Source organism: Streptomyces sp. NPDC087310, assembly GCF_044744405.1.
Lineage (GTDB): Bacteria > Actinomycetota > Actinomycetes > Streptomycetales > Streptomycetaceae > Streptomyces.
This window is the reverse complement of record NZ_JBIUYF010000004.1, coordinates 393,908-505,178: the sequence shown is the minus strand read 5'-3', so window position 1 is coordinate 505,178 and position 111,271 is coordinate 393,908. Positions and strand designations below refer to the sequence as shown.

At 71.5% G+C, this 111,271-nt stretch carries 106 protein-coding genes and 2 pseudogenes (2 of these 108 cut by a window edge); 40 read left to right on the top strand and 68 right to left on the bottom strand.

Going from position 1 to position 111,271, the window contains the following annotated elements; translation table 11 throughout:
• Positions 1–26: the 5' portion of an NAD(P)H-quinone dehydrogenase gene (locus ACIO3P_RS17450; RefSeq protein WP_401792407.1), read on the bottom strand. Its footprint begins 1,411 nt before the window's first position; only the first 26 of its 1,437 coding nucleotides appear in the window; the start codon lies at positions 24–26; the stop codon falls past the left edge of the window.
• 317 nt (positions 27–343) lie between these two features.
• Between ACIO3P_RS17450 and ACIO3P_RS17445 the strand changes: the two genes are divergently transcribed.
• The 4 genes from ACIO3P_RS17445 (at position 344) to ACIO3P_RS17430 (ending at position 5,903) form a co-directional block, all read left to right on the top strand.
• On the top strand, positions 344–781 hold the full coding sequence (locus ACIO3P_RS17445; RefSeq protein ID WP_329828899.1) for a gamma-glutamylcyclotransferase: 438 nt from the start codon (positions 344–346) through the stop codon (positions 779–781).
• A 265-nt stretch (positions 782–1,046) separates the two neighbouring features.
• Positions 1,047–1,877 (top strand): purine-nucleoside phosphorylase, encoded by an 831-nt coding sequence (locus tag ACIO3P_RS17440; protein WP_329828898.1) that lies wholly within the window; start codon positions 1,047–1,049, stop codon positions 1,875–1,877.
• Between the two features lie 87 nt (positions 1,878–1,964).
• Entirely contained in the window at positions 1,965–3,668 is a 1,704-nt protein-coding gene (locus ACIO3P_RS17435; RefSeq protein ID WP_401851680.1) for a phospho-sugar mutase, read from the top strand.
• An 84-nt stretch (positions 3,669–3,752) separates the two neighbouring features.
• On the top strand, positions 3,753–5,903 hold the full coding sequence (locus ACIO3P_RS17430; RefSeq protein WP_401851683.1) for a PQQ-binding-like beta-propeller repeat protein: 2,151 nt from the start codon (positions 3,753–3,755) through the stop codon (positions 5,901–5,903).
• Between the two features lie 50 nt (positions 5,904–5,953).
• Here ACIO3P_RS17430 and ACIO3P_RS17425 read toward each other — a convergent pair whose 3' ends face one another.
• Entirely contained in the window at positions 5,954–6,475 is a 522-nt protein-coding gene (locus tag ACIO3P_RS17425; RefSeq protein WP_401851685.1) for an HAD domain-containing protein, read from the bottom strand.
• Positions 6,476–6,546: 71 nt separating this feature from the next.
• Between ACIO3P_RS17425 and ACIO3P_RS17420 the strand changes: the two genes are divergently transcribed.
• Together ACIO3P_RS17420 and ACIO3P_RS17415 are read left to right on the top strand one after the other, a co-directional pair.
• Positions 6,547–7,317 carry an SDR family NAD(P)-dependent oxidoreductase gene (locus ACIO3P_RS17420; protein ID WP_401851687.1) on the top strand — a complete coding sequence of 257 codons (771 nt, stop codon included), beginning with the start codon at positions 6,547–6,549 and terminating at the stop codon, positions 7,315–7,317.
• 59 nt (positions 7,318–7,376) lie between these two features.
• A pseudogene (locus ACIO3P_RS17415) lies at positions 7,377–7,779 on the top strand (MerR family transcriptional regulator).
• Here ACIO3P_RS17415 and ACIO3P_RS17410 read toward each other — a convergent pair.
• The gene (locus ACIO3P_RS17410) at positions 7,762–8,394 is read right to left on the bottom strand and encodes a hypothetical protein (protein WP_401851689.1); all 633 of its coding nucleotides are present in this window, start codon (positions 8,392–8,394) and stop codon (positions 7,762–7,764) included. The pseudogene ACIO3P_RS17415 and the gene ACIO3P_RS17410 overlap by 18 nt on opposite strands.
• A 120-nt stretch (positions 8,395–8,514) precedes the next feature.
• Positions 8,515–9,159 carry a PH domain-containing protein gene (locus tag ACIO3P_RS17405; RefSeq protein ID WP_401851793.1) on the bottom strand — a complete coding sequence of 215 codons (645 nt, stop codon included), beginning with the start codon at positions 9,157–9,159 and terminating at the stop codon, positions 8,515–8,517.
• 403 nt (positions 9,160–9,562) lie between these two features.
• On the opposite strand from ACIO3P_RS17405, the gene deoC reads away from it, so the two are divergent.
• Genes deoC through ACIO3P_RS17390 form a run of 3 tightly spaced genes read left to right on the top strand, consistent with a single transcriptional unit; the run spans position 9,563 to position 12,930 of the window.
• Positions 9,563–10,510: a deoxyribose-phosphate aldolase gene (gene deoC, locus ACIO3P_RS17400; protein ID WP_329829661.1), complete on the top strand. Its 948-nt coding sequence runs from the start codon at positions 9,563–9,565 to the stop codon at positions 10,508–10,510.
• Positions 10,511–10,517: 7 nt separating this feature from the next.
• Positions 10,518–12,020 (top strand): aldehyde dehydrogenase family protein, encoded by a 1,503-nt coding sequence (locus ACIO3P_RS17395; protein WP_401851691.1) that lies wholly within the window; start codon positions 10,518–10,520, stop codon positions 12,018–12,020.
• Positions 12,013–12,930, top strand: coding sequence for an aldehyde dehydrogenase family protein (locus ACIO3P_RS17390; RefSeq protein ID WP_329828887.1), 918 nt, complete (start codon positions 12,013–12,015; stop codon positions 12,928–12,930). The genes ACIO3P_RS17395 and ACIO3P_RS17390 overlap by 8 nt, the downstream gene beginning before the upstream one ends.
• A gap of 81 nt (positions 12,931–13,011) precedes the next feature.
• Here ACIO3P_RS17390 and ACIO3P_RS17385 read toward each other — a convergent pair whose 3' ends face one another.
• Positions 13,012–13,449 (bottom strand): hypothetical protein, encoded by a 438-nt coding sequence (locus tag ACIO3P_RS17385; protein WP_329828886.1) that lies wholly within the window; start codon positions 13,447–13,449, stop codon positions 13,012–13,014.
• Between the two features lie 180 nt (positions 13,450–13,629).
• Between ACIO3P_RS17385 and ACIO3P_RS17380 the strand changes: the two genes are divergently transcribed.
• Complete coding sequence (locus ACIO3P_RS17380) at positions 13,630–14,310, top strand: ATP-binding protein (protein ID WP_329828885.1); 681 nt, start codon at positions 13,630–13,632, stop codon at positions 14,308–14,310.
• A 311-nt stretch (positions 14,311–14,621) separates the two neighbouring features.
• Here ACIO3P_RS17380 and ACIO3P_RS17375 read toward each other — a convergent pair whose 3' ends face one another.
• Entirely contained in the window at positions 14,622–15,374 is a 753-nt protein-coding gene (locus ACIO3P_RS17375; RefSeq protein ID WP_329828884.1) for a SigE family RNA polymerase sigma factor, read from the bottom strand.
• A 160-nt stretch (positions 15,375–15,534) separates the two neighbouring features.
• Between ACIO3P_RS17375 and afsQ1 the strand changes: the two genes are divergently transcribed.
• The 5 genes from afsQ1 (at position 15,535) to ACIO3P_RS17350 (ending at position 19,707) form a co-directional block, all read left to right on the top strand.
• On the top strand, positions 15,535–16,212 hold the full coding sequence (gene afsQ1 / locus ACIO3P_RS17370) for a two-component system response regulator AfsQ1 (protein WP_193564048.1): 678 nt from the start codon (positions 15,535–15,537) through the stop codon (positions 16,210–16,212).
• 203 nt (positions 16,213–16,415) lie between these two features.
• Positions 16,416–17,933, top strand: coding sequence for a HAMP domain-containing sensor histidine kinase (locus ACIO3P_RS17365; protein ID WP_329829660.1), 1,518 nt, complete (start codon positions 16,416–16,418; stop codon positions 17,931–17,933).
• Positions 17,930–18,541, top strand: a complete 612-nt coding sequence (locus ACIO3P_RS17360) for a hypothetical protein (protein ID WP_329828882.1) — start codon at positions 17,930–17,932, stop codon at positions 18,539–18,541. The genes ACIO3P_RS17365 and ACIO3P_RS17360 overlap by 4 nt, the downstream gene beginning before the upstream one ends.
• A gap of 197 nt (positions 18,542–18,738) precedes the next feature.
• Positions 18,739–19,404: a VanZ family protein gene (locus ACIO3P_RS17355; protein ID WP_401851694.1), complete on the top strand. Its 666-nt coding sequence runs from the start codon at positions 18,739–18,741 to the stop codon at positions 19,402–19,404.
• Between the two features lie 93 nt (positions 19,405–19,497).
• On the top strand, positions 19,498–19,707 hold the full coding sequence (locus ACIO3P_RS17350; protein WP_329828879.1) for a PspC domain-containing protein: 210 nt from the start codon (positions 19,498–19,500) through the stop codon (positions 19,705–19,707).
• 110 nt (positions 19,708–19,817) lie between these two features.
• Here the strand turns inward: ACIO3P_RS17350 and ACIO3P_RS17345 are convergent, their stop codons facing one another.
• Positions 19,818–20,201, bottom strand: a complete 384-nt coding sequence (locus ACIO3P_RS17345) for an ATP-binding protein (RefSeq protein ID WP_329828878.1) — start codon at positions 20,199–20,201, stop codon at positions 19,818–19,820.
• A 202-nt stretch (positions 20,202–20,403) separates the two neighbouring features.
• On the bottom strand, positions 20,404–21,537 hold the full coding sequence (locus ACIO3P_RS17340) for an adenosine deaminase (RefSeq protein WP_329828876.1): 1,134 nt from the start codon (positions 21,535–21,537) through the stop codon (positions 20,404–20,406).
• Positions 21,538–21,738: 201 nt separating this feature from the next.
• Here ACIO3P_RS17340 and ACIO3P_RS17335 point away from each other — a divergent pair, with 201 nt between their 5' ends.
• A complete protein-coding gene (locus ACIO3P_RS17335) occupies positions 21,739–22,467 on the top strand; it encodes an alpha/beta hydrolase (RefSeq protein WP_329829659.1) in 729 nt (242 codons plus the stop codon).
• A 14-nt stretch (positions 22,468–22,481) separates the two neighbouring features.
• Here ACIO3P_RS17335 and ACIO3P_RS17330 read toward each other — a convergent pair whose 3' ends face one another.
• Positions 22,482–23,540: a LysR family transcriptional regulator gene (locus ACIO3P_RS17330; RefSeq protein WP_401792387.1), complete on the bottom strand. Its 1,059-nt coding sequence runs from the start codon at positions 23,538–23,540 to the stop codon at positions 22,482–22,484.
• Positions 23,541–23,602: 62 nt separating this feature from the next.
• Here ACIO3P_RS17330 and ACIO3P_RS17325 point away from each other — a divergent pair, with 62 nt between their 5' ends.
• The 3 genes from ACIO3P_RS17325 (at position 23,603) to ACIO3P_RS17315 (ending at position 26,796) form a co-directional block, all read left to right on the top strand.
• Complete coding sequence (locus ACIO3P_RS17325) at positions 23,603–24,889, top strand: MFS transporter (protein WP_329828874.1); 1,287 nt, start codon at positions 23,603–23,605, stop codon at positions 24,887–24,889.
• Between the two features lie 119 nt (positions 24,890–25,008).
• On the top strand, positions 25,009–25,707 hold the full coding sequence (locus tag ACIO3P_RS17320; protein ID WP_329828873.1) for a L,D-transpeptidase family protein: 699 nt from the start codon (positions 25,009–25,011) through the stop codon (positions 25,705–25,707).
• Between the two features lie 105 nt (positions 25,708–25,812).
• On the top strand, positions 25,813–26,796 hold the full coding sequence (locus tag ACIO3P_RS17315) for a sigma-70 family RNA polymerase sigma factor (RefSeq protein WP_329828871.1): 984 nt from the start codon (positions 25,813–25,815) through the stop codon (positions 26,794–26,796).
• Between the two features lie 27 nt (positions 26,797–26,823).
• Here the strand turns inward: ACIO3P_RS17315 and ACIO3P_RS17310 are convergent, their stop codons facing one another.
• From ACIO3P_RS17310 to ACIO3P_RS17240, 15 genes and pseudogenes are all read right to left on the bottom strand, one after another.
• Positions 26,824–28,452, bottom strand: a complete 1,629-nt coding sequence (locus ACIO3P_RS17310) for a carboxylesterase/lipase family protein (RefSeq protein ID WP_401851797.1) — start codon at positions 28,450–28,452, stop codon at positions 26,824–26,826.
• Between the two features lie 126 nt (positions 28,453–28,578).
• A pseudogene (locus ACIO3P_RS17305) lies at positions 28,579–28,869 on the bottom strand (STAS domain-containing protein); the annotation flags it as partial.
• Positions 28,870–29,029: 160 nt separating this feature from the next.
• Positions 29,030–30,307: a thymidine phosphorylase gene (locus tag ACIO3P_RS17300; RefSeq protein WP_329828868.1), complete on the bottom strand. Its 1,278-nt coding sequence runs from the start codon at positions 30,305–30,307 to the stop codon at positions 29,030–29,032.
• Positions 30,308–30,387: 80 nt separating this feature from the next.
• Positions 30,388–30,870 (bottom strand): cytidine deaminase, encoded by a 483-nt coding sequence (locus ACIO3P_RS17295; RefSeq protein WP_401851698.1) that lies wholly within the window; start codon positions 30,868–30,870, stop codon positions 30,388–30,390.
• Positions 30,867–32,138, bottom strand: a complete 1,272-nt coding sequence (locus tag ACIO3P_RS17290) for an ABC transporter permease (protein WP_329828866.1) — start codon at positions 32,136–32,138, stop codon at positions 30,867–30,869. The genes ACIO3P_RS17295 and ACIO3P_RS17290 overlap by 4 nt, the downstream gene beginning before the upstream one ends.
• Entirely contained in the window at positions 32,135–33,331 is a 1,197-nt protein-coding gene (locus ACIO3P_RS17285; RefSeq protein ID WP_401851700.1) for an ABC transporter permease, read from the bottom strand. Before ACIO3P_RS17285 ends, ACIO3P_RS17290 begins: the two co-directional genes overlap by 4 nt.
• Positions 33,328–35,025: an ABC transporter ATP-binding protein gene (locus ACIO3P_RS17280; RefSeq protein WP_401851800.1), complete on the bottom strand. Its 1,698-nt coding sequence runs from the start codon at positions 35,023–35,025 to the stop codon at positions 33,328–33,330. The genes ACIO3P_RS17285 and ACIO3P_RS17280 overlap by 4 nt, the downstream gene beginning before the upstream one ends.
• A 232-nt stretch (positions 35,026–35,257) precedes the next feature.
• Positions 35,258–36,307 (bottom strand): BMP family protein, encoded by a 1,050-nt coding sequence (locus ACIO3P_RS17275; RefSeq protein ID WP_401851702.1) that lies wholly within the window; start codon positions 36,305–36,307, stop codon positions 35,258–35,260.
• 164 nt (positions 36,308–36,471) lie between these two features.
• Positions 36,472–37,704 (bottom strand): amidohydrolase, encoded by a 1,233-nt coding sequence (locus ACIO3P_RS17270; protein ID WP_329829658.1) that lies wholly within the window; start codon positions 37,702–37,704, stop codon positions 36,472–36,474.
• A 174-nt stretch (positions 37,705–37,878) separates the two neighbouring features.
• On the bottom strand, positions 37,879–38,316 hold the full coding sequence (locus ACIO3P_RS17265; RefSeq protein ID WP_401851704.1) for a type II toxin-antitoxin system VapC family toxin: 438 nt from the start codon (positions 38,314–38,316) through the stop codon (positions 37,879–37,881).
• Complete coding sequence (locus tag ACIO3P_RS17260) at positions 38,313–38,582, bottom strand: CopG family transcriptional regulator (protein WP_401851706.1); 270 nt, start codon at positions 38,580–38,582, stop codon at positions 38,313–38,315. Before ACIO3P_RS17260 ends, ACIO3P_RS17265 begins: the two co-directional genes overlap by 4 nt.
• Before the next feature lie 114 nt (positions 38,583–38,696).
• Positions 38,697–39,836: a hypothetical protein gene (locus tag ACIO3P_RS17255; RefSeq protein WP_329828858.1), complete on the bottom strand. Its 1,140-nt coding sequence runs from the start codon at positions 39,834–39,836 to the stop codon at positions 38,697–38,699.
• Positions 39,837–39,840: 4 nt separating this feature from the next.
• Positions 39,841–40,767 (bottom strand): N-acetylneuraminate synthase family protein, encoded by a 927-nt coding sequence (locus tag ACIO3P_RS17250; RefSeq protein ID WP_329828857.1) that lies wholly within the window; start codon positions 40,765–40,767, stop codon positions 39,841–39,843.
• Between the two features lie 12 nt (positions 40,768–40,779).
• Positions 40,780–42,018, bottom strand: coding sequence for a cytidylyltransferase domain-containing protein (locus ACIO3P_RS17245; RefSeq protein ID WP_401851708.1), 1,239 nt, complete (start codon positions 42,016–42,018; stop codon positions 40,780–40,782).
• A 103-nt stretch (positions 42,019–42,121) separates the two neighbouring features.
• A complete protein-coding gene (locus tag ACIO3P_RS17240; protein WP_329828855.1) occupies positions 42,122–43,456 on the bottom strand; it encodes a DUF6716 putative glycosyltransferase in 1,335 nt (444 codons plus the stop codon).
• Positions 43,457–43,664: 208 nt separating this feature from the next.
• Here ACIO3P_RS17240 and ACIO3P_RS17235 point away from each other — a divergent pair, with 208 nt between their 5' ends.
• The 4 genes from ACIO3P_RS17235 (at position 43,665) to ACIO3P_RS17220 (ending at position 47,728) form a co-directional block, all read left to right on the top strand.
• Positions 43,665–44,648 (top strand): glycosyltransferase family 2 protein, encoded by a 984-nt coding sequence (locus ACIO3P_RS17235; protein ID WP_329828854.1) that lies wholly within the window; start codon positions 43,665–43,667, stop codon positions 44,646–44,648.
• 5 nt (positions 44,649–44,653) lie between these two features.
• Positions 44,654–46,078, top strand: coding sequence for a polysialyltransferase family glycosyltransferase (locus ACIO3P_RS17230; protein ID WP_401851803.1), 1,425 nt, complete (start codon positions 44,654–44,656; stop codon positions 46,076–46,078).
• Positions 46,079–46,278: 200 nt separating this feature from the next.
• On the top strand, positions 46,279–47,427 hold the full coding sequence (locus ACIO3P_RS17225) for an acyltransferase (protein ID WP_329828853.1): 1,149 nt from the start codon (positions 46,279–46,281) through the stop codon (positions 47,425–47,427).
• 106 nt (positions 47,428–47,533) lie between these two features.
• Entirely contained in the window at positions 47,534–47,728 is a 195-nt protein-coding gene (locus ACIO3P_RS17220; protein ID WP_329828851.1) for a DUF1918 domain-containing protein, read from the top strand.
• Between the two features lie 31 nt (positions 47,729–47,759).
• Here the strand turns inward: ACIO3P_RS17220 and hemC are convergent, their stop codons facing one another.
• The 3 genes from hemC to ACIO3P_RS17205 all read right to left on the bottom strand — a co-directional run bounded on the left by hemC (position 47,760) and on the right by ACIO3P_RS17205 (position 51,127).
• Positions 47,760–48,695: a hydroxymethylbilane synthase gene (gene hemC / locus ACIO3P_RS17215; RefSeq protein WP_401851710.1), complete on the bottom strand. Its 936-nt coding sequence runs from the start codon at positions 48,693–48,695 to the stop codon at positions 47,760–47,762.
• A 72-nt stretch (positions 48,696–48,767) separates the two neighbouring features.
• The gene (gene leuE / locus ACIO3P_RS17210; protein WP_399290605.1) at positions 48,768–49,427 is read right to left on the bottom strand and encodes a leucine efflux protein LeuE; all 660 of its coding nucleotides are present in this window, start codon (positions 49,425–49,427) and stop codon (positions 48,768–48,770) included.
• A gap of 83 nt (positions 49,428–49,510) precedes the next feature.
• Positions 49,511–51,127 (bottom strand): methylmalonyl-CoA mutase, encoded by a 1,617-nt coding sequence (locus ACIO3P_RS17205; protein WP_401851712.1) that lies wholly within the window; start codon positions 51,125–51,127, stop codon positions 49,511–49,513.
• A gap of 303 nt (positions 51,128–51,430) precedes the next feature.
• Here ACIO3P_RS17205 and ACIO3P_RS17200 point away from each other — a divergent pair, with 303 nt between their 5' ends.
• Complete coding sequence (locus tag ACIO3P_RS17200) at positions 51,431–52,360, top strand: L,D-transpeptidase family protein (protein WP_401851715.1); 930 nt, start codon at positions 51,431–51,433, stop codon at positions 52,358–52,360.
• Positions 52,361–52,535: 175 nt separating this feature from the next.
• Here ACIO3P_RS17200 and ACIO3P_RS17195 read toward each other — a convergent pair whose 3' ends face one another.
• The 9 genes from ACIO3P_RS17195 to ACIO3P_RS17155 all read right to left on the bottom strand — a co-directional run bounded on the left by ACIO3P_RS17195 (position 52,536) and on the right by ACIO3P_RS17155 (position 60,563).
• A complete protein-coding gene (locus tag ACIO3P_RS17195) occupies positions 52,536–53,696 on the bottom strand; it encodes a hypothetical protein (protein ID WP_401851717.1) in 1,161 nt (386 codons plus the stop codon).
• Positions 53,696–54,421 (bottom strand): RNA polymerase sigma factor, encoded by a 726-nt coding sequence (locus ACIO3P_RS17190; RefSeq protein WP_401851720.1) that lies wholly within the window; start codon positions 54,419–54,421, stop codon positions 53,696–53,698. Before ACIO3P_RS17190 ends, ACIO3P_RS17195 begins: the two co-directional genes overlap by 1 nt.
• A 373-nt stretch (positions 54,422–54,794) precedes the next feature.
• Positions 54,795–55,148: a hypothetical protein gene (locus ACIO3P_RS17185; protein WP_401851723.1), complete on the bottom strand. Its 354-nt coding sequence runs from the start codon at positions 55,146–55,148 to the stop codon at positions 54,795–54,797.
• A gap of 261 nt (positions 55,149–55,409) precedes the next feature.
• Positions 55,410–56,624: an NAD(P)-dependent alcohol dehydrogenase gene (locus tag ACIO3P_RS17180; protein ID WP_329828821.1), complete on the bottom strand. Its 1,215-nt coding sequence runs from the start codon at positions 56,622–56,624 to the stop codon at positions 55,410–55,412.
• A 166-nt stretch (positions 56,625–56,790) separates the two neighbouring features.
• Entirely contained in the window at positions 56,791–57,762 is a 972-nt protein-coding gene (locus tag ACIO3P_RS17175) for an aldo/keto reductase (protein ID WP_329828819.1), read from the bottom strand.
• Between the two features lie 76 nt (positions 57,763–57,838).
• Complete coding sequence (locus ACIO3P_RS17170; protein ID WP_329828818.1) at positions 57,839–58,606, bottom strand: glucose 1-dehydrogenase; 768 nt, start codon at positions 58,604–58,606, stop codon at positions 57,839–57,841.
• A 75-nt stretch (positions 58,607–58,681) separates the two neighbouring features.
• Positions 58,682–59,698, bottom strand: a complete 1,017-nt coding sequence (locus ACIO3P_RS17165) for a zinc-dependent alcohol dehydrogenase family protein (protein ID WP_329828817.1) — start codon at positions 59,696–59,698, stop codon at positions 58,682–58,684.
• A gap of 65 nt (positions 59,699–59,763) precedes the next feature.
• Positions 59,764–60,165, bottom strand: a complete 402-nt coding sequence (locus ACIO3P_RS17160) for a cupin domain-containing protein (RefSeq protein WP_329828816.1) — start codon at positions 60,163–60,165, stop codon at positions 59,764–59,766.
• 71 nt (positions 60,166–60,236) lie between these two features.
• Complete coding sequence (locus ACIO3P_RS17155; RefSeq protein WP_329828815.1) at positions 60,237–60,563, bottom strand: carboxymuconolactone decarboxylase family protein; 327 nt, start codon at positions 60,561–60,563, stop codon at positions 60,237–60,239.
• Between the two features lie 232 nt (positions 60,564–60,795).
• Between ACIO3P_RS17155 and ACIO3P_RS17150 the strand changes: the two genes are divergently transcribed.
• A complete protein-coding gene (locus tag ACIO3P_RS17150) occupies positions 60,796–61,689 on the top strand; it encodes a helix-turn-helix transcriptional regulator (RefSeq protein ID WP_401854526.1) in 894 nt (297 codons plus the stop codon).
• A 66-nt stretch (positions 61,690–61,755) separates the two neighbouring features.
• Here ACIO3P_RS17150 and ACIO3P_RS17145 read toward each other — a convergent pair whose 3' ends face one another.
• From ACIO3P_RS17145 to ACIO3P_RS17135, 3 genes are all read right to left on the bottom strand, one after another.
• Positions 61,756–62,889 (bottom strand): sorbosone dehydrogenase family protein, encoded by a 1,134-nt coding sequence (locus ACIO3P_RS17145; protein ID WP_329828813.1) that lies wholly within the window; start codon positions 62,887–62,889, stop codon positions 61,756–61,758.
• 161 nt (positions 62,890–63,050) lie between these two features.
• On the bottom strand, positions 63,051–63,809 hold the full coding sequence (locus ACIO3P_RS17140) for a carboxymuconolactone decarboxylase family protein (RefSeq protein WP_401978170.1): 759 nt from the start codon (positions 63,807–63,809) through the stop codon (positions 63,051–63,053).
• A 431-nt stretch (positions 63,810–64,240) separates the two neighbouring features.
• Positions 64,241–65,140 carry a helix-turn-helix transcriptional regulator gene (locus ACIO3P_RS17135; RefSeq protein WP_329828811.1) on the bottom strand — a complete coding sequence of 300 codons (900 nt, stop codon included), beginning with the start codon at positions 65,138–65,140 and terminating at the stop codon, positions 64,241–64,243.
• A gap of 383 nt (positions 65,141–65,523) precedes the next feature.
• Between ACIO3P_RS17135 and ACIO3P_RS17130 the strand changes: the two genes are divergently transcribed.
• A complete protein-coding gene (locus tag ACIO3P_RS17130; RefSeq protein ID WP_401854530.1) occupies positions 65,524–65,943 on the top strand; it encodes a cupin domain-containing protein in 420 nt (139 codons plus the stop codon).
• Positions 65,944–65,999: 56 nt separating this feature from the next.
• Here ACIO3P_RS17130 and ACIO3P_RS17125 read toward each other — a convergent pair whose 3' ends face one another.
• The 6 genes from ACIO3P_RS17125 to ACIO3P_RS17100 form a co-directional block, all read right to left on the bottom strand.
• Entirely contained in the window at positions 66,000–66,230 is a 231-nt protein-coding gene (locus ACIO3P_RS17125) for an EamA family transporter (protein WP_329829656.1), read from the bottom strand.
• Positions 66,231–66,430: 200 nt separating this feature from the next.
• The gene (locus tag ACIO3P_RS17120; RefSeq protein WP_401854532.1) at positions 66,431–67,072 is read right to left on the bottom strand and encodes an RBBP9/YdeN family alpha/beta hydrolase; all 642 of its coding nucleotides are present in this window, start codon (positions 67,070–67,072) and stop codon (positions 66,431–66,433) included.
• Between the two features lie 129 nt (positions 67,073–67,201).
• Positions 67,202–67,681: a nuclear transport factor 2 family protein gene (locus ACIO3P_RS17115; RefSeq protein ID WP_401792331.1), complete on the bottom strand. Its 480-nt coding sequence runs from the start codon at positions 67,679–67,681 to the stop codon at positions 67,202–67,204.
• Positions 67,682–67,880: 199 nt separating this feature from the next.
• Complete coding sequence (locus ACIO3P_RS17110; RefSeq protein ID WP_401854534.1) at positions 67,881–68,522, bottom strand: hypothetical protein; 642 nt, start codon at positions 68,520–68,522, stop codon at positions 67,881–67,883.
• Positions 68,523–68,668: 146 nt separating this feature from the next.
• Positions 68,669–69,361: a DUF4328 domain-containing protein gene (locus ACIO3P_RS17105; protein ID WP_401854536.1), complete on the bottom strand. Its 693-nt coding sequence runs from the start codon at positions 69,359–69,361 to the stop codon at positions 68,669–68,671.
• A gap of 328 nt (positions 69,362–69,689) precedes the next feature.
• The gene (locus ACIO3P_RS17100; protein WP_401792325.1) at positions 69,690–71,282 is read right to left on the bottom strand and encodes a glycoside hydrolase family 20 protein; all 1,593 of its coding nucleotides are present in this window, start codon (positions 71,280–71,282) and stop codon (positions 69,690–69,692) included.
• Positions 71,283–71,706: 424 nt separating this feature from the next.
• Between ACIO3P_RS17100 and ACIO3P_RS17095 the strand changes: the two genes are divergently transcribed.
• The 8 genes from ACIO3P_RS17095 to ACIO3P_RS17060 all read left to right on the top strand — a co-directional run bounded on the left by ACIO3P_RS17095 (position 71,707) and on the right by ACIO3P_RS17060 (position 78,265).
• A complete protein-coding gene (locus ACIO3P_RS17095; RefSeq protein WP_401792323.1) occupies positions 71,707–72,363 on the top strand; it encodes a 2-oxo-4-hydroxy-4-carboxy-5-ureidoimidazoline decarboxylase in 657 nt (218 codons plus the stop codon).
• Positions 72,364–72,551: 188 nt separating this feature from the next.
• A complete protein-coding gene (gene sdhC / locus ACIO3P_RS17090) occupies positions 72,552–72,932 on the top strand; it encodes a succinate dehydrogenase, cytochrome b556 subunit (RefSeq protein WP_329828799.1) in 381 nt (126 codons plus the stop codon).
• 8 nt (positions 72,933–72,940) lie between these two features.
• On the top strand, positions 72,941–73,423 hold the full coding sequence (locus ACIO3P_RS17085; protein WP_401854538.1) for a succinate dehydrogenase hydrophobic membrane anchor subunit: 483 nt from the start codon (positions 72,941–72,943) through the stop codon (positions 73,421–73,423).
• 20 nt (positions 73,424–73,443) lie between these two features.
• Complete coding sequence (sdhA, locus tag ACIO3P_RS17080; RefSeq protein WP_329828796.1) at positions 73,444–75,198, top strand: succinate dehydrogenase flavoprotein subunit; 1,755 nt, start codon at positions 73,444–73,446, stop codon at positions 75,196–75,198.
• The gene (locus ACIO3P_RS17075) at positions 75,198–75,986 is read left to right on the top strand and encodes a succinate dehydrogenase iron-sulfur subunit (RefSeq protein WP_329828794.1); all 789 of its coding nucleotides are present in this window, start codon (positions 75,198–75,200) and stop codon (positions 75,984–75,986) included. The genes sdhA and ACIO3P_RS17075 overlap by 1 nt, the downstream gene beginning before the upstream one ends.
• 131 nt (positions 75,987–76,117) lie before the next feature.
• Entirely contained in the window at positions 76,118–76,699 is a 582-nt protein-coding gene (locus tag ACIO3P_RS17070) for a hypothetical protein (RefSeq protein WP_329828792.1), read from the top strand.
• 523 nt (positions 76,700–77,222) lie between these two features.
• Positions 77,223–78,053, top strand: coding sequence for a Scr1 family TA system antitoxin-like transcriptional regulator (locus tag ACIO3P_RS17065; RefSeq protein ID WP_401854540.1), 831 nt, complete (start codon positions 77,223–77,225; stop codon positions 78,051–78,053).
• Positions 78,050–78,265, top strand: coding sequence for a DUF397 domain-containing protein (locus tag ACIO3P_RS17060; protein WP_401854542.1), 216 nt, complete (start codon positions 78,050–78,052; stop codon positions 78,263–78,265). Before ACIO3P_RS17065 ends, ACIO3P_RS17060 begins: the two co-directional genes overlap by 4 nt.
• Positions 78,266–78,356: 91 nt before the next feature.
• Here the strand turns inward: ACIO3P_RS17060 and ACIO3P_RS17055 are convergent, their stop codons facing one another.
• The 4 genes from ACIO3P_RS17055 to ACIO3P_RS17040 are packed head-to-tail and all read right to left on the bottom strand — an operon-like array spanning position 78,357 to position 83,182.
• Positions 78,357–79,499: an XdhC family protein gene (locus tag ACIO3P_RS17055; RefSeq protein ID WP_401854544.1), complete on the bottom strand. Its 1,143-nt coding sequence runs from the start codon at positions 79,497–79,499 to the stop codon at positions 78,357–78,359.
• Positions 79,492–81,624: a xanthine dehydrogenase family protein molybdopterin-binding subunit gene (locus ACIO3P_RS17050; RefSeq protein WP_401854546.1), complete on the bottom strand. Its 2,133-nt coding sequence runs from the start codon at positions 81,622–81,624 to the stop codon at positions 79,492–79,494. The genes ACIO3P_RS17055 and ACIO3P_RS17050 overlap by 8 nt, the downstream gene beginning before the upstream one ends.
• Complete coding sequence (locus ACIO3P_RS17045; protein ID WP_329828786.1) at positions 81,621–82,613, bottom strand: xanthine dehydrogenase family protein subunit M; 993 nt, start codon at positions 82,611–82,613, stop codon at positions 81,621–81,623. The genes ACIO3P_RS17050 and ACIO3P_RS17045 overlap by 4 nt, the downstream gene beginning before the upstream one ends.
• Positions 82,610–83,182 carry a 2Fe-2S iron-sulfur cluster-binding protein gene (locus tag ACIO3P_RS17040; protein WP_329828785.1) on the bottom strand — a complete coding sequence of 191 codons (573 nt, stop codon included), beginning with the start codon at positions 83,180–83,182 and terminating at the stop codon, positions 82,610–82,612. The genes ACIO3P_RS17045 and ACIO3P_RS17040 overlap by 4 nt, the downstream gene beginning before the upstream one ends.
• 302 nt (positions 83,183–83,484) lie before the next feature.
• On the opposite strand from ACIO3P_RS17040, the gene ACIO3P_RS17035 reads away from it, so the two are divergent.
• Positions 83,485–84,057: a TetR/AcrR family transcriptional regulator gene (locus ACIO3P_RS17035; RefSeq protein WP_401854548.1), complete on the top strand. Its 573-nt coding sequence runs from the start codon at positions 83,485–83,487 to the stop codon at positions 84,055–84,057.
• 121 nt (positions 84,058–84,178) lie between these two features.
• Positions 84,179–84,982, top strand: a complete 804-nt coding sequence (locus ACIO3P_RS17030) for a TetR/AcrR family transcriptional regulator (RefSeq protein WP_401854549.1) — start codon at positions 84,179–84,181, stop codon at positions 84,980–84,982.
• 9 nt (positions 84,983–84,991) lie between these two features.
• On the opposite strand, the gene ACIO3P_RS17025 is transcribed toward ACIO3P_RS17030, so the two are convergent.
• The 3 genes from ACIO3P_RS17025 to ACIO3P_RS17015 all read right to left on the bottom strand — a co-directional run bounded on the left by ACIO3P_RS17025 (position 84,992) and on the right by ACIO3P_RS17015 (position 88,444).
• The gene (locus tag ACIO3P_RS17025) at positions 84,992–86,545 is read right to left on the bottom strand and encodes an ABC transporter substrate-binding protein (protein WP_401854551.1); all 1,554 of its coding nucleotides are present in this window, start codon (positions 86,543–86,545) and stop codon (positions 84,992–84,994) included.
• Between the two features lie 169 nt (positions 86,546–86,714).
• Entirely contained in the window at positions 86,715–88,172 is a 1,458-nt protein-coding gene (locus tag ACIO3P_RS17020; protein WP_401854553.1) for a metallophosphoesterase, read from the bottom strand.
• A gap of 14 nt (positions 88,173–88,186) precedes the next feature.
• Complete coding sequence (locus ACIO3P_RS17015; RefSeq protein WP_329828776.1) at positions 88,187–88,444, bottom strand: SCO4848 family membrane protein; 258 nt, start codon at positions 88,442–88,444, stop codon at positions 88,187–88,189.
• A 97-nt stretch (positions 88,445–88,541) separates the two neighbouring features.
• Here ACIO3P_RS17015 and ACIO3P_RS17010 point away from each other — a divergent pair, with 97 nt between their 5' ends.
• Positions 88,542–89,855 carry a D-alanyl-D-alanine carboxypeptidase family protein gene (locus ACIO3P_RS17010; RefSeq protein WP_401854555.1) on the top strand — a complete coding sequence of 438 codons (1,314 nt, stop codon included), beginning with the start codon at positions 88,542–88,544 and terminating at the stop codon, positions 89,853–89,855.
• Here ACIO3P_RS17010 and ACIO3P_RS17005 read toward each other — a convergent pair.
• Positions 89,818–90,786 (bottom strand): YihY/virulence factor BrkB family protein, encoded by a 969-nt coding sequence (locus ACIO3P_RS17005; RefSeq protein WP_401854557.1) that lies wholly within the window; start codon positions 90,784–90,786, stop codon positions 89,818–89,820. The two genes, ACIO3P_RS17010 and ACIO3P_RS17005, sit on opposite strands and share 38 nt — an antisense overlap.
• A 114-nt stretch (positions 90,787–90,900) precedes the next feature.
• Here ACIO3P_RS17005 and ACIO3P_RS17000 point away from each other — a divergent pair, with 114 nt between their 5' ends.
• Positions 90,901–91,710: an SDR family NAD(P)-dependent oxidoreductase gene (locus tag ACIO3P_RS17000; RefSeq protein ID WP_401854938.1), complete on the top strand. Its 810-nt coding sequence runs from the start codon at positions 90,901–90,903 to the stop codon at positions 91,708–91,710.
• 57 nt (positions 91,711–91,767) lie between these two features.
• Here ACIO3P_RS17000 and ACIO3P_RS16995 read toward each other — a convergent pair whose 3' ends face one another.
• Positions 91,768–92,358, bottom strand: coding sequence for a 2'-5' RNA ligase family protein (locus ACIO3P_RS16995; RefSeq protein ID WP_329828772.1), 591 nt, complete (start codon positions 92,356–92,358; stop codon positions 91,768–91,770).
• 242 nt (positions 92,359–92,600) lie between these two features.
• Complete coding sequence (trpS, locus tag ACIO3P_RS16990) at positions 92,601–93,614, bottom strand: tryptophan--tRNA ligase (protein WP_329828771.1); 1,014 nt, start codon at positions 93,612–93,614, stop codon at positions 92,601–92,603.
• A 233-nt stretch (positions 93,615–93,847) separates the two neighbouring features.
• Between trpS and rocD the strand changes: the two genes are divergently transcribed.
• Positions 93,848–95,053 (top strand): ornithine--oxo-acid transaminase, encoded by a 1,206-nt coding sequence (gene rocD, locus ACIO3P_RS16985; protein WP_329828770.1) that lies wholly within the window; start codon positions 93,848–93,850, stop codon positions 95,051–95,053.
• Positions 95,054–95,155: 102 nt separating this feature from the next.
• On the opposite strand, the gene ACIO3P_RS16980 is transcribed toward rocD, so the two are convergent.
• The 3 genes from ACIO3P_RS16980 to ACIO3P_RS16970 form a co-directional block, all read right to left on the bottom strand.
• On the bottom strand, positions 95,156–96,541 hold the full coding sequence (locus ACIO3P_RS16980) for a hypothetical protein (RefSeq protein ID WP_329828769.1): 1,386 nt from the start codon (positions 96,539–96,541) through the stop codon (positions 95,156–95,158).
• A gap of 85 nt (positions 96,542–96,626) precedes the next feature.
• Positions 96,627–97,814 carry a glutathionylspermidine synthase family protein gene (locus ACIO3P_RS16975; RefSeq protein WP_401854559.1) on the bottom strand — a complete coding sequence of 396 codons (1,188 nt, stop codon included), beginning with the start codon at positions 97,812–97,814 and terminating at the stop codon, positions 96,627–96,629.
• Positions 97,814–98,098 carry a hypothetical protein gene (locus tag ACIO3P_RS16970; RefSeq protein ID WP_401792296.1) on the bottom strand — a complete coding sequence of 95 codons (285 nt, stop codon included), beginning with the start codon at positions 98,096–98,098 and terminating at the stop codon, positions 97,814–97,816. Before ACIO3P_RS16970 ends, ACIO3P_RS16975 begins: the two co-directional genes overlap by 1 nt.
• A 204-nt stretch (positions 98,099–98,302) precedes the next feature.
• On the opposite strand from ACIO3P_RS16970, the gene ACIO3P_RS16965 reads away from it, so the two are divergent.
• On the top strand, positions 98,303–99,448 hold the full coding sequence (locus ACIO3P_RS16965) for a methyltransferase domain-containing protein (protein ID WP_401854561.1): 1,146 nt from the start codon (positions 98,303–98,305) through the stop codon (positions 99,446–99,448).
• A gap of 63 nt (positions 99,449–99,511) precedes the next feature.
• Here the strand turns inward: ACIO3P_RS16965 and ACIO3P_RS16960 are convergent, their stop codons facing one another.
• The 10 genes from ACIO3P_RS16960 to ACIO3P_RS16915 all read right to left on the bottom strand — a co-directional run.
• Positions 99,512–100,489, bottom strand: a complete 978-nt coding sequence (locus ACIO3P_RS16960; protein WP_329828765.1) for an ABC transporter substrate-binding protein — start codon at positions 100,487–100,489, stop codon at positions 99,512–99,514.
• A gap of 1 nt (position 100,490) precedes the next feature.
• Complete coding sequence (locus ACIO3P_RS16955; RefSeq protein WP_401854563.1) at positions 100,491–102,560, bottom strand: ABC transporter permease; 2,070 nt, start codon at positions 102,558–102,560, stop codon at positions 100,491–100,493.
• A complete protein-coding gene (locus ACIO3P_RS16950) occupies positions 102,557–103,729 on the bottom strand; it encodes a glycine betaine/L-proline ABC transporter ATP-binding protein (protein WP_329828763.1) in 1,173 nt (390 codons plus the stop codon). The genes ACIO3P_RS16955 and ACIO3P_RS16950 overlap by 4 nt, the downstream gene beginning before the upstream one ends.
• Positions 103,726–105,360 (bottom strand): GMC family oxidoreductase, encoded by a 1,635-nt coding sequence (locus tag ACIO3P_RS16945; RefSeq protein WP_401854565.1) that lies wholly within the window; start codon positions 105,358–105,360, stop codon positions 103,726–103,728. The genes ACIO3P_RS16950 and ACIO3P_RS16945 overlap by 4 nt, the downstream gene beginning before the upstream one ends.
• Before the next feature lie 160 nt (positions 105,361–105,520).
• Positions 105,521–107,053: an aldehyde dehydrogenase family protein gene (locus tag ACIO3P_RS16940; protein WP_329828760.1), complete on the bottom strand. Its 1,533-nt coding sequence runs from the start codon at positions 107,051–107,053 to the stop codon at positions 105,521–105,523.
• A gap of 126 nt (positions 107,054–107,179) precedes the next feature.
• Positions 107,180–107,710 carry a hypothetical protein gene (locus tag ACIO3P_RS16935; RefSeq protein ID WP_329828758.1) on the bottom strand — a complete coding sequence of 177 codons (531 nt, stop codon included), beginning with the start codon at positions 107,708–107,710 and terminating at the stop codon, positions 107,180–107,182.
• Positions 107,710–107,955 (bottom strand): helix-turn-helix transcriptional regulator, encoded by a 246-nt coding sequence (locus tag ACIO3P_RS16930; protein ID WP_329828756.1) that lies wholly within the window; start codon positions 107,953–107,955, stop codon positions 107,710–107,712. The genes ACIO3P_RS16935 and ACIO3P_RS16930 overlap by 1 nt, the downstream gene beginning before the upstream one ends.
• A 179-nt stretch (positions 107,956–108,134) precedes the next feature.
• A complete protein-coding gene (locus tag ACIO3P_RS16925; protein ID WP_329828755.1) occupies positions 108,135–109,124 on the bottom strand; it encodes a malate dehydrogenase in 990 nt (329 codons plus the stop codon).
• Positions 109,125–109,350: 226 nt separating this feature from the next.
• Positions 109,351–110,541, bottom strand: a complete 1,191-nt coding sequence (locus ACIO3P_RS16920) for a helix-turn-helix domain-containing protein (RefSeq protein WP_329828754.1) — start codon at positions 110,539–110,541, stop codon at positions 109,351–109,353.
• 315 nt (positions 110,542–110,856) lie between these two features.
• Positions 110,857–111,271, bottom strand: the 3' end of a protein-coding gene (locus ACIO3P_RS16915) for a helix-turn-helix domain-containing protein (RefSeq protein WP_329828753.1). It continues 557 nt past the right edge of the window; 415 of the gene's 972 nt are visible here — the last part of the coding sequence; the start codon falls outside the window, past its right edge; the stop codon is at positions 110,857–110,859.

Genomic DNA, 111,271 nt, shown 5'->3' with positions numbered 1-111,271 from the left:
CCACCGATGATCACGATCCGGGTCACGAAAAAGTCCGCCTCGCGTTGTCAACCCGGCCCGTCTGCCACCCCGGCCGGGGTTCCGGGGGATGCCCCGGGGGATGCAGTACGTACTCCATTGTCCCGCACGCTTCAAGTAGCTTCGCCCCGGGTCCCTCCATCCGGGCGCGGCCCCCGCCGCGCGGCCTCCCCTCCGGGGCGCGCACGGCTCCCCACCTGCGACCGCGTACACCCCCGGGCCCCGCGGGCCTCCGTACACCACCCGTACGACGGGCCCACGCGCCCCACCCCGCCCGGACCGGTGCACCGGCGGCCACGGCCACACCTCCCGTACCCTCAATCCCATGTCGCTCTACGCCGCGTACGCCGGCAACCTCGACGCGCGGCTGATGACCCGCCGCGCCCCGCACTCCCCGCTGCGCGGCACCGGCTGGCTCAACGGCTGGCGGCTCACCTTCGGCGGGGAACAGATGGGCTGGGAGGGCGCGCTCGCCACGATCGTGGAGGCGCCCCGCTCACAGGTCTTCGTCGCGCTGTACGACCTGGCGCCGATGGACGAGGACTCCATGGACCGCTGGGAGGGCGTGGGGCTCGACATCTACCGGCGGATGCGCGTACGGGTGCACACGCTGGACGGCGAGGAGCCGACCTGGCTGTACGTCCTGAACGGGTACGAGGGCGGGCTGCCCTCGGCGCGCTACCTGGGCGAGCTGGCCGACGCGGCGGAGTCGGCGGGGGCCCCGCACGACTACGTGATGGAGCTGCGCAAGCGCCCGTGCTGAGACGGCGCCCGGCGCCTGGTCCGCGCAGCACGGCGCGGCACGGCGGGGCCCGGTTCGGCCCGGTTCATCCGGACAGACGCGTACGACGGGACAGATCCGGCCAACCTCGCCCCTGCCCCTGCCCTGAAAGTGCCCAGGGCCTCCCCCGGGGCTTCCTCCCTCCCGGCCCTTTCGTCTCCTTTCGCCGGAAACAGCCACACAACGATATGGAGACCGTGCCCAATACATCTACGCGCGTAGGGCATGACCGGCTACCCTCATCCGCGTGAACGCATCTGTTATCCCGGCCAACGCCGACGGACCCGCCGACCCTCTTGCCGCCGCCGACGCCGCGGCCGCCACGCTGCGCGAGCTGACCGGCGCCGAGACCCATGACGTCGCCCTGGTGATGGGTTCCGGCTGGGCGCCGGCCGTCGACGCGCTCGGCGCGCCCGAGGCGGAGTTCCCCGTGACCGAGCTGCCGGGCTTCCCGCCGCCCGCGGTGGAGGGCCACGGAGGCCGGATCCGCTCGTACAGAATCGCCGAGAAGCGCGCCCTGGTCTTCCTGGGCCGCACGCACTACTACGAGGGCCGCGGCGTCGCCTCCGTCGCGCACGGTGTCCGTACGGCCGTCGCCGCCGGCTGCAAGACGATCATCCTGACCAACGGCTGCGGCGGCCTGCGCGAGGGCATGCGCCCCGGCCAGCCCGTGCTGATCAGCGACCACATCAACCTGACGGCCGTCTCCCCGATCGTCGGCGCGAACTTCGTGGACCTGACGGATCTGTACTCGCCGCGGCTGCGCGCGCTGTGCAAGGAGATCGAGCCGGGTCTGGAGGAGGGGGTGTACGTCCAGTTCACGGGGCCGCACTACGAGACCCCCGCCGAGATCAACATGGTCCGCGCGATGGGCGGCGACCTCGTCGGCATGTCCACCGTCCTGGAGGCCATCGCGGCCCGCGAGGCGGGCGCCGAGGTCCTGGGCATCTCCCTGGTCACCAATCTGGCGGCGGGCATCTCGGGCGCCCCCCTCAACCACGAGGAGGTCCTTCAGGCGGGCCGCGACTCGGCCACCCAGATGGGCGCGCTGCTGGCGCGGGTGCTCGACCGTATCTGACCTGCTCGACCGCGTCCGACCTGACCGTCCCCCTCCTCTCGCCCCGCCGCCCCACCCGCCGAAGACGCCACCCGCAGGAGCAGGCCCATGCACCAGAACGCGCATCAGGACCCCGCCCGCCAGGACCTCCTCGTCCGCGCCAAGACCTGGCAGGCCGAGGACCCGGACAGCGAGACCCGTGAGGAACTGGGCGAACTCATCGAAGCCGCCGGCGCCGGGGATCTCGACGCCCTGGCGGAACGGTTCGCGGGGACGCTCCAGTTCGGTACGGCCGGGCTCCGCGGCGAGCTGGGCGCCGGGCCCATGCGGATGAACCGCGCCGTGGTCATCCGCGCCGCGGCCGGCCTCGCCGCGTACCTGAGGGCGCGGGGCGACGGGGACGGCCTGGTGGTCGTCGGGTACGACGCCCGCTACAAGTCCGCCGACTTCGCCCGGGACACCGTGGCCGTGATGACCGGCGCGGGCCTGCGCGCCGCCCTGCTGCCCCGGCCGCTGCCCACGCCCGTCCTGGCCTTCGCCGTACGGCACCTCGGGGCCGTCGCGGGCGTGGAGGTCACCGCCAGCCACAATCCGCCCCGCGACAACGGCTACAAGGTCTACCTGGGCGGCGACTCGGGTGGCTCGCAGATCGTGCCGCCCGCCGACGCGGAGATCGCCGCCCGGATCGCCGCGGTGGGCGCGCTGGACACGGTGGACCGCCCCGAATCCGGCTGGGACGTCCTCGGCGACGAGATCCTGGCCGCGTATCTGGCCCGTACGGACGCGGTCCTCTCCCCCGGCTCCCCGCGCACCGCGCGCGTCGTCCACACGGCACTGCACGGCGTCGGTACGGAGACGGTGCTCGCCGCCTTCGCCCGCGCCGGCTTCCCCGCGCCCGTCCCCGTACCGGAACAGGCCGAGCCCGATCCGGCCTTCCCGACGGTCGCGTTCCCCAACCCGGAGGAGCCGGGCGCGATGGACCTGGCCTTCGCCACGGCCCGCCGCGTCCGCCCCGACCTGATCATCGCCAACGACCCGGACGCGGACCGCTGCGCGGTGGCCGTCCCCGACGCGTCGGCCGACGCGGGGTGGCGGATGCTGCGCGGCGACGAGGTCGGCGCGCTGCTGGCCGCGCACCTCGTGGCGCGGGGCGCGAGGGGCACGTTCGCCGCGTCGATCGTCTCGTCCTCCCTCCTCGGCCGGATCGCGGCCGCGGCGGGGCTCGGGTACGAGGAGACGCTGACCGGCTTCAAGTGGATCGCGCGCGCCGAGGGCCTGCGGTACGGGTACGAGGAGGCGCTCGGCTACTGCGTCGACCCCGAGGGCGTACGCGACAAGGACGGCATCACGGCGGCGCTGCTCGTGGCCGAACTGGCCTCGGAGCTGAAGGAGTCGGGCCGTACGCTCACGGACGTCCTGGATGATCTCTCCGTCGCCCACGGCCTGCACGCCACGGACCAGCTCTCCGTCCGCGTCCAGGACCTGTCGCTGATCGCCGACGCCATGCGCCGGCTGCGCGAGCACCCGCCGGCCGAGCTGGCGGGCCTGCGGGTCTCGGCCGCCGAGGACCTGTCCGCCGGCGCGGACACGCTCCCCCCGACCGACGGCCTGCGCTACCACCTGGACGGCGCGTACCGGGCGCGCGTCATCGTCCGCCCGAGCGGCACGGAGCCCAAGCTCAAGTGCTACCTGGAGGCGGTGATCCCGGTCGCCGACGCCTCGGCGCTGCCGACGGCCCGTACGACGGCGGAGGACCTGCTCACCGCGCTGAAGCGGGACCTGGCCAGGGCGGCGGGCATCGAGGGCGTCTGAGCCGCCCCCTGCGAACGGCCGGGTAGGGTACGGCGGCAGCGGGGATCAGCGGTGGTGATGGAGGCGGCGGGCACCGTGGGGGCTGTGGAGACGTTCAAGGCGCTGAGCGCGAACGACCCGGTGGAGGTCGGTCCGTACCGCATCGTGGCACGGCTGGGCGCGGGCGGCATGGGCAGCGTCTATCTGGGGCGCTCGCCCGGCGGCCGTACCGTCGCCGTGAAGGTGGTCCGCCCCGACCTGGCGGAGGACGCGCAGTTCCGGCGCCGGTTCGCGCGCGAGGTGGCCGCGGTGGTGCGCGTGAACGGCTCCTTCACGGCGGGCGTCGTGGACGCGGATCCGGAGGGGACCCCGCCCTGGCTGGCCACGGTGTACGTACCGGGGATGGCGCTGGGCGAGGCGGTGACCGAGCACGGGCCGTGGCCGGTACGGCAGGTCCTGGCGCTCGGCGCGGGGCTGGCGGAGGCGCTGGAGGCGATCCACGCGGCGGGGGTGGTGCACCGGGACCTCAAACCGTCGAACATCCTCCTCGCGCCGGACGGGCCGCGCGTCATCGACTTCGGGATCTCGGTGTTCGGCGAGGCCAGCAGGCTGACCCAGACGGGCATGACGGTGGGCACCGCCGGATTCATGTCCCCCGAACAGCTCACGGGCGGCGCGATCGGCCCGGCCAGTGACGTGTTCGCCTTCGGATCGGTCCTCACCTACACCGCCACGGGAACGGGCCCCTTCGGCGCGGGAACGGCGCACGTCCTGCACTACCGGACGGTGTACGAGCGCCCCGCCCTGGACGCCCTGCCGGACGAGCTGCGGCCGTTGGTGGCCGCGTGCCTGGCCAAGGCCCCGGAGGACCGCCCGTCGGTGGCGGACCTCGTACGGCGGCTGGCCGAGGCGGCGGGGGGCGACACGCTCCACCTGACCGGCGGGAACCACGGGCAGGGGCCCGACTGGTTCCCGGCCGCGGTAGGGGCGACGCTGCACCAGCGCTCCACGGCAACCCGTCCGGCGGAACCACCGCCGCCCACCTCCCCGCCGAGCGGTCCGCCCGCCGGGGTCACGCGCCGCAGGGCCCTGTTCGGCCTGGCGGGCGTCGCGGCGGCGGGCATCGGCTACGGCGGCTGGGCAGCGCTCGGCGACGGAGGAGAATACGGCCCCGACGGGACGGCGGACACCCCGGCGAAGCAGCCGGGCAGCCGGCTCTGGACGTCGTCCGTGGTCGCCGACGGGGGCGATGTGGGCGACGGGGTCGACGGCGCCGACCAGACGGACGCGGTGCCGGCGGTGGCCGGCGGCCTGGTCTACGTCGCCACCCGGAAGAGCCTGTACGCGGTGACGGCCGACCGGGGCACCCGCCGCTGGACGTACACCCCCGACCTCGGGGAGGACACGCTGACCCAGCTCCCCGCACCGGCCAAGGGCGGCACGGTCTGCCTGGGAGCGGGCGGCGCCCTGCACGCCGTACGCGCGGACACCGGCACACGGAAATGGACCGCACCGGCGGACGGCGGCGCCTACGCGATCCCGGTGGTGTCCGGCGGCACGGTCTACGTGAACAGCAGGGGCGAGCCCGACTCCGGCCGCCCCGGAGTCCTCTACGCGGTCGCCGCGGCCACCGGCGAGGAACGCTGGCGCCACGGCTCCGCCCCCGGCACCTCCTACACCCTCGGCCCGGCGGTGGCCGACGGCACCGTCTGTGTCGGCAGCGAGACGGCGCTGCACGGCCTGGACAGGGCGGGCGGCGGACAGAAGTGGACGTACGCCGGGGAGGACCAGGCGTTCACGGAAGTGACGGCATCCGGTACGACGCTCTACATCAGCACCATCGTCGACGCCGGCCGCTCCTACCGCCTCCAGGCGATATCCACGGAGACCGGCCAACCGACCTGGCAGACCGACCCCGACGACTCCGCCTACGGCAGCGACGCCTTCGGCACCCCGGTGGCGGCCGGGAACCTCGTCTACACGAGCAGCGCGTCCGGCAGCCTGTACGCGCTGCACGCGAAGACCGGCAGGGTCAAGTGGCGCATCCCCCTGGCGGAGACCCTGACGCGCCCGACGCTCGCGAACGGCGTCGCGTACGTCGTCGGGGACGGCACCCTCTACGCCCTGGACGCGACAACAGGCAGAACAAAGTGGACCCACGCCACCAAGGCCCGCATCGCCGCACCCCCGGCGGTCGCGAACGGCACGGCCTACCTCAGCAGCACATCGGGCACGCTGTACGCGATAACGCTCTGACCGGGGCCCACTCCACCTACTGGCTCCTGGCTACTGGCTCACCTGTGGGCTCACCTGTGGGGCTGTCCCGCCACACGCATCAGCCAGTCATCGAACACGGCAAGGTCCGTCGCGGCGAGGCCGGTCATGGAATCCACCCGGTGGAGCAGCGCGGGCCCTTGGTGGTGCGCCGACACCCAGGCGCGATCAGGGGCGGTGATCTCGTCGTCGACCCAGATGAACGGCCGCGCCGCCGCAGCGCCGACAAGCGCCCGGGTCTTCCGGTGCACCCCGCGCGCCATGTCCTCCTCGGGCGCGTCCGGCAGCTCCGCCACCGGCAACTCGGGCAGCCCGAGCAGCGGTGCTATCACCGCGTTGGCATCGTGCATCCAGGCGGTGGCCCACACCAGGTCACAGGGCAACGCCAGCAAACGCGGCCCGAGGGTGAGGTCCATCTTCGCCAACTGAGGGTTGGACACCTTCTGCCAGTCCTCCCACCCCTCACGATCCGCAGGCAACCGCCCTCCGCCATAGGGCAGGAGCGTTCCGTCGACGTCCAGGAAGAGCAACGGCCGCGCCGCGTCACCGGTCATGGCCGCACGCTATCGTCGGCGCTGCCCGGCCCGCCGGGGGTTGACCTTGCCGCCGGCGGCAGGGTTGCACGATGACCGGCATGGAGATCACCACGCCGCAGGGCAGCAGGATCGTCGTCGTCACCGGTGCCGGCACCGGCATCGGGCGGGCAACGGCCCGCGCCTTCGCCGCCGAGGGCGCCCGGGTGATCGCGATCGGCCGCCGCAGCGAACCGCTCAAGGAGACGGCCGCCGGGCAGGACCGGATCACACCGCTGCCCGCCGACATCACCGCGGAGGGCGAGCCCGAGCGGATCGTCCAGGCGGTGCGGGAGACGCATGGCCGATGGGACGTACTGGTCAACAACGCCGGCATCGTGCACGCCGGCGCCCTCGGCACCCTGAGTCCGGAGTCGATCACGGCCCAGCTCGCCACGAACCTCATCGCCCCCACGCTGCTGGCCCAAGCCGCGCCGCCGTCCCTGGAGGCGTCGGGCGGAGGAGTGATCGTCAATGTCAGTACGTCGATAGGCCAACGGGCCCGGCCCGGCAACTCGGTCTACGCGGCGACCAAGACGGGCCTGGACCTGCTGACCCGCAGTTGGGCGGTTGAGCTGGCGCCTCGTGGAATCCGGGTGGTGGCGGTCGCGCCGGGCGCGATCGCGACCCCCATCGGCGATCACCAGGGTCTGACACCGGAGCAGATGGCCGCACTGCGGAAGTGGCAGCTCGCACACACACCGCTGGGCCGGATCGGTCGCCCCGAGGAGGTCGCCTGGGCGATCACCCACCTCGCCTCCCCGGCCGCGTCGTTCGTCACCGGCGTCGTCCTCCCCGTCGACGGCGGTGCGGTTGTGGCGTGATAGGGGTGGCCCCGGAGGTGCCACACGTGTGGATCGGCGAGCTGGCCAGGACCACGGGGATGACGGCCCGCGCGCTACGGCACTACGAGCAGGCGGGCTGATCTCCTCCGAACGGGCCCCCAACGGCTACCGCGTCTACGACGAACGGGCGGTGGTACGGGTCCGCAACATCCGCCAACTGCCGGCCGTCGGGCTCACCGTGGACGACGTACGCGTATTCCTGCCATGCCTGGACGCCGATGTGGCCGCCGTACCCCCCCCTCGGACAGGGGCCTGCGGGTCGCGCTGGACCGGCTGACGGTCCTCAACGAACGCATCGACGCCCAGACCAAGATCCGCGACCGCCTGGAAACCGCACTGCGCGAGCGGACCGGCGAACGGATGAGCGCAGGCATGACCGGTCGCGGGACGCGACCGGCCACCGCCACGCCACAGGAGATGCCGCTAAGGGCCGTCCGGTGAGGGCCGGTCCGGTACCGGGACTCCCGCCTCGACGAAGACCGCCGTGACGGCCGCCTCCCAGGTGTACTCCTCACCCTGGACGTAGAAGACCTGGTCGAGTCCCGGCCCGATGGGCTGGTTGGGGAAGGAGGCGTACACGACTTCGTCGCCGATCGGCAGGGCGTAGGTGATCCACGTGTCCGACGCGGCGTCCCAGTCGGGGCCCACCCCGTCGGCGTCCACCGGAATTCCACGCTTGCGCAGTTCGGCGACGAAGAGGTCGGCATTGGCATGGATGGTGTGCAATCCCCGCGCAAGGGCGGACCGTTCCTCCACGAACTCGGCCCAGGTGTAGGACTTGCCGCCCCACCGCAGAGTCCAACCGTCCTCCGGCGTCGCGGACTTCAGAAGGGAGGTGGGGATACCGGGGATCACGAGAACGTCGCCGTAGGAGTTGGGGGCCTCGATGTCGAACTCCAGACTTCCCTCCTCCTCCGACGGCCTGCCCTTTTCGTCGTACCAGAGGACTTCGCAGCCGCGTTCGGTGAGTTCGGCTGCCAGGCCCCGCATGCTCTGTCGGGCGTGATCGGTGGCATCGGCCTGGTCGGTGAGGGGTGGGTACGCGTTGTCGGTCATGCGGGGCATGGTGGCAGACGGGACTGACAGCCGAGGAGTGACGGAGGGGTGGCGTGCCGTCCACCCAGCCCGGGGCCCGCACCCGGATCGCCTGCGGCCTCCTGCCGGCCTCCCGCGGCCTCAGCCCACCAGCAGCAGTACCAGCAGGACCACCAGGCCCGCGGCCGCCGGGGCGATGACCTCGTAGGCCCAGCGGACCACGGGGTCGCCCTGGGCGGTGGTGCGGGAGGTGGCGCGTTCGGCCAGGTCTCGGAGGTCGGCGGTGGTGCGGTCCGCCGTGGCCATTCTGGCCTGGTGGTCCGTGACGTCCACGTTGACCGAGGTCCTGCCGTGCGGGTCGTCGCCCGCCCTGCGGGTCTGCTGGCGGGCGGCGCGCTTGCGCTGACGCAGGGAGACGGGGACCGCCCAGAGCTGGAACTTCCCGTTGTCCCGCGTGAACGCCTCGCACGAGTACGAGGCCCGTATGTCCGTGACCGACCCCCAGGGCAGGTCGATCGTCCGGAACGGGTTCCTGATACGGAGCCGGTCCGCGCCCGCGAAGACCGCCGGGCGCAGGCTGAACGCGGTGATCAGCGGCAGGGCACAGAGCATCCCGGCGAGCGCCAGCCACGGGGTACGGCCCGTGCCCCGGACGAGCGCGTCGATGCCGATCCACAGGACGAGCGCGAGCAGCAGGCCGCCGCCCACGATCCCGCCGGCCGACCGGAAGACACGGTCGGCGTAGACCGGCTCCGTGGGTCCGACCGGCTCTGCGGGTCCGGTCACCCCGGTGGGTCCAGCAGGCTCTGCGGGCCCGGTCGACGGGGCCGGCTCGCCGGGCTCGCTCGCGCCGTCCCGCGCCGGTCCGGACGCCGGGCGCCCGGCCTTCGGCCGCGCGCGGTCGCCACCGGAGGGGCCGTCGGCGGCACCGGGCTCGGGGTCGGACACGGGCCGGGGGCCGGGCTCGGGATCGGGGGCAGGGCTCGTCATACGTCCGATTCTGCCGTACGCCTCCGACAGTCGCGGTTCCCGGCCCCCGCGCACCCGGCCGTACACGAACCACCCCGAGCCCCCGCCGTACACGAACCACCCCGAGCGCCCCGGGTCACAGCTCGGAAACAGCCCCTCCACGGAACCTCACACCCCCTGTACAGGTCGCTACGCGCGTAGATATGCTCATCTGGTGACCATGCCCACCATCACCCCCGCATTCGCTGACGTGACCGCGTCCGACAGCACATTGCGCCGCTTCCTGCACGGGCTGCCCGGCGTCGACGCCGTCGGCCTGGAGGCCCGCGCCGCCGCGCTCGGTACGCGTTCGATCAAGACCACGGCCAAGGCGTACGCCATCGACCTGGCCATCTCCATGATCGACCTGACGACGCTCGAAGGCGCGGACACCCCGGGCAAGGTCCGGGCGCTCGCCGCCAAGGCCGTACGGCCCGATCCGACCGACCGTACGACGCCCGCGACGGCCGCCGTCTGCGTCTATCCGGACATGGCGGAGACCGCGGTCGCCGCGCTCGCCGGGTCCGGGGTGAAGGTCGCCTCCGTCGCCACCGCCTTCCCGGCCGGCCGCGCCGCGCTCGGCGTGAAGCTCGCCGACACGCGTGACGCCGTGGCCGCGGGCGCCGACGAGATCGACATGGTCATCGATCGCGGCGCGTTCCTCGCGGGGCACTACCTCAAGGTGTACGAGGAGATCAGGGCCGTGAAGGAGGCGGCCGGGGCCGCCCGGCTCAAGGTGATCTTCGAGACCGGCGAGCTGTCCACGTACGACAACATCCGCCGCGCGTCCTGGCTCGGCATGATCGCGGGCGCGGACTTCATCAAGACGTCGACCGGCAAGGTCGGGGTCAACGCCACCCCCGCCAACACGCTGCTCATGCTTCAGGCCGTACGCGACTTCCGTGAGCAGACCGGGGTGCAGATCGGGGTGAAGCCCGCGGGCGGCATCCGTTCGACGAAGGACGCGGTCAAGTTCCTGGTGCTGGTCAACGAGACCGCGGGCGCGGACTGGCTGGACAACCACTGGTTCCGCTTCGGCGCATCCAGTCTGCTGAACGACCTGCTGATGCAGCGTCAGAAGCTCAGCACCGGCCGGTACTCCGGCCCCGATTACGTCACGGTGGACTGAGGCAGAGATGGCATCCCGGAGCACACCCAAGAGCACGTCCCCGACCACCGCCGCGAACATCACGGCGAACACCACCGCGAACCCGTTCGCGTACGCGCCCGCCCCCGAGTCCCGCTCGGTCGTCGACATCGCGCCTTCTTACGGGCTGTTCATCGACGGCGAGTTCGGCGAGGCGGCCGAGGGCAAGGTCTTCAAGACCGTCAGCCCGTCCACGGAGGAGGTGCTGTCCGAGGTCGCCCAGGCCGGTGCCGACGACGTGGACCGCGCCGTGCGGGCGGCCCGTAAGGCGTTCGAGAAGTGGTCGGTCCTGCCCGGCGCCGAACGGGCCAAGTACCTGTTCCGTATCGCGCGGATCATCCAGGAGCGTTCGCGCGAACTGGCCGTGCTGGAGACCCTCGACAACGGCAAGCCGATCAAGGAGACCCGCGACGCGGACCTCCCGCTGGTCGCCGCGCACTTCTTCTACTACGCGGGCTGGGCCGACAAGCTCGACCACGCCGGCTACGGCGCCGACCCCCGCCCGCTCGGGGTCGCCGGGCAGGTCATTCCCTGGAACTTCCCGCTCCTCATGCTCGCGTGGAAGATCGCCCCGGCGCTCGCCACCGGCAACACGGTCGTCCTGAAGCCCGCCGAGACGACCCCGCTCTCCGCGCTCTTCTTCGCGGACATCTGCCGTCAGGCCGGGCTCCCCAAGGGCGTCGTCAACATCATCACCGGCGACGGGACGACGGGCGCGGCGCTCGTCGGCCACCCGGGCATCGACAAGGTCGCCTTCACCGGCTCGACCGCCGTCGGCAAGGCCATCGCCCGCGAGATCGCCGGTACGGGCAAGAGGGCCACGCTCGAACTGGGCGGCAAGGGCGCGAACATCGTCTTCGACGACGCCCCGGTCGACCAGGCCGTCGAGGGCATCGTCACGGGCATCTTCTTCAACCAGGGCCAGGTCTGCTGCGCGGGCTCGCGGCTGCTCGTCCAGGAGTCGGTCCACGACGAGGTGCTGGACGCGCTCAAGCGCCGGCTGTCCACGCTGCGCGTGGGCGATCCGCTGGACAAGAACACCGACCTCGGCGCGATCAACTCCGCCGAGCAACTCGCCCGGATCCGGGCGCTGGCCGAGACGGGCGAGGCGGAGGGCGCGGAGCGCTGGTCGCCCGCGTGCGAGCTGCCGTCCGCCGGCTACTGGTTCGCGCCGACGCTCTTCACCAACGTCACGCAGGCGCACACGATCGCCCGGGACGAGATCTTCGGCCCGGTGCTGTCGGTGCTGACGTTCCGTACGCCCGACGAGGCCGTGGCCAAGGCCAACAACACGCAGTACGGCCTCTCCGCGGGCATCTGGACGGAGAAGGGTTCGCGGATCCTCGCGGTCGCGAACAAGCTCCGGGCGGGTGTCGTCTGGGCCAACACGTTCAACAAGTTCGACCCGACCTCGCCCTTCGGCGGCTACAAGGAGTCGGGTTACGGCCGCGAGGGCGGTCGCCACGGCCTGGAGGCGTACCTCGATGTCTAAGGAATCCGCCGGCACTGTCACCGGCCGTCTGAACGTGTTCAAGACCTACAAGCTGTACGTAGGGGGCAAGTTCCCCCGGAGCGAGAGCGGTCGGGTGTACGAAGTGACCGACACGAAGGGCGCCTGGCTGGCCAACGCACCGCTGTCCTCCCGCAAGGACGCCCGGGACGCGGTCGTCGCGGCCCGCAAGGCGTTCGGCGGCTGGTCGGGCGCGACGGCGTACAACCGGGGCCAGGTCCTCTACCGCGTCGCCGAGATGCTGGAGGGCCGCCGGGAGCAGTTCGTACGGGAGGTCGCGGAGGCCGAGGGCCTGTCGAAGCCGAAGGCGGCGGCCGTGGTGGACGCGGCGGTCGACCGCTGGGTCTGGTACGCAGGGTGGACGGACAAGATCGCCCAGATCGCGGGCGGGGCGAACCCGGTCGCCGGGCCGTTCTTCAACCTCTCCACGCCCGAGCCGACGGGTGTCGTCGCGGTCCTGGCGCCGCGTGAGTCGTCGTTCCTGGGGCTGGTCTCGGTGATCGCGCCGGTGATCGCGACGGGCAACACGGCGGTCGTCGTGGCGAGCGAGGCGTCCCCGCTGCCCGCGCTCTCGCTGGGCGAGGTGCTGGCCACGTCCGACGTGCCGGGCGGGGTGGTCAACATCCTCTCGGGCCGTACGGCCGAGCTCGCGGCGCCGCTCGCCGCGCACCAGGACGTCAACGGGATCGACCTGACCGGCGCGGACGAGACGCTGGCCAAGGAGTTGGAGATCGCCGCGGCCGACAACCTCAAGCGCGTACGGCGCCCCCGCGCGACCGGGACCACGGACTGGACGGCCGACCCGGGCACCCGTCGCCTGACGGCCTTCCTGGAGACGAAGACGGTCTGGCACCCGACGGGCAGCCTGGGCGCGTCCGGCTCGGCGTACTGACACCACCCTCGCCGGCCGGAAACGTCTGGCAGGGATGTCCTGCCTTCCCCGAACGAGGGAAGGCAGGACATCCACCGAGGGTCACCCCGGCAGCACCCCCGCCACCTGGCCCACCACCTGCCCCACCAGCGGCATGTCCTTGAGCGAGCCGCTTCCCTTGGTCAGCGGGTCGGTGAGGGGGGCCGTGGAGATCGGCTTGAAGTCCGCCACCTGGGTGCCCACCGCGTTGTCCAGCGGGTCGACGCCCGTACCGGCCAGGGGGTTGAGCTTGAGGGACGTGACCGGGTTCAGGGCGCCCGCCACCCCGTAGCCGAGCGCGCCGGTGAGGGCCTGGCCCGCCGCCTTGCCCGACTCGGCGATCTGGGTCTCCGTGTCGGAGGACGAGGAGGCGGGTGCGGGCGCCGGGGCCGCGTGGGCCGCCGCGCCGCCCAGACCGAGGGCCGCGCCCGCCGCCGTGAGGGTCAGGCCGGCGCGCAGCAGGGTGCGGCGCTGGGCGGGGGGAAGTGCGTGACGTGCCATGGGATGTCCTGTCTGGCCGGATCGAGCAAGCCGTTTGGTAGTGGTGGGTAATCGAAGCGGCACTCACAGTAGTTGACCCTTGGTCCGTGATACCGATAAACCCGCCAAATCGACCGCTGGAACTCGCCTGATCGCCCCCAGGGGTTCACCGTACGGACGGATGCCGCACACTGGTGTCCCGTGAGCTCTCCCACTCTTCCGACCCGAGTCGTGCTCCTCGCGGGGCCGTCCGGCTCCGGTAAGTCGTCTCTCGCCGCCCGTACGGGGCTGCCCGTGCTGCGCCTCGACGACTTCTACAAGGAGGGCGACGACCCGACGCTGCCGCTGGTCCACGGCAGCGCGGACATCGACTGGGACTCCGTACGGTCCTGGGACGCGGACGCGGCGGTCGCGGCGATCGTGGAGCTGTGCCGTACGGGCCGTACGACCGTTCCCGTCTACTCCATCGCGACCAGTGCGCGGGTGGACGCGGAGGCGCTGGACATCGAGGGCGCGCCCCTGTTCCTCGCGGAGGGCATCTTCGCCGCGGACATCGTCGCGCGCTGCCGGGAGTTGGGGGTGCTGGCCGACGCGCTCTGTCTGCGGGGCCGGCCCTCGACCACGTTCCGGCGGCGTCTGGCGCGCGATCTGCGCGAGGGGCGGAAGTCGGTGCCGTTCCTGCTGCGGCGCGGCTGGCGGCTGATGCGCGCCGAGCGCGCGATCGTCGGCCGGCAGACGGCGCTGGGCGCTTATCCGTGCGACAAGAGGGAAGCGCTGGGGCGGATCGCCGCGGCGGCGGCCGGGCGGCGTCTCACGCCGCGCGGCGAGCGGGGCGCCGAGCGTCCGGCGGAGCCCACGACGACCCGTACCAGCGGCGCCTGACCGGCGCGCGCAGACAGTCGCGCGCAGACAGCAAGGGCCACGCGGAAGCGGGACCGTACGAAAAAGCGGGGCCGTACCGGCCCCCCAGCCCGTACGGTCCCGCTTCCTTTTTCGTGTTCCCCCATGGTCACCGCAGTTCCCCCGCGGCTTTTACTGTCCCCCCGTATCCCCCTTGTCCCCCGTGGTTCCCCCTTGCTCCCCACGGGTTCTCCCCCGAACCCCCCGTATTTCCCCCGTGCTTCCGCCGTCTCCCCCGAAACGACGGTCCCCCCGCATTCCCCCGTGTTTCCCCCGTGCTCCCCCCACTGCCCTCAGGCGACCAGTTCGCCGAAGGACTCTTCCTCGTCACGGCCGAAGCTGAGGACCTCGTCCTCACGCAGCCGGCGGAGCGACCGCCAGATGCTCGACTTCACCGTGCCGACACTGATGTCGAGGATGTCCGCGATCTCCGGATCGGTGCGGCCCTCGTAGTAGCGCAGGACGAGCATCGTCCGCTGGAGTTCGGGCAGCCGGGCGAGCGCCTGCCAGAGCACGGCGCGCAGCTCAGTGCCGCGCATCGCGTCCGTGTCGCCCGCCGTCTCCGGCAGCTCCTCCGTCGGGTACTCGTTGAGCTTGCGCCTGCGCCAGGCGCTGATGTGCAGATTGGTCATGGTGCGGCGGAGATAGCCCCCGACCGCCGCCTTGTCGCTGATCCTGTCCCAGGCCCTGTACGTGGAGAACAGGGCGCTCTGCAGCAGGTCTTCGGCCTCGAACCGGTCCCCGGTCAGGTGGTAGGCGGTCGCGTACAGGGAGGCGCGGCGCTCCTGGACGTAGGCGGTGAACGCCGCTTCGGCGTCCGCCGTCCCCGCCGGAACCTTCCGCTCCCCCGTGGCCTCCCCGTACGCGGTTCCCCCGCTGCCCGCCTGGGGCGCGTCAACCACCGTCATGTACGACGGCTTGTGCTGACGCCCGGCGCCGCGAACGCACCCCCGCCCGTTCACGGCGCCGGACTTCTCTGTGCTCCTGGTGACGTCGTGAAGACGCGTGACCACTGCGCTTGAGGTCGTTCCGTGCAGTGCGTTCATCCCGCGCCCCCCGTCGGTTGGAGTCTGCTTCGTTCCGTGTGGCAATGAGCTTGCCGGGGCAGTTTCATGACCCTGTCCCCCGACTGTCACAGACCTGTCACAGGGACCTGTGGCACGCAACGGTCGAACTCCGGTCCCCCCATGGGACAGAATGACCTCTGTGCCTTTTCTGCTGCTGATCGAGGACGACGACGCCATCCGCACGGCCCTTGAGCTCTCCCTGTCACGCCAGGGCCATCGGGTGGCCACCGCGGCGACGGGTGAGGACGGCCTGAAACTGCTCCGCGAGCAGCGGCCGGATCTCATCGTGCTGGATGTGATGCTGCCCGGGATCGACGGGTTCGAGGTGTGCCGCCGGATCCGCCGTACCGACCAGTTGCCGATCATCCTGCTGACCGCTCGCAGCGACGACATCGATGTGGTGGTCGGGCTGGAGTCGGGCGCGGACGACTATGTGGTGAAACCGGTGCAGGGCCGGGTGCTCGACGCCCGGATCCGCGCGGTGCTGCGGCGGGGGGAGCGGGAGTCCACGGACTCCGCGACGTTCGGCAGTCTGGTGATCGACCGTTCCGCGATGACGGTCACCAAGAACGGCGAGGACCTTCAGCTCACGCCGACCGAGCTGCGGCTGCTGCTGGAGCTGAGCCGGCGGCCCGGACAGGCGCTGTCGCGGCAGCAGTTGCTGCGGCTGGTGTGGGAGCACGACTATCTCGGTGACTCGCGGCTGGTGGACGCGTGCGTGCAGCGGCTGCGCGCGAAGGTGGAGGACGTTCCGTCCTCGCCGACGCTGATCCGTACGGTGCGCGGGGTGGGCTACAGGCTGGACACGCCTTCGTGAGTGACGTACCGAGGGGGGACGGGCCGGCCACCGGCCCACCGGAAACGAATACGGGCGCAAGTACAGGTACGGGTACGGGTACGGGTACGGATCCGTGCCAGGACCAGGCGTGCGCGGACCAGCCCGTGGACCCGTACGTCCGGCCGCGGCGCGGCAAGAAGGCCGGCGCCGGGGGCGGCGGGAGCGGTACGGCCAGGAAGGCGCTGCTCGCCGGGCTCCGCTGGACCAGTCTGCGGCTGCGGCTCGTCATCGTCTTCGGGGCGGTGGCGCTGACCGCCGCCGTCTCCGCGTCGGGGATCGCGTACTGGCTCAACCGCCAGGCCGTGCTGACCCGTACCCAGGACTCGGCGCTCAACGACTTCCAGCAGGAGATGCAGAGCCGCGCGGCCGAACTGCCGCTGTGGCCGCAGCAGAGCGATCTCCAGAACACCGCCGAGCGGATGTCGGGCGACAACTCCGGTTACAGCGTGGTGCTGATCGCCGCGCGGGACAAGGGGAAGCCGATCGTCGGCGCCTCGGACCCCGACCTGTTCACCATGGACGACGTACCGGCCTCGCTCCGGGACGCGGTGAACGACCGGCAGGAGGTCACGGCGTCCAACAAGTACCCGTACCACGTGTTCTGGCAGCGCACCGAGCGCGGCGGCACCCCGTATCTGGTGGGTGGCACGCGGATCATCGGCGGCGGCCCCACGGGCTATCTGTTCAAGTCCCTCGACCAGGAGCAGGCGGATCTCAACTCGCTGGCGTGGTCGCTGGGAATCGCCACGACCCTGGCGCTGATCGGCTCGGCGCTGCTCGCGCAGGCCGCCGCCGAGACCGTGCTCAAGCCGGTGCAGCGGCTCGGTGAGGCGGCGCGGCAGCTCGGTGAGGGCAAGTTCGGTACGCGGCTGCGGGTGTCGGGCTCGGACGAACTGGCGGATCTGTCCCGTACGTTCAACAGCGCCGCGGAGTCCTTGCAGAAGAAGGTCGCGGACATGAGCGCGCGGGAGGAGTCGAGCCGCCGCTTCGTCGCTGACATGTCGCACGAGCTGCGCACCCCGCTGACCGCGCTCACCGCCGTGACGGAGGTCCTGGAGGAGGAGGCCGACAGCCTGGACCCGATGATCGCGCCCGCGGTGACGCTGGTGGTGAGCGAGACGCGGCGGCTCAACGTGCTGGTCGAGAACCTGATGGAGGTCACCCGCTTCGACGCGGGTACCGCACGGCTCGTCCTGGACGATGTCGATGTGGCGGACCAGGTCACGGCGTGCATCGACGCGCGCGCCTGGCTGGACGCGGTGGATCTGGACGCCGCGCGCGGCATGATGGTGCGGCTCGATCCGCGCCGGCTCGACGTGATCCTGGCGAATCTGATCGGCAACGCGCTCAAGCATGGCGGTTCGCCGGTGCGGGTGGCGGTGCGGACCGAGGGCGACGAGCTGGTGATCGAGGTACGGGACCACGGCCCCGGCATCCCCGAGGACGTGCTGCCGCATGTCTTCGACCGCTTCTACAAGGCGAGCGCGTCCCGGCCGCGCTCCGAGGGCAGCGGGCTCGGCCTGTCGATCGCCATGGAGAACGCGCACATCCACGGCGGGGACATCACGGCGTCGAACGTGCCGGACGGCGGCGCGATGTTCGTGCTGCGGCTGCCGCGCGACGGCGGCGAGGAACCGGACCGGGACCGTGGTTCCCGGTCCGGGGACACGGAGCGGGGAGAGACGGGCGGGACACCGTGACGCGCTGGAAGAAGACCGTCTGCCTCACCGGGGTCGCCGCGCTCACCGCGCTCACCGCCGGATGCGGGATCAGGACCACCTCCGTACCGGTGGACGCCGGGCCCGCGCCGTCGCGGCTGCCCTGCGAGATCGCCGGGAAGGATGTCATCACGCAGTCGGAGTCCGGCGTTCCGGTCCGGGTGTATCTCGTGTGCGCCTCCGGCCTCGCGTCGGTCGAGCGCGCGGCCACGATCCCGGCGGACAAGGCGGCCGACGCCAAGGTGGGGGCCGCGCAGGCGCTGCTGGACGAGTTGCAGGCGGAGCCGTCCGCCGCCGAGCGCGAGGCGGGCTTCACCACCTCCGTACGGGGGCCGCTGATCGTCGCGGCCCCGCGCACCGGCGACCCGGCGGGGGCGCTGCGGTTCAGCCGTCAGCCGGAGGACCTGCCGGCGGCGGCGCTCGCCCAGATCGTCTGTACGTTCGCGGAGAGCGGGGCCTCGGACGGCCGGGTCGTCCTGGGCGGCCCCGGCGACTACCCGACGCGTACGTACGTCTGCGACCAGGAGACGAAGCGGCACCCGGACGCCGACGTGCCGACCCTGCCCCCGAGCGCGAGCCCCACCGGCTGAGACGGGCCACCCTGCGGGTCCCGTCCGGCTTTGCCCTCCACCGGCGTGATGAGGGGCCCCGGGGCCGGGTCCGACCGTGCTCCGCCCGTGACGGCACGAGGCCCGGCCGGGCCGTCGGGCGGGTGACACCGGTCTCATGCGCGCGTTGCCCCGGTCCGCCCGGAACCGATGGCGCGGCGCGCGGCGTCTCTGGAAGCGTGCGTCAAGGTCCGGGCGGCAGTGCCGTCTTCCACTTCCGTAGGGCGGGGTTCCTGCTCCTGCTCCTGCATCTGTCGCTGGTGGCGTGGGTGACGCTCCGCCCCCTCGACGTCCTGTGGGTGAACGCGGCCAACCTGACGCCGTTCGCGGGCATCAGGGCGGATCTGGCCCTCGGCCCCCTGGAGGCCGTCCGCCGGATCGGCGAGGGACTGCTGCTGCTCGCCCCGGCCGGGGTGCTGCTGCCCATGGTGGACGGCCGGATCGCCGTCTCCTTCTGGGCCTCCCTGACCCGTACGGTCACGGCGGGCGCGCTGCTGTCGCTCGGGATCGAGATGGCGCAGACCGTGGTGCCCGGCCGGGTCGTCGATGTGGACTCCCTGCTGCTCAACACCGCCGGGGTGGCGCTCGCGCATCTCGCGGTGGTGCCCGCGTGCCGGGCCAGGCTGCGCAGGGAGGGCCGGGTGCGGCGGTCCCGTACGGTACGCCGCGGGCCTTCGTCGCCCCGTACCGCCGGCCGGAGGAGCTCCGCCGGGGAGACCGCGCTGCGGGAGACGACGCTGCGGGAGACGGAGCTCAGGAAGTCCGCCGCGGGTGAGGGCGTCCTGCGGGAGGAGAACCCCCAGGGGGTCACCCCGACGATTCCCAGGGTCGGGATCGCCCCGTAGAGGGATGCTTTGCCCCCTTCGGCGCGCGACCATGGAGTCATAGGGAGCACGGACAAGGAAGGCTCCCCCGATGGTCTCGCGAAGGAGCCCACCATGGCCGGTCGTCTGGTCCGCCCCCGTCACGGACGCATGCTCGGCGGGGTGTGCGCGGCGCTGGCAGAGCGCTTCGGCACCTCCGCGAACACGATGCGCGTGATCTTCCTGGCCTCGTGTCTGCTGCCGGGCCCCCAGTTCCTGCTGTACCTGGCGCTCTGGATACTCCTGCCGGGCGAGAAGCGGGCATCCGCCTCCACCGCCTGGTAGCCCGGCCCGCCCGGCGGCCCGCCGGGCCCCGATGCCGTGCGTGCGCCCGTAACGCCGTAGATGCCGGTACGGGCGCACGCACACACGACGGTGGTCCCGGACGACAGGGATCAGCCGCCGAGCGGGATTCCGTTGACCCCGAGGCCGCCGTCGGCCAGACCGTTCACGGGCAGGCCGCCGAGCAGGGTGCCGACCGGGTTGGAGACCAGGTCGCCGAGCGGGCTGGAGGCGCGGACCGCGTCGAGCGCGTACGGCGTGGTGAACTCGACGGTGTCGACCGCGCTTCCGGCGGCCGTCGCGGCGCCGGAGAGCGGCTGCGGGAGCTGCCCGGCGGCCTCGTCCAGGGGCAGCGTCTTGGTGACGGAGCCGAGGGCGCCGAGCGCGGCGCCCGTGTCGGGGACGGCGGGCGCGGCGGAGGCGCTGCCCGCGGCGGCAGCGGCGAAGGCGGCGCCGAGGGCGGCGGCACCGAGGGTCTTGGCGGCGGACTGCTTCATCGGGATCTCGTCCTTGGGGACTCGGGGATACGGGGAAACGGGGAAACGGGGATACGAGGTGGAACACAAGGTGTCTGCGCGGCTCTGCAAGGTAGTCAGCCGCATACCCGCCCCGCAAATACCCGGCGACGGCCGGAAACACGTGTTCCCGACCGCCGACATTCCCCCGGATTTCCGCTGTTCGATCCGTTTCGCGTATGTCTTAGCTGGTCACAGCGGTCTGCCGAAACAGCCATTCGGATTTCAGCTCGGCATATCCGGGCTTGATCACGTCATTGATCATGGCCAGTCGTTCATCGAAAGGAATGAATGCTGATTTCATCGCATTGACTGTGAACCACTGCATGTCGTCGAGCGTGTACGCGAACGCGTCGACCAGCAGCTCGAACTCCCGGCTCATGCTCGTGGCGCTCATCAGCCGGTTGTCGGTGTTCACCGTCGCGCGGAAGTGCAGCTTGCGCAGCAGCCCGATGGGGTGGTCCGCGATCGAGGTGGCGGCGCCCGTCTGGAGGTTGGAGCTGGGGCACATCTCCAGCGGGATGCGCTTGTCCCGTACGTACGAGGCGAGGCGGCCCAGCGTCACCGTGCCGTCCTCCGCGACCTCGATGTCGTCGATGATGCGCACGCCGTGGCCGAGCCGGTCGGCGCCGCACCACTGGAGCGCCTGCCAGATGGAGGGGAGCCCGAACGCCTCGCCCGCGTGGATGGTGAAGTGGTTGTTCTCGCGCTTCAGGTACTCGAACGCGTCGAGGTGCCGGGTGGGCGGGAAGCCGGCCTCGGCGCCCGCGATGTCGAAGCCGACGACGCCCGAGTCCCGGTAGCGGTTGGCGAGTTCGGCGATCTCCAGGGCGCGGGCCGCGTGCCGCATCGCGGTGAGCAGCGCGCCGACGCGGATCCGGTGGCCGTCGGCGCGGGCGCGGCGTTCGCCTTCGCGGAAGCCCTCGTTGACGGCTTCGACGACCTCTTCGAGGGTGAGGCCCGCTTCGAGGTGCTGCTCGGGCGCGTACCGCACCTCCGCGTAGACGACGCCGTCCTCGGCGAGGTCCTGGGCGCACTCGGCGGCGACCCGGACGAGCGCGTCGCGGGTCTGCATCACGGCGCAGGTGTGGGCGAAGGTCTCCAGATAGCGCTCCAGCGACCCGGAGTCGGCCGCTTCACGGAACCAGAGGCCGAGCTTGTCCGCCTCGTGCTCCGGCAGGGCCTCGTAGCCGATCTCGTGGGCGAGATCGATGATCGTGCCGGGACGCAGTCCGCCGTCGAGATGGTCGTGGAGCAGGACCTTGGGGGCGCGGCGGATCTGGTCGGCGGTGGGCGGACGGTACGTCTGGCTCGTCATCCGTGAACTCTAACCCTTCTCCCCCTACGCGCGTAGAGTACAGATGGGCGATACGTAACAGTGACCGCGCGGACGGGTGGCGTACACCTGTCCTTCTGAGACTGTTCTGTTATGGGACAGCAGGCGGTTCCCGCCCCGGGGGGACGTACGGCAGGCCGGGACGGTTGGGCACGGGCGCGTCGCGCGGAGCCACGGGCACGACTGGGACGGGCGGTCGCCGCACCAGCCGCGGGCGCGGCGGTGGGGGGTGCGATCCTCGTCCTCCCTTCGGGTGAACCGGTCTCCGCCAAGGGCGCCTCTCTCCTCGCCCACGCCCGGATGCTGCCGCTCGCCCGCTCCCTGGCGACGGCGGGCGCGACGGAGGGCCTGGTGGCCCATGTGGTGCGGTACGGGCGGCGCGGCTGGAACGGTACGGAGGCGCACCTCGCCGCGGACACCCGCTGGGCGGTGGAGGAGGTCGTACGGCGGTACGGGGACGTGCCGGTCTGCCTGGTGGGCCACGGGATGGGCGGCCGGGCGGCGCTGTGGGCCGCCGATCATCCGGCCGTCAACTCCGTTCTGGCGATGGCTCCATGGCTGCCGGAGGACGACCGGGCCGCCGAACCGGAGCCGGTACGGCAGCTCGTGGGGCGCCGGGTGCTGATCATGCACGGCACCAACGACGCGCGGACGGACCCGGAGCTGTCCTACCGGCTGGCCGAGCGCGCCAAGAAGACGAGCCGCGACATCTGCCGCTTCGAGGTCCACTCGGACGGCCACGCGCTGCGCCAGCACCACACCGAAGTCCTGGCGCTGGCCTCCGACTTCGTGCTGGGCTCGCTGCTGTCGCGGACGTACTCGCGGCCGGTGGCGGACGCGCTGGCCGCGCCGCCGCCGCTGGGGCTGCGGATGCCGCTGGCGGCGGGGTTCGGCCGGTCGCTGCGACCGTGAGCCCTTGATACCGGTCAGTCCGGCAGGAGCTGGCCCCGGCGCGAGAGCAGGAAGCGTTTGAAGGCGGCCACCGGCGGGGTGTCCGGGTGGCCGTCGAGCCAGGCGACGCCGATCTCCCGTACCGCGCGCGGCGCCGTCACCGTCAGCTCGACGACCCCCGGGCGGGCCACGGCCGGGGGCGGCAGCAGCGCGACGCCCAGGCCCGCCGCGACCAGGCCGCGCAGCGTCTCGGCCTCCTCGCCCTCGAAGGCGACGCGCGGCCGGAACCCCGCCGCTGCGCAGAGGTCGTCGGTGATCCGGCGCAGCCCGTACCCCGGTTCGAGGGTGACGAACGTTTCGTCGGCGGCCTCGGCGAGGCGTACCCGGCGGCGCCCGGCGAGCCGGTGGTCGTCGGGGATGACGAGGCGCAGCCGCTGCTCGTCGAGCCGGCGGGCGACCAGGTCGGGGGCGTCGGGGATGGGCGAGGTGAGGCAGAGGTCGAGTTCGCCGGCGCGCAGGCGCTCGATCATCGCCTCGCCGTAGTTCTGGACGAGCTGGAACCGTACCCGGGGGTGGTCGGCGCGGAAGGCCCTGATCAGGCCGGGTACGGTCTCGGAGCCCATGGTGTGCAGAAAGCCGAAGGCGACCTTGCCGGAGGCCGGGTCGGCGTCGGCGCGGACGGATTCGGCGGCGCGCTCGACCTCGCCGAGGGCGCGTTCGACGGAGCCGAGGAACGCCCGGCCCGCGTGGGTGAGCGCGACGGTGCGGCCCTTGCGGGCGAACAGGGCGATGCCCAGGTCCTCTTCGAGCCGGACCATCGCCCGGGAGAGCGTGGACTGCGGGACGCCCATGTCCTGCGCGGCGCGGGTGACGTGTTCGTGGCGGGCCACCCCGGCGAAGTACGCGAGGCGCGGGGCGAGGACGGCGGACCAGGAATCGGGGTCCAGGTCGGCCACCGCCGGGGGCCTGTCGAAGGTCGGGGGTCCGGGGGCCGTGGTCGCGGGTCCCTGGTCCACGGCCGGGGGCGTGTGATCCATGTCCCGTACGTAACTGTTCCGTGACAGGTTCGGCTGTGACCTCTGCTCATGCGCCATGGGAACGATTATCGCCATTCCATGCATTGGACGCATGAGGCCGCGGTGCCTACTTTCGAGGTATGCCTTCAGTCAGTACCGAGGCGCCCGTCACCCCGGGTGCCTCCGCCGCGCCGTCCGCTCCGAAGCCCTCGGATTCGCTTCTCTCCCCCGGCCTCCCCGGCTACCGCCGGATGAGCTTCGCGCTCTTCGCCGCCGGGGTCGCGACCTTCGCCCTCCTCTACTCCACGCAGGCGCTGCTGCCCGCGATCTCCGCCGGGCTCGGCGTGACGGCGAGTCAGGCGAGCTGGACGGTCTCGGCGGCGACGGGCGCGCTGGCCGTCTTCGTCCTGCCGCTGAGCGCGCTGTCGGAGCGGTTCGGGCGCCGTACGGTGATGACCGCCTCGCTGGTGGTCGCGGTGGCGGTCGGGCTGCTGGTGCCGTTCGCGCCGAACGTCGAGTCGCTGGTGGCGCTGCGCGCCGTACAGGGCGCGGCGCTGGCCGGGCTGCCGGCCTCCGCGATGGCGTATCTCGCGGAGGAGGTGCGGCCGAAGGCGCTGGTCGCCGCGATCGGGCTGTTCGTCGCGGGCAACAGCGTCGGCGGCATGAGCGGCCGGATCGTCACCGGCTGGGTCGCCCAGCTCTGGGGGTGGCGCGCGGCGCTGGGCGCGGTCGGTCTGATGGCCGTGGCGTGCGCCGTGGTCTTCCGGATGCTGCTGCCCAAGGCGCGGCACTTCACCCCGCGTTCGCTGAGCCCGATGGGTCTGGCGCGGACGGTGGGCGGCCATCTCTCCGATCCGCTGCTGCGCCGGCTGTACGCGATCGGCGGGCTCTTCATGGTGGTGTTCGGCGCGGTCTACACGGTGATCGGATACCGGCTGGTGGAGGAGCCGTTCAGCCTGCCGCAGGGGGTCATCGGCTCGATCTTCCTGGTCTACCTCGTGGGTACGGTCTCCTCAGCGGCGGCCGGCAAGCTGGTCGCGCGGCTGGGGCGGCGCGGCGCGCTCTACCTGGCCGTCGGGACGACGACGGCGGGGCTGCTGCTCTCCCTGTCGGACGCGCTGGCCGTGGTGCTGCTGGGGCTGGTGCTGATCACGGCGGGCTTCTTCGCGGGTCACGCGGTCGCCTCGTCCTCCGTGAGCCGTACGGCGCGGACGGCGCGGGCGCAGGCGTCGGCTCTCTACCAGTCGTCGTACTACCTGGGCAGCAGCGCGGGCGGCACGCTCGGCGCGATCGCCTTCCACGCGGGCGGCTGGGCCGCGACGGTGGCGCTGGGGCTGGCCGCGGTCCTCGGGGTCGTCTCGATCACGCTGTACGGGACGCGGGTCGCGCGGGCGGAGCGGGCCGAGCGGCGCTTGGCGCTTTCGTAGGAACCGTAAAGAACGGCCCGATTTACCTCGCCGCTCAGGGCAACTGCCCGCGCCCCTCGACCGTCTAGCCCCCAGAACGCGCCATTTCGGCGGCGCGTGGTGAAGGGGGCGGGGACGCAATGGGACAGATATCGCGCAGAGGGGCCGTGGCCGCGGGGGTCGCGGGGCTCGTCGTACCACTGGTCGTGTCGGTGGCGGGCGCCGCGCCCGCGCAGGCGGCTTCGTGCACGTCCGGCACGGGCCCGTACCAGAAGCAGGTCGAGAAGTTCCTGGGCCGGACGGCGGACGGCAAGCAGTCCACGGCCGACTGCACGGCCATCAGGGCCTTCCAGACGAAGCACGGCATCACCCCGAACATCGGTTACGCGGGGCCCGTCACCTGGGGCGTGATGGATCTGATGAACAAGCAGAAGGCGGCGGGCAAGACCCCCAACGCGGCCGGCAAGTGCCCCACGAACAAGGGGCGTATCGCCTGCGTCGACCTCACGCGTCAGCTCAGTTGGATCCAGGACGGCAAGAAGCTGGTGTACGGCCCGGTGCCCGTGCGGACGGGCCGGGACGGCTACGAGACCAGGACCGGGCTGAAGAAGATCTACTGGCGGCACAAGGACCACGTCTCGTCGATCTACGACGTGCCGATGCCGTACAGCCAGTTCTTCGACGGCGGCCAGGCTTTTCACTCGGTGGGCGTCAGCATGTGGAATCCGCCGGGCTCGCACGGGTGCGTGAACATGACCAAGACCAGCGCGGTGAAGTACTGGTCCCTGCTGAAGAACGGCGATGACGTGTACGTGTACGGACGCAAGCCGGGAACCTGAGCAAACGGCGAATTCACGCCATTTGTCGGCGCGGGACGGCGGCTTCCGGAAGACTGGATCAGGACTGGGTCAGAACTGATGTCAACGGGCTGCCGGGGTGACGCCGTGAGCGAGAGTGCCGCAACACAAGATCTGGACGTGCGGCTGGAGAAGCACCGTACGGAGCTGACCGGCTACTGCTACCGGATGCTCGGTTCGGCGTTCGAGGCCGAGGACGCCGTCCAGGACACGATGGTGCGCGCGTGGAAGAGCTTCGAGAAGTTCGAGGGCCGCTCCTCGCTCCGGTCCTGGCTCTACCGCATCGCGACCAACGTCTGTCTGGACATGCTCACGGCGGGCAACCGCCGGGCCCGCCCGATGGACCTCAGCGGCCCGACACCGGTGGCCCAGGCCCAGCTCAACCCCCAGCCGGAGATCGTCTGGCTGGAGCCGATGCCGGACGGCCGGGTCCTGCCCTCGATGGCGGACCCGGCGGAGGCCGCGGTCTCCAAGGAGACGATCCGGCTGGCGTTCGTCGCGGCGCTCCAGCACCTTCCGCCGAAGCAGCGGGCGGTGCTGATCCTGCGCGAGGTGCTGGCGTGGAAGGCGAGCGAGGTCGCCGAGCTGCTGGACACGACGGTCGCCTCGGTCAACAGCGCGCTCCAGCGGGCCCGCGCGACGATCGCCGAGTCCGAACCGGCCACGACGGAGACCTCGGACCCGCTGGACGAGGAGCAGAAGGCGCTGCTGGAGCGGTACGTCACGGCCTTCGAGGGCTACGACATGAAGGCGCTGACCGCGCTGCTCCACGACGACGCGAAGTTCACGATGCCGCCGTTCGACCTGTGGCTCCAGGGCCACGACGACATCGTGGCCTGGATGCTCGGCCCCGGCGCCGCGTGCCGCGGCTCGCGGCTGCTGCCGACGTTCGCCAACGGCACTCCGGCCTTCGCCCACTACAAGCCCACGGAGTCGGGGGACGCCTACATGCCGTGGGCGCTCCAGGTCATCGAGATCGAGAACGGCCGGATCTCCACGATGCACTGCTTCCTGGACACCGCGCGGTGGTTCCCGCTCTTCGACCTGCCCCTGCGCCTGGAGAAGGAGTAAAGGAGTAAGGGCAGGGAGCGGACCCGGTCAGGCCCTCTCCCCCGGCAGGGGCAGGGCCGTGAACCGGTGGGACTCCCAGAGCAGGCGGGAGTCCTCCTCGGGGTAGGCGGTGACCGGGTTCTTCTCGCCGTCGAGTACGAGGACGTGCCGCTCCTCCGGGTCGTACGGAGGCCACTGCGCGTCGGTGAGGCGGTCGGAAGCGAAGGCCGTCCACGCGGCGCGGAAGCGGGCCGACAGGGCCTCCGCCTCCGCCGACGGCTCCGCCCCGATCAGCAGGGGCGCGAGCCCGCTGGTGAAGTTGCCGAAGGTCAGCGGCAGGTCGAGGGCGTGGCAGGCCCCGAGGGCTCCGCCCATCCCGGGGGCCTGCCAGGTCAGTTCGTAGACCCGGGCCCTGCCGCCACCGGTCACCTGCGCCTGCGCGAGATGCAGGCTCGGCATCCGGAACAGCCAGTCGGAGAAGACGAGTTCGTGCAGCAGCTCGGCGTCGGCGTCCGGGTGGGCGGCGCGGTAGGCCGCCTCGCTGCCGGCCACCGGGCCGAAGGCGCTGAGGGCGGCGAGCGCCTGCTCCTCGCCGATCCGGCCGAGCTGCCCGCTCAGGGCGGCGAACAGCCGGTACTCGTTTTGGTTGTGCCCGACGATCAGCTCGACGTCCCGGGCGACACCGTCCGCCAGCGCCTCCCAGGGCGCGCGCGGCAGTACCTCCCCGTCGACGACCGGTGAGTACGGCGAAGCGGTACGGGCGACCCCGCCCCAGCGCTCCTCCCACCCGAGCATCTTGCCGGCCACCACGGTGCCCGCGGCGACCAGCCGGTCCGGCGCGAATCCCGCCAGCTCCGTCGCCGTCGGCCGGATGCCGGGGCCCAGCTCGGCGGCGATCGCGGTGGAGATGTCCTCGGCCAGCTCCGGCGAGAAGTACGGCCCTGGCACGCTCTGGGCGATAGCCCGCGTGAAGAACCCGGCGGCGCGCTCCATGACCAGCAGCGCGGCGACCGATCCCGCGCCCGCCGACTCCCCGAAGAGGGTGACGCGGCCGGGGTCGCCGCCGAACGCGGCGATGTTGTCCCGTACCCACTCCAGGGCGGCGACCTGGTCGAGCAGGCCACGGTTGGCGGGCGCCCCCTCGATCCAGGCGAACCCCTCCACCCCGAGGCGGTAGTTGAGGGTGACCACGACGACATTGCCCTCGCGCGCGAGGCGCCCGCCGTCGTAACCGGGGTCGCCCGCGGTCCCCGCCATGTACGCGCCGCCGTGGATCCACACCATGACCGGCAGCCGGGCGCCGGGGTCCTCACCGGCCTGCGCGGGCGACCAGACATTGACCGTCAGCCACTCGTCCGCGTCCCCGCCTGCATCCCCTTCCCCGTCCCGCTCCCGGCTCACCCGCATCTGGTCCGGCAGGGCGGTCTGCGGACACGGAGGCCCGTACTCCCCGGCGTCCCGCACCCCTTCCCAGCCGACGGCGGGACTCGGCGCGGCGAACCGCAGGTCGCCCACCGGGGGTTGCGCGTAGGGGATGCCGCGGAAGACGGCCACGCCGTCCTCCCGCCGGCCCCGCAGTCTTCCGGCCGCGATGCTCAGTTCCGTCCCCGGATCAGCCCCGGTCACCGTCTCCACGGAGCCGGAATCTGAGGTGGAGTCGGAGTCGGCAACGGTCATCGGAAGTCCTCTCGGCCGGGCCGACCGGTCCGGTCGGCGGGGTACGCCGTACACGACGCACTCCGACAACGTCCGGGCCACGCGACCGGGTTCCACCCCACCCACCACATCCGCCAGCCCCACCAGATCCAGCAGCAGCCGCAACTCATGCCCCACACCGCGCAACCGCAGCCGGCAACCCCGTCTGCGGGCGTCGAGCTGCAGCGCGGCCAGCACATGCACGGCCGCCAGGTTCGGCCGGAGCAGCCCACCGACATCACAGACGACACCCCCGGCCCCCTCGGCCCCGTACAGCCGTGCGCCCAGCTCGGCACGGAGCCGGGGCACGTCGTCGGGGGTGACATGGCCCGCCACGACAAGAACGATCGGATCACTGGCATCCACACGAAGAAGACCCGTCCCGTGCCCGGAACTCATCGCAGCGCCCTGTGCACAGCCCGTACGCGGCCGGGGCGGGCGGCTAGCTGACGGGCAGCTCGGAGGTGTCGATGGCCAGGTCGAAGGGGGCGGGGAGGGTGAGCGAACGGGACCGGCGGCCGTCCACCGATCCCGTTCACCCGAATGAGGAAACCGCAGGTCAGGCGATACGTTCCCGCACCACCGGCGTGGTGTCGTACGTCGTGCCCGCCGGGCTGATGTCGTACGTGCCCTCCAGGGCCTCGGCCGCGTAGCCGAACTTCTCCGGGGTGTCCGTGTGCAGGGTCAGCAGGGGCTGGCCCGCCGTGATCCGGTCGCCCGGCTTGGCGTGGAGTTCGATGCCCGCGCCTGCCTGGACCGGGTCCTCCTTGCGGGCGCGGCCCGCGCCCAGGCGCCAGGCGGCGACGCCGACGCCGTACGCGTCGAGGCGGGTCAGGACGCCGGAGGACGGGGCCGTGACGACCTGCTGTTCGCGGGCGACCGGGAGGGCCGCGTCCGGGTCGCCGCCCTGGGCGGCGATCATGCGGCGCCAGACGTCCATCGCGGAGCCGTCGGCGAGGGCCTTCGCCGGGTCGGCGTCCTTCAGGCCCGCCGCGTCGAGCATTTCGCGGGCCAGGGCCAGGGTCAGTTCCACGACGTCGGCCGGGCCGCCGCCCGCCAGGACCTCGACGGACTCGCGGACCTCCAGGGCGTTGCCCGCGGTGAGGCCGAGCGGGGTGGCCATGTCGGTGAGCAGCGCGACCGTCCGTACGCCGTGGTCGGTGCCCAGGCCGACCATGGTGGAGGCGAGTTCGCGGGCATCCTCGATGGTCTTCATGAAGGCGCCGGAGCCGACCTTGACGTCCAGGACCAGCGAGCCGGTGCCCTCGGCGATCTTCTTCGACATGATCGAGGAGGCGATCAGCGGGATCGCCTCGACGGTGCCGGTGACATCGCGCAGCGCGTACAGCTTCTTGTCGGCGGGGGCCAGTCCGTCGCCCGCCGCGCAGATGACCGCGCCGGTGGTGTCGAGGACGTCCAGCATCTCGGCGTTGGAGAGCAGCGCCCGCCAGCCGGGGATGGACTCCAGCTTGTCGAGGGTGCCGCCGGTGTGGCCGAGGCCGCGTCCGCTGAGCTGCGGTACGGCGGCGCCGCAGGCGGCGACCAGCGGGGCCAGCGGGAGCGTGATCTTGTCGCCGACGCCGCCCGTGGAGTGCTTGTCGGCCGTGGGGCGCGACAGGGCGGAGAAGTCCATGCGCTCGCCGGAGGCGATCATGGCGGCGGTCCAGCGGGCGATCTCCGTACGGTTCATGCCGTTGAGCAGGATGGCCATCGCCAGCGCCGACATCTGCTCGTCGGCGACCTCACCGCGCGTGTAGGCGTCGATCACCCAGTCGATCTGCTCCGGGCTCAGTTCGCCCCGGTCGCGCTTGGTGCGGATGACGGAGATGACGTCCATGGCGGTCCTAATCCTTGCGTTCGACTACGTACGTACAGCGGCCCCGGCGCCGCCGGATCGCGGCGGGGCCGGGGCCGGGTTCAGTGGGAGCGGCCGTTCCCCAGCGGGCCGGGCGGGGTGTCGTGGAGCCGGGCGTTCCTGAGGTGGCCGGGGCCGAATGCCTGCGGGAGCATGTCGGCGAGCGTGCGGATCCCGTCCGGGGTCTCCATGACCAGTTCGGGCCCGCCGAACTCGTACAGGAGCTGGCGGCAGCGCCCGCACGGCACCAGCACCTCGCCCGCGCCGTCGACGCAGGTGAAGTGGGTGAGCCGGCCGCCGCCGCTGAGCTGGAGCGCGGAGATCAGTCCGCACTCGGCGCAGAGCCCGAGGCCGTACGAGGCGTTCTCGACGTTGCAGCCGGTGAGCGTACGGACCGTACCGCCGTCGTCGGTCACCGCGAGCGCAGCGACGCCGACCGGGTAGCCGGAGTACGGGGCGTACGCGTGGGACATCGCGTCCCGCGCCGCCGCCCGCAGCGCCTCCCAGTCCACCCCTGCCCCGGGCGTCACGTCCGCCGCCGTCATTTTCCTTGGCCCTTCCGGTACGGGAGTCCGTCCGCCTTGGGCATCCTGAGCCGTTGCGCGGAGAGCGCGAGGACCAGCAGCGTGGTGACGTACGGCGCGGCGTCCACGAACTGGCTGGGCACCTGGTCGGTGAGGCCGTACCAGACGAAGAGCAGCGCCGAGACGGCCGCCGAGATCACGGCGGGCACGTACTTCTTCTTGTAGAGCTGCCAGCCGACGACCAGCACCAGCAGGATCGCGAGGAGCAGCAGCATCGCGTGGACGTTCTCGGCGCCGCCGCGCAGCTTGAGGCTGTCGGTGAAGCCGAAGAGCCCGGCGCCGAGCGCCATGCCGCCCGGCATCCAGTTGCCGAAGATCATCGCGGCGAGGCCGATGTAGCCTCGCCCGCCGGTCTGGCCCTCCTGGTAGATGCCGGTGGAGACGATGGCGAGGAAGGCGCCGCCGAGCCCGGCGAGGCCGCCGGAGACGACGACGGCGATGTACTTGTACTTGTAGACGTTGACGCCGAGGGATTCGGCGGCGACGGGGTTCTCGCCGCAGGAGCGCAGCCGCAGGCCGAACGCGGTGCGCCACAGCAGCCACCAGGTGCCCGGGATCAGCAGCAGGGCGACGACGGTGAGCAGCGAGAGGCCGGTGACCAGGCCGCCCACGAGTCCCGCGAGGTCGGAGACGAGGAACCAGTGTCTGGCCTGGAGGTCCTGCATCCAGTCGGCGAGCCCCGGAACGGTGATCTCGGTGATCGAGTCGACGCGGGGGGACTGCTTGGAGGAGCCGCCCTCGGCCGCGTCGAAGGTGAACTTGGAGAGGTAGCGGGTGGCGCCGACGGCGAGGATGTTGATGGCGACGCCGGAGACGATGTGGTTCACGCCGAAGGAGACGGTGACGACGGCGTGCAGCAGTCCGCCGAGGGCGCCGCCGATGATGCCGAAGAGGACACCGGTCCAGGGGCCCCACTGGTAGCCGGCCCAGGCGCCGAACCAGGTGCCGAGGACCATCATCCCTTCGAGGCCGATGTTGACGACGCCCGCGCGCTCGGCCCACAGGCCGCCGAGTCCGGCGAGGCCGATGGGGATGGCGAGTTCGAGCGCGCCGGCGACCTGGCCGACGGAGGTGATGTCGTCGGCGCCGCTGATGAGCCGTACGAGCGAGACGAGGGCGAGCGCGCCGGCGACGATCAGCAGGATGACGGGCAGGGAGAGGGTGGGCCGGCCGCCGCTCTTCTTCGGGGCGGCGCTCGTGGCGGAGACGGTGCTCGTGGTCGTGGTCACAGCGCGGACCCCTCCTTCTCGGTCTTGTCGTTGCCCGACCGTTCGGTGACCGGGGTGCCGCTGTCCGACGGGCCGCTGCCCGGCGGGGTCGCGGTGGTGGTGAGGGCGCCGCCCGCGGCGAGTTCCTCGCCGACCTTCTGCTGCTGGCGGCGGAGCCCGTAGCGGCGGACGAGTTCGTAGCTGACCACGACCGAGATCACGATCAGGCCCTGCATGATCGTGGCGATCTCCTTCTCGTACCCGAACTGGTCGAGGGAGGCCGACGACTTGTCGAGGAAGGCGATCAGCAGCGCGCTGAACGCGATGCCCAGCGGGTTGTTCCGGCCCAGCAGCGCGATGGTGATGCCGGTGAAGCCGACGCCGGTGGGGAAGTCGAGACTGTACGTGTGGGTGTCGCCCAGCAGGGTCGGCATCCCGGCGAGTCCGGCGATGCCGCCGGAGACCAGCATCGCGGTGAGGATCATCTTCTTGGCGTCGACGCCGGATGCCCGGGCCGCGCTCTCGCTGGCGCCGGTGGCGCGCAGGTCGAAGCCGAAGCGGGTACGGCCGAGGACGAACCAGTAGACGATGCCGCAGGCGGCGGCGACGAAGGTGAAGCCGTAGATCTCACCGGCCTCGGCGCCCATGTTCAGGCCGGGGAACCAGCCGGACTCCGGGATGTCGCCGGTGGTGAGGTTGTTGGAACCGGCGGGCTGGACACCGAAGTTCTTCGGCAGGATCAGCCAGGCGACCAGGCTGGTGGCGATCGAGTTGAGCATGATCGTGGAGACGACCTCGCTCACCCCGCGGGTCGTCTTGAGGATGCCCGCGATCCCGGACCAGAGGGCGCCGACGAGCATCGCGACGATCACGATCAGGGCGATCTGGAGCGGCCCCGGCAGATCGACGCTGGCGCCGACGAGCGCGGCCGTCATCGCGGCGAGCCGGTACTGGCCGTCGACCCCGATGTTGAACAGGTTCATCCGGAAGCCGATGGCCACGGCGAGGGCGGCCAGGTAGTACGTACCGGCCTGGTTGACGATCAGCACCTGTACGTCGACGTACGAGGCCGACTCGAACATGATGCGGTACGGCTCCCACGGGCTGGTGCCCGAGACGAGCAGCACCATCGTGGTGAGGGCGACGGCGACGACGAGTGCGAGCACCGGTCCCGCGAAGCCCAGGATCAGCCGGTCCTTGTCGAATTTCTTCATCGGGCGTCGTCCTCCGGGGCGGTGCTCTCCCCTGATGTCGCTGATGTCGCTGGGGCCTCTGATGCCGCTGCGGCCTCTGGGGCCTCTGCGGCCTCAAGGTGGCCGGTGGCGGCACCGGTCATGGCCGAGCCCAGCTCCTCCGGGGTGATGGTGGCGGGGTCAGCGTCGGCGACGAGCCGGCCGCGGTACATCACCCGCAGGGTGTCGGAGAGCCCGATCAGCTCGTCGAGGTCGGCGGAGACCAGCAGGACGGCCAGGCCCTCGCGGCGCGCCTCGCGGATCTGGTCCCAGATCTGCGCCTGCGCGCCGACGTCCACCCCGCGGGTGGGGTGCGCGGCGATCAGCAGCTTGGGGTGGTGGCTCATCTCGCGGCCGACGATCAGCTTCTGCTGGTTGCCGCCGGACAGGGAGGCCGCGGTGACCTCGATGCCGGGGGTGCGGACGTCGTACTCGCGCACGATCCGCTCGGTGTCGGCGCGGGCGGCCGCGAGGTCGAGGAGGCCCCGGCGGCTGTTGGGCCGCTCGGTGACATGGCCGAGGATGCGGTTCTCCCAGAGCGGGGACTCCAGCAGCAGGCCGTGGCGGTGCCGGTCCTCGGGGATGTAGCCGATGCCGTCCTCGCGCCGCTTGCGGGTGGGCGCGTGCGAGATGTCCTCGGTGCCGAGGGTGATCGTGCCGCCGTCGGGGTCGCGCATCCCCATCAGCGCCTCGATCAGCTCCGTCTGGCCGTTGCCCTCGACGCCGGCGATGCCGAGGACCTCGCCGCGGTGGATGGTGAGGCCGATCCCGTCCAGGACCTCGCGGACCACGCCGTCGGGGTCGGTGGCGGTGAGCCGCAGCGCGTCGACGGTGAGTACGGGGACGTCCGTGACGGTGGACTCCCGGGTCTCCGGCGAGGGCAGCTCGCTGCCGACCATCAGCTCGGCGAGCTGCTTGGTCGTGGTGTGCGCCGGGTCGGCGGTGCCCACGGTCGTACCGCGGCGTATGACGGTGATGTCGTCGGCGACGGACAGCACCTCGCCCAGCTTGTGCGAGATGAAGATGACGGTGAGGCCCTCGGCCTTCAGCTCCCGCAGGTTGTCGAAGAGCGCGTCGACCTCCTGCGGGACGAGGACGGCGGTGGGCTCGTCGAGGATCAGGATGCGGGCGCCGCGGTAGAGGACCTTGAGGATCTCCACGCGCTGGCGGTCGGCGACGCCGAGGTCCTCGACGAGCGCGTCGGGGCGCACGCCGAGACCGTACGCCTCGGAGATCTCCCTGATCTTCCTGCGCGCCTTGGTGCCGATGCCGTGCAGCTTCTCGCCGCCGAGAACGACGTTCTCCAGGACGGTGAGGTTGTCGGCGAGCATGAAGTGCTGGTGCACCATGCCGATGCCGCGCGCGATGGCGTCGGCGGGGCTGCTGAAGGCGGCCTGTTCGCCGTCGACGGTGATGGTGCCCTCGTCCGGCTTCTGCATGCCGTAGAGGATCTTCATCAGGGTCGACTTGCCGGCCCCGTTCTCCCCCACGAGGGCGTGGACGGTGCCCTTGCGGATGGTGATGTCGATGTCGTGGTTGGCGACGACACCGGGGAAGCGCTTGGTGATGCCCTGGAGCCGCACGGCGGGCGGCGCGGCGGGCGCGGGGCGCTCGGCGGTCTCCGGGGTCGCGGGCGGGCTCGGGGGGCTGCTGGGCGGACTGCTGGACGCGTTGATGACGCACTCTCCTCGGCGGGGAAGGAGCTGGGGTGAGGCTGTGGGGGCAGGGCGGGGGTGAAGCTATCGCGCCGGAGGGCCGTCAACACGCGTAGCGCTGCCAGAACATGAGCGATGGGGCGGGATGAGCGGAATCTCCCGGGGCCCGGAGCGGCGGCGGTGCCGTCGTCCGGGCCCGGGAGACCCGGGGTGCACGGCACGCGCGGACCGGGTGCGGTCCGCGCGTGCGATGTTACGGGGTGGTCTTGACGGTGATCTTGCCGTCGATGATGTCCTTCTTCGCCTTCTCGACGGCGGTGACGACATCGGTCATCTTGGTGTACGCGGGGTTGGTGTCGGCCAGGCCGACGCCGTCCTGGGCGAGACCGTAACGGATCTCACCGGACTCGGGCTTGCCGTCCTTGACCGACTTGATCAGGTTGTAGACGGCGTCGGAGACGTCCTTGGTGACCGAGGTCAGGATCTTGTCCTTGTACTTGGCCAGACCCTTCTGCGCGTACTGGTCGGAGTCGACGCCGATGGCCCACTTGCCGGCCGTCGCGGTCGCCTCGATGGCGCCGAAGCCGGCCAGACCGGCGGCGTGGTAGACCACGTCCGCCTTCTTGTCGAGCTGGCCCTGCGCGGCGGCCTTGCCGAGGTCGGGCTTGGAGAAGCCGTCGAAGTTCGGGGGCTGCGTCAGGTACTGCGACAGGACCTTCACCGAGGGGTCGGTGGCCTTGACGCCCTGCTCGAAACCGGCCTGGAACTTCTTGATCAGCGGGGTCTCGACACCGCCGATGAAGCCGACCGTCTTCGTCTTGGTGGTCTTGGCCGCGGCGACGCCCGCGAGGTAGGAGCCCTGCTCCTCGTTGAACACCATGTTGGCGATGTTCTTGTCGGTCACCGAGGAGTCGTCGATGATCCCGAAGGAGACCTTCGGGAACTTCGGCGCGACCTTCTTGATCGCGGGAGCGTAGGCGAAACCGACGCCGATCACCGGGTTGTTGCCGGCGCGGGCCAGGTCGGTCAGGCGCTGCACCTTGTCGGCGTCGCCCTCCCCGTCCGTCGGCTCCGAGTCGGTGCCCTTGATGTCGAGGTCCTTCTCGGCCTTGGCCAAACCGGCGTAGGCCGCGTCGTTGAAGGACTGGTCACCCTTGCCACCGATGTCGTAGGCGATGGCGGCCTTGGACCCGTCGGAAGCGGTTCCCGCGTCCGACGACGACTTGCCGCCACAGGCGGTGGCGGAGAGCGCGAGTGCCGCTGACGCGACGCCCACGGTGGCTATCCTGGTGATCCGGCGCAAGGGAGGCTCCTTCTGGCCTAAGCGCCTCTTCCGGCGCTGGTTTCGCGGCGATCGTAACGCGCGTAGATGTCAGATAAAGACCTGTACGGAAGCCGTTATCGGATCGTCGCGAACGGGAAGCGAACAGCAGGGGAGCATGAGGCGCGCCGACGCTCCCCGGCCGGTTACGGACGGTCGCCGTCGATCAACGCGGCGGCGGTGAAAAGCTCCACGCCGACCTGGATGGCGTGTTCGTCGACGTCGAAATCGCCACGATGCAGGTCGTACCGCGCCTGGCTGCCGGGGACCCGCACGCCGAGGCGCGCCATGGCTCCCGGCACCTGTTCGAGATACCAGGAGAAGTCCTCGCCGCCGAGGCTCTGCTCGGTGTCCTCGATTGCATACGAACCGCGGCGCGCGGCCTGCGCGGTGCGGAGCAGTTCGGTGACGACGGGGTCGTTGACGACCGGCGGCACCCCCCGTACGTACGTGATCTGTGACTTCGCGCGGTGGAGCGTGGCGATCTCGTCGATCGCGGCGTGCACCAGGTCCGGCGCTTCGCGCCAGGCGGGCAGGTCCAGGCAGCGGACGGTGCCGGAGAGTTCGGCGTGCTGCGGGATGACGTTGCAGGCGTGGCCGGCCTCGATACGGCCCCAGGTGACGGCGAGCCCGGAGCGGGCGTCGACGCGGCGCGCGAGCAGCGCGGGGACCTCGGTGGCGACCTTGGCGGCGGCGGTGACCAGGTCGGTGGTGAGATGCGGGCGGGCGGTGTGGCCGCCGGGCCCGTCGAGGGCGATCTCCAGCCGGTCACAGGCGGAGGTGATCGGTCCTGGCCGCAGTCCGATCGTTCCGGCGTCGACCTTGGGGTCGCAGTGCACGGCGATGATCGATCCGACGCCGTCCAGGACCCCGGACTCGATGGCGTCGGCGGCGCCGCCGGGCAGGACCTCCTCGGCGGGCTGGAAGATCAGCCGTACGGGGGACGGCAGCAGCCCCTGGCGGTCCAGGTCGGCGAGGACGAGCCCGGCGCCCAGGACGGCGGCGGTGTGCACGTCGTGCCCGCAGGCGTGCGCGCGGTCGGGCACGGTGGAGCGGTACGGAACGCCGGTCTTGGTGTCCGGGATGGGCAGACCATCGATATCGGCGCGCAGGGCGAGCATGGGGCGCGCGGGGTCCGGTGTGCCGATGTCGCAGACGAGCCCGGTACCGGTGTGCAGCACGCGCGGCTCAAGGCCCGCCTGCTCCAGCCGGCGCTTGAGCGCCGCGGTGGTCCGGAACTCCTGGTTCCCCAGCTCGGGGTGCATGTGCATGTCCCGGCGGAAGGCGATCAGCTCGGCGCGCAGGGCGTCGGGCAGCGTGCCGGGGAGGGCCGGGTGGGTCGCTTCCCCGGGCTGATCGGTCTCGGACTCGCAGGACATCAACTGGCTCACCTGTCGAAGAGTAGGCCCCTTTATCGATCAACCAACCATGGATCAACAAAATTTCAGCCACTCAGGGGAAGAAACCTGGCGGCGGTGTGCATGCCAGAAAGACAGAGTGGGTATACCGGCACCTTCCGACTCGGCGGTCGTCACGCTCGGAAGCCGCACGGTTCAGAGATCGTCCGGCAGAATCCTGAAGTGCGTGTACCGGCCGCCCAGCGGCCGGACCGTCCGGAAGTCGCGGATGTCCCGGGTGAGGACCGCATCCGTGTCGTACTCGGCCGCCAGGGCGACGTTCACGGCGCCCACGAGGTCAAGGTCCAGGGACCGGTAACGGGACCGTACCGAGAGCGCGGCGTCGAGGAGTTCCGGCCCTGACGGGGCAAGGACCAGCCGCATCTGCCGGACCCGCTCCGTCAGTGAACGCAGAATCCCGTCAGCCGCGGAACGCCCCGCCCGGCTGGTGGCCACCTGGTGCACCTCGGTCAGCGCAAGGGGTGTGGCGACCAGGAGCGCGCAGTTCTCGGCAGCCTTCCTGGCTTCCAGGTGACTCGGGTCGGAGCGGTTGAAGAGAACGAGCAGCCCGGAAGTGTCGGCGACGGCGATCACGCCGCGTGCCCGCCGTTGCGCCGCTCACGGGCCTCGCACCCGTCGGCCACCGCTGTGCGGACGTCGTCCCGGGTGATCGGGCCCCCCAGGTCGAAGGTCTCCTCGTCGGTGACGAACGGTTCGTCCCACACCCGATGGGCCAGGGCGATCCGATGGATGCCCTCACGGATTATCTCGGCTTCCGACACGCCCAGCCGGGCCGCGGCAGCCTTGATCAGGGCGAGATCGGCGTCATCGGCATAGACGTTGGTGCGCTTCAGTGCCATACCTTCGATGGTACAGCTCCTGTACCAGCCTCCTGCGCCCCGGCCCGGTTCGTACGACGGCGGCCGGCCCGCCACCCGTGGAGGGGAGCGGGCCGGGCCGGTGCCGGTGCCGGGTCAGGCCGGTGACGGCAGCCTCGGGAGGCGGTGGACGTCGCGGGCCGTGCCCGTGACTCCGGAGAGGAAGCCCTGTGCGCGGGGCGAGGCCGTCTCCTTGAGCCATTCCGGGGCTATGTCGCAGACCGCGACCCGTACGCCCGTGCCCGCGAGGGCCAGCGGCAGGGTGTGGACCACTGTGGACGGGAAGCTCAGCACCGTACGGCCGATCGGGCCGCGGCGGGCGATCAGCTCCAGGGGCAGGTCGGGGCGGACGATCTCCAGGCCCGTCGCCGCGTGCAGCTTGTGGAGCTTGTCGACGTTCTCGCGCCGGTGGGCGAAGTAGCGCGTCGCGCCGTGGGTGCGGGCGAGCGCGATGACCGCCTCGGTGTACTGGTCGGCGTCGACCACGCCCGTCTCGACCAGCGAGGTGCCGACCATGTCGGCGCCGGTCGTGATCCGGGGCGGCCCGAAGGTCGCGCGGGTCCAGGCGAAGGTGTTGGCCGTCACGGTGATGCCGTCCGGCACCCCCTCGACCGGCATCGAGGTGAAGACCTCGACCGAACGGGCGGCCGACGGGGTGAGGCGGCGGCGCGCGGCCGCGGTGACCGGTGCCAGGACCAGTTCCCGCGGCCCGCGCGAGCCGCCCCGCCGGTGCCAGCGCACCAGGCGTTCGCCCCGGGCGATCTGCCCGACGAACTCCATCGTCGCGGTGCCGTCGTCGACGACCGTCAGCTCCTTGGTGGGGACCAGGGCCAGCAGGAGCTGTACGTACCGGGAGAACGGGTCACCGATGACGACCCGGTCCGCCTTGCGCAGCAGCGGTGCCAGCTCCCGTACCGTCCGCAGCGGCGCCCCGGCCCCGCCGCGCGCCTCCTGCCAGCGCACCGTGAAGCCCTCGTCGCGGGCCAGCTCGGCCACCCGGCGGAGCTGACCGCGCGACATGGGGTCGGTGGGCGACAGGACGATGACGGTGAGCGCGTCACCCGTCCCGCTGAGGTGCGCCCACTCCAGCACGTTGAGAAGCTGGACCGGGCTCTCCACGAAGGCGATCGTGGGGGCGGCGGGGGTGTCGGAGAGAAGGACGCCCGCGGGCGCGGAAGCCGTCGCGGCCACTGTCTCGCTCTGGTACGGGGAGCTGCCCCCGCCGGCACCGGTCATGGCGTCAGACCGCGACCGGCTCGGCGGCCTCGGCGACGACGCCCGCGACGCGGCGGAGCTTCTTCATCGGGCCGAGCTCCGACTCGTACACCTTCTTGACACCGTCACCGAGGGACGCCTCGATGGTGCGGATGTCGCGGACGAGGCGCGTCAGGCCCTGCGGCTCGACGGAGGCCGCCTGGTCCGAGCCCCACATGGCGCGGTCCAGGGTGATGTGGCGCTCGACGAACGTGGCGCCGAGGGCGACGGCGGCGAGGGTGGTCTGGAGACCGGTCTCGTGGCCGCTGTAGCCGATCGGGACGTTCGGGAACTCGGCCTGGAGGGTGTTGATGACCCGCAGGTTGAGCTCCTCGGCCTTGGCCGGGTACGTCGAGGTGGCGTGGCAGAGCAGGATGTTCTCGCTGCCGAGGACCTCGACCGCGTGGCGGATCTGCTTCGGCGTCGACATGCCGGTGGAGAGGATGACGGTGCGGCCGGTGGCACGCAGGGCGCGCAGCAGCTCGTCGTCGGTGAGGGAGGCGGAGGCCACCTTGTGGGCGGGCACGTCGAACTTCTCCAGGAAGGTGACGGCCTCGGTGTCCCACGGGGAGGCGAACCAGTCGATGCCGCGCTTGGCGCAGTGCTCGGCGATGGTGCGGTACTCGTCCTCGCCGAACTCGACGCGGTGGCGGTAGTCGATGTACGTCATCCGGCCCCAGGGGGTGTCCCGCTCGATGTCCCACTGGTCGCGCGGGGTGCAGATCTCCGGGGTGCGCTTCTGGAACTTGACCGCGTCACAGCCCGCCTCGGCGGCCACGTCGATCAGGGCCAGGGCGTTGTCCAGCTCACCGTTGTGGTTGATGCCGATCTCGCCCGTGATGTAGACGGGGCGGCCGGGACCGGCGGTCCGGGTACCGAAGTTCCGCAGACGGGAAGGGGAGTTGGTGCTCATGGCGGTGCGTCCTTACTTGTTGACTGTGTGGAGGGTGTGGGGGTTCACGGGGGCGGTGGGGGTGGTGGAGAGCCCCGGGCCGAGCAGCCAGGTGGCGATCTCCCTGACGGCTCCCTCACCGCCGGGCGTGGTCGTGACGGCGCGCGCCGCGGCGCGTACCTCGTCGTGGGCGCTCGCGACGGCCACCGGCCAGCCGGCGAGGCCGAAGCAGGGCAGGTCGTTGACGTCGTTGCCGACGTAGAGGACCCGTTCGGGCGCGATGCCGTGCTCGTCGCACCACTGCTTGAGCGCCAGGTCCTTGCGGTCGATGCCGTGCAGGACCGGGACCTGGAGCTTGCGGGCGCGGGCCGCGACGACCGGGTTCCGCTCGGTGGAGAGGATGAGCAGTTCGAGGCCGGAGCGGCGCAGCGCGGCGATCCCGAGGCCGTCGCCGCGGTGCACGGCGACCGTTTCGCGGCCGTCGGAGTCGATGTGGACCTTGTCGTCGGTCTGCGTCCCGTCGAAGTCGAGGACGACGGCGTCGACATCGTCGTACGAGGGGAGGACCTGCGGGTCGAGGAGCGGCGCGAGGAGCCGGGCGCGGGCCAGGTCGTGCGGGTCGTCGATCTCCAGCACCCGCGCGGGGTCGGTGGGGACGAGCGCGGTGCGGCCGAAGAAGCGGTGGCGCGCGGCGCGGAAGCCGTCGGCGCGCATCGCGTAGGCGGCGCCGGTCTCCAGGTACTCCTGGGGGCGGTCCTGGCGGCGCGGCCGGTTCGCCTTGTCGTGGTTGACGCCGTAGCCGTCCGGTTCGGTGCGGCCGGCGCCGTCCTGGCGCCAGACGAAGCCGTGGGTGGGCGCGACGGTCAGCGCGGTGTCGGCGCCGTCCTCGGTGACGGCGCCGGTGACGCCGTCCAGGTCATCGGCCGTGAGGAAGGGGCTGGTGCACTGCACCAGCAGCACCACCTCGGGGTCGGTGGCGCCCTGGCCGCGGGTCGCGCCGTACGCGTCCATCGCGTGCAGGACGGCGTCCTCGCTGGTCGCGGTGTCCCCCGCGATCGCGGCGGGGCGCAGGACGACCTCGGCGCCGGCCGTGCGGGCCGCCTCGGCGATCAGCGCGTCGTCGGTCGAGACGACGATGTCGGTGACGCGCCGGGCCGCCAGACAGGCGCGGACCGCGCGGACGACGAGGGGGACGCCGCCGACGGCGGCGAGGTTCTTGGCGGGTACGCCCTTGGATCCGCCGCGTGCGGGGATCACCGCGAGGACGGTCATCAGTACTCCGTAGGGGGTCGGGTGTGCGCGGCTCGTGCGATGACAGGTCGTGCGGGGGTGTCCGGGCGGCCGGCGGGGGCGGGGGTGCGTCCCGTACGCGCGGTCACAGCTCGCCCATCCGGCGGATGACCGGCGCCACGCGCTGCACCCCGTGCCGGTACGCGCCGCGCGCCGCGCCCCGTACCGCCTCGCGCACCACGCGCCGCACCCCGCCCGCGCTGTTGTCGGCGGTTCTGGCGGCGGCGGGCAGCGGGGTCCCGTCCGCCGCGAGGTGGTAGCGGGCGAGGAGGCCCGGCAGGTATCCGGGGGCGGTCGTGGCCGTGTAGTACGGGCTGATCTCCGGGAGTTCCCCGGCGGAGGCCCGCTCGGTCAGCTCGGTGACGCGCGTGCGCGCCGCGTCGAAGGCGTGGGCGTACGAGCCGTCGGCGGCCACGCCCTGCCGGTCGGCCCACCGGGCGTCGGGGACGGGGCGTCCGCCGCCGTCGAGCTGGTCCCAGGAGGCCAGGCAGCCCGAGCCGATGAAGTGGTGGTTGCCGAGCGGCTCGCGCACCCCGAAGTCGGTGAGGATCGCGGTGGGCACGGAGCGGTGCAGGGACTCCAGGGCGGCCGTCGAGGAGACGGTGACCAGCAGATCCGTACGGTCCAGGACCTCGCCCATGTTCCCGTACACCAGCCGGAAGTTGTCCGGCAGTCCGCCGGGCACCTTCTCGGCGAGGCGCTGGTAGGGGAACTCCTCGATGTGCGTGGTGTGCTCGCCGGGCTTGCTGCGCAGCTTGAGCAGCACCTCGCGGCGCGGGTGGAGCCTGGCGTGCTCGACGAGGCGGCGCAGCAGGTACGTACGGTCGGCGCGGGTCGCCGGCACGGAGGGCTGCGCGGCGAAGACGAGCGTGTCGCGCCCCTCTTCCGGCTGGTAGCGCTCGCCGCCGAGGAACGGCAGGGCCGCCTCGGTGACGGAGGAGGCGTCGGCGCCCACCCCCTCGTACACGGCGCGGAACCGCTCCGCGTCGTACAGGGAGTTGGCGAGGACGACGTCCGCGCCGTGCCGCAGCAGCAGCCCGTCCGAGAGCTTCTCGTAGACGACGCCGACGTAGCCGGTGACGACGACGGGCCGGTCCGCGAGTCTCAGCGCGGCTATGCCATGCAGCATCGCCTGGACGGCGCCGCCGACGAGCGCCAGCACGACGATGTCGTACGACTCCTCGCGCAGGGCCCGCAGGAAGGCGGTCCCGGTCACCTCGCGCAGGGCGTCGGCGTCCGCGCCGACCTCCGCGAGCTGGCGGGCGGTGGGCGTGGCCCGGCCGCGCAGCAGGAAGCCGCTGAGCTCTGTGGGGCGGTCGTCCGGGGCGATGCGGCGCGCGGTGAGCGCGCCCCACTTCCACCGGGTGTCGGAGTCGGCGAGCACGGCGACCCGGACCGCTTGGCTGATACGTGATGGCACGTCGAGGACGTTAGGAAGCCATTCCGTTTGTCGGCCCAACTCAATGGCAATGGAGGGTTAACAACACGTCTACGAATGGCGTCGCACCCCGGGAAATGCCCGGAACAACGGGCGGCTCCGGCCGATTCACTGTTCCGACACTCTTCGTTCATCCGGCGTGCCCCGCGAAGTCAGCCCTGGTGACGGCATGCCGCCTAGCGTCACTCGGGTGGTGAAGCTCTCTGTTGTCGTGCCGTTCTACAACGTGCGGACATATGCCCCCGAAACTTTGCGGAGTCTGCAGGCGAATACGCGTGCCGACTTCGAATTCCTGCTTGTCGACGATTGTTCGGCGGACGGTACCGGCGAAATCCTGGACCGTGCGGAACGCGAACTCCCCGGCGCCAGGGTGATCAGACATGAGCGGAACGGAGGACTCGCCACCGCGCGGAACACCGGACTGGACGCCGCGACAGGTACGTACATCACCTACCTGGACGGCGACGACTGGGTGGCTCCCGGCTACTTCGAGCAACTGCTCGCCGCGGCCGAGGAGCTGGGCTGCGACTTCGTCCGTACCGACCATGTGCAGTTCACCGGGAAGTCCCGGGCGGTGCACCGGGTCCCGGTCGGCCGGCGCTCCACGGTGCTCGACCCGCGGGACGCGATCCTGCCCGCCGACCGGTCCACCTCGGTCGACTACGCCTACGCGTGGGCCGGGATCTACCACCGCCGGCTGGTCGACCGCGGGCTGCTGCACTTCACGGACGGGCTGCGCACCGCCGAGGACCGGCCCTGGATCTGGAAGCTGCACCGGGAGGCGGAGTCCTTCGCCGCGGTGAGCCTGCACGGGGTGTTCTACCGGCGCGGGGTCACCTCCTCGCTCACCCAGATCGGTGATGTCAGGCAGCTCGACTTCATCCGGGCCTTCGACCAGGTGGTGGCGGAGACGGCCGCCGACCGGGACGCGGATCTGCTGCTGCCGAAGGCCGTACGGACGTACTGCGCGGTCATGGCCCACCACCTTGGCTCCATCGAGAGGTTCGAACCGCCCGTGGCACGCAAACTCCGCTCGCTCAGCGCGGCGGCCCTCCGGCGCATTCCGGCGCCCCTCCTCACGGAGACACTGGACTCGATGGACGCCACGCGGGCCGGGCGGCTGCGCCGGGTCCGCCGCCGTCCGATCGCGCAGCGGGGACCGGAGGCAGCCTGATGAGCATGTCGGCCAAGGGCACCACGCAGCTCTTCTTCGCCTGCACGCAGTACGCGGCGGCGACCGTCACGGCGGCCGTCCGGGCCGGGCTCTTCGGCCCGCGCTCGGAGCACCGCCGGATCCTGGTGATCAGCGACACCTCGTCCTCCCCCGAGCTGGCCACCGCGCTGGACACGCTCCCCGGGTTCCGCCCGCTGCGGCCGGAGTACGACGAGATCCGCTCCTGGAACGACTTCGTACGCCCCTTCCACCCGGCCGGCTGGTCCCCGCGCGAGCAGGACGCCACGCTGTGGCAGCGGGCCGTCCGGGAGGCATGGGGGCTCGGCGACGCGCCGGTGGAGATCGCCTGCGAGTCGATCCAGGCCAATCCGTCCCAGGCGGTCGCGGCCATCTTCGGGGACAGCCCGCTCCATGTGTACGCGGACGGGCTGATGAGTTACGGGCCCACCCGGAGCAAGCTCGACCCGCTGATCGGGGGGCGCGTCGAACGGCTGCTGCACCTGGATCTCGTACCGGGCCTGAAGCCGCTGCTGCTGACGGAGTTCGGCGTCGAGCCGCAGATCATCCCGGACGAGACCTTCGTGAAGGTGCTCGCGGAGATAGCGGACGCGGAGAGCGCGGCGGACGCGAAGCTGGACGCGCTCGCGAACGGTGACGCCGCCGACGAGCCGCCCGCGCTGATCCTCGGCCAGTACCTCTCCGCGCTCGACATCCTCACCGTGGCGGAGGAGGAGGAACTGCATCTGGGGATGGTCAGGGGCGCGATCGCCCGGGGCCACCGGAACGTCGTCTTCAAGCCCCACCCCTCGGCGCCCGCGCAGTGGTCGCGGACGCTGGAGGAGGAGGCCGCTGTCCTCGGGGCGAACCTGACGGTACGGTCGGGCCCCGTGCTGGCCGAGGTGCTGTACCAGCGGCTGCGCCCCGCCCTCGTCATCGCCTGCTTCTCCACGGCCCTGTTCACGGCGAAGGCGTTCTACGGGCTGCCGGTCGCGCGGACGGGCACGGAACTGCTGCTGGAGCGGCTGGCCCCGTACCAGAACAGCAACCGCGTCCCGGTGACGATCGTGGACGCGCTGCTGCCGCCCCTGGAGGACGGCGCGGGCACGGAGGGTACGGGCGCGGGTACGGGTACGGGCGCCGCCCCGGGCGAGCCCGCCCCGTACGAGCCGTACGAGCGGCTGTCCGAGCTGGTCGCGGCCGTCGGGTTCGCGATGCAGCCGCAGATCTACCGGAGTCTGCGCCCGGCCGCCGAGGGCTTCCTCTCCCGGCATCTGACCCCGCGCACCTCGGTCTACTTCAAACGCCGCAGGCTCGCGGTGCTGGCGCTGCCCGGTGGCGTTCCCACCCAGCTCGCCTTCATTCCGCGCAACGCGACGGTACGCAGGGTCGCCCGGCACGCACGCTCGTTCAAGAGGGCGGCCCTGGGCTGAGCAGGCGGCCGTACGGGGCCGTAGGCGGTTGACACGGCCGTAGGCGGTTGCACGCGGCCGTAGGCGGTTTGCACGGCAGGACACGGGAGGCGGGGCGTTGCGACGGAACGCGGCGCTCCGCCTCCCGTGATCCGTACGCGGCGCGAGTTCATCCATTCCACGATCGACGCATCGACGCAGGGACGAAACGGAACCCCGGAATGACTCAGACGACCCTGGCCAAAGCACCGGAACCGGCGCCCGGGCCAGTGGACCCCCCGGCCCCCGCCGCGCCCCCCGCGAAGGGGGACCGCCTGCGCGCCCTGGACGGCCTGCGGATCCTCGCCGCCCTGATGGTGTGCACCTTCCACTACGCGGGGAAGGGGCAGGTGGGACACGCGTGGGGCCAGTCCCCCAAGGAGCTCTTCCCCGATCTGTCGGCGGTCGCCACCTACGGCTCACTGGGGGTGCAGCTCTTCTTCGTCATCAGCGGTTTCGTCATCTGCATGAGCAGTTGGGGCCGTTCGCTCGGTGACTTCTTCCGCTCCCGCGTCTCCCGCCTCTACCCGGCCTACTGGGCGGCCATCGTCCTCACCACCGCCGCGTGCGTCGCCCTGCCGTCGGTCATCGAACCCCTGCGCCTCGACGAGGTGCTGGTGAACCTGACGATGCTCCAGCAGCCGATGGGGGTGGACCGGGTCCTCGGCGTGTGCTGGACCCTGTGGGTCGAGGCGCGCTTCTACCTGCTCTTCGCGCTCTTCGTGGTGTGGAAGGGCGTCACGTACCGCCGGGTCGTCATCTTCTGCTGCCTGTGGACGGTGGCGGGGGTGTTCGCCCGCGTCGCCGACAACCCGCTCACCGACGAACTGGTCATGCGCGACCACGCGCCGTTCTTCATCGGCGGCCTCGCGCTCTACCTGATCCACCGTTACGGCAGCGATCTCCTGCTCTGGTCGATCGTCGCCACCAGTTGGCTGCTCGGGCAGCGCTACTCGACCACCGCGCTGTGGGACCCGAACGCGACCAACGTCTTCCAGGAGCGCTCCCCCTACGTGATCCTGCTCCTGGTCACCCTCGCCTTCGGCGCGGTGGCGGCCGTGGCCCTCGGCTGGCTGCGGTGGGCGAACTGGCGCTGGCTGACCTTCGCCGGGGCGCTCACGTACCCCTTCTACCTGATCCACGAACACCTCGGCTGGTTCGTGATCGCCGCCTACCACCAGAAGTTCGGCCTGGACGCGCGGCTCACGTTCGTCGCCACGATCGTCTCGCTGCTCGCGGTCGCCTGGCTGATCCACCGGCTGGTGGAGAAACCGGTCGGCCCGCGCATGAAGCGCCTGATGAAGCAGCAGGCCGAGCGGGTGCGGGCGTAGCGGGGACCCGATCGGCCTGACGGAATGGCTGACGCGGGTGGGCCGCCCCTACACTCCACACAACGCCGCGTAACGCGTCGTGACGGCCGATCCACAGGGAGTGCGCATGAAGGCGAACAAGGGCGACCGGCTGGTCATGCACGGCAGGGTGGTCGGCAAGCAGGACCGCGTCGTGGAGATCGTGGAGGTGCTGGGCCCGGAGGGCACGCCGCCCTTCCGGGTACGCGCCGCTGACGGCCACGAGACGATCATGTCGCCGGGCCCCGACACCATGGTCGAACACCGCAAGGGCAACGACTGACACCCCGGAGCCGCGCCCGCCGGCGGGCGGTTCAGTGCGCGATGGTGTCGATCAGCTCCCGCGCACCCTGGCGCAGCAGCGCGAGGGCGACGGACGCGCCGAGATCGGCCGGGCTGAGCAGCCCGGCCCACTCGTGGGCGTTGAGCACGGTCTTGCCGTCCGGGGTGAAGACACAGGCGCGCAGCGAGAGGTCGCCGTTGGGGCGGGCGGTGGCGTATCCGGCGATGGGGCTGTTGCAGTGCCCCTGGAGGACGTGCAGGAACATCCGCTCGGCCGTCGTCTCGCGGTAGGTGTCCGGGTCTCCGAGGCCGCTGACCGCGTCGATGAGCACCGTGTCGTCCTCACGGCACTGGAGGGCGAGGACCCCGGCGCCGATGGGCGGGCACATCGTCTCGGGCGACAGGATCTCCGTGATCACGTCAGCGCGGCCGATCCGCTCCAGCCCGGCGGCGGCGAGCAGCAGCGCGTCGGCCTCCCCCGCGGCGAGCTTCTCCAGCCTGCGGTTGGCGTTGCCCCGGAACGGGACGCACTCCAGATGCGGGTGGGAGGCGGCGAGTTGGGCGACCCGGCGCACGGACGACGTACCGATCCGCGTCCCTTCGGGAAGCTGGTCGAGGGTCAGCCCGCCGGGGTGGATCAGGGCGTCGCGGATGTCGTCCCGCTTGAGGAACGCCGCGAACGTCGTCCCCGCGGGCAGCGGCCGGTCCGCCGGTACGTCCTTGACGCAGTGCACCGCGAGATCCGCCTCGCCCGCGAGGAGCGCGGCGTCGACCTCCTTGGTGAAGGCGCCCTTGCCCTCGACCAGGGAGAGGTCGCCCATCCACTTGTCACCGGTGGTCTTGACCGGCACGACCTCGGTCGCCGTGCCGGGATGGAGCACCCCCAGCTCGGCACGGACCCGCTCCACCTGGGCCAGGGCCATGGGCGAGTCGCGGGAGACGATACGGATCAGCTCAGGAGCGGACATGCCTCCACGATAGACCGCCCGAGGGCCACCCCAGGACCGCCGTCGGGTGGACGCCACGGCCCCCGGGCGCCGTCAGACGCTGCTGAGCGAGAGCTTCGCCGCGAAGCCCAGGAACATCGCCCCGGCCGCCGTCGTCATCCCCGCCGAGAGGCGCTTACGGCGGCGGAAGGCCGCCGCGAGGCGCGTACCGCCGAATATGAGCGCCGAGAGGTAGAGGGCGCTGGCCGCGTTGGCGAGGAGGCCGAGGAGGACGAACGAGAGGGCGGGGTGGGCGTAGCCGGGGTCGACGAACTGGACGAAGAAGGAGATGAAGAACAGGATCGCCTTCGGGTTGAGCAGACTGATCATCAGTGCCTTGCGGTACGGTCGCTCGGCCGCCGGGGCCGTCTCCCGTCCGCCGTCGGCCCCCGCCTCGTCGCGTTCGTGCCGGGCGCGCCACATCGACCACGCGGCGCGCAGCATCCCGACGGCCAGCCAGGTCAGATAGCCGGCGCCCGCGTACTTCACGATGCCGAACAGCACGGCGTTCGCCTGGAGCAGCGAGGCGACGCCCGCCGCGGAGAGCACCATCAGGACCGTGTCACCGCACCAGACGCCCGCGGCGGCCTGGTAGCCCGCGCGTACCCCTCGGCGGGCCGCGACCGAGAGCACGTAGAGCGAGTTCGGGCCCGGCAGCAGAACGATCAGGACGAGGCCGACGAGATAGGTCGGCAGATCAGTGACACCCAACATGTACCGGAGTGTCGCATACGAGTTCGATGCCGCGCCGGGGGAATCCGGCTGCCGGACACCGCCCCCGAAACCGGCGGAACACCTCAGTACGCGTCCACCGGAACGTACGTCCCCCACACCTCCCGCAGCGCGTCGCAGACCTCCCCCACCGTCGCCCGCGCCCGGAGCGCCGTCCGCATCGGGTGGAGCACATTGGCGGTGCCCGCCGCCGCCTCCCGCAGCTCCGCGAGCGCCGTCCGTACCGCCGTCGCGTCCCGCTCCGCGCGCAGCCGCGCCAGCCGCGCCGCCTGCCGGGTCTCGATCTCCGGGTCGAGCCGCAGCGGGGTGTACGGCTCCTCCTCGTCCAGGGTGTACCGGTTCACACCGACGACCACCCGCTCGCCGCTCTCCGTCTGCCGGGCCACGGCGTACGCGGCGCGCTCGATCTCGCCCTTCTGGAAGCCCCGTTCGATGGCGCCGACCGCGCCGCCCATGTCCTCGATCCGGGTCATCAGCGCGAGCGCGGCGGCCTCCACGCCGTCCGTCAGCCGCTCGACGGCGTACGAGCCGGCGAACGGGTCGACGGTCGCGGTGACGTCCGTCTCGTACGCCAGCACCTGCTGGGTACGGAGCGCGAGGCGCGCCGCCTTGTCGGAGGGGAGCGCGAGGGCCTCGTCGTAGGAGTTGGTGTGCAGCGACTGCGTGCCGCCGAGGACCGCCGCGAGGCCCTGGACCGCGACCCGGACGAGATTGGTCTCCGGCTGCTGCGCGGTGAGCTGTACGCCCGCCGTCTGGGTGTGGAAGCGCAGCATCAGCGACCGGGGGTTCCGCGCGCCGAACTCCTCGCGCATGATCCGGGCCCAGATCCGGCGCGCGGCCCGGAACTTGGCCACCTCTTCGAGGAGCGTGGTCCGCGCGACGAAGAAGAAGGAGAGCCGGGGCGCGAAGTCGTCCACCGCCATGCCGGCGGCGAGGGCCGTCCGTACGTACGCGATGGCGTCGGCCAGCGTGAACGCGATCTCCTGCGCGGGCGTGGCCCCGGCCTCCGCCATGTGGTAGCCGGAGATCGAGATGGTGTTCCACCGCGGGATCTCGGCGCGGCAGTACCGGAAGAGGTCGGCGACCAGCCGCAGGGAGGGCTCCGGCGGGAAGATGTAGGTGCCGCGCGCGATGTACTCCTTCAGTACGTCGTTCTGGACGGTCCCCGTCAGCTCCCGTGCCGGAACGCCCTGTTCCTCCGCGACCAGTTGGTAGAGGAGCAGCAGCACGGCGGCGGGCGCGTTGATCGTCATCGAGGTGGAGACCTCGCCGAGCGGGATCCCGTCGAACAGCACCCGCATGTCGTCGATCGAGTCGATCGCGACGCCGACCCTGCCGACCTCGCCGCGCGCCAGGGGCGCGTCGCTGTCGTACCCCATCTGCGTCGGCAGGTCGAAGGCGACGGAGAGGCCGGTCGTGCCGTGCGCGATGAGCCGCCGGTAGCGGGCGTTGGACTCGGCGGCGGTGCCGAACCCGGCGTACTGCCGCATCGTCCACGGCCGGCCGGTGTACATCGTCGGATGGACGCCCCGGGTGAAGGGGTACGCGCCGGGCTCGCCCAGCTTCTCGGCGGGGTCCCAGCCGGCCAGCGCGCCGGGCCCGTACACCGGCTCGACGGGCAGCCCGCTCTCGGTGACCCTGACGCCCCGTCCGGCGCCGGGTCCACGGGCCGGGTCCGGCACGGGATCCGGCGTCGGGTCTGATGTGGGATCCGGCGTCGGGTCTGACGTGGAATCTGGCGTCGGGTCCGGCGTGGGATCTGCCGTGGGATCCGTCATGGGATGCCGCCTCCCGTCGCTGACCGCCGGTCACTACGGACTGTAGCGGCGGCCGGTCGTCCGCGCGCGCCCGGAAGTCGCCCGCGCGCCCGGGAATTCGGGAGTTACGGGCACACGGGCGGCGCCGGCGCGGGATCATGTCACTCCGGTCACTCCGGTCCGGCAGCGCGCCGGGAACCGTCTTCTTCTCTTCGGGGAGCCGCGAAGATGCTCACGACATCCGCCCTGTGCAGAGGGTTCGCCACGGCCGCCGTACTGGCCGTGAGCGTGGGTTGTACGGTGCAGCCGGGCACGGGCGAGCCGGCGGCCGACGCCAAGGGCGGGGACTCCCTGGGGGTGAGCGTCGGCCCGCTGCCCGAGCGGACCACGGCCACGCCCACCCCGCCCCCGCCCGCCCCGACGGCCGCGTCGGCCCGCCCCGCCACCGACCGGACGGCGCCCCCGGCACCCACGACCGCACCGCACGAGGCCCCGCCGCCGAGCCCGAGTCCGTCGCGGACCGCGCCCCCGACCCTGATGGCGACCGGCGGCCAGAGCGACCAGGTGCGCGAACTCCAGGCCCGGTTGGGCCAGATCGGTTACTTCGACCGCGCGCCCACCGGCTACTACGGCTCCGTCACCGCCGGGGCGGTCTCGGCCTTCCAGGACAGACGAGGGCTGCCGAGGACCGGCGCGACGGACACCGTCACCTGGCAGCGGCTCCTCGGCATGACCCGCACACCGACGGCCGACGAACTCACCCCGCCCACCACCAAGCCGGTCGCCAAGCCCGATCCGCGATGCATGAAGGGGCGGGTGATGTGCATCAGCAAGACGAGCAGCACGCTCTCCTGGATGATCAACGGGAAAATAGAATCGTCGATGGACGTGCGCTTCGGCTCGGAGTACACCCCCACGCGCGAGGGGACCTTCGAGGTCGGCTGGAAGTCCCGGCACCATGTCTCGACGCTGTACGACTCCCCGATGCCGTACGCGATGTTCTTCAGCGGCGGCCAGGCGGTGCACTACTCGGAGGACTTCGCGGCCCGCGGCTACTCGGGCGCCTCGCACGGCTGCGTCAACGTCCGGGACGAGAAGAAGATCGCCGCCCTCTACGCACAGGTCAAGACGGGCGACAAGGTCGTCGTCTACTGGTGAAGAGGGGCGCGGGCGGGACCGGGGGAACGTGTCCCGCCCGCGCCGATGCGCTGAGCCGAAGGTACGGGGGGAACCCCGGCTCGATGCGCTGCCGATGACCAGTCGGCTCACTCTTTACTGCGCCATGGCCCGGAAAAGTGTCACACCGGACGCCGCGGCATCGGAGAACAGCAGGTCAGGACGGGTCCGGGCGGTCGGACGGAGCCGCCTCGCTCGCCACCGGGTCCGCCGGGTCCGTCACGGTATCCGTCGCGGCGTCCGTCGGGCGCCGCGATGTCTCCGGCACCGGTGTCCCGTACGGGGGAGGCGCGGTGGTCGGCAGGGTCGGTGGCGCGGGGGTGAGCTGCGGCTGCCCGCTCTCTCCCTGGCCGCCTTCTTCTCCCTGCCCGCCTTCCTCCCCGTGCCCGCCTTCCTCGCCCTGACCACCCTGATCGCCCTGTCCGCCCTGACCTCCGTGGCTGCCGAAGCCGTTCCGGTCCTTGCCGCCGCCGTTCCGGTCCTTCCCGCCGCCGCCCCGCAGGTCGCCGTCGAGCAGCCGGTCGCAGTAGCGCTTCGTACCCCCGGGCTCGTCGGCCGCCGAGTCCAGTGCCTTCCTTCGCTCGGAGTCGATCGCGCCGCTGCGGTAGTCGCGGCAGGCGTCGACGGTCTCGCGGTACCAGGCGCCGGACGCCGGGTCCGTGTTCGGGACGAACCCCTCGCTCCGGCCGTCCGCCGACCCGGCCGGGGTGTCCTCGTCCCCCTCGGCCTCGCCCCGGGCCGCATCGGCCGTCGAGCCCGGCGCCGAGGGGGTGGCGGAGGGGGAAGCGGGCGTGCGCTGGCCCGCGCCGTCCGCGCTCGGGCGGTCCGAGGGCGGTGCGGACCGGTCGTGGCCGCGGTCGGCGGAGTCGGAGGACAGCGGCCTCGGGGAGACGCCCGCCGAGACGGAGCCGGCGGGCCCGTGGCCAGGGCCGCCGAAGAACGAGGGCAGCACGGTGGCGCCCGCCGCGACGGTGAGCCCGCCCAGCGCGCAGCCGGCCACCGCGACGACCAGACCCCGCCTCAGCGGACGGCCGCGCCGCCGCGCCCGTACGGTCCCGGGCGCCAGGGCGAGCCGTACCGTACCCAGCAGATCCGTGCCGCCTTCGGCCTCGCCGGCCTGCCGGAAGGCGGCCAGGGCGGCCGCCTCGCCGGGCAGTTCCTCATCGTTTGCGTACGTGACGGCGGACATGTCCCGCAGTGCCCCGGAGAGCCGTTCCCGCCGGGCCCGCGCATACGCGTCCGGGTCCTCGACAGGGTCACCGCGCAGCAGTCTCTCCGCCGCGTCCTTGTCGAGCCACGCGTCCCGCTCGTCGGCCATCACATGTCCTTCTGCGTCCGCAGGCGCGAATACGTCACACCTGTGGAAGCGGCGGCTCCCGGTCGTGGGCTGCGCTGCGGAGGTACGGCGGCCAGCCCCGCAGGGCGGCCGGCGTCGCCCGGAGCGCCGTCGGCGGAGGCACCGGAAGCGTCACCGGGGCCGCCGTCCGCCCCGGCGTCCGCGTCGAGGAGTTCGGCCAGGCGCTTGAGCCCGCGGTGCGCGGCCGTCCGTACCGCACCCGGGCGCTTGCCCAGGGTCTTGGCCGCGCTCTTCGCGTCGAGCCCGACCACCACCCGCAACACCACGGCCTCGGCCTGGTCCTGGGGGAGCTGGGCGATCAGCTCCATCGTCCGGCCGGTCGCGAGGGCCTCCATGGCCTCGTCCGCCGTGTCCGAGTCGGCCGCCCGGCCCGTCAGTTCCGTCTCGTCGGCGCCGATGGCGGGGCGTCTGCCGCGCATCCGGAGGTGGTCGAGGGCGCGGTTACGGGCGATGCGCGCCGCCCAGCCGCGGAAGCGGTCGGCGTCGCCGGTGAAGCGGTCGAGGTCGCGGGCGATCTGGAGCCATGCCTCCGAGGCCACGTCCTCGGCGTCCGGCTCGCCGACGAGTGTCCGTAGGTAGCCCAACAACCGCGGGTGCACCGCGCGATACACAGTACGGAAGGCGTTCTCGTCCCCGTCCTGCGCCGCCAGCACCGCGGTGGTCAGCTCCGCGTCGTCCCCCAGCACTCCCACAACCTGTCCCGAAATCGCGGCCCGTCGCCGCCGCGCCACCCCACGCGCTCCTGCACGCTACGGCCTTACCCGGTCCGCGTCCACGCCTAGTACAACCTGCAACAACTTGCTGGCGTTATGAGGTGTGACACAAAACGCCTCCGCGGCGCTGATACGAGTACGGGGTCGTGCTGCGGCTCCGGCGGACGACGACCGGGGCCTCTCCTGTGGGGGGTGGCGGCCCCGGTCGTCCTCACGTTCGTCCGCAAGGAACTGGCTCGTAGCGGTGTCGTCCGGCCGGACTGACACCGGTGGGTCCCGCCGACTGCCTTGCCCCGGGTCCACCTGCCGCCACCGGCACAGACGTGCCCGCAGCCCGATCGGGAGATCATGCGCGACGGGGGGTGAAGAGCATGACCCAGTGGTCGTTCTCGGGGTCGTGCAGCATCTCGCTGTCGAACGCGAGCAGACCTCTCGCCGGATGGTTGACGCGCTTCGTCGCGGACCTCCATGTGCCGATCTCTCCTCGGTCCCAGTGGCGGCTGAACTCGGGGCTGCTCGTCGACAGCTCGCGAAACAGAGACCGAAGACGCTCATCCTCCGGGTAGAGACTGAGTGCTTTGCGCAGTTCGGCGGCGGACACTCGGGACAGTTGCTCCGCTCCCTCGTTCCCGAGCACCTCGCGGAGTCCCGCCGACGTGAACGCCTGGTGGACGATGTTGTGGCCGTACTCGAACCGCACGACCTCGCGGCCCTGCGCCGTATCGGCACGGCGGTCGACGCCGCCATCAAGCGCGGGAACCCCCCCCCCCCCCCCCGCGGCCGCCACGACGCCGCCTCCGCCCGGAACAGCGACGCACCAGGCTGACGTCCACGAGGGGCACGAGCCCGGTATCACCGACGACGGGACGTCACCGGGTGCGGGAGATCGAGCACCAGGCCAGTGAGCCCAACGTCCGGCGGGTGCTCTCGCATCGGCACCTGGCGGACGGTCTCGGCTCCGTCAGCGGTGTGACCGGCCGAGTGTGGCGGTGTCGATGACGTACCGGTAGCGGGCCTCGGCGGCGACGACCTGGTCGTACGCCTCGTTGATCCGGTCGGCCGGGATGACCTCGACCTCCGGCGTGATGCCGTGCTGGGCACAGAAGTTGAGGACTTCCTGCGTCTCGGCGATGCCGCCGATGCCCGAGCCGGCGAAGGACAGCCGGTTGGTGAACGTCATGAAGACGGAGATGGGCAGCGGTTCGGCGAAGGCGCCGACGTTGACCCACACGCCGTCCAGGGTGAGCATCGGCATCAGCCGGTTGAGGTCCACGGGCTGGGGGACGGTGTTGACGACCAGGTCGAAGGTGTGCGCCAGCTTGTCGAGCGTGGACTGCTCGGTGGTGAGGTGGAAGTGGTCGGCGCCGAACCGGCGGGCGTCGCGCTTCTTGCCCGGTGTGCGGGAGAGGACGGTGACCTCGGCGCCGAGCGCGTGGGCGATCTGGACGCCCATGTGGCCCAGTCCGCCCAGGCCGTTGATGGCCACCTTCGTGCCGCGGCCGGCGCGCCAGTGCTTGAGCGGCGAGTACGTGGTGACGCCGGCGCACAGGATGGGCGCGGCCTTCTCCAGCGGGATGCTCTTCGGGATCTTCAGGACGAAGTCCTCGTCGACGACGACGTGGGTGGAGTAGCCGCCCTGGGTGATGGTGCCGTCCCGGTCGACGCTGCCGTAGGTCTGGACGTTGCCGTTGAGGCAGTACTGCTCCAGGCCCTTGCGGCAGTTGGCGCACGTACGGCAGGAGTTGACCATGCAGCCGACGCCGACGCGGTCGCCGGCGCGGTGCCGGGAGACCTTGCTCCCGACCTGGGTGACGATGCCCGCGATCTCGTGGCCGGGGACGAGGGGATAGGTCTGCGGGCCCCAGTGGCCCCGTACGGTGTGGATGTCGGAGTGGCAGATACCGGCGAACTTGATCTCGATCAGCACATCGCGCGGACCTACGGCGCGGCGCCGGATCGTGGTCGGTACCAGTGACTCGGTGGCCGAAGGAGCGGTGTACGCGGGGACGTTGAACGGCTTGTCCCCGGCGACGGCCGCCCCGGCGGGCGGAGTCGCGGTCGCGGCGCCCCCGCCGGTGCGGTCGGTGGTGAAACCGGTCAGCGGCGCCACCGTCGCCGCGGCGGCAGAGGTGCGGAGTACGGATCGGCGGTTCCAGTTGCTGCGTGTGGCAGACATGGCTGTCATCCTTCATCTCGATGGGATTTCAGGGCGGCGAGCATCATCAGGGCGGGCAGCGGGGCACGGGCCGTCACCGGAATATCCGTTCCGGGCAAGCCCTTACTCCCCCGCTCGGCGGCCTTCGCCCTGGCTGCTGCCGGTGGAGCGGTACTCGGCGGCCCGGCTAGAACCAGGACGGTCCGGCGTTGACGTAAGGAGCCTCCAGGACGGCTGCTTCCTCGTCGGTCAACCGGAGTGCGAGTGCGTCGACGGCCTGTTCCAGATGGTGCGGCTCGGTGGCTCCGACGATCGGGGCCGAGACCAGCGAGTTGCGCAGGACCCAGGCGAGTGCGACCTGGGCCATGGTCACGCCGCGGGTTTCGGCGAGTCGCTGGACGGCGTTGATGACCGGTCCGTCGTGCGGGTTGTCGAAGGACCGCACGACGTGGTCGGTGCGGGAACGCGTACTCTGCTCGCCGACGGGGCGGGCGAGGCGGCCCTTTCCGTTGGGAGAGTAGGGGACCAGACCTACGCCCATGTCGCCGCACATGGCCATGAGTTCGGGTTCGTCCTGGCGGCGCAGCAGGTTGTACTGGTTCTGCATGGACACGAAGCGGGTCCATCCGCCGAGGTCGGCTGCGTGCTGGAGTTTGGCGAACTGCCAGGCGTACATGGACGAGGCGCCGATGTAGCGGACCTTTCCGGCCCTGACGACGTCGTGCAGTGCCTCCATGGTCTCTTCGACCGGTGTCTCGTCGTCGTACCGGTGGATCTGGTAGAGGTCGATGTAGTCGGTGCCCAGCCGGGACAGGGAGGCGTCGACCTGTTCGAGGATCGCCTTGCGGGACAGGCCCTCGCCGCCGGGGCCGTCGTGCATCTTCCCGCGGACCTTGGTGGCGAGCACGATGTCCTCGCGCCGGGAGTACTCGTCGATGGCGCGGCCGACGATGTCCTCGGAGGTGCCGGCCTGGTAGACGTTGGCGGTGTCCCAGAAGGTGATACCCAGCTCGACGGCCTGCCGGAAGAACGGTCCCGCGGTGTCCTCGGTCAGCGCCCAGGGATGGGCTCCGGGGACGGTGGGGTCGCCGTAACTCATGCACCCCAGGGCGAGTCGGCTCACCTTCAGACCGGTGGTGCCGAGACGGACGTACTCCATGGTGACGCTCCTTACAGGTCGCGGGGGCCGTGCCGGGGCGGTCGCGGTACGAGGGGGGTGCCGCCCCGGACAGGACCTAGTGGGTGGTGTAGCCGCCGTCGACGGGCAGGGCGACGCCGAGGACGAAGCCGGCGGCGGGGCTGCACAGCCACACGGCGGCCGCGGCGACCTCTTCGGCCTGGCCGAGACGGCCGATGGGCTGCTGCTTCATGATCTCGGCCATGGCTTCAGCCTGGCCTTCGAGCATGTCGGCGACCATCGGGGTCTCGATGACGCCGGGGCAGATGGCGTTGATGCGGATGCCCCGGGGGGCGTACTCGACCGCGGCGCTCTTGGTCAGGCCGATCACGCCGTGCTTGGAGGCGTGGTAGGCGGCGCGCTCGGGCAGCCCGACCAGTCCGCCCAGCGAGGAGCAGTTGACGATCGCGCCGGAGCCCTGGGTCCGCATCTGGCGCAGTTCGTGCTTCTGGGCGGCCCAGACGCCGCGCAGGTTGACGGCGTTGACGCGGTCGAAATCCTCGGCGCTCTCGTCGGCGGCGTCCGAGGGCGGGGCCTGGATTCCGGCGTTGTTGAACGCCATGTCCAGGCGGCCGTACGTGTCCACCGCGCTCTGGACCATGGCGGCGGCCTGGTCCTCGTCGGTCACGTCGCACACCACGCCGATGGCCTGGTGGCCGGCGTCGGTGAGTTCCTTGGCGGCGTTCTGGACGGCGTCCTTGTTGACGTCGGCCAGGACGACGGCGGCGCCGGCCTCGGCGAAGGCGCGGGCGGCGGCCAGGCCCATGCCGGAGGCCGCGCCGGTGACCAGGGCGACCTGGCCTTCGAAGTTGTACTGCGGGTTCACGGGAAGGATTCCAATCTCCGGACGGTACGGGTGCCGGCCGGTGCTGCGTGGACTTTCGGGGGTGCGCTTCGTGTGTCAGGGGCGCAGGAGGGCCTTGATGGCGCGACGCTCGTCCATGGCCTTGTAGCCCTCGGCGGCCTGGTCCAGGGGCAGTTCCAGGTCGAAGACCTTGCCCGGGTTGATCCGGCCGTCCAGGACGCGCCGGATGAGGTCGGGCAGGAAGGCGCGGACCGGTGCGGGGCCGCCGCGCAGGGCGACGTGGGAGAAGAACAGTTCCTCGCCGTCGATCCGCACGCCGTGCGGGACGCCGACGAAACCGACGTGGCCGCCGGGGCGGGTGGAGTTCAGGGACTGCCGCATGGAGTCGGCGGTGCCCACACACTCCAGGACGGCATCCGCGCCGATGCCGCCGGTCAGCGCCTTGACCCGGGCGACGCCTTCCTCGCCGCGCTCGGCGATGATGTCGGTGGCGCCGAACTCGCGGGCCAGCTTCTGCCGCGGCTCGTGCCGGGACATGGCGATGATCCGCCCGGCTCCCAGTTCCTTGGCGGCGATGACCGCACACAGCCCGACCGCGCCGTCGCCGACCACCACGACGGTGTCGCCCGGCTCGACCTGGGCGGCGACGGCCGCGTACCAGCCGGTGCCCATCACGTCGGAGCAGGCCAGCAGGCTGGGCAGGTGCTCGTCCGCGACATCGCCGGGGACATGGACGAGGGTGCCGTCGGCGAGCGGGACACGGACGTACTCGGCCTGGGCGCCGCCGACGAACTCGCGGTGCAGGCAGTTGGTCTGGTAGCCGTTCTCGCAGTGGGGGCAGGTGTTGTCGGAGGCGAAGAACGATCCGACGACAAGCTGGCCGGGCTTGACACCGGTCACCTCGCTGCCGACCTCTTCGACGATGCCGACGTACTCGTGACCGCCGGGCGTGGGCCCGGCGACCTCGTTGATGCCGCGGTAGTCCCACAGGTCCGAGCCGCACACGCAGGTCACGACGGTGCGGATCACCGCATCGGTGGGCTGCTGGAGGGCGGGCCTGGGCCGGTCTTCGACCCGGACGTCACGGGGGGCGTACAGCACAGTTGCGCGCATGGTTCTTTCCGTAGTCGCGAGAGGTGCGTGGCGGGGCGCCGCAGGGTCGCGGGCGCCCGCGGAGGTCAGGGGGTGCGGGCGGGGCGGCGGGGGCCGGTGTACTCGTCATCCGTGACGTGCTCCAGCCAGTCGACCTCGTCGCCCTCCCACAGCGCGATGTGTGTCATGAACCGGTCCGGGGCCGCGCCGTGCCAGTGCTCCTCACCGGCCGGGGTGAAGATCACGTCCCCGGGGTGGGCCTCGACGATCTCGCCGCGGGCCTGGATCAGGGCGATGCCCTCCACGATGTAGAGGGTCTGGCCCAGGCCGTGGGAGTGCCACGCGGTCCGGGCGCCGGGAGCGAAGCGCACCATGTTCGCCCGCGTACGGGAGGGGCCCTCACCGCGGTGGATCACATCCGCCCACGCATCCCCGGTGAACATCTCCGCCGGCAGCTTCACTGTCGCCGGGGGCTGGATGATCTCCATGATCGTCTCCTTGCATACGCTCTGTCGTGGTCGGGCCACGCACTGGTGGAGGCAGAGGGGCCGGGGCCGGCTCAGGAGTCGGTCAGGACGCCGCGTGCGACCGTGAGCGCGGACATGGCCTTGGGCCACCCGGCGTAGAACGCCAGGTGCGTGACCGTCTCGACCAGCTCCTTGTCGCCCACCCCGTTCTCGCGGGCCTTGCCCAGGTGGAAGGCGAGCTGCTCGGTACTGCCGCTGGTGATCAGGCTGGCCACGGTCACGAGGCTGCGGTCACGGGCGGACAGGTCCGGGTTCTCCCACACCTGCCCGAACAGGACGTCCTCGCTGTATCCGGCCAGCGCCGGGGCAAGATCCCCGAACTGCTCACGCGCCCCCACGGTCTGCTTGTTCTCCGACATCGAAGGCTCCTTTCCTCGGACGCCCGGCGCGTCCCCGACGACTGGCCGGGGAACGGGCATCCGGCTTCCATTCCGCTCCGCGGTCACGGTGTGCGCCACCGGAGCGGGCGGTCGGCCGGTTTGTCGGCCCGCTGTCGAGGAAACAGCGGCTCGCAGGCGCACGGAAGGACCCGTCAATGCGTGTACTCGCAGTGCACCTCTCCCGCGCCAGGATCGTCGTAGCCTCGATGACATGGACAACCGAAGCGAGGTCCGCGCGTTCCTCACCAGCCGCCGCGCCAAGATCACCCCACAGCAGGTCGGTCTTCCGGACTCCGGGCACCGACGGGTCAAAGGGCTGCGGCGCGAAGAGGTCGCGATGCTCGCCGGGGTCAGCGCCGAGTACTACGCCCGGATGGAACGCGGCAGCCTCTCCGGCGCCTCCGAAGCCGTCCTCGACTCCCTTGCCCGCGCCCTCCGGCTGGACGACTCCGAGCGCGCCCACCTCATGGACCTGGCTCGCAGCGCCGGCACCACCCGCCGCCCCGCACGCCGCCGCGCCGCACAGTCCGTCCGGCCCGCCTTGCGGCAGCTCCTCGACGCGATGACCGACGCGCCCGCCTTCATCCGCAACGGCCGCCTCGACATCCTGGCCGCCAACCGCCTCGGCAAAGCTCTCTACTGGCCCCTGTTCCAGGACCCCGCCCGGCCGGTCAACATCGCCCGCTACCAGTTCCTCAATCCCGCCGCCGGCGAATACATGACCGAACTGGGCGCCCAGCGGGCCGCAGCCGCCGCCCTCCTGCGCACCGAGGCAGGCCAGGACCCGTACAACCGTGACCTCAGCGACCTGATCGGGGAGCTGTCCACCCGGAGTGAAGCCTTCCGCTCCCTGTGGGCCGCCCACGACGTGCGCCTGCACCACACCGGTGTCAAACGCTTCCACCACCCCGGCGTGGGCGACCTGACCCTCACCTTCGAAGCCCTGCCCGTTCCCACCGACCCCGGCCTCACCCTCACCGCCCTGAGCGCCGGACCCGGTACCCCCGCCCAGGACGCGCTCAAGCTCCTCGCCACCTGGTTCGCCACCCTCGACCACGACGAGGCAGCGTCGCCCGCCCCCACCGGCAGCGAACACACCGTGTGACCACGCGCCGCCTCAGGTCGGGCGTTGGGCGCCTTGTGCCTGGTTGCCACAGCGCGCACATGGGCGCTACCGGGCCGGCCGGATCCACAGCAGGCGGTCGGCGGTGTCGGACCTGGTCGTGGCGCGCGGGGAGGTGTTCGTCGAGGTCACATAGACGCCGTCCTGGTAGGGCAGCACGGCGCGCGCCCGCTCCCCGGAGCTGAAGACCGGCTCCAGCCCGTCCTTGTCCTCGTCGGCCGCGTAGAGGATCTGGGCGCCGAGCGCCGCCACGAGCAGATCATTGCCCGCGAAGGCGATGCCGGACGGCGCCCATGTGCTGTCGCCGGAGCTGATGAAGGGAGCCTCCATGCCCGCCCGCCGGCTGTCGTCCTGGACGAGCGGCCACCCGTAATTGCCGCCGGGGACGATGCGGTTGATCTCGTCGTGGGCGGACTCGCCGTGCTCCGCGGAGTAGAGCCGGCCGTCGCTGTCCCAGGCCAGCCCCTGAGGGTTGCGGTGCCCGTAGGAGTAGACGTAGGAGTCGTCGAAGGGATTGCCCGCCGCTGGCCGGCCTTCGAGATCCATCCTGAGGATCTTCCCGGCCAGGCTGTCCCTGTCCTGCGGGAAGTCCTCGTTGTGGACCCAGCCCGTGGTGGCGTACAGATTGCCGTCGGGCCCGATCGCGAGCCGTCCCCCGTTGTACAGCTCGTGTCCGGGGATGCCGTCGAGCAGGCTGCGCGTCTCCGTCCACGTCGTCCCGTCGTAGTGGACCTGGGCTATCCGGTTCGCGAGGGCGGATCCCTCGGCGTACGTGTAGTAGATGTACGCGGTACCGGTGTCGGCGAAGTCGTCGGCGAGGGCGAGTCCCATCAGCCCGCTGCCGCCGTCGTGCCGGACGGGGTCCGAGGTGCGCACCTCGGACCGTTCGAGGTTGCCGTCCACGTCGATCGTCGCGAGGGTGCCCTCGACCTCGGTCACGATCAGTGTGCCGTCGGAGATCCTGACTTCCCAGGGGTAGTTCAGTTCGTCGCTGACGACCGTGACGTTCCAGTCGTCGGTGGTCAGCCCGGTCAGGCCGGGGCCGGTGTAGTCGCTGCCGGCCGCCGGGTCCGGTCCGGTGTAGGAGGACGAGGTCCGGGGCGTCTCCCGCTCGGTCGCGGGTGCTGAACAGGCCGCCAGGGTGAGCACGGTGGTGAGGGCGAGGGCGAGGTGTCTCTTCATGGGATTGTCTCCAAGAGGTGTGCCGGGCGGACAACAGCGCCGGGGGCCTGCCTGGACGCCCCGCCGCTGCCGGAGAGGCATTTCCTGAACCGGCAGCTCGACGCCGGGGCGGTCGGGCCCCGGGTGGTGACGCCGCCGTTCCGGCCTGCGCTCTCGTGGGGTCACGTGCGTGAGTTCAGAACGTCCTTGGCCACAGGCAAGGCGGAGAAGACCCTGGGCCAGCCGGCGTAGAAGGCGAGCTGGTTGAGCATTTCACCGGCTTGGGCCGACGTCAGTCCGTTGTCCATGGCCCGGCCCAGGTGGTACGTGAGCTGTTCCGACTGCCCGTTGGTGATCAGCGAGACCACGGTCACCAGGCTGCGGTCCCGCGGCCTGAGGTCGGGGCGGAGCCACAGGTCCCGGAAAACGACATCGCGGGTGCTCTCGACGACTCCCGGAGACACCGCATCGAAGTCGGAGCGGACATCATCGTCGCGAGTCTTCTCGGCTTCCTGGTCCAACGGCAGCAGATCGGGCTGAACCGCGGGGAGCTCGGACTTCTTGACGCCTCGCTCGTCGAAGACGCTCCTGATGCCCGGGATCGCCGCTCGCGCGTTCTGCCAGCCGCTGTAGAACGCCAGGTGTGTGACGGCTTCGGAGATCTCGCGCGGCCTCACGCCGTCGCCGATCGCCTTGTCGACGTAGAAGGGAAGCTCGGCGGTGTGCCCGCCGGCGATCATGTGGGCGACCGTCACGAGGCTCCGATCGCGGTCCGAGAGCCCCGGGCGCTGCCAGAGCCGCAGGACGTCCTTCTTGTGGTACGCGTCCAGCGCAGGAGCCACGTCCCCGACATCCGCCATGGCAGTTGTGGAACCGGCCTGGCTCTTCTCGGTGTCGTCCTCCGTCGCACTGCACCCCACCAGGGCTACCAGGGCGGTCACGACGGCGATGCTCGGCAGTACACGGTGCTTCACTGGTGAACCTCTGCTTCTCGGGGGGCGACGGCGCTCAAGGTGGCGTGCGGCGCCCGGCGAATGCGATGCCGGCGCACGGGCCGGATGCCGGCTCCAGCACCGCGACAGGTGACAAGATCGAGGACATCGCAGGTCAACCGCGCGTGGAAGGACCTGATGTGAGGTGTATTGGCAGTACATCCCATCGCGGGAACTCTCGACGGAACCTCAACGGCATCCCTGGCCGTACCGCCGGAGGAGCTCGACCCAAAGTCCTGGCGGGCAGGAAAGCGTGATCGTGCCGGCACAGGCCGGGCCCCGGCACCTGATGTCGGCGGGCTCGGGTCACGGGCGCGAGAGAGCGCTTCAGGCGGTGCCCCGAGCGGGGGAACGCCGGGCGACCGGGGAGGGACCGGTCGCTACGACGCCCGGTCCTCCGTGCGAGGTACCGATCGAGACCGGCCGCCGTCCTGGTCGGTGGAGGCCGCCCAACTGGCGAGTAGTTTCAGGCCGTCGTGGGATGCGGTGCCGGGCTCGGCGCTCATGGCGACGAGCGTCAGACCTGGATCGGTCGAAACGGGCAGGGACTCGAAGCCGAGGCTGAGGGGGCCCACGGCCGGATGACGGAATCTCTTGGTCCCGCTCCGGTGGAGCTGGACGTCATGCGCGGCCCACAGGGCACGGAACTCCTCGCTGCGGGTGGAGAGTTCCCCGATGAGCGCGGTGAGGTCCGGGTTGTACGGGTCAAGTCCCGCCTCGGTGTGCAGGAGCGCCACCGTGGCAGCGGACATGGACTCCAGGTCGGGCAGGAAGTCGGCGGCGGCGGGGTCCAGGAAACCGAACCTGGCAAGGTTCGCAGGCTGGACGGGGCTGCGGAGCACCGGCCGGTACAGAGCCTGGCCGAGCCGGTTGGTGGCGAGGATGTCCAGGCGGCCGTTGCGGATGAACGCGGGGGCTTCCGTCATCGCGTCAAGGAGGTTCCGCAGGGCCGGACGGATCGGCCGCGGGGGGCGCCGGTGCTGCTTGCGACCGGTGGAGTTCGCCGTCCGTGCCAGATCGAGCAGGTGTGCGCACTCGGCTTCGTCGAGTTGCAGGGCCCGCACGAGCGAGTCGAGCACGGATTGGGAGACGCCGACGAGGTTGCCGCGCTCAAGCCGGGCGTAATACTCCACACTCACCCCGGCGAGCGAGGCGACCTCCTCCCTCCGCAGGCCAGGAACGCGCCGGTTGCCACCGTACGAGGGCAATCCGGCCTGCTGCGGAGTGATCTTGCCACGCCGACTCGTCAGGAACCTGCGGATCTCCCTGCGGTGGTCCATGCCGTCGAGGCTACGTCGACCCGCACCGTCGTGGGGTGTCCTGTCAGTACACCCATCCGCAGGCCCTCCCACGCCACCGCGGACTGCGGTTTCGTCATGGACAGCCGCGGAGCACAGCGGTGGACGGCTGGCCCGCCACTGTCAGGCAAGGAGATACGGCCCGGCGCCACGGCGGAAGGAATCGCAGGAGCGGGCGGACCGGTCCGGGGGACTGCCGTCCGCCGGCGAAGCCCACTGAGACAGGACGTGACCACATGCGGTTGCCGAGCAGCCGGTTGAACCGGCGCACCGTACTTCGATCCGCCGCGGCCCTGACCGTACCCCTGCCGCTCGTGGCGGCCAGTGGCGGCATCAGCAGTGCGGCAACACCGAGGAGGAACAGCATGGAGCTATTGGAGAAGCGGCCGACCGGAAAGGGACCGGCGGAGAATTTCGCGGGAGACGTCTGGTTCGATGTCATCCACCAGGGCGAAGAGCCCTCCCGCGCGCGGGCGAACATGGTCCGCTTCGCTCCCGGCGCCCGCTCCGCCTGGCACTCGCACGGCCTGGGGCAGACCCTCTACATCGTCGAAGGCATCGCCCTCATCCAGTCCCGCGGCGGCAAGATTCTCGAAGCCCACCCCGGCGACATCGTCTACACACCGCCTGGCGAGCAGCACTGGCACGGTGCCGCGCCCGACCACTTCATGACGCACCTTGCACTGTGGGAGAACCCCGGTCCGGGCGGCGGTCCGGAAAACACATGGCTGGAGCACGTGCGTGAGGCCGAATACAACGGCCCGCGCGACAGCACCCGTTGTTGAGCCGGAGCAGCGCCACGGTATGACCTCGCACCGGACACGTCTCGGTGGCCGACGGTTCAGCGGGACATCCGGGCATCATTTCGTGCCCTGCCGCCACGGAGAGCCTGGGCGTTGGTCATCGCGACCCCGCCGAGCACGACCGCGCCGCCTGTCGCTTCCGCGACGGTGAACGGCTTCCCGAGCGCGACGGAGATGAGCACGGTGAAGACCGTGATCAAGTTCAGGAACACTCCAGCGCGCTCGGGCGGGATCGTCGTCAGGGCTCGGTTCCACAGCGCGGCGGAGATGACCGATCAGCGATACAAGTGCTTGCGGGGCGGTACTCGTGATCGGCGGAATGCCGGTGCCGCGGCGGCCGGTAAGGGTGTACTCGGTCCATGGATCGCGGCGGTGGTACTGGTACGCGTCGCGGTCACGCCCTGCCCCGGACGTGCGCGTCGGGCATCGCCAGCCCCTTTGTGCGCCGCACCCGATGACCGCCACGGGCTCATCCGGGTTCACGGGCCGTGACGGCCGACACGGGGGTCTGTTCGCGCAGGCACCAGTCGAGTGCGGCCGGCCAAGGGCCGTAACCGTCCCCGGGGGTGATGTGGCCGGCGGCGGGGAGGACGTCGCAGTCCAGGCCGAGCGCGGCGCTCCACGCGCGCGGGTCGGCGGGCGCGTACGGATCGGTCGCCGAGACGACCACATGCGGCGGCCTGGTCGACGCGGCGGCGAGGAGTTCACGGTCGACGCGCTCAAGCTTGAACTCCTCATTGCCGTTGGCCGCGGTGAACGCCTGGTCACCGAGCGGGGACACCAGCAGCACCCGAGTGACGCGCAGGTCGGCGCGCAGGGTCTGGGCGGCCCGCAGCCACAGGGCGCAGCCGAGGGAGTGACACACCACGACGCGCTCCTGATCGCCGAGTTGAGCCAGCTCGGCGTGGAGGAGATCGATCCATTCGCCCATCGACGGCTGCTCGGGCGCGGGGAACTGCGGATAGAGCACCTGCTCGCCCCGCCGGCGCAGGGCCTCGGTCAACCACCACAGCCAGTGTTGCCGCGGGCGACGGTGCTGCACGCCGTGCACCATGAGGAAGCGCCGCGCGGGCGGAGGCGAGGACGGAGGAGGGCCGGGCATCTCAGTCATGTGTCTCCTCGTCCCGGCCCTGATCGCTTAACCCTTTAAGCGCGCGCAATCGGTTAGGTCGGCTGTAGGTTGACCCACACACCTATAACCTGTCAAGCCATACAGGCTGGTTAGAAGCCACGGAGGGGGCTAGCGCTGCCGGACGGAGCGCGCGTACGCGTCGGTGATGGGCTCGGCGTGTGCTTCCGCATGGCCGGAGGCGGCGATGGAATCCAGTGCCCGCTGGAGTACGACGGTGTCCTCCAGGGTGTGGATCTCGGTGATCCTGCCCCACTTCAGACACATGAACTGGGTCATGATGTTGTCGTAGCGCGTGCCGTCGGGCAGCGGGCCGCCGATACGTACCCGGGTCGCCACCCTGGTCAGCCAGGGGCCGCCGGAGATGACGATGTCCAGCGGCTCGAATCCGGCGCCGGGAAACAGCCGGAAGACCCGCTGCCACCACAGGCTCATCGCCTCGACCGTATGCCGCTCGCCGGAGAGCGCGTGCTCACCGTGGAACACGTAGGTGAATTCGGGTGCCAGCGTGTCCACCATGGACTGCCAGTTCCCCGCGTTGATATCGGAAAAGGCTTGACGGAGCTTTGCGGCAACGATTCGGTGGTACACCGGCTACCTCTCTCCAGCGTGCGATCCGCTTTGTGTCACAGCCCCTTCACACGGCATTCCTGAATGGCATGCGGTCAGCGTCTCCATCGCCACCACGCTACCCCCGCACAGGAATACCCCGACGATCCGGGCGGCGGAACCGGCCCCTCCGCCGCCTCCGCCGCCACCGCCACCACCGCCGCCACCGCCACCGCCACCGTCAACTCCGTGCCCGCGCCCTGCGGGAGACCACGGCGCGCAGCACCCGCTGGCCCTCGGTCGACAGGTCCATCGCCCGGCGCATCGCGCCCGCGTCCCCCGCCGGGTCGCCCAGGATCTCCAGGATCCGTATCTGGCGCCGCAGTTCACCGGCGACCAGCGGACCGACGCCGTCGCCGCCCTCCGTACTGTCCACCGCGTCGGCGACGGCCGCCGGGTCCTCGCGGCAGCGCAGCAGCCACTCCGCCGCGGCGGCGCTGCCGCTCTCGCCGACCGCGTCGAGCTTCTGGTGGATCTCCAGCGCGACGACGGAGCAGGTGTCCGCCCAGACCCGCAGCGGCTCGGCCTCCCAGTGGGACGGCGCGGAGCCGAGCATCGTCCGTACGAGCGCGAGGGTGACGCCCGCGGCCCCCGAGGCACCCGGATCCGGCTCGGGCTCCGCCGCGATCACCGCGTCCAGGGCGCCGCGCGCCTCCGCCAGCCGGTCCGGCCACTCCGTCTCACCGGCCGCCGCGCCCGCCCACAGCGGACGCAGCGCGTCGGTCTCCCCGGCCGAGGGGGGCAGGCACCGGTCGAGGCAGGCCAGACCGCTGGTGGCGAGGCCCCGCTCGTCCGCTTGCGCGATCAGTTTCACCAGGCTCATGAATGTCTCCCGTCGCGGACGCAGTACTGACCAGTACTGCGCCGGTCCGCCGGAAAATGTCACCACGAGTCGCGCGTAGACCGCCCATAGGCCATGGAACGCCCATGCATGCATCAACCATCTTTCAATGGCCCGCCCTGAACACGTCAGACCCGGGCGCCGGTCGCCCTCGCGTGCTGCATACGGGTCAGCTTCCGTACGAAGAGCAGGGCGAGCACGGCGGCGACGATGTCCAGCAGGTCCACGGCGAAGAGCACGGCGGCGGCCTGCCGGATCTCCTCGGCCTCCTCCGCCGTGTCGTACACGCGGGAGGCGTACCGCCCCAGGACCAGCGTGCAGACCCACGCCGTCCACCAGGCGTTGACGAGGGCGTACGACACCCGGGGCGCCCCGCCGTCCGGTCCTGGGAGGGTGCTCGCCGCCCAGATGTCGCCGGCGACCCGGCGCGGCAGCAGGAAGTTGGCGAACGGGACGAACCAGCCGCCGATGGCCCAGCCGGCGGACATGCGGTGGGCGCTCGGGTCGAAGACGTCCGCGTTCCTCCGTACCCGGTGGAACCAGACGAGGAAGACGACGGCCGTGGCGACGACCGCGGCGACCTGCGCCACCCCTGACGCGGAGTAGAGCAGGTCGGCACGGTCCAGGTCCTCGTCCGTGAAGGCGTCGAAGTCCTCGTTGATGATGTCGGTCGTCAGTCCGTGCACCCGGGCGCCCGCCAGGAGTGCGAAGAGGTCCGTGGCGATGACGGCGCAGAACAGGGCGACCAGCGCCTTGCCGAGCCCGACCGGCGAGGCGAGCCGGGGCCCGCCGGGCATCGGCATCGGCATGGGCATGGGCATGGGCGTGGGCATCGGGGCTCGCGGAGGGATCGGCGCGGGAGCTTGCGGCGGGACCGGCCCCGCCGCGGCGCACTCGGCGCAGAGCCCTTCCGTGGTGGTCGCGGCTCTGGCGCGGCACTGGGAACACAGCATGGAAAAACAAACCCCCCGAGGCCCGAAGGCGGGCCCTCCCCCAGGCCCCGCGGGCCTGTTCCGCGCCCACCCAGGGCGCCCGCGGAACATATGTGCCCCGCGGGCGCCCTGTCCACCAGGTTCCGGATCCGCCAGGTTCCGGATCCAGCAGGTTCCGGATCCGCCAGGTTCCGGATCCGCCACGTTCCGGCCGGTCTCAGACGCCGAGCTTCTCCGCGAGCGCCTTGAACGCGCTCCAGCTCAGCGTGGGCTTGTCCGGGTTCCACAGTTTCTGGGACACGGCGGCCAGCGGCAGCTTGATGCCCTGGGCGACCTGGGCCTCGGTCTGGGCGTTCGGGAAGTCGCCCCAGATGGCGAACATGCCGCCCTGGATCTGCTGCGAGTACCGCTCGGGCACCGGCTTCGTGCCGCGCAGGACCAGCGGGGTCCAGTCCTCGTAGATCCGCTTCCCGGTCGGGTAGACGAAGTCGTTCGGCTGGCCGAGCACGTAGTAGAGGTACTCGTCGTTGAAGTTCACGACCTTGCGTCCCTCACTCAGGTACGCGACCGGCTCGCGCGCCCCGAGCTCCTTGCCCGTCCAGTACTGGACCTCCATGTCCGGGTCGGCCTTCACGACACCGCCCTTGAACAGGCCGTCGTTCCAGACCTTGAGCTTCTTGCCGTACGGGCCGAGCGCCTTGCCCCGGGCGTTCGTCCAGGCCGTCGTCAGGTCCTGGATCCGCCCGTTCGCGCCGTACTTCTGGACCGCGAGCCGCGCCAGCTTCGGGTACGAGGACTCGGGGTTCGGGACCACCAGGGCCTGGTACTCGTCCGCGCCGAGGTTCCACCACTGGCCGGGGAAGAGCTGGGCGAACTCGCTCTGGAGGTCGTCCACGATCTTCGCCGCGGCCGGCTGGGAGATGTCGATCGCGCCCTGGGTCGGCTTCCCGTTGACGTTGCGGAGCTGGAGGGAGGGGTGCGCGCGCATCACGGCGCCGAGGTGTCCGGGCGAGTCGATCTCCGGGACGACGGTGATGTGCAGCCGGTCGGCGAGCGCCAGGATCCGGCGGACCTGGGCCTTGGTGAGGTGCTGCCGGGAGACGATCTCGGGGTGGGTCGTCGACTCGATCCGGAACCCCTGGTCGTCGGAGAAGTGCAGGCCGAGCTGGTTGAGCTTGAGGTCGGCCATCTCGCGCAGCCGGTCCTCGATCCACCCCGGCGTGTAGTACTTGCGGGCGATGTCGAGGTTGAGCCCGCGCTGCGGGCGGGCGGGAGCGTCCTTCACGACGCCTTCCGGCATGGTGCCCTGGGCGCGTACGGCCTGCTTGAGCGTGCGGGTGCCGTAGAAGACCCCGGCCTGGTCAGGCCCGGTGATCCGGACCTTGTTGTCGCGGGCGGTGAGGGTGTACGACTCGGCGGCGCCGCTGCCGCTCGCGAGAGCGAGCTCGACATCGCCGGCCCGGGCGGCGACCGCGCCCCGGTAGGAGATCTTCAGCTCCTGGGAGAGCAGCTTCCCCTCGTCGGCCAGCCCCTCACTGCCCTTGGCTATGACGACACCGCTGTTCGGGGCGGGTTTCCAGCCGGGGCCTCTGGCCGCCTCGTGCTTCCGTACGGACGGTATGGACTCCGGTGCCGTGGAGAGCGGATAGGACCGTGTGGGTGAGGGCGTGGCGCTCGCGGCGGAGCGGCCCGTCGTGTTGTCCGAGGAGCCGGCGGTTCCGCTCCCTGAGTCGCAGCCCGCGACGGTGACGGCGGTGGCCAGGGCTACGGCCGCCGCGCCGGCGGCCCGGGTGCCCGGGGATGACCACATCACTCAAACCTCCTCTGTGCGGATGTACGGCATACGCGCGACACGATTACGGCGAAGGTCCCACGGAGGCGTCCATTCCGCGCGCCGAAACTCTCCCATCCGGGTGAATATCGCGCAGCCGTCGGACGTCTCGCTCAAGGCATCGATAACGTTTACGACGCATCCGCCCCTCCGAGCTCAACCTTTTCGCGTGCGATCGCGTCTGCCTCTGTGCGGGTCACATGTGCAGACCGTATGTGCGGGTCGTGCAGGGCCGTACGCGCAGGTCAGCCGTACGCGCATGTACCCCGCACAGGTCACCCGCACCTGTCGCCCGCACCCGCACCATGTCACCCGCAACACGTGACCCGCACCTGTCGTACCACCCGCCACACACCAAGATCGCCACATCACGCCATTCCCCCGGCATGCGCCTGCGGGGTATGTGCCCGACCGCCGCAGTCCCACCGCGTTCGAGGAGCCTCCGCTGTCCCGCGCATCAGACGCCGGCCACCCGGACGGCCTCCCCTGTCCGACCGGGCTCGCCCGCTTCAACGCCGCCCCGCAGGCCGACGCCGAAGCCGCGCTGCTCACCTGCTGCGGCAGCCGCCGCTGGGCCCGGCGCGTCGCCGCACACCGCCCGTACCCCGATCTCGACTCCCTGCTGGCCGCCTCCGACGAGGCCGGTTACGACCTCCCGGTGGCCGACCTCACCGAGGCGCTCGCCGCCGAGTCCTCCGCCGTACCGCCGCACCCGGCGCCGCCCGCAGCGACGACCGCGCTGCGCGCCGCGCACGCCGCGTACGAGAGCAGCTTCGGGCACGCGTTCGTGATCAGCCTCGACGGCCACCGGCCCGAGGAGCACCTGGACCACGTACTGGCCGGAATCCGCACCCGGCTCTCGCACGACCCCGACCTGGAGCGCTCCGTCTCCGCCGACGAGCTGCGGCGACTCGCCCGGGGCCGGATCGTCCGGCTGCTCTCCGGACCGGCCGGCCCTCCCGGGCGGACCCAGGGCCCGCCGGACCCGCGTACGCCGGAATCCGGTACGGCGACCCCGTACGGTGCGGGACCGTTCGGGCTGCTCAGGGCGGAGCGATAGCCCGTCCGTGGCTGTTTGATTGCCTGTTTGATCACATCTATGGGACCCCACGCGAAGGAACCGACAAGTCGTCGCTACCATTGCCGGGGCCGGTGGACCGTACCCGGCCGGGCGCGACCGACACCACTGTGCTTGATTGAGTAGAAGATGGCGGCCGGCCCCGATCCCCGCTCCCGGAGGGCTTTTCCGTGCCGGCTGGAACGCTGTACCGCGGCCGGGAAGGAATGTGGTCGTGGGTGGCTCATCGAGTCACCGGCGTGCTCATCTTCTTCTTCCTGTTCGTACACGTGCTGGACACCGCTCTCGTCCGCGTCTCGCCAGAGGCGTACGACGATGTCGTGGCGACCTACAAGACGCCGCTCGTGGCGTTGCTCGAATACGGCCTGGTGGCCGCGATCCTCTTCCACGCGCTCAACGGCCTGCGTGTCATCGCCGTGGACTTCTGGGCCAAGGGCCCCCGCTACCAGAAGCAGATGCTCTGGTCCGTCGTGGGCATCTGGATCGTCCTGATGGTCGGCGCCCTCTACCCCGTGCTCGGCCACGCCGTACGCGAAGTCTTCGGGAGCTGAGAGTTCTGATGTCCACCGACACCACGCCCGCTTCCGCGATCAGTCCCGTCGAGGGCGAGAGCCTCTACGACGTGGACAACCCGGCTCCGCTCATCGAGCCGCCGCGCAAACGCACCGGCAAGACCCCCAAGTCGACCCGCGGCAACTTCGAGATGGTCGCGTGGCTCTTCATGCGCCTGTCCGGAGTCGTCCTCGTCGTCCTGGTCATCGGCCACCTGCTCATCCAGCTCGTGCTGGACGGCGGCGTGTCCAAGATCGGCTTCGCCTTCGTGGCCGGCCGCTGGGCCTCCCCGTTCTGGCAGGTCTGGGATCTGCTGATGCTCTGGCTCGCCATGCTGCACGGCGCCAACGGCCTCCGCACGATCATCAACGACTACGCGGAGCGTGCCAACACGCGCCTGTGGCTCAAGGGCCTGCTGTACACCGCCACGGTGTTCACCATCCTTCTGGGCTCGCTGGTGATCTTCACCTTCGACCCGAACATCCGCTAGAGCCGGGGCAGACGAGACCAATGAAGATCCACAAGTACGACACCGTCATCGTCGGCGCCGGTGGCGCCGGTATGCGCGCGGCCATCGAGTCGACCAAGCGCAGCCGCACGGCGGTGCTGACGAAGCTCTACCCGACCCGCTCCCACACGGGCGCGGCGCAGGGCGGCATGGCCGCCGCGCTCGCCAACGTGGAGGAGGACAACTGGGAGTGGCACACCTTCGACACGATCAAGGGCGGCGACTACCTGGTCGACCAGGACGCCGCCGAGATCCTGGCGAAGGAGGCCATCGACGCGGTCCTCGACCTGGAGAAGATGGGCCTGCCGTTCAACCGCACCCCGGACGGCACCATCGACCAGCGCCGCTTCGGCGGCCACTCCCGTAACCACGGCGAGGCGCCGGTCCGCCGGTCCTGCTACGCCGCGGACCGCACGGGCCACATGATCCTCCAGACGCTGTACCAGAACTGCGTCAAGGAGGGCGTGGAGTTCTTCAACGAGTTCTACGTCCTCGACCAGCTCCTCACCGAGGTCGACGGGGTCAAGAAGTCGGCGGGCGTCGTCGCGTACGAGCTCGCCACCGGCGAGATCCACGTCTTCCAGGCGAAGTCGGTCATCTACGCGTCCGGCGGCACCGGCAAGTTCTTCAAGGTGACCTCGAACGCGCACACCCTGACCGGTGACGGCCAGGCCGCGTGCTACCGCCGCGGGCTGCCGCTGGAGGACATGGAGTTCTTCCAGTTCCACCCGACGGGCATCTGGCGCATGGGCATCCTGCTGACGGAGGGCGCCCGCGGTGAGGGCGGCATCCTCCGCAACAAGGACGGTGAGCGCTTCATGGAGAAGTACGCGCCCGTCATGAAGGACCTCGCCTCGCGTGACGTCGTCTCGCGCTCCATCTACACGGAGATCCGCGAGGGCCGCGGCTGCGGTCCCGAGGGCGACCACGTCTACCTGGACCTGACGCACCTGCCGCCGGAGCAGCTCGACGCCAAGCTGCCCGACATCACGGAGTTCGCGCGGACCTACCTGGGCATCGAGCCGTACACGGACCCGATCCCGATCCAGCCCACCGCGCACTACGCCATGGGCGGCATCCCCACCAACGTCCAGGGCGAGGTCCTCCTCGACAACACGACGGTCGTCCCCGGCCTGTACGCGGCCGGCGAGGTCGCCTGTGTGTCGGTGCACGGCGCCAACCGCCTGGGCACCAACTCGCTGCTCGACATCAACGTCTTCGGCCGCAGGTCGGGCATCGCCGCGGCCGAGTACGCGGCGAAGAACGACTTCGTCGAGCTGCCCGAGGACCCGGCGTCGCTGGTCGAGGCCCAGGTCGAGCGGTTGCGCGCGTCCACGGGCAAGGAGCGGGTCGCCGCGCTGCGCCTGGAGCTCCAGGAGTGCATGGACGCCAACGTGATGGTGTTCCGTACGGAGCAGACGATCAAGACGGCCGTCGAGAAGATCGGCGAGCTGCGCGAGCGCTACCTGAACGTCTCCGTCCAGGACAAGGGCAAGCGGTTCAACACGGACCTGCTGGAGGCCGTCGAGCTGGGCAACCTGCTCGACCTGGCCGAGGTGATGGCCGTCTCCGCGCTCGCCCGCAAGGAGTCCCGCGGCGGTCACTACCGCGAGGACTTCCCCAACCGTGACGACGTGAACTTCATGCGCCACACCATGGCGTACCGCGAGGTCGGCGACGACGGCAACGAGTCCATCCGTCTCGACTACAAGCCGGTCGTCCAGACCCGCTACCAGCCGATGGAGCGTAAGTACTGATGGCTACCCCGACCCTGGACAAGCTCAGCGCGCTGGAGGCGGACTCCACCTCCTCGCACCTCATCGCGGTCACGTTCCGGATCCGTCGGTTCAACCCCGAGGTCTCCGCGGAGGCCGAGTGGCAGGACTTCCAGATCGAGATCGATCCGAAGGAGCGCGTGCTCGACGCCCTCCACAAGATCAAGTGGGATGTCGACGGCACGCTGACGTTCCGGCGCTCCTGCGCGCACGGCATCTGCGGCTCCGACGCGATGCGGATCAACGGCCGCAACCGGCTGGCGTGCAAGACGCTGATCAAGGACATCATCTCGACGGACAAGACCGGCGCGGTCACCAAGCCGGTCACGGTCGAGGCCATCAAGGGGCTGACGGTCCTCAAGGACCTGATCGTCGACATGGACCCGTTCTTCCAGGCGTACCGCGACGTGATGCCCTTCCTGGTCACCAGCGGCAACGAGCCGACCCGCGAGCGCCTGCAGTCCGCCGAGGACCGCGAGCGCTTCGACGACACCACCAAGTGCATCCTGTGCGCCGCGTGCACGTCGTCCTGCCCGGTGTTCTGGAACGACGGGCAGTACTTCGGCCCGGCCGCGATCGTCAACGCGCACCGCTTCATCTTCGACTCGCGTGACGAGGCGGGCGAGCAGCGCCTGGAGATCCTCAACGACAAGGACGGCGTGTGGCGTTGCCGCACGACGTTCAACTGCACGGACGCCTGCCCACGCGGTATCGAGGTCACGAAGGCGATCCAGGAAGTCAAGCGCGCGCTGATCACGCGCCGCTTCTGACCCCGTCAGGGGTCACCTGGCCCGAGGCCCGTTCCCGTACGCACGCCGTACGGGAACGGGCCTTCGGTGTGTCAGGATCGGGACGAGGAAGCCGAGGCGGCCCCACCGGGGCAGGGGAAGCGGGGAAAGAGATGAGCGAACCGAATCCGTACGCGGACGGTGAGTACACCTGGGGTCCGGCCCAGCAGCCCGGTCCCGGCATCCCGGCAGCGGGCAAGCCAGGACCGTACACGCCGGGAACCCCGCAGTACGACTTCCCGCCTCCGACCCTCGCCGACGGCCAGTCGCTCGCACCTCCGGGATACGGCTTCCCCCCGCCGCAGGGCTACTCCCCGGCCCCGACGATCGGTCCGGGCCCCGGCGGCGGCGCGCCCCTGCTGGCGATCGGGGACATCACGGTCACGGGCGACTCGATCATCACCCCTTCGGGCACGATGCCGCTGAAGGGCGCGGTCTGGAACGCGACGGACATGTCCCGCACGGAGGAGAAGATCCCCACGCACGCCATCGTGCTGGCGGTCGTCTTCGGCCTGCTCTGCCTGGTCGGCCTCTTCTTCCTCCTGATGAAGGAGAAGCGGACGACGGGCTTCATCCAGGTCATGGTCAGCAGCGGCGGCCGGCACCACTCGACGATGATCCCGGCGATGGGCCCGGAGTCCTTCCAGATGGTCATGGGCCAGATCAACTACGCACGGTCGCTGAGCAACATGTAAGCCTTCCCGCAGCGAAGCGCCGGGCTGTGGGTGTGGGGGTGCGCTGTTTGCGGGCGGGTTCGGGCCGGGTCTGTCGGGGTGGGCCGGTGGTGTTTCACGGCGGGCGGTCCGCCATGGAACACCCCCGGCCCAGCACGCCACCGCTACCCATCACCCCTCGCCGCAGGCGACGGGTCGTAGTCCGGGCACTTCGGGCTGCCGCACTTGCACGGCGGCCACTTCAGCGCCGACCCGGGCGCCAGGTCGGCGCCGTCCACGCCGGGAACACCCTTCCGCACCACGAGGACGCCATCCGTCCCGAACGTGGCGATCAACAGGGAAAGGCGTCGCCGCGCCTCACTGCCTGGTCCGGCCAACTCGTCCGAGTCGTCCGTCGTCGTATCGATGGCTTGCTCACACACAGGGATGTACCTTCCGTTACCAGTGCTCGCTTTCTGCACTCAAGCTTCGGCGTGTGTGAGCACGTCCAACAGACAGGCAAGCTGGACGCTGATGGCTGTCCAGCGGAGATTCGGGGGTTCACGTGACTGTCGAAAACGAAACCGAAGAGACGGCCGACCCGACCCTCTCCCCTCTCGCTCATTTCGGCGCCGAGGTACGGCTTGAGCGCGAGCGCCTGGGAATCACGCGCGAAGCACTCGGGAAGCAGGCATGCTGCGGTTACTCACTCGTGGCAAAGATCGAATCCGGGAAGCGCGTACCGCCGCTGAACTTCGCGGAGGCGTGCGACCGGATGTTCCCGTACGCCAACGGACGCTTCGTCAGGCTCTGGCCGCTTGCCTTGCGGTGGGCCTTTCCGCCGTGGTTCCGCAGGTATGTCGAACTGGAATGGACGGCCACCTCGTTGCACATGTTCCACCCGCAGTTGGTGCCTGGCATCGTGCAGACGGAGGAGTACGCGCGGGCAGTGCTGCGTACGGGGCGCCCGGTCAACCTCGAAGCCCTGGTGACCGCCCGTGTCGAGCGTCAGCGTGTCCTGGAACGGGAGGAGCCGACCCGGTTGTGGCTCGTCCTGAACGAGTTCGTCCTACGGAACACCGTGGGCAGTGAGGCTGTGATGCGTGAGCAGCTCTCCCACCTCTTAGCCCTGGCCCGCAAGCCGCCGCACGTGGTGCAGATCATGCCGACCAGCAGCAGCAACCACCTTGTGGCTAGCCCTTTTGGCCTGTTGTCATTCGACGAGGGAGCTTCCGACGTCGTCCACGTGGACGGGTTCCCACGGGGCTACCTTCTGGCGGAGACTGACGATGTGGCAGCAGCAAACGGTGCCTATGATCTGCTGAAGGCCATGGCCGCGCCACCGGACGAGTCCGCGGAAATGATCGACTCCATCATGAAGGACTGCTACTCATGACCAAGCCCGCCACCATCCCCGAAGCTAACTGGCGAAGTTCCACGTTCAGCCAGAGCAACGGCGGCGAGTGCGTCCAGGTCGCCGACGGCGTCGCCCACGCCATCCCCGTCAGGGACTCCAAGACACCCGAAGGCCCGCACCTCACCTTCCCGCACGCCACCTTCGGCGCCTTCGTCCACGCCGTACGCCGGGGCGAGTTCGGAACCTCCTGATCGCGCACCCCTGCCGGGCACCGGTGACGGGAGCTGTGACGGCGGGGCGTGCGCCAGGCACGCCCCGTCGTCGTCCGTGTGAGTGCGGGCCTCAGGCCGCCGCCGCGGACGTCCGTTCCTCCTCGTCCCGGTGGATCGGTGTGCCCGATCCGGTGAGCGGCAGGCCCGTGCCGCCGCGTCGGGCCGCGATGATCTCCGCCGCGATGGACAGGGCGGTCTCCTCCGGCGTACGGGCGCCGAGGTCGAGCCCGATCGGCGAGTGCAGCCGGGCCAGCTCCCGGTCGTCCAGGCCCGCTTCGCGCAGTCTCCGGTCGCGGTCCTCGTGCGTGCGGCGTGAGCCCATCGCGCCGACGTACGCCACCGGCAGCCGCAGCGCCGTCTCCAGCAGGGGCACGTCGAACTTGGCGTCGTGGGTGAGCACGCACAGCACGGTGCGCTCGTCGGTCGACGTGCTCCACAGGTAGCGGTGCGGCCAGTCGACCACGACCTCGTCCGCCTCGGGGAAGCGGGCCGGGGTGGCGAAGACCGGCCGGGCGTCGCACAGGGTCACCCGGTATCCCAGGAACTTCCCCGCGCGGACGAGCGCCCCGGCGAAGTCCACCGCGCCGAACACGATCATGCGCGGCGGCGGCACGCTCGACTCGACGAACAGGGTGAGACCGCCGGGGCAGTGGGTCCCGTCCTCCGAGAGGCCGACCGTGCCGGTGCGGCCCGCCTCCAGCAGGGCGCGCGCCTCGGCCGCCGCGGTGCGGTCCAGTCGCGGATGACCGGCCAGCGTGCCCTCGTACGTGCCGTCGGTGCGTACGAGCAGAGCCTGGCCCAGGAGGTCGGCCGGGCCCCGGACCACCCGGGCCAGGGCGGTCGGCCCGCCCCGGGCGGCGGACGCCAGCGCCGCGGCGAACACCGCCCTGACGGGTGCCCGCGCGGTGACCGGGGTGACCATGACCTCCACGGTCCCGCCGCAGGTCAGCCCGACCGCGAAGGCGTCCTCGTCGCTGTAGCCGAACCGTTCGGTCACCGTACGGCCGTCGCCCAGCGCCTGGAGGCAGAGCTCGTACACCGCTCCCTCCACGCAGCCGCCGGAGACCGAACCGATCACCGTGCCGTCGCTGTCGACGGCGAGGGCGGCGCCGGGACCGCGCGGCGCGCTGCCGCCGACGGCCACGACGGTGGCCACCGCGAAGTCCCGGCCCTCCGCCGTCCAACGGTCCAGTTCCTCGGCGATGTCAAGCATCCGGCGCTCCGCCGGTGGCCCGCAGCACCCGGTCGGGCCGGATGGGCAGGTTCCGGTGGCGTACGCCCGTCGCGTGCCAGACCGCGTTGGCGACGGCGGCCGCGGCGCCCACGATGCCGATCTCGCCGACGCCCTTGATACCGACCGGGTCGTCCGGGTCCGGGTCGTCCACCCAGTCGGCCTCGACCTGCGCCACGTCGGCGTGCGCGGCGAAGTGGTAGCCGGCGAGGTCGGCGCCGACATGGGCGCCCAGATTGCCGTCGCGGACGGCCTCCTCGTGCAGGGCCATGGAGATGCCCCAGATCATGCCGCCGACGAGCTGGTTGCGCGCCGTGAGCGGGTTGACGATACGGCCGGCCGCGAAGATGCCGAGCATGCGCCGCACACGCACCTCGCCGGTCGCCACGTCCACGGCGACCTCGGCGAACTGCGCCCCGAAGGAGTGCCGTTCCCTGGGCGGCAGGGCGCCGACGGCGGTGGAGGTGTCCGAGCGCGCCGTGATGCCCTCGGGCGGCACGGTGCCGCCCAGGGCGAGCTGCTCCCGCAGGTCGCGCGCGGCGAGGTTGACCGCCCACGCCCAGGAGCGGGTGCCCATGGAGCCACCCGCGATCATCGCCGGGCCGAAGTCGCTGTCGCCGATCCGCACCCGGACCCGGTCCGGCGTGGTGTCCAGCGCGTCGGCGGCGATCAGGGTGAGCGCGGTGCGCGCGCCGGTGCCGATGTCCGCGGCGGAGATCCGCACAGTGAAGGTGGAGTCGGCCTCGGCGGTCACGGCCGCCGTGGAGGGCGCGGCCCCGGCGCCGAAGGAGGCCGCCGCCGTACCGGTGCCGAGCAGCCAGCGTCCGTCCCGGCGCAGGCCGGGGCGCGGGTCACGGTCGGCCCAGCCGAAGCGCCGGGCGCCCTCCTGGAAGCAGGCGACCAGATTGCGGCTGCCGAAGGGGAGCCCGGAGACGGGGCCCTTGTCGGGCTCGTTGCGCAGGCGCAGGTCGATCGGGTCGACGCCGCACTTCTCGGCGAGTTCGTCGAGCGCGGCCTCCAGCGCGTACGAGCCGGGCGCCTCGCCGGGCGCGCGCATCCAGGTGGGGCTGGGCACGTCGAGTCGTACGACCCGGTTGGCGGTGTGGTGGGCGTCGGCGTCGTACATCACCCGGGCCACCCCGGCGCTCGGCTCGACGAACTCGTGCACCGTGGAGGTGGCGCTCAGCGAGTCGTGCGCCAGGGCGCGCAGCCGGCCGTCCGCGTCGGCGCCCAGCCTGACCCGCTGCGCGGTGGGGCTGCGGTGGCCCGCCAGCGTGAACATCTGGCGGCGCGTCATGACGAGGCGGACCGGGCGCCGCAGGACGGTCGTGGCCATGACCGCGCCCACCTGGTGGGCGCGGACGCCCTTGCTGCCGAAGCCGCCGCCGATGTGCTCGGAGCGGACCCGTACCGAGGAGGGGTCGAGCGAGAACATCTGGGCCAGCTCGTTCTGGACCCAGGTGGTGCCCTGGTTGGAGTCGACGATCTCCAGCCGGCCGTCGTCCCACCGGGCGGTCGCCGCGTGCGGCTCCATCGAGCTGTGGTGTTCCTCCGGCGTGGTGTACTCGGCGTCCAGGACGACGGCGGACGCGGCGAGCTCGGCCTCCAGGTCGCCCTTCTCCGTCACCGCCGGCATGTGGCCCTCCGCCGCGTAGGCGTCCGGGCGGTCCCCGGTGAAGGCGACGTCGTGCGGCTCCTGTTCGTACCGTACGACCAGCGTCTGGGCCGCCTCCCTGGCCTGTTCGGACGTCTCGGCGACGACCAGGGCCACCGGCCAGCCCGCGTGCGGTACCCGGTCGTGCTGGAAGAGGGCGGCGGTCGGGTCCGGGCGGCCCAGCATGCCGACGTAGTCGGTCTCCACGCGGGGGGCGTTGCCGTGGTGCAGCACGCTGAGGACCCCGGGCATGCGCAGGACGGGACCGTCCTCGACGGAGCTGATCCGGCCGCGGGCGACGGTGGAGAGCACCAGCCAGCCGTGGGCGAGCTCGTCGAAGGGGATCTCGCCCGCGTAGCGGGCGGCTCCGGTGACCTTGTCCCGGCCCTCCACCCGGGTGTGCGCGGTGCCGACGGAGCGGAGCGCGGCGGTGGCCGCGGTGGTGGTGGTCATCGGGCGGCCTCCTCGGTGAGTTCGCTGAGCACGGCGACCACGAGGTTGCGCATCAGGGTCACCTTGTACGCGTTGCCGGGCAGCGGCCGGGCGGCGGCCAGTTCGGCGTCGGCGGCGGCGGCGAAGGTCACGGCGTCGGCCGGTGCGCCGGTGAGCACGCGTTCGGCGGCCGTGGCGCGCCAGGGCCGGGAAGCGACCGCCCCGAGGGCCAGGCGCGCCTCCCGTACGACGCCGTCCCGGACGTCGAGCGCGGCGGCGACCGAGCCGATGGCGAACGCGTAACTGGCGCGCTCGCGCACCTTGCGATAGCGCGAGTGCGCGGCCACGGGGGCCGGCGGCAGGGTCACGCCGGTGATCAGCGCCCCCGGCGGCAGGGCGGTCTCCCGGTGCGGGGTGTCGCCCACGGGCAGGTAGAGCCCGCCGATCGGCGTCTCACCGGGCCCGCTCGCGGTCTCGTACGAGACGACGGCGTCGAAGGCGGTCAGCGCCACGCCGAGGTCCGAGGGGTGCACGGCCACGCAGTGCTCGGAGGCGCCCAGGACGGCGTGGTTGTGGTGCTCACCGCTGACGGCGGGGCAACCGCTGCCGGGTTCGCGCTTGTTGCACGGCTTGGTGATGTCGGTGAAGTAGCCGCAGCGGGTGCGCTGGAGCAGGTTGCCGCCGACCGTGGCCATGTTACGGAGCTGCCCGGAGGCACCGGCGAGCACGGCCTGCGCCAGCGCCGGGTAGCGGCGCCGGACCTCGGGGTGGGCGGCGAGATCGCTGTTGGTGACGGTCGCGCCGACGCGCAGCCCGCCGTCCGGCGCCGACTCGATGCCGTCCAGGGGCAGTTCGCGGATGTCGACGAGGCGGCCCGGCCGCTCCACGCCGGTCTTCATCAGGTCGACGAGGTTGGTGCCGCCGCCGACGAACCGCGCGTCCGGATCGGCGTCGAGCAGCGCGACCGCGCCCGCGACGTCGTGCGCGCGCTGGTAACCGAACTCCCTCATGCGGCGTGCTCCTCACCGGTCGCGACGGGCGCGTCTGCCGCGGCCGCTCGGGCGACCGCCCGGACGATCGACACGTACGCGCCGCAGCGGCACAGGTTGCCGCTCATCCGCTCGCGGATCTCCTCGGGGGTCAGCGGTGGCGGCCCGGCCTCGGGGCGGACATCGCCGGTGGCGGCGCTCGGCCAGCCCGCGGCGTGCTCCTCGATCACGGCGATGGCCGAACATATCTGGCCCGGCGTGCAGTAGCCGCACTGGTAGCCGTCCAGGTCGAGGAACGCCTGCTGCACGGGGTGCAGCCGGTCGCCGTCGGCGACCCCTTCTATGGTGGTGATCTCACGGCCCTCGGCCGCGACCGCGAGCTGTAAGCAGGAGACGGCCCGGCGGCCGTCGATCAGTACCGTGCAGGCACCGCACTGTCCCTGGTCGCAGCCCTTCTTGGTGCCGGTCAGATCGAGGCGCTCGCGCAGCGCGTCGAGCAGGGTGGTGCGGTGGTCGACGGAGAGCGCGTGCTTCTCGCCGTTGATGTTCAGCGTGACGGCGCTGTGCGTCGACGTGGGGGGCGGGGCCATGAACAGCCTTCTTTCGCAGATCCGGAGCGCGTTGTACGAGTCGGTGCGGTACGAGTCGGTACGAGTCGGTGCGGTACGGGGCGATGCTGTGCGGTACGGGGTGGCGCTGTACGGGCCGGTGCGGGCTTGTCATCATGCGGACAAGGGGAAGGATCCCCGGGGCGGTCGGTCGTCACCGGCCCGGATCACGTCCGTCCCCGGACCGGACCCAAGTGGACAATTGTCCACTACTGGGAGAACGTAGTGGACAATTGTCCGCTCAGCAAGGGCGAGTTCCGGAACCGGGCTCACGAGGAGGACGAGTGCAGCAGAAGAAGGAACCACCTCTGCGCTCGGATGCGCAGCGCAACCGCGAACGCATCCTGGACGTGGCCCTGACCGAACTGACGCGGTGCGCGGACGCCCCGTTGAGCCTGATCGCCAAAAAGGCGTGCGTCGGGCAGGGCACGTTCTACCGCAACTTCCCCAACCGCGAGTCCCTGGTCCTGGAGATCTACCGCCACGAGATGCAGCAGGTCGCCGACTCCGCGGCCCAACTGCTCCAGGACCGGGAGCCGGACCGCGCCCTGCGGGAGTGGATGGACCACCTCGCCCGGTTCGCCATGGCCAAGGCCGGTCTCGCGGACGCCATCCGCCAGGCCACCAGCGCCCCGGGGAGCCCGGGGAAACCGGCCCCCACCCCCGTGGCCGACGCGGCCGAGGCGCTGCTGCGGGCCGGCGAGAAGGCCGGCACCATCCGCCCAGGAGTGACCGGCGAGGACTTCATCCTGCTCATCGCCGGCCTCTGGATGATCGATCCGGTCGGCGAGTGGCAGCCGCAGGTCACCCGGCTCCTGGACCTCGTCATGGCCGGGCTGCGGACGGGCGCGCCCTAGGTTCGCCCTGGGGTCGCCCTGGGTTCGCCCTGGGCGCCTCCCGTGCGGATCACCCCGGAACAAACGGCCTCCGAACGCCCACGACCATCGAGAACGCCGCGTTCATCTAGGCTCAGGCAGCGTGAAGGACGAGAAGGATCAGAAGGACGCCAAGGCCCCCGCCACGCCCAAGAGCGAGCAGACCCGCACGCTCATCCTGGAGACCGCGCTACGGCTCTTCCAGGAGCGCGGTTACGACAGAACGACCATGCGGGCCATCGCCCAGGAGGCCGAGGTCTCCGTCGGGAACGCGTATTACTACTTCTCCTCCAAGGAACATCTCGTCCAGGGCTTCTACGACCGGATCGCCACCGAGCACCGTGTGGCGATCCGGCCCGTGCTCGACCGGGAGACCGGTCTGGAGGCGCGGCTCGGCGGGGTGCTGACCGCGTGGCTGGAGATCGCGGAGCCGTACCACGAGTTCGCCGCCCAGTTCTTCAAGAACGCCGCCGACCCGGACAGCCCGCTGAGCCCCTTCTCGCCCGAGTCGGAGCCCACCCGGGAGGCGGCCATCTCCGTGCACCGGGAGGTGCTGGCCGGCTCCACCGCCAAGGTCGACGCCGAACTGGCGCCCTCGCTGCCCGAGTTGATGTGGCTGGCCCAGATGGGCCTGGTCCTGTACTGGGTGTACGACCGCTCGCAGGACAGCGAGCGCAGCCACCGCCTCGCCCTGCGCGGCGCCCGGCTCGTCGCGCGCGGCGCGGCGCTCTCCCGCTTCCGGGTGCTCCGGCCGCTCGTACGCGAGGTCCACGAGCTGTTCACGGACTTCCTGCCGGGCATGGCCCAGGTGGCAGCGGCCCGTAAGAACGGCAAGGACAGCGGCGGCACGAAGGAGAAGGTCAAGGAGAAGAGCGGGGAGAAGACCGGGGGGAAGAGCGGCGACTGACCTGGGCCCTCAGAGCCGGCCCAGCCGCCACAGCCGCCAGATGCCCGTACCGTCCGAGAGGTACTGCGAGCCCGTCACGTCCTCGGTGCTCAGGACGTAGTCCTTCTTCTGCCAGAGCGGCACGATCGGCACGTCCTGGGCCACCGTCCGCTGCAAGGACTTGAAGTCCTGCGCGGCGCGGCCCCGTTCGCCGTACCGCTGCGTGGAGCGGATCAGTTCGTCGACCCGGTCGTCCGTGTAGCCGTTGTGCAGGATCGAGCCGCGCCCGATCAGGGGCTGGATGAAGTTGTCGGGGTCGGGGAAGTCCGGCACCCAGCCGATGGTGTACGCGTCGAACTCGCCCTTGGAGTAGCCCTTCTGGAACTCCGTCCACTCGTTCTCGACGACCGTCACCTTGAAGAGCCCGGTCGCTTCGAGCTGGCGGCGCAGCTCGGCCGCCTCCGGCGCCGCCGCGCCGCCCTGCGCGTATCCGAGCGTGAAGCTGACCGGCGTCTGCACCCCCGCGTCCTCCAGGAGGGCGCGGGCGCGCGCGGTGTCCGGCTCCGGGTAGGCGTCGAAGAACGGGGTGCTGTGGGAGGTGATGCCCTGCGGGATCAGCGAGTAGAGCGGCTCGACCGTCGACGCGTACACACCGGAGACGACCCGCGGCCGGTCGACCACGGCGGCGATCGCCCGGCGCACCGCCTTGTCGGCCATCGGCGACCCGGAACGCGTGTTGAGGACGAGGTTGCGGATGGCGGCGCTGTCCGACTCGTTGACCCGTACGCCGTCCCCGCCGCCGTCCAGCCCGGCGATCACGGACGGCGGGAGCTGGCGGTGGGTGACCTCGACCGTACGGGCCTGCCAGGCGTCGGCGAGCGCGTCGGAGGTCTTGAAGTACTCGATGTCCACCGGGCCGCCGGTCGCCTCGATCGCGCCCCGGTAATCGGGGTTGGGCTCCAGGTGGGCGGAGGAGCCCGGCAGGTACTGGTCGAGGAGGTACGGTCCCGAGCCGCCGACCTTGTCACCGGCGAGCAGCGCGTCCGCCGGGTACTGGGTGCGGTCGACGATCGCGCCGGCCCCGGTGGCCACCTTGAGCGGGAACGTCGCGTCGCGCGAGCGGAGTTGGAACGTGACCGTCTGCCCGTCCGCCACCACCGACTTGAGCGTGGCGAAGAGCGGCGCGGGGCCGGCGTCCGCCTTGATGGCGAGGACGCGGTCGAAGGAGTACTTGACGTCCTCCGCGGTCATCGTCGCGCCACTGGGAAAGCGGATGCCGTCCCGCAACTGGCAGCGGTAGGTGGTGAGTTCCGTACCGGTGAAGCCGCAGGAGCGGGCCGCGTCCGGTACGGGGGTGATCGAGGCGGGTGCGAACGTCAGCAACGACTGGTAGATGTTGCTGAACAGCGCCCAGGATCCCGCGTCGTACGCCCCCGCCGGGTCGAGCGACGAGACGACGTCCGTCGTACCGACGGTGATCGGTTTCGTATCCGCCCGGTTGGACGGCAGTAGCTGCCAGCCGCCCACTCCCGCGGCCACCAGAACCAGACATGTGATGAGTATCCGCACCCGGACCGACCGCATCGCTGTGCCCCTCTGTCACGCCCACCCCTGACCGTGATGGCGCTCACCCAACCACAAAGGTCTCCACCTGTGGAAGGGAAATCGGCGCTCTCCCGGGCAACAGTCACGTTAAGCCGAGAACACTCGCGAGTAGGGGCGAGGCAGGGGCGGGGGAGAGCGCCCGCGGGGGTCACGCCTGGCGTGAGGCGAGCTCCACGACGGTGATGTCGGAGGGCGCGCCGACCCGTACGGGAGGACCCCAGGCGCCCGCGCCGCGCGACACGTAGAGCTGGGTGTCCTGGTACCGCTCAAGACCGGCGACGGTGGGGTTGGCGAAGCCCGCGATGAGGTTGCCGGGCCAGAGCTGGCCGCCGTGGGTGTGGCCGGAGAGCTGGAGGTCGACGCCGTGGCGTACGGCGTCGTGGATGACGACGGGCTGGTGCGCGAGGAGCACGGAGGCCCTGGCCGGGTCGCGGTCCCCGAGCGCCTTGACGAAGTCGGGGCCCGCGCCCTCGGTCTCGCCCGCGATGTCGTTGACCCCGGCGAGATCGAACCCGGCGATCTCGACGCGCTCGTTCTCCAGGGGCCGCAGCCCCAGTTCGCGTACGTGGTCGATCCAGGCGCTCGCGTCCGAGTAGTACTCGTGGTTGCCGGTCACGAAGAAGGAGCCGTGCGGGGCCTCCAGACCGACGAGGGGTTCGGCGGCCGGGCCCAGGTCCTGGACGCTGCCGTCGACCATGTCACCGACGACGGCGATCAGATCGGGCCGGGTGGAGTTGATCGCACGGACGATGCGCCGGGTGTGGGCGCTGCCCAGGATCGGGCCGAGGTGGATGTCGCTGACGACGGCGATACGGAAGCCGTGGGCGGCGCGCGGCAGCTTGGCGAGCGGAACGGTGACGCGCTTGACGCTCGGGCCGCGCAGGACGCCGTACGTGCCGTACCCGACGGTGGCGAGCGCGGCGGTGGCGGCGGCGCCGCCGACGGCACGCGAGACGAACAGACGGCGGGAGGGGCCGGAGGAGCTGGAGGGAGCCGAGGGTCCGGAGGGAGCGGCGGCGGAGGGGACCGTGGCGGCGGGGGCGGAAGGCGGGGCGATCGGCTCCGCCTCCGTCTCCGTCGCCGCCTCCGTCTTGGTCGCTGTCCCCGCCTTCGTCGCTGTCCCCGTCTTCGCGGCGGCGCCCGGCTCCGTGGTGCTCGGCTCTTCGGCGCCCGGCCCCGTGGTGCTCGGCTCGGCGGTGCTCGGCTCCGAGGTCGTCCGCTCCGTGGCGGCCTCGTCCTGTGGCCCTGTCGGAGTAGTCGGCTCCGGTGTCTTCGCCGTCGCGTCCCGCCGGGCCAGGAAGCGCCGCAGCGCCGGGCGGGCCGCCTCGGCCACCACCAGCGCCAGCACCAGGTACAGCAGGGTCGCCAGCCACAGGAATCCCGGCCAGGCCAGGATCTGCTGGAGCAGGAAGGGCGCCCCCGAACGGCTCGAACTCATTGCGCCGACGGAGAGAACAGGCAGCAGAATGATCGCAACCGTTCCCAGCCTGCGGGCGGCCCCGGGCGCCGACGTCGTGTCGCGCACCAGGCGCCGCCACACGTACCAGTGCGCCGCGACCAGTACCGCGACGGCCGCGAGTCCCGTCAGAACGACCACGACAACCACGAAGAACGCGCCCCCTATACCTGTTGTTCGGGCTGTTCGCGCCGGAGTGCGCGGACGCCACGGAACCCGATCACGCCGATCGTCGTCCCCAGAAGAAAGGACACGACGGCGAGCGTCAGGTGCACCCAGAAATATCCCGTCGGGTCACCGGCGTCGTCGAAGGCGAGCCCGCTGCCGTCCTGCCAGAGATTTTTCACGAAAGTGATCCAGATGAACCAGCTCCAGACCCCGAACACGAGCAGGAACCAGGACACGGGGCGGCTGAGCTTCATGGATTCAGTATCGCCGTCGCCCTCCGGGCGGCGGCAGCGGGGTCCGGGAGATCCGCCGGTGTCTCCATCCGTGGCTGATGCATGTACGTTCTCGGTCGTGCCCGCTCTGAAAAAGACCGCCGTGACGGTCCTCGCCGCCGCTCTGCTGCCCGTTCTGACCGCTCTGCCCGCCTCGGCGGCCACCGCGGCGCCCGACGCGCCCGAGGCTCCCGCGGCTCCCACGGCCTCCGCCGACAGCAGGGCCGACGCGCCCGGCAAGAAGCAGCCGAAGCCGCCCGCCTCGATGTCCACGGTCGGCGGGGCGCTGCTCGGCAAGGCGGGTACGCAGGTGAACCTCGGCGCGGGTGTGCCGGTGCTGCCGAAGAAGCTGAGCGGCCGGTCCTGGATCGTCGCGGACGCCGAGTCCGGTGACGTACTGGCGTCGCACAACGCGCACTGGCGGCTGCCGCCCGCCTCCACGCTCAAGATGCTCTTCGCGGACACGCTGCTGCCGAAGCTGCCCGCGACGGAGGAGTACAAGGTCACCAACGCCGACCTCATGGGGGTGGGCGCGGGCAGCAGTCTGGTGGGGGTGAAGGAAGACCTCACGTACTCCGTCCACGACCTGTGGCTGGGCGTCTTCCTGCGCTCCGGCAACGACGCCGTCCATGTGCTCTCCGCCATGAACGGCGGGGTGGAGAAGACGGTCGGGCAGATGCAGGCGCAGGCCGACGAGCTGCAGGCGCTGGACACCCATGTGGTCACGCCCGACGGCTACGACGAGAAGGGCCAGGTCTCCAGCGCGTACGACCTCACGCTGATCGCCCGCTCCGGCCTCCAGAAGAAGGAGTTCCGGGAGTACAGCTCGACGCAGTCGGCCAAGTTCCCCGGCGAGTTCTCCAAGCCGAAGGAGGGCGAGAAGAAGGAGGGCTTCAAGCCCGTACGGGAGAACTTCGAGATCCAGAACACCAACCGGCTGCTGACCGGTGCGGGCGGGGTCGCCCAGTACCGGGGCATCGCGGGGGTGAAGAACGGCAGCACCACGCACGCCGGGAACACCTTCACCGGGGTCGCCGAGCGCGACGGCAAGAAGCTGCTGGTCACGGTCATGAACCCGTCGTCCACCGAGGCCCACGCGGTCTACCAGGAGACGGCCCGGCTGCTGGACTGGGGCTTCGCGGCGAGCGGCAAGGTGAAGCCGGTCGGGGTGCTGGTGCCGCCGAAGTCGGCCCGTACGAGCCCGTCCCCGGACTCCACGCAGGTGGGGACGGACACGGGGGCCGACGGCCACGCCAGCACCGTGGCGGCGGCGAACGGCGGTACGGGCGGGGCCGGGACCGCGCTCGGCATCACGGGCGGGGCGCTGGTCCTGCTCGCGGGTACGGGGTACCTGGTCAACCGGCGCTGGCCGCTGCGCCGTCCGCGCGGGTAGCGCCGCCGTACGCGCCGTTCCCGTCCTCCTCTTCGGATGCCTCGCCGGGGGCCTCCTCGGTCGGTTCCGTCTCCTCCTCGGGCTTGCTCCGCGTCGCCGTCCAGGCGGCGCAGAACAGCAGCAGCTTCGCCGTGAAGTTGATCCAGAGCAGCAGCGCCACCGGCACCCCGAACGCGCCGTACATGCTCTTCGTCGCCACGCCCCTCATGTAGCCGCCGAGCAGCAGCTTCAGCAGTTCGAAGCCGACGGCGCCGATCAGCGCGGCGACGACGAGCCGGCGGCGCGGCGGGTGGACGCGGGGCAGCAGCGTCAGGACGTACAGGAGCAGCAGGAAATCGGCCAGCACCGCCACCACGAGGGCGGCGGCCTGGAGCAGTACGCCGCCCGCCCCGCCCTCGGGGATGCCGAGCTTGTCGGCGCTCCAGCCGACGGCCGTCGAGCCGAGCCCCGAGGCGCCCAGCGAGGCGAGCCCGACCGCGCCGAGGCCCAGCAGGACCACGCCGTCCTTGCCCTTGAGGAGAAAGGGGTTGCCGTCCTGCGGGTCCTCCAGCTCCCAGACGGCCCGCAGGCACTCCCGCATCGAGCCGATCCAGCCGATGCCGGTGAAGAGCAGCAGCGCGCCCGCCACCAGCCCGACCGTGCCCGCGTTGGCGACGAGGGCGTTGAGGTCGAGCTGCTGCGAGATGCCGGGGACCTGCTTCGCGATGCTCTCCTGGAGCCGGTCGAGTTGGCCCTGGCTGAGCAGCGCGGCGCCGATCGCCGCGCCCACGGTGATCAGCGGGAAGAGCGCGAGGAAGCTGATGAACGTGATGGCGGCGGCGAGCCGCGTCCAGTGGACCCGGTCGAGCCTCTCGTACGAGCGCCAGGCGTGGGTCCGCATCAGCCGTGCCACGACCGGACCGATGACAGGGAGGTTTTTCAGCCAGTCCATGAGGAGGTGTCTACCCCCATTCATACGAGTATCCCTGCGGGCATCGCGACAAGAGCGCGCAAGAGTGAGATATAGGGCGATCCTGGCGATACGGTCGCGTTCATGCGCTCACCGATGAAGGACGCCTCCGGCACCTCGCCCGCCTCCGGTATCCCGCGGTCCCTGCTCGTCCTCGGCGGTACGTCGGAGATCGGCCTGGCCACCGCGCGCCGGCTGATCGTCCGCGGCACCCGTACGGTCTGGCTGGCGGGCCGCTCCTCCCCCGCGCTGGAGGCCGCCGCTGCCGGGCTGCGGACCACGTGCGGCGCGGAGGTCCGCACCGTCGCCTTCGACGCCCTGGACCCCGCCGCGCACGCGGAGTCGCTGGGGAAGGTCTTCGCGGAGGGCCCGGTCGACCTGGTGCTGCTGGCCTTCGGGGTCCTGGGCGACCAGGCGCGGGACGAGGCGGATCCGCCGACGGCGGCCCGGGTGGCGCAGACGAACTACACGGGCGGGGTCTCGGCCGGGCTGGTGTGCGCGGCGGCCCTTCAGGCGCAGGGGCACGGCGCGCTGGTGGTGCTCTCCTCGGTGGCCGCGGAGCGGGCCCGGCGCGCCGACTTCATCTACGGGTCGAGCAAGGCGGGTCTGGACGCGTTCACGCAGGGGCTGGGGGACGCGATGCAGGGCACGGGGGTACGGGTCATGGTCGTACGGCCCGGCTTCGTACGGCCGTGGACGCCGGCGCGGCCCGGCCTGCCCCGGCCGGCCGACGCGCAGGCGCCGACGGCCCTGACGCTGGCGACGACGCCCGGGGAGGTGGCCGTGGCCGTCGAGGCGGGGCTGCGGCGGGGGGCGGAGACGGTGTGGGTGCCGGGGGCGCTGCGGGTGCTGGCGACGGCGCTGCGGGTGCTGCCGCGCGGGCTCTTCCGCAGGCTGCCGATCTGAGCCCGCCTTACGGTGCCCATCTGAGCCCGTCCTGCCCGTCTGAGCCCGCCTTACGGGTTACGGGCTCAGGGGGGCGGGGTGGTCGGCGGGGGTGGTTTGGGAGGGCACCGGGGGCGTCTCCGTACCGCCGCCGAACGCGTACTCCTGCACCTTGCGCCAGACGCCGTCCGTGCCCTGTTCGTAGAGCGCGAAGGAGGTGCAGCTCCACTGCGCCCCGTACTCCGACAGCTCTTCGTAGGCCCGGTCCATCGCCTCTTCCGCGATGCCGTGCGCGACGGTCACATGCGGGTGGTACGGGAACTGGAGCTCGCGCACGAGCGGCCCCGAGGAGTCCCTGACCCGCTTCTGGAGCCAGGCGCAGGCCGACGCGCCCTCGACGACCTGGATGAAGACGACCGGGGAGAGCGGGCGGAACGTACCGGTGCCCGAGAGCCGCATGGGGAAGGGGCGGCCGGCCGACGCGACGGCGGCGAGATGCGCCTCGATCGCGGGCAGCGTCGACGCGTCCACCTCGGTGGGCGGCAGCAGCGTGACATGCGTGGGGATGGCGTGCGCGGCGGTGTCACCGAAGCTCGCACGCCGCTCCTGGATCAGAGTGCCGTAGGGCTCCGGGACCGCGATCGAAACGCCGAGCGTTACGGTCCCCACGTCGTTCTCCTCAGTCTCTGTGCCGATGTGCCGATGTTGTCGATCTGTTTCCGCCGGCCGTCTCTGCCGGCCGTCCCTGTCGCCCGCGCCGCCCGCCAGTGTGACGGTCGCACGGCCGTGCTGGCCACCGCTCGCCGGACCGGGGGCCGGCATCAGTACATGGCGTAACCGTCCGACGTACCCACGTCACACGGATTCGTCCATACGGTCGCCCCGCCGGCCCCCGGTTTCCGGCACCTGGCTCAGTGCTTGGCCGGCAGGAAGCCGACTCTCCCGTACGCCTGGGCCAGCGTCTCCCCGGCGACCGTGCGGGCCTTCTCCGCGCCCTCGGCCAGGATGGCGTCCAACGTCTCGGGGTCGTCCAGATATTCCTGCGTACGGTTCCGGAAGGGTGTGACGAATTCGACCATCACCTCGGCCAGGTCCGTCTTCAGCGCGCCGTACCCCTTGCCCTCGTAGCGCAGCTCAAGATCGGCGACGGACGTGTCCGTGAGCGTGGAGTAGATCGTGAGCAGATTGCTCACGCCGGGCTTGGCCGCCGCGTCGAAGCGGATCTCCGTGCCGGTGTCCGTGACGGCGCTCTTGATCTTCTTCGCCGTCGTCTTCGGCTCGTCGAGCAGGTTGATCAGGCCCTTCGGCGTGGACGCCGACTTGCTCATCTTGATCGCGGGGTCCTGGAGGTCGTAGATCTTGGCGACCTCCTTGACGATGTGCGGCGCCGGGACCGTGAACGTCGGTCCGAAGCGGGAGTTGAAGCGCTCCGCGAGGTCACGGGTCAGCTCGATGTGCTGGCGCTGGTCCTCACCGACCGGGACGGCGTCGGCCTGGTAGAGCAGGATGTCCGCGACCTGGAGGATCGGGTACGTGAAGAGGCCGACCGTGGCGCGGTCCGAGCCTTCCTTGGCCGACTTGTCCTTGAACTGCGTCATCCGGGACGCCTCGCCGAAGCCCGCGATGCAGTTCATGACCCAGGCGAGCTGGGCGTGCTCGGGAACATGGCTCTGCACGAAGAGCGTGCAGCGCTGCGGGTCGAGCCCGGCGGCCAGGAGCTGGGCGGCGGCCAGCCGCGTGTTGGCGCGCAGCGCGGCGGGGTCCTGCGGAACGGTGATCGCGTGCAGGTCCACGACCACGTAGAACGCGTCATGGGACTCCTGCAGCGCGACGTACTGACGCACCGCACCGAGGTAGTTCCCGAGGTGGAACGAGCCTGCGGTGGGCTGGATTCCGGAGAGGGCACGAGGACGATCAGAGGCCATGCTCAGCATTGTCTCAGGTGGGACCGACAGCTCGAAACGGATCTCCGGAGAGGGCGGGGAGACGACACGGCGGTAGGCCGGTGGACGGAGGTCGGAAGACTCAACCTGTTCAATCAGGTGCCGTTACGGGCAAGCTTTCATCGTCCGGACTGCGTGCGACGAAAGAAAGTGGGGCTCTGCCCCCCTCGGAGCAGCAGCGCTTGCCAGCTTGCCCTGACCGATCGGAGAGACCCGTGTCGACAACGGAGAGCGCCATCGCCTCGGCGGAGGCCCACAGTGCGCACAACTACCATCCGCTGCCCGTCGTCGTCGCCTCGGCGGACGGCGCCTGGATGACGGATGTCGAGGGGCGGCGCTTCCTCGACATGCTCGCCGGGTACTCGGCGCTCAACTTCGGCCATGGCAACCGGCGGCTCATCGAGGCCGCCAAGGCCCAGTTGGACAAGGTGACGCTGACGTCCCGGGCCTTCCACCACGACCGCTTCGCGGAGTTCTGTACGGAGCTGGCCGACCTGTGCGGCATGGAGATGGTCCTGCCGATGAACACCGGCGCGGAAGCGGTGGAGACGGCGGTGAAGACCGCCAGGAAGTGGGGGTACCGCGTCAAGGGCGTGCCCGACGGCAGGGCGAAGATCGTCGTGGCGGGCAACAACTTCCACGGCCGTACGACGACGATCATCAGCTTCTCCACGGACGCGGAGGCCCGCGCGGACTTCGGTCCGTACACCCCGGGGTTCGAGATCGTGCCGTACGGCGACCTCACGGCCATGGAGGAGGCGCTGACCGACAACACCGTGGCCGTGCTGCTGGAGCCGATCCAGGGCGAGGCCGGGGTGCTGGTCCCGCCGCCCGGCTATCTCGCCGGGGTGCGCGCGCTGACCCGGGAGCGGAACGTGCTCTTCATCGCGGACGAGATCCAGTCGGGGCTCGGCAGGACGGGCACGACCTTCGCCTGCGAGCACGAGAACGTGGTGCCGGACATGTACGTGCTCGGCAAGGCGCTCGGCGGCGGGGTGGTCCCGGTGTCGGCGGTGGTCTCCTCGGCGGCGGTGCTGGGTGTGCACAGGCCCGGCGAGCACGGGTCGACGTTCGGCGGGAACCCGCTGGCCTGCGCGGTGGCACTGGAGGTCATCGCGATGCTGCGGACCGGTGAGTTCCAGCAGCGGGCGACGGAGCTGGGCGACCACCTCCACCGGGAGCTGGGGCTGCTGACGGCCGGTGGGGCGGTGGCGGCGGTACGCGGCCGGGGGCTGTGGGCCGGCGTGGACATCGTGCCGACGCACGGGACGGGCCGGGAGATCTCGGAGCGGCTGATGGACCGGGGAGTCCTGGTGAAGGACACGCACGGCTCCACGATCCGGATCGCCCCACCGCTGGTGATCAGCAAGGAGGACCTGGACTGGGGGCTCGACCAGTTGCGGGCGGTGCTTGCGGAGTAGGGGGTACGGGGCGGAGGGTCGCGGGGGGCGCGGTGCGGCGCGGTACCTGCGTACGGGCGTACGGGGCGCTGGCGCCGTACGCCCGTACGCCCGTACGCCGGATCAGCGCGCGGTGGCCCGGGGCGTCGCGGTCGGAGCCGGGGCTGGAACCTCGGCCTGAACCTGCGGCTGCGGCCGGGCCCTGGCTTCCTGTTCCGCTCTCCAGCGCCGGTTGTTCCTCTCCCGCCGGCTCTTCGCCCCCTTCAGGCTGATCTCGCCCGCCGCGACCTTCCGCCGCATCTGCGCGGCGAACAGGGACGGCTCCACCGCCGGCGCGGCGGGCCCGCGCTCGTCCTGGACGTACGGCTCGAACACGCCGCTCGCCAGGCAGCGCATCACATGGGCCTTGAGCGCGCCCCGCCGCTGCGAGTGGTTCGCCCACTCCGGGTCGAGCGAGCGGCTGCCCACCGGCGTGCCGAACGGCTCCATCTGCCGGCGGATCCACGCGTACTCCCGTGGGTGACGGCGCGCCAGCTCCGCGCGTACCTCCACCTCCACCGCGTACCAGGGGGCGCGCAGGCGCTCCTGGCGGGCCCGGCAGTCCTCGGTGAGCCGGCGGACGATCCGGGCCAGCTCGGTCAGCCGGTACTGCAACGCCACATAGAAGCGGCGGCTGTTGAGGAGCGTGTAGACCTCCTGGCCGGTCAGGGCCGAGATGTCCCCCAGGTCGCCGAGGACGGTCGTGGAGTCGGCGCGCGCCCGGTCCACCAGCTCCGTCAGCAGGTCGTGGACGGCCGCCTCCCAGCGGCGCAGCAGCAGGGGGTGCCGTAACGCCGTGCTGCGTTCCTCCTGCTCCTTGGCGTCGTTGGCGACCACGAGCCGGAACGCCTGGTCGGGGGCGGCCATCAGGCGGGCCACGTCCGCCGTGACCAGCGGATCGATCAGCTTGGCGCGGCAGGCGATCTCGATGCCGTGCAGCGCGTTCCGCGCGGGCTCCTGGTACGGGGCGTCCTCGGGGATGCCGCGCTCCGCGCACAGCGCCCTGCGCACCGCGTCGGCCTCGTCGCCGTAGGCTCCGCGCAGCCAGGACCGGGCGGTGAAGACGGCGTCGCACATGTTCTGCCACTCGCGGCCGGCCCGCTGGTTCTCGTCCTGGTAGCCCCGCCGTACCCGGCGCGCCTCCGTCAGGCGGGTCTGGACCTGTTCGAGCCGCCGCTGGTTGGCGCGCAGCCGTTCGTCGCCCCGGTACCGCAGCCGCTCGCAGGCGATCTGCAGCTCACCGGCCGCGAAGGTCAGCGCGTCCAGCCAGTCGTGGTGCATCTCCGGCGAGCGCAGCCACGCGGAGGTGGTGTCCCGGGTCTTTCTCAGGAACGCGTCCGCGAGGGCGGCGCGGACGAAGACCTCGAAACTCGCGGCGCTCGCGTCGGCGACTTCCTGCGTGGGGCGGGAGGCGCAGTCCCCGACGGAGAGCAGCTCCGCGCGGGGACCGGGGACCAGTGACTTGCGCATGCCGGGACGGTACGGCGCACGGCCCCCGGGCGTGTCGGGATCGGCGAAAAGAGAACCCGATCCGGTGAACAGGGGCCGCCCCAGGTCATGTTGGCAGAATGACGTGGGGCAGGAAGCGCGCGTACTCGTCCGTGATCAGGCCCGCCGACTCGCGGATGCCGAGCCCCGCCGCCTCGTCCCCGACCACCCACGCGCCGAGGACGACGTGGTTGCCGTCGAAGGCGGGCAGCGGGGCCAGTTCCTGGTAGCAGCACGCCTCGTCCCGTACCACCGGAGGCTTTCCCGGCCCGTGGAGGGTGACCCCGGCGCCCTCGCGGCCCAGCAGCGGCTTGGCGGCATAGCCGCGGGAGGCGGCGAGTTCGCGGGGTCCGTCGAGGTGGGCGGCGAGGAGGTGGGGGTGGCCGGGGTTCAGCTCCCAGAGGATCGCGAGGAGCGCCTTGTTGGAGAGGAGCATCTTCCAGGCGGGTTCGATCCAGCAGGTGGCGCCCGTACCGCCGCCGTTGTCGAGGGTGTCCAGGACCTGCGGGCCGAAGCGGTCGGTGGTCAGCCACTCCCAGGGGTAGAGCTTGAAGCAGGTACGGATGTACCGGAGCCGGTCGTCGACGAAGCGGCCGGAGAGCCGGTCCCAGCCGATCTCCTCGACGGAGAGCGCCTCGGTGTCCAGGCCGGCCTGTGCGGCGGTCTCGCGCAGATAGGCGACGGTCATGAGGTCCTCGCCCAGTTCGTCGCCGTCGGAGTGCGCGAAGTGCACGGGGCCCGCCGGGAGCAGGGCGGCCTGCTGCCGCCAGGCGTCGACGAGGCGTTCGTGGAGGGAGTTCCACTGGTCGGCGCCGGGGAAACGGTCCTCCATCCAGAACCACTGGGCGCTCGCGGCCTCGACCAGCGAGGTGGGCGTGTCGGCGTTGTACTCCAGCATCTTCGCCGGACCCGTGCCGTCGTAGTGCAGGTCGAACCGTCCGTACAGGGAGGGCAGTTCGGCGCGCCGCCGCCAGGACTCGGAGATCAGCCCGGCCAGCCGGGGGTCGGTGATGCCCAGGTCGGCGAAGCGGTCGTGCGTCACGATGTGCGCGGCGGCGTCCAGGCAGAGGGCGTGCAGCTCCTCGACGACCTCTTCGAGGGCCTCCACCTCGGGCAGGGTGAAGGTGTAGTAGGCGCTCTCGTCCCAGTACGGGCGCAGGGAGCCGTCCGGGTAGCGGGTGAGCGGGTAGACGACGCCCTGCTCCTCGACGGTGCGCTGCCAGTCGGGGCGCGGGGCGATGGTGTGACGTTTCATCAGCCGCCGCCGGACCCGGAACTGGAGCAGCCGAAGCCACCGCGGTCGACCGCCGACTTGTCGAAGCTGCCGCCGTCGACCTTGCCCTTGCTGCTGTTGCCGCCGTAGTAGTACGAGCCGCTGCCGCCGCTCTTGCACTGGGAGCTGGGCAGGGTCTCCTTGGTCGTCCGGTCGGCGCACCGCTTGTCGGGCTCCGAGCCGCAGGACGTGAGCGCGAGCGCCAGCACCCCCATGGACCCCAGCACGACCGTGCTCGACCTCAACTTCCGCTGCCGTGCGGTCATGTGCCGCACCTCCCCCGTGGTGTTCGATTCCGGCCAGGTGGCCATCCGAACACATTAGATGGCCGGTTCGGTCCGCTGTAAGGAAGGTGCGCCGCTTCTGGCGAGTAGATGACAGGGGGTAAGCAGAGCGTTGCCCGGAGCGATGGTGATGCGCGACGATATCTCCGTATCTCCTCTCCCCAATGGCAAGCGCAGGAAGTAGCCGTGGACACCTTGGAGCCCGTGGACATCGACGCGTACCGGCGGCGGCTCGTGGCCGAGATAACGTCCCGTGGCTGCTGGCCGGAGGAATCCCCCTGGGTCCGCGCGGCCGTTGACGCCGTGCCCCGGGATCTGTTCGCGCCGGAGCGGGTCTGGGTGTGGGGCGGCGAGGAGTACATGTCGGTGGACCGGGCCGCCGATCACCGGGCGTGGGCGGACGCCGTGTACGCGGGGGTGTACGACTCCACGGTCATCCAGGTCACCGACGGCCTGCCCACGTCCAGCCTGTCCTGTGTCTCGGTCGTGGCCGACATGCTCGACTCGCTGATGCCCGAACCCGGCCACCGGGTGCTCGAACTCGGCACGGGGGCGGGGTGGAACGCCGCGCTGCTCGGGGTGCGCGCGGGCGACGGGCGGGTCGCCAGTGTGGAGTTCGACGCCGAACTCGCCGCCGCCGCGCAGGAGCGGATCAAGAACGCGGGCGCGGAGGTGTCGGTACGGGTGGGCGACGGGGCGCTCGGGCTGCCGGAAGAGGCGCCGTACGACCGGCTGATCGCGACCTACGCGGTGGAGGAGGTGCCCTGGGCCTGGGTGGAGCAGACCCGCCCCGGCGGCCGGATCGTCACCCCGTGGGGCCGTCTCGGCCATGTCGCGCTCACGGTGGCCGGCGACGGGCGGTCCGCCTCCGGCTGGATGCATGGCCTGGGGATGTTCATGCCCAGCCGGTACGCCGCCGGTCAGGGCCGGGCGTTCCACGAGATCCGCGACGCGGTCCCGCCGGAGGCCGAGTCCCCCTTCCCCAGGGATCCGCGAGCGCTCGCGGACGGGAATCTGCTCTTCGTCCTGCGGGTGCTGCTCCCCGACGTACGGATCACCACGGAGACCGGCGGGGCCGACGGCACCGGCACGACCGCCCGGCTGCACGACGGCCGTTCGTCCTGGGCGATCCTCGCCGGGACGGCGGCCGGGACGGCCGTGGCCCGGCAGGGCGGGCCACGGCGGCTGGCCGATGACGTCGTACGGGCGTGGCGGAGGTGGCAGGACGCGGGGGCGCCGTCGCTCGACGACTTCGGCATGACGCGGGTGCCGGACGCGCAGTACATCTGGAGCGGAGACCGGCACACCGGCCCCCGCTGGGGGCCCGGGTAGCCCGGACCCGCCGCGCGAGGACTGAGCGGTACGGGGAGGAGCCTCCCCGTACCGCTCATGTCGTCACTTCTTCGGGAGCCACTTCTTCCACGTCGACTCGTTCGCCTTGACCCACTTCTCCGCCGCCTTCTCCGGCGTGAGCTTCTGCTCCGCGATCATCAGGGCGACGTCGTTCTGTGCCTCGGTCGTCCAGGCGAAGTTCTTCAGCAGTGTCGCCGCGCCGCCGCCCTTCTTCGCGAAGTCCGCGTTCAGGTACTTCTGGAGCGGGGTGTGCGGATAGGCGCAGGCGACCTTCTTCGCGTCGGCGTCGCAGCCCTCCTTGTACTCCGGGAGCTTGACCTCGGTCATCGGGACCTTCTGGAACAGCCACTGCGGCGTGTACCAGTAGGTGAGGAAGGGCTTCTTCTCCTTGGCGAACTGCTCCATCTGGGTGATCTGCGCCGCCTCCGACCCCGCGAAGACGACCTGGTAGTCCAGCTTCAGGTTGTTCACCAGCGCCTTGTCGTTGGTGACGTACGAGGGCGAACCGTCCAGCAACTGGCCCTTGCCGCCGCTCTCCGGGGTGCGGAACTGGTCGGCGTACTTGTTGAGGTTGCGCCAGTCGGTCACGTCCGGGTGCTGCTTCGCGAAGTACGTGGGGACGAACCAGCCGATGTGGCCGGTGACCCCGAGCCCACCGCCCGGGGTGATCGTCTTCTTGTCCTTGACGTACCGCTGTTCCTGTTCGGGGTGGCCCCAGTCCTCCAGGATCGCGTCGACCCGGCCCTGGCTGAGGGCGTCCCACGCGGGGACCTCGTCGACCTGGACGGTGTCCACGCGGTAGCCCAGCTCGTGTTCGAGCAGATACGTCGCCACGGCCACGTTGGCCTGCGCCCCGACCCACGACTGCACGGAGAGCGTGACGGTCTTCGAGCCCTGCGCGTTGGCGTACGGCGACGCCTGCTTGGTCATGTCGGCCGCGCCGCAGCCGGTGACGGCCAGCAGGGCGGTCGCCGAGGCGAGGACCCCGGCCGTCCGGATACGCGTACGGATGTGCGTCATGTCAGGCCCCCTTCCTGTCTCCGCCACGGCGTTCCGTGGGCTGGGTCACCCGGTCCAGCATCAGGCCGAGGCAGACGATGGCCGCGCCCGCGACCAGGCCGGTCGCCAGGTCGCCCTGGGCCAGGCCGAACACCACGTCGTAACCGAGCGCACCGCCGCCGACCAGGCCGCCGATGATGACGACGGCGAGGACGAGGACCACGCCCTGGTTGAGCGCGAGGCGCAGCGCGGGGCCGGCGAGGGGCAGTTGGACCTGGCGCAGTTGCTGGCCGCTGGTCGCGCCGAGGGAGCGCGCGGACTCCAGCGCCGCCGGGTCGACCTGGCGGAGCCCCTGGGTGGTGATGCGGACGACGGCGGGCAGCGCGTAGACGACGGCGGCGGCGACCGCCGGGGCGCGGCCCACGCCGAAGAGCGCGACCACGGGGATCAGGTAGACGAACTGCGGCAACGTCTGGAAGACGTCCAGGACGGGCCGGAGCAGTGCCTCGAAGCGGGCGCTGCGGGCCGCCGCGATCCCGGTGGCGAAGCCGATGACCAGGGTGACCGCGACGGCGGCCAGCACCTGGGAGAGCGTGTCCAGCGACGGCTTCCACACGCCGAGCACGCCGATGGCGGCCAGGGCGAGGACGGCGGTGAGCGCGGTCTGCCAGGTGCCGATGAGCAGGGCGAGCGCGGCGACGACCAGCAGCAGCGCCCACCAGGGCAGCGCCTGGAGTCCGCCGCGCAGCGGGTCGAGCACCCAGGTGGTGAAGTGGCCGGCCCAGTCGGCGGTGCCGCCGATGACGGGGACGCCGGAGTAGAGGTGGGCGGTCATCCAGTCGACGGCGCTGTTGACGGGCTCGGCGATGTTGGCGATCCAGCTCTCGGGCCAGTCGAGCCGGCCCGCGAGGCGTCCGGCGAACGCGACGAGGGCGGCGGCCACGACCACGGCGGCCCAGCCGAGCCATCCGGTACGCAGCCGGCCGGCCGCCGAGGAGGCGGGGGGCCGGTCGAGGCCGGAGCCCGCGGCGGCGGTCGTCCGGTCGAGGACCACGGCGAGCAGCACGATCGGCAGCCCGGCGGCGAGCGCCGCGCCGACGTCGACCGAGGCCAGCGCCTGGTAGACGCGGTCGCCGAGCCCTCCGGCGCCGATCACGGACGCGATGACGGCCATCGACAGAGCCATCATGATCGTCTGGTTGAGGCCGAGGAGGAGCTGCTTGCGGGCGAGCGGCAGGCGCGCGGTCAGCAGCCGCTGCCTGGCTGTCGCGCCGAGCGAGGTGACGGCTTCCATCACGCCGCCGTCGGCGTCGCGCAGGCCGAGCGCGGTGAGCCGGGCCATCGGCGGAGCGGCGTACACGACGGTCGCGAGGACCGCCGCGGGGACGCCGATGCCGAAGATCAGCACGACGGGCAGCAGATAGGCGAAGGCCGGCAGTACCTGCATGGTGTCGAGTACGGGGCGCAGCACGCGGTGCAGCCGGTCGGAGAGTCCGGCGGCGAGCCCGAGGAGCGCGCCGACCACGACGGAAGCGGCGACGGCGACGATCATCAGCGAGAGCGTCTGCATCGTCGGTATCCACATGCCGAGCACCCCGCACAGGGCGACGGAGACGGCCGCGGTGAGGGCGAGCCGGACACCCGCGACGCGCCAGGCGATCAGGCCGGCCGCCGCGGTGACCCCGGCCCAGCCCATGGCGAGCAGCAGCAGGTAGACGCCGCGTACGGAGAGGACGACGGCGTTGCTGAGGTAGCCGAAGAAGTAGAGGAAGAGCGGGTGGCTGTCGCGGTTGTCGATGATCCAGTCGCTGGCGCTGCCGAGCGGGGCGGAGAGGTCGACGGTCAGCGCCTCGGGCCAGACGGTGCCGGGCCAGCGGGTGAGGGCCAGCGGGACGAGGACGGCGGCGAACACCGCGAGCAGCAGGAGCTTGCCGAGCCCGGGGCGGCGCCGCAGCGTGGCCGCGAGGCCGGCGGCCGACGCCGAAGTCCCCGAGGTCCCGGGGCCACCGGGGCCGCCGGAGCCTCCCGGGGTCCCTTGGGGGCCGGTGGGCTCCGAGCCGGTGCGGGCGGTCGTGCCGGTGGCGGCGGTCATCGTAGGGCCGCCTCTCCGTTCTCCGGCCGCGCCGCCGCGTCCGTACCGGAGGCACCGGAGGCACCGGAGGCACCGAAAGCGCCGGAGACGTCGCTGGTTCCCGCGACCACCCCGAGCAGGCACGCGTGGTCGACGACGCCGATGAGCCTGCCTCCGTCGACCACCCGCGCCGTGGCCTCGCCGGAGCGGGCCACCGCCTCGATCGCCTCGGAGACGGTCGCGGTCGGGGCGAGCGCCGGGCCCGCGCCGGCGTCCCCGGAGCCACTGGGCCGCATGGCCGCCCGTACGGTGATGACCTGTTCGCGGGGTACGTCGCGGACGAAGTCCCGTACGTACGCGTCGGCCGGGTGCCCGACGATCTCCTCGGGCGTGCCGAGCTGCACGATCCGGCCGTCGCGCATCAGCGCGATGCGGTCGCCGAGGCGCAGCGCCTCGTTGAGGTCGTGGGTGATGAAGACCATCGTGCGGCCCTCCTCGCGGTGCAGCCGGATGACCTCTTCCTGCATCTCGCGGCGGATCAGCGGGTCGAGCGCGCTGAACGGCTCGTCGAAGAGGAGCACCTGCGGGTCGACGGCGAGCGCGCGGGCCAGCCCGACACGCTGCTGCTGACCTCCGGAGAGCTGCCCCGGCCTGCGGTCCTCCAGGCCGTCGAGGCCGACCTTGGAGACGACCTCGGCGGCCTTCTCGCGGCGCTCGGCGCGGCCCATGCCCTGGATCTCCAGGCCGTAGGCGACATTGTCGAGGACGGAGCGGTGCGGCAGCAGGCCGAAGTGCTGGAAGACCATGGCGGCCCGGTGCCTGCGCAGGGCGCGCAGCCGGGTCCTGTCCATCGACAGGACGTCCTCGCCGTCGATGGCGATCTCGCCGGACGTGGGCTCGATGAGCCGGGTCAGACAGCGTACGAGCGTGGACTTGCCGGAGCCCGACAGGCCCATGACGACGAAGACCTCGCCCTTGCGGACGTCGAAGGAGACATCGCGTACGGCGGCGGTACAGCCGGTGCGTTCGCGCAGCTCGGAGGGGGTGAGCGCGGCGAGTTCCGGGTCGGCGGGCACCCGGGGTGCCTGGGGGCCGAAGACCTTCCACAGGTCGCGTACGGCGAAGACCGGCGGCCGGTCCGTACGGCTCCCGCCTTCCGTGGTGGCCTTGGTGTGGTCGAGTTCACTCATCGGATCAGCCCTTTCTCCTCGGTGGCTGCCCCCATGAGCAGTTCGGCGCACTTCTCCCCGACCATCAGGACCCCGATCATCGGGTTCACCGCGGGCATCGTCGGGAAGACCGACGCGTCGGCGATACGGATGGATTCGAGTCCCCGGATCCGCAGATCGGGTGCGACGACGGCCTGTTCATCGGTGGCGGCACCCATCCGGCAGGTACCGGCGGGGTGGTACACGGTGTGGGCGCACTTACGGGCGTACTCGCTCAGTTCCTCGTCGGAGGTGACCTCCGGGCCCGGCGCGACCTCGCGCTTGAGCCAGGTCGACAGCGGTGCGGCGGCGGCGACCCGGCGCGCGATTCTGATGCCGTCGACGAGCGTGCGGCCGTCGTAGTCGTCCTCGTCGGTGAAGTAGCGGAAGTCCAGGGCGGGTTTGACCGCCGGATCCGCGCTCGTGAGGTAGAGCCGGCCGCGGCTGCGCGGCTTGGGGATGTTCGGGGTCATCGACACGCCGTGCGCGGGGCGTTCGTACCCGAGGCGCTCCGGGTTGTCGGTGAAGGGGATCTGGTAGAAGTGGAACATCAGGTCCGGGCCCTCGGCCTCCGGGTCGCGCCGGACGAACAGCCCCGCGTCGGAGTCCATCGCCGAGTTCTCCGGGATCGGCCCGTCGGTCTCCCAGACGATCACCGACTCGGGGTGGTCGAGCAGGTTCTCGCCGACACCCGGCAGGTCGTGGACGACGGGGATGCCCAGCTTCTCCAGGTCGGCGCGCGGGCCGATGCCGGAGTGCAGCAGCAGCCGGGGCGTGTCGACGGCGCCGGCGCAGACGACGACCTCGGCGCGGGCCTCGATCAGCCTCTCCTCGCCGTCCGCCGTCCGCACCCGTACGCCGGTGGCACGGGTGCCCGCCAGCTCCAGCCGGTACGCCCAGGTCTCCAGCAGCAGATGGAGGTTGGGGCGGTCGAGGAAGGGGTGGAGGTAGGCGACGGAGGCGGAGGAGCGCTTGTTGTTCTCCGGGTGGTACGCGAGGTCGAAGAAGCCGACGCCCTCGTGGAAGGGCTTCTTGTTGAAGCCCTCCACCCGCGGGACGTCCAGCGCCGCCTGCGCCGCGTCGACGAAGTCGCGGGCGATGGCGTTGCGGTCCCGCTCGTCGACCGGTACGACGTTGTTGCGCAGCCGGGGGAAGTACGGGTCCATGGAGCCCGCGTCCCAGCCCTCGGCGCCCGCCGCCGCCCACTCGTCCCAGTCGGACGGCAGCGGCTTGAACGCGATGAGCGTGTTGTGCGAGGAGCAGCCGCCCAGCACCCGGGCGCGGCTGTGCCGGATGTGCGAGTTGCCGCGCGGCTGCTCGGTCGTCGGGTAGTCGTAGTCCAGCTCGCCGCCCAGCAGGCCCATCCAGCGCCGCAGGGTGAGCACGTCCTCGCGGTCGACGTCGGAGGGGCCGCCTTCGATGACGGCGACGGTGACCTCGGGGTTCTCGGTGAGCCGGGAGGCGATCACCGAGCCCGCCGTACCGCCGCCGACGACGACGTAGTCGTACACGGCCGGGGCGGCGGAGGCGGCGGGGTCCGCCGCGCCCGCCGCGCCCGCCGGGTCCGTCGTCCGCGTCGTCTCCGCCGTGCCCGTCCTGTCCGTCATGCCCATGGGTGGTCTGCTCCTCTGCTGGAGGGTCGTACGAGGTTCTTGCGGCGCTGTTCCAGCGCGGTTCCGGGGCTGTTCCGGTGCTGTTCCGGGGCCCTTGGGTGGGCCCTGGGTGATCCAGGGCGCCGGGGGCTCCGGGGGCTCCGGTACGCGTCCGGTCGCGTCAGCCCTTGAACCAGCGGACCGGGCTCGGCGCGAGGTTCTGGTAGACGTGCTTGGCCTCGCGGTACTCGGCGAGTCCCGCGGGTCCCAGCTCGCGCCCGACGCCGGACTTGCCGAAACCGCCCCACTCGGCCTGCGGGAGGTACGGGTGGAAGTCGTTGATCCATACGGTGCCGTGCCGCAGCCGGCCGGCCACGCGCCGCGCGCGCCCCGCGTCCGCGCTCCACACGCCGCCCGCGAGCCCGTACTCGGTGTCGTTGGCGAGGGCGACCGCCTCGTCCTCCGTACGGAAGGTCTCGACCGTCAGGACGGGGCCGAAGACCTCTTCCCGTACGACGCGCATCTCGCGGTGGCACTGGTCGAGGACGGTCGGCTCGTAGAAGTAGCCGCCGTCGGGGCGCACCTCGGACGTCTCGGGGCGCTTGCCGCCGGAGCGCAGGACGGCGCCCTCGGCGAGCGCGGAGGCCACGTACTCCTCGGTCTTGGCGAGCTGCTGCGCGGAGACCAGCGGGCCGCACTCCACGCCGTCCTCGGTGCCCCGGCCGAGCCGGATCCGTTCGGCACGGCGGGCGAGTTCCGCGACGAAGCGCTCGCGCAGCGACTCCTCGATGATCAGGCGCGAACCGGCGGAGCAGACCTGGCCGCTGTGGATGAAGGCGGCGTTCAGCGCCTGGTCGACGGCGGTGTCGAAGCCCTCGTCGGTGGCGCACGCGTCCGCGAAGACGACGTTCGGGTTCTTGCCGCCGAGTTCGAGGGCGACCTTCTTCACACCGGGGGCCGCCGCCTGCATCACCTTCGTACCGCTGCTGAGGCCGCCGGTGAACGAGACGAGGTCCACGTCGGGGTGGGCGGAGAGCCGGGCGCCGACCGGGTCACCGGCGCCGGTGACGAGGTTGGCGACGCCGGGCGGCAGGCCCGCCTCGGCGAGCAGGTCGATGAGGTCGACCGTGGAGAGCGGGGTGATCTCGCTCGGCTTGATCACGAAGGTGTTGCCCGCGGCGAGCGCCGGGGCGATCTTCCAGCTCGCCTGGAGCAGCGGGTAGTTCCAGGGGGTGATCAGCGCGCAGACGCCGACCGGCTCATGGACGACCACGCTGTGGACGGTGTCCGAGCCGGCGTCGACGACCCGGCCGCCGCTCTCGTTCATCACGAGGTCCGCGAAGTAGCGGAAGGCGTCGGCGACGCAGTCGACGTCGACACGCCCCTCTTCGAGGGTCTTGCCCGAGTCCCTGCTCTCCAGCAGCGCTATCTTCTCGCGGTTGCGTATCAGCAGGTCGGCGGTCCTGCGCAGCAGCGCGGCCCGCTCGGCGACCGGGGTACGCGGCCACGAGCCGTGGTCGAAGGCCGCACGTGCGGCGGCGACCGCGGCGTCGGTGTCCTGGGCCCCGCCCTCGGACACGACGGCGAGCACCGTCGCGTCGGCGGGGTCGAGGATGTCCCGCGTGGCGCCGGACGCGGCTTCACGCCACTTTCCGTCCACATGAATCGTCTGTTGTGCCGACACGTCGCGTATTGCCTTCCATTCCCGGAACATTCCTCACCAGCGACAACTGGCGATTCAGGCATCTGCCCAAGGGGGTGGAAAGCATGCGTACGGCGTGACCGAAAGTGCTCTGTATCTCTTTCGCCCGCGCCGTACGCCGGTCCGCGGCTGCCGCGGTCAGTCGTCGGCGGGCTCGTCCCGCGCCTGGAGACCGGCCAGCCACAGCGGCACCAGCCAGTGCACGGCCAGGGCCACGACCAGGGCGTACGACAGCGACACCGTCACGTCCCGGTCCCCGAGCGCGTGGAGCACGATGAAGACGAAGGCGCCCCCCAGCAGCAGGCGGAGGGTGACTCCGTGGGCGCGCGCCCTGATCAGGTCGCGCTCGGCGCGCTGGCGCTCGTCCAGCATCCGGCCGCGCAGCTCCAGCAGTCCGCGCGTGGCGCCGTTGAGGACGCCGGTCGCCAGGCACCAGGGCAGGAGCAGCCCGATCATCACGAAGAGCGGCCAGGTCAGGTCCATGGCCTGTGCCACGCCCCAGGAGCCGACCATGAGAGCGGTCAGCGCGACATGGGCGCCGACGACCAGCCTCCTGCGGGCTGCCGTCGCGTGGAACGGCCGGGCCTCGCCCCGGTTCATCAGCGCGTACATGCGCCGGTCGTGCGTCGTGGGCGCCGCTGCCGGTGCCGGTGTCTCGCGTGCGGTCATCACTGCTTCCTCCCGTAGACCTCGTGCGTGAGCGGGCTGAACGGTTCGAGGGAGAACAGCGCCTCCACGGGGAGGCTGAAGTACTCCGCGATCCTCAAGGCCAGGTCGAGGCTGGGGTTGTACTGCCCGCGCTCGATGTAGCCGACGGTCTGGTAGTGGGCTCCCACTGCCTCGGCCAACTGCTGACGGGACACTTTCCGTTCAGCCCTCACCACGGCCAACCTGTTGTGCACCTGCTCGCTCATGTATAAGAAGTACTACATTTATGAGGACGTTGACAACTTCGATGACAACTTCGACGGGCCGGTGGACCGGCAGACTGGCGGACCGGCGGACCAGAAAGGCCCCGTACCGCCGGTGGTCCGGCGGTACGGGGCCTTTCGTGAAGCGGTGAAGCAAGGGTGGTGCGGGGCGTGCGGTGCGGTCAGAGCAGACCGAGCTCGCGCACGGCGTCGCGCTCCTCCGCCAGCTCCTTGACCGAGGCGTCGATCCGGGTGCGCGAGAAGTCGTTGATGTCCAGGCCCTGGACGATCTCGTACACGCCGTTCTTCGTGGTGACGGGGAAGGAGGAGATCAGGCCCTCCGGCACACCGTAGGAACCGTCCGACGGGATGCCCATCGAGGTCCAGTCGCCCTCGGCGGTGCCGTTGACCCACGTGTGGACGTGGTCGATGGCCGCGTTGGCGGCGGACGCGGCCGAGGACGCGCCACGGGCCTCGATGATCGCCGCGCCGCGCTTGGCGACGGTCGGGATGAAGGTGTCGGCGAGCCACGCCTCGTCGTTGACGGCCTCGGCGGCGTTCTTGCCGGCGATCTCCGCGTGGAAGATGTCCGGGTACTGCGTGGCGGAGTGGTTGCCCCAGATCGTCAGCCGCTTGATGTCGGAGACGGCGGCGCCCGTCTTGGCCGCGAGCTGCGAGATGGCGCGGTTGTGGTCGAGGCGCGTCATCGCGGTGAAGCGGTCGCGGGGTACGTCCGGGGCGGCGGCCTGCGCGATGAGCGCGTTGGTGTTGGCCGGGTTGCCCACGACGAGGACCTTGATGTCGTCGGCGGCGTGGTCGTTGATCGCCTTGCCCTGCGGCTTGAAGATGCCGCCGTTGGCGGAGAGCAGGTCGCCGCGCTCCATGCCCTTCGTACGGGGGCGGGCGCCGACCAGCAGGGCGACGTTCGCGCCGTCGAAGCCGACGTTCGGGTCATCGGTGATCTCGATGCCGCTGAGCAGCGGGAAGGCGCAGTCGTCCAGCTCCATCGCGGTGCCCTCGGCGGCCTTGAGGCCCTGAGGGATCTCCAGGAGACGCAGCTTGACCGGCACGTCCGCGCCGAGGAGCTGGCCGGAGGCGATGCGGAAGAGCAGCGCGTAACCGATCTGGCCGGCCGCGCCGGTGACGGTGACATTCACGGGAGTGCGGGTCATGGCGGTCTCCGTAAGACAGTCTGGCGGTGGGGGTCCCTGCCCCTGATGCGGGACATCTCCACAGCGCCGCTCCGTACGCCGGCCGGTGATCGACCGCCCGTCATCCGAATCTTGACGTGAAGAGATATCCGGCGCCAGGCTATCCGACCCGGGGCGGCCCGCACCCACGCCCCCTCAGTGGCGCGGCTCACGGCACAACGGGCGTCGATGCGGGTATACGTACGGGTTATCCGCCGGTCGCTTCGCCGCTGGGCGCTTCTCCATCGGTCGCTTCTCCGCCGGGCGCTTCTCCATCGGGCGTGGTGCAGCCCGTCTCGCCGGTCGTGAGCGTCGCGCACGCCTTGACGCTCGCCGCGTCCGGCGCCGCGGACATCGCGGTGTACCCGTTGGTGTTGGTCTCCACCGAACCGCTCTGCCCCTGGCCCCGGCCCTTCGCCGGGTCTATCCGTATCTCGTCACCCAGGGCGGCCTGCGTTATCCGCGCCCAGGCGGCGCCGCAGGTCTTGCTGTAGCGGACCTCGACCAGTGCCGTGCCGACCGTGGCGCTGGCGACGGTCTCGGCGAACTCGCCACCGCAGCCCATGTCTTCCGGGTCCTTGCCCGCGCACGCGTCACCGGCGCACTTCACCCCTTCGGGCAGTACCGGTTCGCTGGTGGACGGCTCGGGCGCGGGTGCCTTGGCGACCGCCTTGCCGTCGCCGTCACCACCGAGGCTGGTGAGCGTGAACGCGGCGGCGACCACCACCAGGGCGCCGACGACCCCGGACACGAAGACCGCCACCTTGCGCCGGCCGCCCTTGCCGCTCTTGCCGCCCCTGCCCCCCTTGCCGTCGGGGACCGGACCGCCCGGATCGCCCGGACCGCCCGAAACGGAGCCGGGCGGGGAGTGCGGCGCCCCCTGGGTTCCGTACGCCCCATGTGCCCCGCGCGCCCCGCGTGTTCCCTGCGTTCGGTGCGCTCCCTGCGGTCCCTGCGCTCCTTGCGGTCCCTGTGGGGGTACGGTGCTCCGTCCGCGGCCGGAGCCGACCGCCGCGCCGCCGCCCGAGGCGCCGGCCGCCCCGACGACCGGATTCTTACCGGAATCGGCAAGTGCTGTCCGCGCCTGGGAGATACGGATCGCTTCCATGGTCATGTCGTGGCGCATCTCGGAACGGCTCCAAGCCCGCTCCGCCAGCTCCCACATCGTGGTCAGATGCACCTGATGCGTGCCGGTGACCTCGGCCAGCGCGACGACCGCGCCCTTGGGCGGGAGCAGCCGCCCGCTCAGATAGCGCTCCCACGACGTCTTGCTGTAGCCGGTTCTGTCCGCCACGGCGGCGATGCTCAGACCACTGCGGTCGACGAGCCTGCGCAACTGGCTGGTGAACTCGCTGACCTCCGGGTCGAGCCCTTCCGGTAGCGCCTTCCAACGAGGCATTCCGCCTCCCCCTTGTCCCCCCGCACGTGCCTGATGAGCCCCGCGCTGTGCCTGCTCCCCCGCGCTGACTGCTCCCCCGCCCCGCGGCCGGCCCGGCTTCCCCTGCCGGTGGACCGCCGTGGAAGGCGCACCCGGCCAGGATGCCAGGTCCTGGGTGCGCCACGCACGGGAGCATTCGGGGCCGCACGCACGCGTCAATGCGCGCCCCCGGCCCGAACACCGCCCCAGTCTCCCATCCGTCGCGCACTCATCACACCATGGCGGAATGGTCACTTCCGTACCACAGGCGCCAACAGGAGCCCGGGAGTTGCCCGTCTAGGGCCGCTGCCAGTCGAAGCACTCCTCGGAGCTGTTCGCCTCAGAGCCTTTCGTCTCGGAGCCGTTCACCTCTGAGCCTTTCACCTCTGAGCCGTTCGCCTCGGTACCGAGGCAGATCCGGGCCGAGGCCGCGTTGCCGTCGCCCGCGATGGCCGTGGAGAGGTAGCTCGCGGCGGCGCGTGTGTCCCGCACCACGATCCGCTGGGCCTGTTCGCCCGGCACCCGCAGTTCCGCGTACTCCCCCACCCGCAGCCCGGTCGTCCGCAGCCACAGGGCGCGGCAGGTCTCCCCGTACCGGAGTTCCAGCCGCTGTCCGCCCGAGGCCGTGAACGTGGAGAGGTTCTTCACCACGTCCCCGACCGCGCAGAACATCTTCCCGGGGTTGAGTCCCACGCAGGCCGCGCCGACGCAC

Excerpts from the sequence above, each read along its gene's own strand:
- ACIO3P_RS17445 (WP_329828899.1), top strand. The coding sequence starts at position 344 with ATGTCGCTCTACGCCGCGTACGCCGGCAACCTCGACGCGCGGCTGATG.
- ACIO3P_RS17435 (WP_401851680.1), top strand. The coding sequence starts at position 1,965 with ATGCACCAGAACGCGCATCAGGACCCCGCCCGCCAGGACCTCCTCGTC.
- ACIO3P_RS17425 (WP_401851685.1), bottom strand. The coding sequence starts at position 6,475 with ATGACCGGTGACGCGGCGCGGCCGTTGCTCTTCCTGGACGTCGACGGA.
- ACIO3P_RS17420 (WP_401851687.1), top strand. The coding sequence starts at position 6,547 with ATGACCGGCATGGAGATCACCACGCCGCAGGGCAGCAGGATCGTCGTC.
- ACIO3P_RS17410 (WP_401851689.1), bottom strand. The coding sequence starts at position 8,394 with ATGACCGACAACGCGTACCCACCCCTCACCGACCAGGCCGATGCCACC.
- deoC (WP_329829661.1), top strand. The coding sequence starts at position 9,563 with ATGCCCACCATCACCCCCGCATTCGCTGACGTGACCGCGTCCGACAGC.
- ACIO3P_RS17395 (WP_401851691.1), top strand. The coding sequence starts at position 10,518 with ATGGCATCCCGGAGCACACCCAAGAGCACGTCCCCGACCACCGCCGCG.
- ACIO3P_RS17390 (WP_329828887.1), top strand. The coding sequence starts at position 12,013 with ATGTCTAAGGAATCCGCCGGCACTGTCACCGGCCGTCTGAACGTGTTC.
- ACIO3P_RS17385 (WP_329828886.1), bottom strand. The coding sequence starts at position 13,449 with ATGGCACGTCACGCACTTCCCCCCGCCCAGCGCCGCACCCTGCTGCGC.
- ACIO3P_RS17375 (WP_329828884.1), bottom strand. The coding sequence starts at position 15,374 with ATGAACGCACTGCACGGAACGACCTCAAGCGCAGTGGTCACGCGTCTT.
- ACIO3P_RS17350 (WP_329828879.1), top strand. The coding sequence starts at position 19,498 with ATGGCCGGTCGTCTGGTCCGCCCCCGTCACGGACGCATGCTCGGCGGG.
- ACIO3P_RS17345 (WP_329828878.1), bottom strand. The coding sequence starts at position 20,201 with ATGAAGCAGTCCGCCGCCAAGACCCTCGGTGCCGCCGCCCTCGGCGCC.
- ACIO3P_RS17340 (WP_329828876.1), bottom strand. The coding sequence starts at position 21,537 with ATGACGAGCCAGACGTACCGTCCGCCCACCGCCGACCAGATCCGCCGC.
- ACIO3P_RS17330 (WP_401792387.1), bottom strand. The coding sequence starts at position 23,540 with ATGGCGCATGAGCAGAGGTCACAGCCGAACCTGTCACGGAACAGTTAC.
- ACIO3P_RS17325 (WP_329828874.1), top strand. The coding sequence starts at position 23,603 with ATGCCTTCAGTCAGTACCGAGGCGCCCGTCACCCCGGGTGCCTCCGCC.
- ACIO3P_RS17320 (WP_329828873.1), top strand. The coding sequence starts at position 25,009 with ATGGGACAGATATCGCGCAGAGGGGCCGTGGCCGCGGGGGTCGCGGGG.
- ACIO3P_RS17310 (WP_401851797.1), bottom strand. The coding sequence starts at position 28,452 with ATGACCGTTGCCGACTCCGACTCCACCTCAGATTCCGGCTCCGTGGAG.
- ACIO3P_RS17300 (WP_329828868.1), bottom strand. The coding sequence starts at position 30,307 with ATGGACGTCATCTCCGTCATCCGCACCAAGCGCGACCGGGGCGAACTG.
- ACIO3P_RS17295 (WP_401851698.1), bottom strand. The coding sequence starts at position 30,870 with ATGACGGCGGCGGACGTGACGCCCGGGGCAGGGGTGGACTGGGAGGCG.
- ACIO3P_RS17285 (WP_401851700.1), bottom strand. The coding sequence starts at position 33,331 with ATGAAGAAATTCGACAAGGACCGGCTGATCCTGGGCTTCGCGGGACCG.
- ACIO3P_RS17270 (WP_329829658.1), bottom strand. The coding sequence starts at position 37,704 with ATGTCCTGCGAGTCCGAGACCGATCAGCCCGGGGAAGCGACCCACCCG.
- ACIO3P_RS17260 (WP_401851706.1), bottom strand. The coding sequence starts at position 38,582 with ATGGCACTGAAGCGCACCAACGTCTATGCCGATGACGCCGATCTCGCC.
- ACIO3P_RS17255 (WP_329828858.1), bottom strand. The coding sequence starts at position 39,836 with ATGACCGGTGCCGGCGGGGGCAGCTCCCCGTACCAGAGCGAGACAGTG.
- ACIO3P_RS17250 (WP_329828857.1), bottom strand. The coding sequence starts at position 40,767 with ATGAGCACCAACTCCCCTTCCCGTCTGCGGAACTTCGGTACCCGGACC.
- ACIO3P_RS17245 (WP_401851708.1), bottom strand. The coding sequence starts at position 42,018 with ATGACCGTCCTCGCGGTGATCCCCGCACGCGGCGGATCCAAGGGCGTA.
- ACIO3P_RS17230 (WP_401851803.1), top strand. The coding sequence starts at position 44,654 with ATGTCGGCCAAGGGCACCACGCAGCTCTTCTTCGCCTGCACGCAGTAC.
- ACIO3P_RS17225 (WP_329828853.1), top strand. The coding sequence starts at position 46,279 with ATGACTCAGACGACCCTGGCCAAAGCACCGGAACCGGCGCCCGGGCCA.
- ACIO3P_RS17220 (WP_329828851.1), top strand. The coding sequence starts at position 47,534 with ATGAAGGCGAACAAGGGCGACCGGCTGGTCATGCACGGCAGGGTGGTC.
- hemC (WP_401851710.1), bottom strand. The coding sequence starts at position 48,695 with ATGTCCGCTCCTGAGCTGATCCGTATCGTCTCCCGCGACTCGCCCATG.
- leuE (WP_399290605.1), bottom strand. The coding sequence starts at position 49,427 with ATGTTGGGTGTCACTGATCTGCCGACCTATCTCGTCGGCCTCGTCCTG.
- ACIO3P_RS17200 (WP_401851715.1), top strand. The coding sequence starts at position 51,431 with ATGCTCACGACATCCGCCCTGTGCAGAGGGTTCGCCACGGCCGCCGTA.
- ACIO3P_RS17195 (WP_401851717.1), bottom strand. The coding sequence starts at position 53,696 with ATGGCCGACGAGCGGGACGCGTGGCTCGACAAGGACGCGGCGGAGAGA.
- ACIO3P_RS17180 (WP_329828821.1), bottom strand. The coding sequence starts at position 56,624 with ATGTCTGCCACACGCAGCAACTGGAACCGCCGATCCGTACTCCGCACC.
- ACIO3P_RS17175 (WP_329828819.1), bottom strand. The coding sequence starts at position 57,762 with ATGGAGTACGTCCGTCTCGGCACCACCGGTCTGAAGGTGAGCCGACTC.
- ACIO3P_RS17165 (WP_329828817.1), bottom strand. The coding sequence starts at position 59,698 with ATGCGCGCAACTGTGCTGTACGCCCCCCGTGACGTCCGGGTCGAAGAC.
- ACIO3P_RS17160 (WP_329828816.1), bottom strand. The coding sequence starts at position 60,165 with ATGGAGATCATCCAGCCCCCGGCGACAGTGAAGCTGCCGGCGGAGATG.
- ACIO3P_RS17155 (WP_329828815.1), bottom strand. The coding sequence starts at position 60,563 with ATGTCGGAGAACAAGCAGACCGTGGGGGCGCGTGAGCAGTTCGGGGAT.
- ACIO3P_RS17150 (WP_401854526.1), top strand. The coding sequence starts at position 60,796 with ATGGACAACCGAAGCGAGGTCCGCGCGTTCCTCACCAGCCGCCGCGCC.
- ACIO3P_RS17145 (WP_329828813.1), bottom strand. The coding sequence starts at position 62,889 with ATGAAGAGACACCTCGCCCTCGCCCTCACCACCGTGCTCACCCTGGCG.
- ACIO3P_RS17135 (WP_329828811.1), bottom strand. The coding sequence starts at position 65,140 with ATGGACCACCGCAGGGAGATCCGCAGGTTCCTGACGAGTCGGCGTGGC.
- ACIO3P_RS17130 (WP_401854530.1), top strand. The coding sequence starts at position 65,524 with ATGGAGCTATTGGAGAAGCGGCCGACCGGAAAGGGACCGGCGGAGAAT.
- ACIO3P_RS17120 (WP_401854532.1), bottom strand. The coding sequence starts at position 67,072 with ATGACTGAGATGCCCGGCCCTCCTCCGTCCTCGCCTCCGCCCGCGCGG.
- ACIO3P_RS17110 (WP_401854534.1), bottom strand. The coding sequence starts at position 68,522 with ATGAGCCTGGTGAAACTGATCGCGCAAGCGGACGAGCGGGGCCTCGCC.
- ACIO3P_RS17105 (WP_401854536.1), bottom strand. The coding sequence starts at position 69,361 with ATGCCCATGCCCATGCCGATGCCGATGCCCGGCGGGCCCCGGCTCGCC.
- ACIO3P_RS17100 (WP_401792325.1), bottom strand. The coding sequence starts at position 71,282 with ATGTGGTCATCCCCGGGCACCCGGGCCGCCGGCGCGGCGGCCGTAGCC.
- ACIO3P_RS17085 (WP_401854538.1), top strand. The coding sequence starts at position 72,941 with ATGTCCACCGACACCACGCCCGCTTCCGCGATCAGTCCCGTCGAGGGC.
- sdhA (WP_329828796.1), top strand. The coding sequence starts at position 73,444 with ATGAAGATCCACAAGTACGACACCGTCATCGTCGGCGCCGGTGGCGCC.
- ACIO3P_RS17075 (WP_329828794.1), top strand. The coding sequence starts at position 75,198 with ATGGCTACCCCGACCCTGGACAAGCTCAGCGCGCTGGAGGCGGACTCC.
- ACIO3P_RS17070 (WP_329828792.1), top strand. The coding sequence starts at position 76,118 with ATGAGCGAACCGAATCCGTACGCGGACGGTGAGTACACCTGGGGTCCG.
- ACIO3P_RS17060 (WP_401854542.1), top strand. The coding sequence starts at position 78,050 with ATGACCAAGCCCGCCACCATCCCCGAAGCTAACTGGCGAAGTTCCACG.
- ACIO3P_RS17055 (WP_401854544.1), bottom strand. The coding sequence starts at position 79,499 with ATGCTTGACATCGCCGAGGAACTGGACCGTTGGACGGCGGAGGGCCGG.
- ACIO3P_RS17050 (WP_401854546.1), bottom strand. The coding sequence starts at position 81,624 with ATGACCACCACCACCGCGGCCACCGCCGCGCTCCGCTCCGTCGGCACC.
- ACIO3P_RS17045 (WP_329828786.1), bottom strand. The coding sequence starts at position 82,613 with ATGAGGGAGTTCGGTTACCAGCGCGCGCACGACGTCGCGGGCGCGGTC.
- ACIO3P_RS17040 (WP_329828785.1), bottom strand. The coding sequence starts at position 83,182 with ATGGCCCCGCCCCCCACGTCGACGCACAGCGCCGTCACGCTGAACATC.
- ACIO3P_RS17025 (WP_401854551.1), bottom strand. The coding sequence starts at position 86,545 with ATGCGGTCGGTCCGGGTGCGGATACTCATCACATGTCTGGTTCTGGTG.
- ACIO3P_RS17015 (WP_329828776.1), bottom strand. The coding sequence starts at position 88,444 with ATGAAGCTCAGCCGCCCCGTGTCCTGGTTCCTGCTCGTGTTCGGGGTC.
- ACIO3P_RS17005 (WP_401854557.1), bottom strand. The coding sequence starts at position 90,786 with ATGGACTGGCTGAAAAACCTCCCTGTCATCGGTCCGGTCGTGGCACGG.
- ACIO3P_RS17000 (WP_401854938.1), top strand. The coding sequence starts at position 90,901 with ATGAAGGACGCCTCCGGCACCTCGCCCGCCTCCGGTATCCCGCGGTCC.
- trpS (WP_329828771.1), bottom strand. The coding sequence starts at position 93,614 with ATGGCCTCTGATCGTCCTCGTGCCCTCTCCGGAATCCAGCCCACCGCA.
- ACIO3P_RS16980 (WP_329828769.1), bottom strand. The coding sequence starts at position 96,541 with ATGCGCAAGTCACTGGTCCCCGGTCCCCGCGCGGAGCTGCTCTCCGTC.
- ACIO3P_RS16975 (WP_401854559.1), bottom strand. The coding sequence starts at position 97,814 with ATGAAACGTCACACCATCGCCCCGCGCCCCGACTGGCAGCGCACCGTC.
- ACIO3P_RS16970 (WP_401792296.1), bottom strand. The coding sequence starts at position 98,098 with ATGACCGCACGGCAGCGGAAGTTGAGGTCGAGCACGGTCGTGCTGGGG.
- ACIO3P_RS16960 (WP_329828765.1), bottom strand. The coding sequence starts at position 100,489 with ATGACGCACATCCGTACGCGTATCCGGACGGCCGGGGTCCTCGCCTCG.
- ACIO3P_RS16955 (WP_401854563.1), bottom strand. The coding sequence starts at position 102,560 with ATGACCGCCGCCACCGGCACGACCGCCCGCACCGGCTCGGAGCCCACC.
- ACIO3P_RS16950 (WP_329828763.1), bottom strand. The coding sequence starts at position 103,729 with ATGAGTGAACTCGACCACACCAAGGCCACCACGGAAGGCGGGAGCCGT.
- ACIO3P_RS16945 (WP_401854565.1), bottom strand. The coding sequence starts at position 105,360 with ATGGGCATGACGGACAGGACGGGCACGGCGGAGACGACGCGGACGACG.
- ACIO3P_RS16940 (WP_329828760.1), bottom strand. The coding sequence starts at position 107,053 with ATGTTCCGGGAATGGAAGGCAATACGCGACGTGTCGGCACAACAGACG.
- ACIO3P_RS16935 (WP_329828758.1), bottom strand. The coding sequence starts at position 107,710 with ATGACCGCACGCGAGACACCGGCACCGGCAGCGGCGCCCACGACGCAC.
- ACIO3P_RS16930 (WP_329828756.1), bottom strand. The coding sequence starts at position 107,955 with ATGAGCGAGCAGGTGCACAACAGGTTGGCCGTGGTGAGGGCTGAACGG.
- ACIO3P_RS16925 (WP_329828755.1), bottom strand. The coding sequence starts at position 109,124 with ATGACCCGCACTCCCGTGAATGTCACCGTCACCGGCGCGGCCGGCCAG.
- ACIO3P_RS16920 (WP_329828754.1), bottom strand. The coding sequence starts at position 110,541 with ATGCCTCGTTGGAAGGCGCTACCGGAAGGGCTCGACCCGGAGGTCAGC.